Annotated in this window: 108 protein-coding genes, 1 other RNA gene and 3 pseudogenes (2 of these 112 running past the window's edge); 55 read left to right on the top strand and 57 right to left on the bottom strand. The window is 65.9% G+C overall.

The window, feature by feature from the left end:
- The 3 genes and pseudogenes from H7A87_RS17525 to H7A87_RS17515 all read right to left on the bottom strand — a co-directional run.
- A protein-coding gene (locus H7A87_RS17525; RefSeq protein WP_119128231.1) for a hypothetical protein crosses the window boundary here: on the bottom strand, window positions 1-218 show its beginning. 2,578 nt of this gene lie to the left of the window's left edge; the window shows 218 of its 2,796 coding nt (coding positions 1-218); its start codon is at window positions 216-218; its stop codon lies beyond the left edge, outside the window.
- Between the two features lie 2 nt (window positions 219-220).
- Window positions 221-1,444 carry a Druantia anti-phage system protein DruA gene (locus H7A87_RS17520; protein WP_119128232.1) on the bottom strand — a complete coding sequence of 408 codons (1,224 nt, stop codon included), beginning with the start codon at window positions 1,442-1,444 and terminating at the stop codon, window positions 221-223.
- A 160-nt stretch (window positions 1,445-1,604) separates the two neighbouring features.
- Window positions 1,605-2,583: pseudogene (locus H7A87_RS17515) on the bottom strand (IS5 family transposase).
- A 437-nt stretch (window positions 2,584-3,020) separates the two neighbouring features.
- Here H7A87_RS17515 and H7A87_RS21020 point away from each other — a divergent pair.
- Window positions 3,021-3,293, top strand: coding sequence for an Arm DNA-binding domain-containing protein (locus tag H7A87_RS21020; protein WP_321185850.1), 273 nt, complete (start codon window positions 3,021-3,023; stop codon window positions 3,291-3,293).
- Here H7A87_RS21020 and H7A87_RS20890 read toward each other — a convergent pair.
- Window positions 3,185-3,777: pseudogene (locus H7A87_RS20890) on the bottom strand (BCCT family transporter). The gene H7A87_RS21020 and the pseudogene H7A87_RS20890 sit on opposite strands and share 109 nt — an antisense overlap.
- Window positions 3,778-4,120: 343 nt before the next feature.
- Here H7A87_RS20890 and H7A87_RS17500 point away from each other — a divergent pair.
- Window positions 4,121-4,822 carry an SDR family oxidoreductase gene (locus tag H7A87_RS17500; RefSeq protein WP_119128233.1) on the top strand — a complete coding sequence of 234 codons (702 nt, stop codon included), beginning with the start codon at window positions 4,121-4,123 and terminating at the stop codon, window positions 4,820-4,822.
- Window positions 4,823-5,266: 444 nt separating this feature from the next.
- Here the strand turns inward: H7A87_RS17500 and H7A87_RS17495 are convergent, their stop codons facing one another.
- The 4 genes from H7A87_RS17495 to H7A87_RS17480 are packed head-to-tail and all read right to left on the bottom strand — an operon-like array spanning window position 5,267 to window position 8,254.
- A complete protein-coding gene (locus tag H7A87_RS17495; RefSeq protein ID WP_119128234.1) occupies window positions 5,267-6,253 on the bottom strand; it encodes an NADPH:quinone oxidoreductase family protein in 987 nt (328 codons plus the stop codon).
- A 16-nt stretch (window positions 6,254-6,269) separates the two neighbouring features.
- Window positions 6,270-7,076: an NAD(P)-binding domain-containing protein gene (locus H7A87_RS17490; protein ID WP_232087984.1), complete on the bottom strand. Its 807-nt coding sequence runs from the start codon at window positions 7,074-7,076 to the stop codon at window positions 6,270-6,272.
- Window positions 7,037-7,780 carry an NAD(P)-binding domain-containing protein gene (locus H7A87_RS17485; protein ID WP_119128235.1) on the bottom strand — a complete coding sequence of 248 codons (744 nt, stop codon included), beginning with the start codon at window positions 7,778-7,780 and terminating at the stop codon, window positions 7,037-7,039. The genes H7A87_RS17490 and H7A87_RS17485 overlap by 40 nt, the downstream gene beginning before the upstream one ends.
- Window positions 7,781-7,822: 42 nt before the next feature.
- Window positions 7,823-8,254, bottom strand: coding sequence for a MarR family transcriptional regulator (locus tag H7A87_RS17480; RefSeq protein WP_119128236.1), 432 nt, complete (start codon window positions 8,252-8,254; stop codon window positions 7,823-7,825).
- Between the two features lie 440 nt (window positions 8,255-8,694).
- Here H7A87_RS17480 and H7A87_RS21015 point away from each other — a divergent pair.
- From H7A87_RS21015 to H7A87_RS17465, 3 genes and pseudogenes are all read left to right on the top strand, one after another.
- Window positions 8,695-9,148, top strand: a pseudogene (locus H7A87_RS21015) (HlyD family efflux transporter periplasmic adaptor subunit); the annotation flags it as partial.
- A 3-nt stretch (window positions 9,149-9,151) separates the two neighbouring features.
- A complete protein-coding gene (locus H7A87_RS17470; protein WP_104583153.1) occupies window positions 9,152-9,538 on the top strand; it encodes a hypothetical protein in 387 nt (128 codons plus the stop codon).
- A gap of 67 nt (window positions 9,539-9,605) precedes the next feature.
- On the top strand, window positions 9,606-9,782 hold the full coding sequence (locus H7A87_RS17465) for a hypothetical protein (protein ID WP_180496785.1): 177 nt from the start codon (window positions 9,606-9,608) through the stop codon (window positions 9,780-9,782).
- 325 nt (window positions 9,783-10,107) lie between these two features.
- Here the strand turns inward: H7A87_RS17465 and H7A87_RS17460 are convergent, their stop codons facing one another.
- The 3 genes from H7A87_RS17460 to H7A87_RS21010 all read right to left on the bottom strand — a co-directional run bounded on the left by H7A87_RS17460 (window position 10,108) and on the right by H7A87_RS21010 (window position 12,274).
- Entirely contained in the window at window positions 10,108-11,121 is a 1,014-nt protein-coding gene (locus H7A87_RS17460; protein ID WP_147421079.1) for a hypothetical protein, read from the bottom strand.
- A gap of 347 nt (window positions 11,122-11,468) precedes the next feature.
- On the bottom strand, window positions 11,469-11,747 hold the full coding sequence (locus tag H7A87_RS17455; RefSeq protein ID WP_180496784.1) for a hypothetical protein: 279 nt from the start codon (window positions 11,745-11,747) through the stop codon (window positions 11,469-11,471).
- Complete coding sequence (locus H7A87_RS21010; RefSeq protein WP_321186772.1) at window positions 11,744-12,274, bottom strand: hypothetical protein; 531 nt, start codon at window positions 12,272-12,274, stop codon at window positions 11,744-11,746. Before H7A87_RS21010 ends, H7A87_RS17455 begins: the two co-directional genes overlap by 4 nt.
- 302 nt (window positions 12,275-12,576) lie before the next feature.
- On the opposite strand from H7A87_RS21010, the gene H7A87_RS17445 reads away from it, so the two are divergent.
- Window positions 12,577-12,840 (top strand): DUF1778 domain-containing protein, encoded by a 264-nt coding sequence (locus tag H7A87_RS17445; RefSeq protein WP_119128237.1) that lies wholly within the window; start codon window positions 12,577-12,579, stop codon window positions 12,838-12,840.
- Window positions 12,841-12,844: 4 nt separating this feature from the next.
- Window positions 12,845-13,333 carry a GNAT family N-acetyltransferase gene (locus H7A87_RS17440; RefSeq protein WP_119128238.1) on the top strand — a complete coding sequence of 163 codons (489 nt, stop codon included), beginning with the start codon at window positions 12,845-12,847 and terminating at the stop codon, window positions 13,331-13,333.
- Between the two features lie 100 nt (window positions 13,334-13,433).
- On the opposite strand, the gene H7A87_RS17435 is transcribed toward H7A87_RS17440, so the two are convergent.
- On the bottom strand, window positions 13,434-14,327 hold the full coding sequence (locus H7A87_RS17435; protein ID WP_119128239.1) for an NAD(P)/FAD-dependent oxidoreductase: 894 nt from the start codon (window positions 14,325-14,327) through the stop codon (window positions 13,434-13,436).
- A gap of 149 nt (window positions 14,328-14,476) precedes the next feature.
- Between H7A87_RS17435 and H7A87_RS17430 the strand changes: the two genes are divergently transcribed.
- Window positions 14,477-15,124 carry a TetR/AcrR family transcriptional regulator gene (locus H7A87_RS17430; protein ID WP_119128240.1) on the top strand — a complete coding sequence of 216 codons (648 nt, stop codon included), beginning with the start codon at window positions 14,477-14,479 and terminating at the stop codon, window positions 15,122-15,124.
- Between the two features lie 397 nt (window positions 15,125-15,521).
- Here the strand turns inward: H7A87_RS17430 and H7A87_RS17425 are convergent, their stop codons facing one another.
- Window positions 15,522-16,625 carry an alkene reductase gene (locus tag H7A87_RS17425; RefSeq protein WP_119128241.1) on the bottom strand — a complete coding sequence of 368 codons (1,104 nt, stop codon included), beginning with the start codon at window positions 16,623-16,625 and terminating at the stop codon, window positions 15,522-15,524.
- 110 nt (window positions 16,626-16,735) lie between these two features.
- Between H7A87_RS17425 and H7A87_RS17420 the strand changes: the two genes are divergently transcribed.
- Window positions 16,736-17,644, top strand: a complete 909-nt coding sequence (locus H7A87_RS17420) for a LysR family transcriptional regulator (RefSeq protein ID WP_104583159.1) — start codon at window positions 16,736-16,738, stop codon at window positions 17,642-17,644.
- A 66-nt stretch (window positions 17,645-17,710) separates the two neighbouring features.
- Here H7A87_RS17420 and H7A87_RS17415 read toward each other — a convergent pair whose 3' ends face one another.
- Window positions 17,711-18,322 carry a TetR/AcrR family transcriptional regulator gene (locus H7A87_RS17415; RefSeq protein WP_104583160.1) on the bottom strand — a complete coding sequence of 204 codons (612 nt, stop codon included), beginning with the start codon at window positions 18,320-18,322 and terminating at the stop codon, window positions 17,711-17,713.
- Between the two features lie 216 nt (window positions 18,323-18,538).
- On the opposite strand from H7A87_RS17415, the gene H7A87_RS17410 reads away from it, so the two are divergent.
- From H7A87_RS17410 to H7A87_RS17390, 5 genes are all read left to right on the top strand, one after another.
- A complete protein-coding gene (locus H7A87_RS17410; protein ID WP_321186774.1) occupies window positions 18,539-19,750 on the top strand; it encodes an MFS transporter in 1,212 nt (403 codons plus the stop codon).
- A 133-nt stretch (window positions 19,751-19,883) separates the two neighbouring features.
- Window positions 19,884-20,096 (top strand): ParD-like family protein, encoded by a 213-nt coding sequence (locus H7A87_RS17405; RefSeq protein ID WP_104583161.1) that lies wholly within the window; start codon window positions 19,884-19,886, stop codon window positions 20,094-20,096.
- Window positions 20,093-20,869, top strand: a complete 777-nt coding sequence (gene map / locus H7A87_RS17400) for a type I methionyl aminopeptidase (RefSeq protein WP_119128242.1) — start codon at window positions 20,093-20,095, stop codon at window positions 20,867-20,869. Before H7A87_RS17405 ends, map begins: the two co-directional genes overlap by 4 nt.
- Window positions 20,870-21,036: 167 nt before the next feature.
- Window positions 21,037-22,836 carry a chloride channel protein gene (locus tag H7A87_RS17395; protein WP_321186775.1) on the top strand — a complete coding sequence of 600 codons (1,800 nt, stop codon included), beginning with the start codon at window positions 21,037-21,039 and terminating at the stop codon, window positions 22,834-22,836.
- Between the two features lie 416 nt (window positions 22,837-23,252).
- A complete protein-coding gene (locus tag H7A87_RS17390; protein WP_211909943.1) occupies window positions 23,253-24,731 on the top strand; it encodes a SulP family inorganic anion transporter in 1,479 nt (492 codons plus the stop codon).
- Here the strand turns inward: H7A87_RS17390 and H7A87_RS17385 are convergent.
- Window positions 24,684-24,929 carry a hypothetical protein gene (locus tag H7A87_RS17385; protein ID WP_119128245.1) on the bottom strand — a complete coding sequence of 82 codons (246 nt, stop codon included), beginning with the start codon at window positions 24,927-24,929 and terminating at the stop codon, window positions 24,684-24,686. The two genes, H7A87_RS17390 and H7A87_RS17385, sit on opposite strands and share 48 nt — an antisense overlap.
- Window positions 24,930-25,106: 177 nt before the next feature.
- Between H7A87_RS17385 and H7A87_RS17380 the strand changes: the two genes are divergently transcribed.
- The 4 genes from H7A87_RS17380 to H7A87_RS17365 all read left to right on the top strand — a co-directional run bounded on the left by H7A87_RS17380 (window position 25,107) and on the right by H7A87_RS17365 (window position 26,296).
- The gene (locus tag H7A87_RS17380) at window positions 25,107-25,316 is read left to right on the top strand and encodes a hypothetical protein (RefSeq protein ID WP_119128246.1); all 210 of its coding nucleotides are present in this window, start codon (window positions 25,107-25,109) and stop codon (window positions 25,314-25,316) included.
- 123 nt (window positions 25,317-25,439) lie between these two features.
- Window positions 25,440-25,673, top strand: coding sequence for a DUF1653 domain-containing protein (locus H7A87_RS17375; protein ID WP_104650156.1), 234 nt, complete (start codon window positions 25,440-25,442; stop codon window positions 25,671-25,673).
- Between the two features lie 51 nt (window positions 25,674-25,724).
- On the top strand, window positions 25,725-26,063 hold the full coding sequence (locus tag H7A87_RS17370) for a hypothetical protein (protein WP_119128247.1): 339 nt from the start codon (window positions 25,725-25,727) through the stop codon (window positions 26,061-26,063).
- A gap of 156 nt (window positions 26,064-26,219) precedes the next feature.
- Window positions 26,220-26,296: non-coding RNA, sX9 sRNA (locus H7A87_RS17365), on the top strand.
- A 40-nt stretch (window positions 26,297-26,336) separates the two neighbouring features.
- Here H7A87_RS17365 and H7A87_RS17360 read toward each other — a convergent pair.
- The 5 genes from H7A87_RS17360 to H7A87_RS17340 all read right to left on the bottom strand — a co-directional run bounded on the left by H7A87_RS17360 (window position 26,337) and on the right by H7A87_RS17340 (window position 33,728).
- A complete protein-coding gene (locus tag H7A87_RS17360) occupies window positions 26,337-27,074 on the bottom strand; it encodes a DNA/RNA non-specific endonuclease (RefSeq protein WP_104650158.1) in 738 nt (245 codons plus the stop codon).
- Between the two features lie 584 nt (window positions 27,075-27,658).
- Complete coding sequence (locus H7A87_RS17355) at window positions 27,659-29,791, bottom strand: methyl-accepting chemotaxis protein (protein WP_119128248.1); 2,133 nt, start codon at window positions 29,789-29,791, stop codon at window positions 27,659-27,661.
- The gene (locus tag H7A87_RS17350; RefSeq protein ID WP_104583171.1) at window positions 29,788-30,216 is read right to left on the bottom strand and encodes a substrate-binding domain-containing protein; all 429 of its coding nucleotides are present in this window, start codon (window positions 30,214-30,216) and stop codon (window positions 29,788-29,790) included. The genes H7A87_RS17355 and H7A87_RS17350 overlap by 4 nt, the downstream gene beginning before the upstream one ends.
- Window positions 30,217-30,226: 10 nt before the next feature.
- Complete coding sequence (locus H7A87_RS17345; RefSeq protein ID WP_104583172.1) at window positions 30,227-31,396, bottom strand: hypothetical protein; 1,170 nt, start codon at window positions 31,394-31,396, stop codon at window positions 30,227-30,229.
- A 544-nt stretch (window positions 31,397-31,940) separates the two neighbouring features.
- Window positions 31,941-33,728, bottom strand: a complete 1,788-nt coding sequence (locus tag H7A87_RS17340; protein WP_232087872.1) for a M14 family metallopeptidase — start codon at window positions 33,726-33,728, stop codon at window positions 31,941-31,943.
- Window positions 33,729-34,146: 418 nt separating this feature from the next.
- Between H7A87_RS17340 and H7A87_RS17335 the strand changes: the two genes are divergently transcribed.
- From H7A87_RS17335 to H7A87_RS17320, 4 genes are all read left to right on the top strand, one after another.
- Entirely contained in the window at window positions 34,147-34,887 is a 741-nt protein-coding gene (locus tag H7A87_RS17335) for an ABC transporter ATP-binding protein (RefSeq protein ID WP_119128249.1), read from the top strand.
- Complete coding sequence (locus H7A87_RS17330) at window positions 34,884-36,320, top strand: DUF3526 domain-containing protein (RefSeq protein ID WP_119128250.1); 1,437 nt, start codon at window positions 34,884-34,886, stop codon at window positions 36,318-36,320. The genes H7A87_RS17335 and H7A87_RS17330 overlap by 4 nt, the downstream gene beginning before the upstream one ends.
- Window positions 36,320-37,588 (top strand): DUF3526 domain-containing protein, encoded by a 1,269-nt coding sequence (locus H7A87_RS17325; protein WP_119128352.1) that lies wholly within the window; start codon window positions 36,320-36,322, stop codon window positions 37,586-37,588. Before H7A87_RS17330 ends, H7A87_RS17325 begins: the two co-directional genes overlap by 1 nt.
- Window positions 37,589-37,671: 83 nt before the next feature.
- Complete coding sequence (locus tag H7A87_RS17320; RefSeq protein WP_119128251.1) at window positions 37,672-39,810, top strand: TonB-dependent siderophore receptor; 2,139 nt, start codon at window positions 37,672-37,674, stop codon at window positions 39,808-39,810.
- A gap of 183 nt (window positions 39,811-39,993) precedes the next feature.
- Here H7A87_RS17320 and H7A87_RS17315 read toward each other — a convergent pair whose 3' ends face one another.
- Genes H7A87_RS17315 through H7A87_RS17300 form a run of 4 tightly spaced genes read right to left on the bottom strand, consistent with a single transcriptional unit; the run spans window position 39,994 to window position 44,744 of the window.
- The gene (locus H7A87_RS17315; protein WP_119128252.1) at window positions 39,994-40,644 is read right to left on the bottom strand and encodes a DUF2894 domain-containing protein; all 651 of its coding nucleotides are present in this window, start codon (window positions 40,642-40,644) and stop codon (window positions 39,994-39,996) included.
- Entirely contained in the window at window positions 40,641-41,315 is a 675-nt protein-coding gene (locus H7A87_RS17310) for an OmpA family protein (protein WP_119128253.1), read from the bottom strand. Before H7A87_RS17310 ends, H7A87_RS17315 begins: the two co-directional genes overlap by 4 nt.
- Complete coding sequence (locus H7A87_RS17305; RefSeq protein ID WP_180496783.1) at window positions 41,312-43,984, bottom strand: DUF802 domain-containing protein; 2,673 nt, start codon at window positions 43,982-43,984, stop codon at window positions 41,312-41,314. The genes H7A87_RS17310 and H7A87_RS17305 overlap by 4 nt, the downstream gene beginning before the upstream one ends.
- 10 nt (window positions 43,985-43,994) lie before the next feature.
- Window positions 43,995-44,744: a DUF3348 domain-containing protein gene (locus H7A87_RS17300; protein ID WP_164740878.1), complete on the bottom strand. Its 750-nt coding sequence runs from the start codon at window positions 44,742-44,744 to the stop codon at window positions 43,995-43,997.
- Between the two features lie 346 nt (window positions 44,745-45,090).
- Here H7A87_RS17300 and H7A87_RS17295 point away from each other — a divergent pair, with 346 nt between their 5' ends.
- Entirely contained in the window at window positions 45,091-45,303 is a 213-nt protein-coding gene (locus H7A87_RS17295) for a hypothetical protein (protein ID WP_104583180.1), read from the top strand.
- Window positions 45,304-45,358: 55 nt separating this feature from the next.
- Here H7A87_RS17295 and H7A87_RS17290 read toward each other — a convergent pair whose 3' ends face one another.
- From H7A87_RS17290 to H7A87_RS17280, 3 genes are all read right to left on the bottom strand, one after another.
- A complete protein-coding gene (locus H7A87_RS17290) occupies window positions 45,359-45,577 on the bottom strand; it encodes a hypothetical protein (protein WP_104583181.1) in 219 nt (72 codons plus the stop codon).
- A 10-nt stretch (window positions 45,578-45,587) separates the two neighbouring features.
- Window positions 45,588-46,004 (bottom strand): YkgJ family cysteine cluster protein, encoded by a 417-nt coding sequence (locus tag H7A87_RS17285; protein WP_104650172.1) that lies wholly within the window; start codon window positions 46,002-46,004, stop codon window positions 45,588-45,590.
- A gap of 107 nt (window positions 46,005-46,111) precedes the next feature.
- Window positions 46,112-46,276: a hypothetical protein gene (locus H7A87_RS17280; RefSeq protein WP_180496782.1), complete on the bottom strand. Its 165-nt coding sequence runs from the start codon at window positions 46,274-46,276 to the stop codon at window positions 46,112-46,114.
- A gap of 210 nt (window positions 46,277-46,486) precedes the next feature.
- Between H7A87_RS17280 and H7A87_RS17275 the strand changes: the two genes are divergently transcribed.
- Window positions 46,487-46,654, top strand: coding sequence for a hypothetical protein (locus H7A87_RS17275; protein WP_164740877.1), 168 nt, complete (start codon window positions 46,487-46,489; stop codon window positions 46,652-46,654).
- 86 nt (window positions 46,655-46,740) lie between these two features.
- On the opposite strand, the gene H7A87_RS17270 is transcribed toward H7A87_RS17275, so the two are convergent.
- Entirely contained in the window at window positions 46,741-47,904 is a 1,164-nt protein-coding gene (locus H7A87_RS17270) for a zinc-dependent alcohol dehydrogenase (protein WP_104583183.1), read from the bottom strand.
- Between the two features lie 263 nt (window positions 47,905-48,167).
- Here H7A87_RS17270 and H7A87_RS17265 point away from each other — a divergent pair, with 263 nt between their 5' ends.
- Window positions 48,168-48,812, top strand: coding sequence for a DUF4142 domain-containing protein (locus H7A87_RS17265; protein WP_119128255.1), 645 nt, complete (start codon window positions 48,168-48,170; stop codon window positions 48,810-48,812).
- Window positions 48,813-48,980: 168 nt separating this feature from the next.
- Here H7A87_RS17265 and H7A87_RS17260 read toward each other — a convergent pair whose 3' ends face one another.
- The 6 genes from H7A87_RS17260 to H7A87_RS17235 all read right to left on the bottom strand — a co-directional run bounded on the left by H7A87_RS17260 (window position 48,981) and on the right by H7A87_RS17235 (window position 56,890).
- Window positions 48,981-50,756, bottom strand: a complete 1,776-nt coding sequence (locus H7A87_RS17260) for an ABC transporter ATP-binding protein (RefSeq protein WP_119128256.1) — start codon at window positions 50,754-50,756, stop codon at window positions 48,981-48,983.
- Window positions 50,753-51,904 carry a beta-glucosidase gene (locus tag H7A87_RS17255; protein ID WP_119128257.1) on the bottom strand — a complete coding sequence of 384 codons (1,152 nt, stop codon included), beginning with the start codon at window positions 51,902-51,904 and terminating at the stop codon, window positions 50,753-50,755. Before H7A87_RS17255 ends, H7A87_RS17260 begins: the two co-directional genes overlap by 4 nt.
- A 126-nt stretch (window positions 51,905-52,030) precedes the next feature.
- Window positions 52,031-53,218 carry a UDP-galactopyranose mutase gene (glf, locus tag H7A87_RS17250; RefSeq protein ID WP_180497044.1) on the bottom strand — a complete coding sequence of 396 codons (1,188 nt, stop codon included), beginning with the start codon at window positions 53,216-53,218 and terminating at the stop codon, window positions 52,031-52,033.
- The gene (locus tag H7A87_RS17245; RefSeq protein WP_119128259.1) at window positions 53,215-54,399 is read right to left on the bottom strand and encodes a glycosyltransferase family 1 protein; all 1,185 of its coding nucleotides are present in this window, start codon (window positions 54,397-54,399) and stop codon (window positions 53,215-53,217) included. The genes glf and H7A87_RS17245 overlap by 4 nt, the downstream gene beginning before the upstream one ends.
- 38 nt (window positions 54,400-54,437) lie before the next feature.
- On the bottom strand, window positions 54,438-55,607 hold the full coding sequence (gene galE / locus H7A87_RS17240; RefSeq protein WP_104650178.1) for a UDP-glucose 4-epimerase GalE: 1,170 nt from the start codon (window positions 55,605-55,607) through the stop codon (window positions 54,438-54,440).
- 416 nt (window positions 55,608-56,023) lie between these two features.
- The gene (locus H7A87_RS17235; protein WP_119128260.1) at window positions 56,024-56,890 is read right to left on the bottom strand and encodes a glucose 1-dehydrogenase; all 867 of its coding nucleotides are present in this window, start codon (window positions 56,888-56,890) and stop codon (window positions 56,024-56,026) included.
- A gap of 216 nt (window positions 56,891-57,106) precedes the next feature.
- On the opposite strand from H7A87_RS17235, the gene H7A87_RS17230 reads away from it, so the two are divergent.
- From H7A87_RS17230 to H7A87_RS17220, 3 genes are all read left to right on the top strand, one after another.
- Window positions 57,107-57,292 carry a hypothetical protein gene (locus H7A87_RS17230; protein ID WP_119128261.1) on the top strand — a complete coding sequence of 62 codons (186 nt, stop codon included), beginning with the start codon at window positions 57,107-57,109 and terminating at the stop codon, window positions 57,290-57,292.
- A 589-nt stretch (window positions 57,293-57,881) separates the two neighbouring features.
- Window positions 57,882-59,162 carry a sigma-54 dependent transcriptional regulator gene (locus H7A87_RS17225; protein ID WP_104583191.1) on the top strand — a complete coding sequence of 427 codons (1,281 nt, stop codon included), beginning with the start codon at window positions 57,882-57,884 and terminating at the stop codon, window positions 59,160-59,162.
- A complete protein-coding gene (locus tag H7A87_RS17220) occupies window positions 59,163-59,390 on the top strand; it encodes a hypothetical protein (protein WP_166765855.1) in 228 nt (75 codons plus the stop codon).
- Here H7A87_RS17220 and H7A87_RS17215 read toward each other — a convergent pair.
- Window positions 59,384-59,767, bottom strand: coding sequence for a hypothetical protein (locus H7A87_RS17215; protein ID WP_104650179.1), 384 nt, complete (start codon window positions 59,765-59,767; stop codon window positions 59,384-59,386). The two genes, H7A87_RS17220 and H7A87_RS17215, sit on opposite strands and share 7 nt — an antisense overlap.
- Window positions 59,768-59,972: 205 nt before the next feature.
- On the opposite strand from H7A87_RS17215, the gene H7A87_RS17210 reads away from it, so the two are divergent.
- Both H7A87_RS17210 and H7A87_RS17205 read left to right on the top strand, forming a co-directional pair.
- Window positions 59,973-63,527 (top strand): CheR family methyltransferase, encoded by a 3,555-nt coding sequence (locus tag H7A87_RS17210; RefSeq protein WP_180496781.1) that lies wholly within the window; start codon window positions 59,973-59,975, stop codon window positions 63,525-63,527.
- A gap of 262 nt (window positions 63,528-63,789) precedes the next feature.
- Window positions 63,790-64,362 carry a hypothetical protein gene (locus H7A87_RS17205; RefSeq protein ID WP_104583193.1) on the top strand — a complete coding sequence of 191 codons (573 nt, stop codon included), beginning with the start codon at window positions 63,790-63,792 and terminating at the stop codon, window positions 64,360-64,362.
- A 242-nt stretch (window positions 64,363-64,604) separates the two neighbouring features.
- Here the strand turns inward: H7A87_RS17205 and H7A87_RS17200 are convergent, their stop codons facing one another.
- Together H7A87_RS17200 and H7A87_RS17195 are read right to left on the bottom strand one after the other, a co-directional pair.
- Window positions 64,605-65,504, bottom strand: coding sequence for a manganese catalase family protein (locus tag H7A87_RS17200; RefSeq protein ID WP_119128262.1), 900 nt, complete (start codon window positions 65,502-65,504; stop codon window positions 64,605-64,607).
- A gap of 134 nt (window positions 65,505-65,638) precedes the next feature.
- Window positions 65,639-66,145 carry a ferritin-like domain-containing protein gene (locus H7A87_RS17195; RefSeq protein ID WP_104583195.1) on the bottom strand — a complete coding sequence of 169 codons (507 nt, stop codon included), beginning with the start codon at window positions 66,143-66,145 and terminating at the stop codon, window positions 65,639-65,641.
- Window positions 66,146-66,670: 525 nt separating this feature from the next.
- Here H7A87_RS17195 and H7A87_RS17190 point away from each other — a divergent pair.
- Window positions 66,671-66,865 (top strand): hypothetical protein, encoded by a 195-nt coding sequence (locus H7A87_RS17190; RefSeq protein ID WP_104583196.1) that lies wholly within the window; start codon window positions 66,671-66,673, stop codon window positions 66,863-66,865.
- A gap of 23 nt (window positions 66,866-66,888) precedes the next feature.
- Here H7A87_RS17190 and H7A87_RS17185 read toward each other — a convergent pair whose 3' ends face one another.
- The gene (locus tag H7A87_RS17185; protein WP_119128263.1) at window positions 66,889-68,103 is read right to left on the bottom strand and encodes an FAD-dependent oxidoreductase; all 1,215 of its coding nucleotides are present in this window, start codon (window positions 68,101-68,103) and stop codon (window positions 66,889-66,891) included.
- A 309-nt stretch (window positions 68,104-68,412) separates the two neighbouring features.
- Here H7A87_RS17185 and H7A87_RS17180 point away from each other — a divergent pair, with 309 nt between their 5' ends.
- From H7A87_RS17180 to H7A87_RS17165, 4 genes are all read left to right on the top strand, one after another.
- Window positions 68,413-69,696, top strand: coding sequence for a histidine kinase (locus H7A87_RS17180; protein ID WP_119128354.1), 1,284 nt, complete (start codon window positions 68,413-68,415; stop codon window positions 69,694-69,696).
- Window positions 69,693-70,469, top strand: coding sequence for a LytTR family DNA-binding domain-containing protein (locus H7A87_RS17175; protein ID WP_119128264.1), 777 nt, complete (start codon window positions 69,693-69,695; stop codon window positions 70,467-70,469). Before H7A87_RS17180 ends, H7A87_RS17175 begins: the two co-directional genes overlap by 4 nt.
- A 35-nt stretch (window positions 70,470-70,504) precedes the next feature.
- Window positions 70,505-70,876 (top strand): hypothetical protein, encoded by a 372-nt coding sequence (locus H7A87_RS17170; RefSeq protein ID WP_119128265.1) that lies wholly within the window; start codon window positions 70,505-70,507, stop codon window positions 70,874-70,876.
- A gap of 162 nt (window positions 70,877-71,038) precedes the next feature.
- Complete coding sequence (locus H7A87_RS17165) at window positions 71,039-72,634, top strand: APC family permease (RefSeq protein WP_104583200.1); 1,596 nt, start codon at window positions 71,039-71,041, stop codon at window positions 72,632-72,634.
- 245 nt (window positions 72,635-72,879) lie between these two features.
- On the opposite strand, the gene H7A87_RS17160 is transcribed toward H7A87_RS17165, so the two are convergent.
- A complete protein-coding gene (locus H7A87_RS17160; RefSeq protein ID WP_208411946.1) occupies window positions 72,880-73,509 on the bottom strand; it encodes a hypothetical protein in 630 nt (209 codons plus the stop codon).
- Between the two features lie 544 nt (window positions 73,510-74,053).
- Here H7A87_RS17160 and H7A87_RS17155 point away from each other — a divergent pair.
- Window positions 74,054-74,980: an oxygenase MpaB family protein gene (locus H7A87_RS17155; protein WP_104650184.1), complete on the top strand. Its 927-nt coding sequence runs from the start codon at window positions 74,054-74,056 to the stop codon at window positions 74,978-74,980.
- 110 nt (window positions 74,981-75,090) lie between these two features.
- Here the strand turns inward: H7A87_RS17155 and H7A87_RS17150 are convergent, their stop codons facing one another.
- From H7A87_RS17150 to H7A87_RS17130, 5 genes are all read right to left on the bottom strand, one after another.
- Complete coding sequence (locus H7A87_RS17150) at window positions 75,091-77,160, bottom strand: M13 family metallopeptidase (protein ID WP_104583319.1); 2,070 nt, start codon at window positions 77,158-77,160, stop codon at window positions 75,091-75,093.
- 149 nt (window positions 77,161-77,309) lie between these two features.
- Window positions 77,310-78,005: a glycosyltransferase gene (locus H7A87_RS17145; protein ID WP_119128267.1), complete on the bottom strand. Its 696-nt coding sequence runs from the start codon at window positions 78,003-78,005 to the stop codon at window positions 77,310-77,312.
- 119 nt (window positions 78,006-78,124) lie between these two features.
- Entirely contained in the window at window positions 78,125-79,120 is a 996-nt protein-coding gene (locus H7A87_RS17140; protein ID WP_115677841.1) for an aldo/keto reductase, read from the bottom strand.
- 216 nt (window positions 79,121-79,336) lie between these two features.
- Entirely contained in the window at window positions 79,337-79,906 is a 570-nt protein-coding gene (locus H7A87_RS17135) for a flavodoxin family protein (RefSeq protein ID WP_119128268.1), read from the bottom strand.
- A 92-nt stretch (window positions 79,907-79,998) separates the two neighbouring features.
- The gene (locus H7A87_RS17130) at window positions 79,999-80,892 is read right to left on the bottom strand and encodes a LysR family transcriptional regulator (RefSeq protein ID WP_115677843.1); all 894 of its coding nucleotides are present in this window, start codon (window positions 80,890-80,892) and stop codon (window positions 79,999-80,001) included.
- 105 nt (window positions 80,893-80,997) lie between these two features.
- Between H7A87_RS17130 and H7A87_RS17125 the strand changes: the two genes are divergently transcribed.
- The 4 genes from H7A87_RS17125 to H7A87_RS17110 all read left to right on the top strand — a co-directional run bounded on the left by H7A87_RS17125 (window position 80,998) and on the right by H7A87_RS17110 (window position 85,530).
- Window positions 80,998-81,414: a DoxX family protein gene (locus H7A87_RS17125; protein WP_119128269.1), complete on the top strand. Its 417-nt coding sequence runs from the start codon at window positions 80,998-81,000 to the stop codon at window positions 81,412-81,414.
- A 25-nt stretch (window positions 81,415-81,439) separates the two neighbouring features.
- Window positions 81,440-82,237, top strand: coding sequence for a class III extradiol ring-cleavage dioxygenase (locus H7A87_RS17120; RefSeq protein ID WP_115677845.1), 798 nt, complete (start codon window positions 81,440-81,442; stop codon window positions 82,235-82,237).
- Between the two features lie 416 nt (window positions 82,238-82,653).
- Complete coding sequence (locus H7A87_RS17115; protein ID WP_104650190.1) at window positions 82,654-83,898, top strand: putative DNA modification/repair radical SAM protein; 1,245 nt, start codon at window positions 82,654-82,656, stop codon at window positions 83,896-83,898.
- Between the two features lie 192 nt (window positions 83,899-84,090).
- Entirely contained in the window at window positions 84,091-85,530 is a 1,440-nt protein-coding gene (locus H7A87_RS17110; protein WP_119128270.1) for a UdgX family uracil-DNA binding protein, read from the top strand.
- Window positions 85,531-86,000: 470 nt separating this feature from the next.
- Here H7A87_RS17110 and H7A87_RS17105 read toward each other — a convergent pair whose 3' ends face one another.
- Complete coding sequence (locus tag H7A87_RS17105) at window positions 86,001-86,558, bottom strand: fasciclin domain-containing protein (protein ID WP_180496780.1); 558 nt, start codon at window positions 86,556-86,558, stop codon at window positions 86,001-86,003.
- A gap of 282 nt (window positions 86,559-86,840) precedes the next feature.
- Between H7A87_RS17105 and H7A87_RS17100 the strand changes: the two genes are divergently transcribed.
- The 4 genes from H7A87_RS17100 (at window position 86,841) to H7A87_RS17085 (ending at window position 91,373) form a co-directional block, all read left to right on the top strand.
- Window positions 86,841-87,203, top strand: coding sequence for a hypothetical protein (locus H7A87_RS17100; RefSeq protein WP_180496779.1), 363 nt, complete (start codon window positions 86,841-86,843; stop codon window positions 87,201-87,203).
- A gap of 386 nt (window positions 87,204-87,589) precedes the next feature.
- Window positions 87,590-89,227: a Na+/H+ antiporter gene (locus H7A87_RS17095; RefSeq protein ID WP_104583208.1), complete on the top strand. Its 1,638-nt coding sequence runs from the start codon at window positions 87,590-87,592 to the stop codon at window positions 89,225-89,227.
- A 443-nt stretch (window positions 89,228-89,670) separates the two neighbouring features.
- Entirely contained in the window at window positions 89,671-90,615 is a 945-nt protein-coding gene (locus tag H7A87_RS17090; protein WP_119128271.1) for an ABC transporter ATP-binding protein, read from the top strand.
- A complete protein-coding gene (locus H7A87_RS17085; protein WP_104535170.1) occupies window positions 90,612-91,373 on the top strand; it encodes an ABC transporter permease in 762 nt (253 codons plus the stop codon). The genes H7A87_RS17090 and H7A87_RS17085 overlap by 4 nt, the downstream gene beginning before the upstream one ends.
- Before the next feature lie 517 nt (window positions 91,374-91,890).
- Here the strand turns inward: H7A87_RS17085 and H7A87_RS17080 are convergent.
- Entirely contained in the window at window positions 91,891-92,157 is a 267-nt protein-coding gene (locus H7A87_RS17080) for a DUF3297 family protein (RefSeq protein WP_119128272.1), read from the bottom strand.
- A 166-nt stretch (window positions 92,158-92,323) separates the two neighbouring features.
- Between H7A87_RS17080 and H7A87_RS17075 the strand changes: the two genes are divergently transcribed.
- Window positions 92,324-92,875 carry a hypothetical protein gene (locus tag H7A87_RS17075; protein WP_104583213.1) on the top strand — a complete coding sequence of 184 codons (552 nt, stop codon included), beginning with the start codon at window positions 92,324-92,326 and terminating at the stop codon, window positions 92,873-92,875.
- Window positions 92,876-93,529: 654 nt separating this feature from the next.
- Here the strand turns inward: H7A87_RS17075 and H7A87_RS17070 are convergent.
- The 5 genes from H7A87_RS17070 to msrB all read right to left on the bottom strand — a co-directional run bounded on the left by H7A87_RS17070 (window position 93,530) and on the right by msrB (window position 97,699).
- Entirely contained in the window at window positions 93,530-93,814 is a 285-nt protein-coding gene (locus tag H7A87_RS17070) for a DUF4031 domain-containing protein (protein WP_104583214.1), read from the bottom strand.
- Between the two features lie 10 nt (window positions 93,815-93,824).
- A complete protein-coding gene (locus tag H7A87_RS17065) occupies window positions 93,825-94,493 on the bottom strand; it encodes a hypothetical protein (protein ID WP_232087871.1) in 669 nt (222 codons plus the stop codon).
- A 269-nt stretch (window positions 94,494-94,762) separates the two neighbouring features.
- Window positions 94,763-95,956 carry a flagellar motor protein MotB gene (gene motB, locus H7A87_RS17060; protein WP_119128275.1) on the bottom strand — a complete coding sequence of 398 codons (1,194 nt, stop codon included), beginning with the start codon at window positions 95,954-95,956 and terminating at the stop codon, window positions 94,763-94,765.
- A 10-nt stretch (window positions 95,957-95,966) separates the two neighbouring features.
- Complete coding sequence (motA, locus tag H7A87_RS17055; RefSeq protein WP_104583217.1) at window positions 95,967-96,821, bottom strand: flagellar motor stator protein MotA; 855 nt, start codon at window positions 96,819-96,821, stop codon at window positions 95,967-95,969.
- 413 nt (window positions 96,822-97,234) lie between these two features.
- The gene (gene msrB, locus H7A87_RS17050; RefSeq protein ID WP_104649337.1) at window positions 97,235-97,699 is read right to left on the bottom strand and encodes a peptide-methionine (R)-S-oxide reductase MsrB; all 465 of its coding nucleotides are present in this window, start codon (window positions 97,697-97,699) and stop codon (window positions 97,235-97,237) included.
- Window positions 97,700-98,117: 418 nt separating this feature from the next.
- On the opposite strand from msrB, the gene H7A87_RS17045 reads away from it, so the two are divergent.
- Window positions 98,118-98,549 carry a hypothetical protein gene (locus H7A87_RS17045; RefSeq protein ID WP_119128277.1) on the top strand — a complete coding sequence of 144 codons (432 nt, stop codon included), beginning with the start codon at window positions 98,118-98,120 and terminating at the stop codon, window positions 98,547-98,549.
- Between the two features lie 32 nt (window positions 98,550-98,581).
- Here the strand turns inward: H7A87_RS17045 and H7A87_RS17040 are convergent, their stop codons facing one another.
- A complete protein-coding gene (locus H7A87_RS17040) occupies window positions 98,582-99,061 on the bottom strand; it encodes an Lrp/AsnC ligand binding domain-containing protein (protein WP_024940284.1) in 480 nt (159 codons plus the stop codon).
- A gap of 148 nt (window positions 99,062-99,209) precedes the next feature.
- Here H7A87_RS17040 and H7A87_RS17035 point away from each other — a divergent pair, with 148 nt between their 5' ends.
- On the top strand, window positions 99,210-100,499 hold the full coding sequence (locus H7A87_RS17035) for a D-amino acid dehydrogenase (protein ID WP_119128278.1): 1,290 nt from the start codon (window positions 99,210-99,212) through the stop codon (window positions 100,497-100,499).
- Window positions 100,499-101,599: an alanine racemase gene (gene alr / locus H7A87_RS17030; protein ID WP_119128279.1), complete on the top strand. Its 1,101-nt coding sequence runs from the start codon at window positions 100,499-100,501 to the stop codon at window positions 101,597-101,599. The genes H7A87_RS17035 and alr overlap by 1 nt, the downstream gene beginning before the upstream one ends.
- A 149-nt stretch (window positions 101,600-101,748) precedes the next feature.
- Here the strand turns inward: alr and H7A87_RS17025 are convergent, their stop codons facing one another.
- Window positions 101,749-102,324 (bottom strand): DUF3016 domain-containing protein, encoded by a 576-nt coding sequence (locus tag H7A87_RS17025; protein ID WP_104583222.1) that lies wholly within the window; start codon window positions 102,322-102,324, stop codon window positions 101,749-101,751.
- Window positions 102,325-102,573: 249 nt separating this feature from the next.
- Between H7A87_RS17025 and H7A87_RS17020 the strand changes: the two genes are divergently transcribed.
- From H7A87_RS17020 to H7A87_RS17000, 5 genes are all read left to right on the top strand, one after another.
- A complete protein-coding gene (locus H7A87_RS17020; protein ID WP_164739102.1) occupies window positions 102,574-103,020 on the top strand; it encodes a hypothetical protein in 447 nt (148 codons plus the stop codon).
- Window positions 103,007-103,297, top strand: coding sequence for a hypothetical protein (locus tag H7A87_RS17015; RefSeq protein WP_016903448.1), 291 nt, complete (start codon window positions 103,007-103,009; stop codon window positions 103,295-103,297). Before H7A87_RS17020 ends, H7A87_RS17015 begins: the two co-directional genes overlap by 14 nt.
- A 107-nt stretch (window positions 103,298-103,404) precedes the next feature.
- A complete protein-coding gene (locus H7A87_RS17010; RefSeq protein WP_104583321.1) occupies window positions 103,405-105,438 on the top strand; it encodes a PAS domain-containing sensor histidine kinase in 2,034 nt (677 codons plus the stop codon).
- Between the two features lie 127 nt (window positions 105,439-105,565).
- Window positions 105,566-105,874, top strand: coding sequence for a DUF3247 family protein (locus H7A87_RS17005; protein WP_016903450.1), 309 nt, complete (start codon window positions 105,566-105,568; stop codon window positions 105,872-105,874).
- An 87-nt stretch (window positions 105,875-105,961) separates the two neighbouring features.
- Window positions 105,962-107,296: a sorbosone dehydrogenase family protein gene (locus H7A87_RS17000; protein ID WP_104583226.1), complete on the top strand. Its 1,335-nt coding sequence runs from the start codon at window positions 105,962-105,964 to the stop codon at window positions 107,294-107,296.
- An 87-nt stretch (window positions 107,297-107,383) separates the two neighbouring features.
- On the opposite strand, the gene H7A87_RS16995 is transcribed toward H7A87_RS17000, so the two are convergent.
- Window positions 107,384-107,644 carry a hypothetical protein gene (locus H7A87_RS16995; RefSeq protein ID WP_104583227.1) on the bottom strand — a complete coding sequence of 87 codons (261 nt, stop codon included), beginning with the start codon at window positions 107,642-107,644 and terminating at the stop codon, window positions 107,384-107,386.
- 193 nt (window positions 107,645-107,837) lie between these two features.
- On the opposite strand from H7A87_RS16995, the gene H7A87_RS16990 reads away from it, so the two are divergent.
- Together H7A87_RS16990 and H7A87_RS16985 are read left to right on the top strand one after the other, a co-directional pair.
- Complete coding sequence (locus H7A87_RS16990; RefSeq protein WP_119128280.1) at window positions 107,838-108,905, top strand: class I SAM-dependent methyltransferase; 1,068 nt, start codon at window positions 107,838-107,840, stop codon at window positions 108,903-108,905.
- Window positions 108,902-109,615 carry a pseudouridine synthase gene (locus H7A87_RS16985; RefSeq protein WP_119128281.1) on the top strand — a complete coding sequence of 238 codons (714 nt, stop codon included), beginning with the start codon at window positions 108,902-108,904 and terminating at the stop codon, window positions 109,613-109,615. Before H7A87_RS16990 ends, H7A87_RS16985 begins: the two co-directional genes overlap by 4 nt.
- Before the next feature lie 52 nt (window positions 109,616-109,667).
- Here H7A87_RS16985 and H7A87_RS16980 read toward each other — a convergent pair whose 3' ends face one another.
- From H7A87_RS16980 to H7A87_RS16970, 3 genes are all read right to left on the bottom strand, one after another.
- Window positions 109,668-110,474, bottom strand: coding sequence for an SDR family oxidoreductase (locus H7A87_RS16980; protein WP_119128356.1), 807 nt, complete (start codon window positions 110,472-110,474; stop codon window positions 109,668-109,670).
- Window positions 110,475-110,698: 224 nt separating this feature from the next.
- Complete coding sequence (locus H7A87_RS16975) at window positions 110,699-111,259, bottom strand: DUF1415 domain-containing protein (protein WP_119128282.1); 561 nt, start codon at window positions 111,257-111,259, stop codon at window positions 110,699-110,701.
- A gap of 154 nt (window positions 111,260-111,413) precedes the next feature.
- Window positions 111,414-111,712, bottom strand: the 3' end of a protein-coding gene (locus H7A87_RS16970) for an alpha/beta fold hydrolase (RefSeq protein WP_119128283.1). It continues 523 nt past the right edge of the window; only the last 299 of its 822 coding nucleotides appear in the window; its start codon lies off the right edge, out of view — the gene reads right to left on this strand; it ends in the stop codon at window positions 111,414-111,416.

Here is a 111,712-nt window from a genome sequence, read left to right as displayed (position 1 = left end):
TAGTCGTATCCGATCTCGGTGGCGAACACGACCCAAGCGAGCCAGAAGGCTTGGTTGAGCCTGCCATAGACGAGTTGTTTCGAAAGCACATCGGACAGTGCCGCCATGTCGATTGTCAACCCGTGTTCCAGCGCGAAGATGTGCCGATTCTCCGTGCATTCCTCGGAAATTTGCCCGAACCGGGCTTCCAGCTCCTGTTGGAAGGCGGGCAGTTGCATCGCTAGGACTGTGCCCGCCTCCTTTTTTGCGGCTCGACGAGCGAGACGCGTGTGCCCGAGGATTCCGAAACCAGATCGACCAGATTCTGTCGGGTCCATTGCCGATAACCGTTCTCACGGGCGGCACGGGGGATCAGCCAACGACGGCAGGCCAAGGCGCCTACTTCCTCGACCATCTTAAGGTCGTACAAATCGAGTTCGGCAACCTCACCCTTCAAGAACGCGACTGTGTTGCTGGCCATTTCGCAGATGAAGACTTCGCGCTTGACACCGTGCATCATCAAATTCGAACGCTCGCCGATCATGTCCAGCGCCGCTCGGGTTGCGCGCATCTTCCAGTTCGGTCCCTTGCCGAACTCGTGTCCATCGGCGTACCGGTGATCCTTGGTGCGCAGGTAGTCCCGCAATTCGAGGAACAACCGATCTGGGATATGAAAATGGCCGTAACCGCTTGAGTACCCGATCGGCTTTAGGTAGTACTTCCCGTCGAGCTTGATTCGGTTATAGATTGAAGACCGCCCCATTGACGAGGTAGTCGTGATGGCCGCTAGACGCGCTTGGTTGACCTTGCCTGAGATGACGCCTTCGCGGGCGCCATAGGCCGCTAGAAAATCTTGATAGATCTCCCGAGTGCGCAGCAGGGACGCCACCACCTTGCCGCCCAGCAATTGATTGTAGGGTGGTACGGCGCCAAGTACGTATGCGTCCATCGTATGGATCAACTGAGTGCCGCGCTGCTCACCTGTCCAGCCGAGGTACTCGTCTCGGGTGCGTAGATTGAATACTGGATCACCGATGGCAAGAATACCCATCAGGCGTTCGTGTCCGTCGTCCCAAACGAGATAGCGAAGGCGTCGGCCAAAACCGGGGGATACCGGTACCGACCAAGTTAGGGAGGCGAGCTTGAATAGATCAGCCTCTAACGTGCCACTAGCCACGCGTTCGAGTCGCGGCCGGACCATGGTCGGATCGATCTCTGCTCCAATTGCGAAGTACGGCGCGAGCTTGGGAAACTTCGATTGCAAGAAGTCTTTTTGCTTTGCTGAGCGTTCTGCTCGCTGCAACCTGTGGGCCGCACGGATTGCTTCCTTGCCGTCAGCCGGCAAAGATAGAACCCCGTGTTCGTCACGTTCGAACCCAACCCGATGAAGATGTCGCCGGATCTTGCGCTTGAGGAGCGCCTCCCGGGTCATGATCCTGACGACTTTGTTGCCCTTCTTCGCCAATGTTTCCCCTCCTCGAATTCCTTCCTCCCATTGTAGCAACGATCTAGGGATTGTCTGATCAATGCCGCAAGCAGACGGGAAAGCCGTCCAGGGTTGCGTACACCTCGTTCAGCCCCGAGATTTTAGCCGTCTTCGGCGCATTTTTGATGAGTTTCCTGGACTATAGACGCACCTCGACAATATAAGACAATAAGTGCTTTCGCTTCAGTCGCAGGTTCAATAGCGCAAACAGCGTCAGCACCTATGCCGTGTTCTTCGCCAAATAGCGATAGTGCATCTTGACGTAGCCAAACTAGTGTCTGCTTGCCCGAAATGCGCGTCCACCTTGGCACGCAGGCTGGCCTTGGCATGCTCCCAACGCTGCGCCCGCTTCAATTCGCGTTTGTTCTTGATCTGCTTCAGCTTCGAGGACTTCTCTGCGATCAGGTAGCGCAGCTTGCGCTTGCTCGCCATCTCCTCGCGCTTCTCCAGTCCGATATAGCCACTGTCCCCCGCTCACCGTGTCCTCCTTACCATGCAGCAATTTTTGCGCCTGCGTGATGTCCGCAGCGTTGGCCGCCGTGCATTCCACGTGGTGAACGAACTCGGATTAATCATTCAAGCCAATGTGCGCCTTCATCCCAAAGTATTACTATTTGCCCTTCTTGGTCTGGTGCATTCCGAATCACGCTTGCTATCCTTCTTGGCCGAGCTGGGTGCAGACATGATTGTGCATCCATGATCATTTCACTACGCAAGCTCTGGTCCTTGCGTGACAGATGCGCGTTCACCCGATCGAACAGCTTGCGCGACAGATCGTGCTGTTCCAGCAAATGGCGGAACTTGAGCATCGTGGTCTCGTTCGGCACCTCAGCCAGGCCGCCGATTTTCGCAAAATGCCGCATCGACACCGTGTCGTGCAGCGCCTCTTCTGCCCAAGGGTCGCGCAGCGCGTACCACCGCTGTAGAAAGTGGCTCCGCAGCATTGTCTCCAGCCGATACGGCTGTCGCACAGGCTGACCCGAATTCGGATAGTGCGGTTCTATCAGCGCCAGCAAAGCTTTCCACGGCACCACCTGATCCATCTCGGCCAAAAACACCTCGCGCCGCGTCCGCTTACGCTTGCCGTCGTACTCCGCGTCGCCAAAGGTAAGCTGCACCGAAATCGTCCGCTCGGGCCGTTGATCGATTGTCGCAGATCAGGCTGCTTTGTTCAGAGCTTCCTTAGACTTCCTAGCAAGGAACTATGAAGAGTGCCCTGATGGAGTGCTGCAACGGGAAGATGAGAGCACGCTGTCTCAGCCCGTGGCTCACTTTGAGTCTAAGGAACAAAAAGCAGCTGAATCGACTTGGCGGCTATCAGGCTGAGCCCGTCTAACAAACCGGACTCAGAAAGCAAGTTGCAAGCGGCGCAGTTGAGGCACCTGCCAGCAACGCGGACATGTTATGCCTTCAACCCACGGTCAACTTATGCTTTAAGGAACAGCGAGTTAGTCCAAGGCTCGCGGGAAGCTACTCGAAAATAGCTGTTTTGGGTCTTTTGACGTCCAGTGGTATCCAGTTGCATCCGGCGACATAGTGAGTCGGGCTGTGAGTCGTGGAGCGGCAACGGGTTGCTCCGACTCACAAATATCTGACTCCCCTGCTCACGGATGCCAAGCTTCGCGCGCTCAAACCTAAAGTGGCCGCCTTTCGGGTGGCGGACTCGAACGGCCTCTGCATAGAGGTTCGTCCCACGGCCTCGGAGGCTTGGTGCTACCGCTATCGGTATGCCGGCAAGCCACGCATTGTGACCATCGGCGAATACCCAGCCATGTCATTGATGCAGGCGCGCGCGGAGCGCGTGCTGACCTCCAGGCCGAAAAGATAGTTCAGGCCGGCGTTGACCTGCATGACCCCCAGGCCGAGCGAGGTGGCCAGGCCGAAGATGGTCCCTAGCGCGGCGAACGCATCCACTGCGTGTCCGAGCGGGCCGTGGACGCGATCTCCAATCAGCGGATAGAGCGCAGATCGCACGCGCAGCGGCAGGTTGTGCCGATACGCGAAGTAGGCCAGGGAAAGTGCGACGACAGCATGGATCGCCCAGGCATGGATGCCCCACTGGAAGAAAGTGATGCGCATCGCCTGACGCGCCGCCGCCGATTCCGGCAGGCCGACCGGCGGAGTGCGTAATGAATGATGGGTTCGGCGACGCCGAAGAACATCAGCCCGATGCCCATGCCTGCAGCGAACAGCATTGCAAACCAAAAGCCATAGTTGGAATCCGGTGGACGGTGGTCCGGCCCCAGCTTGATGCGGCCATAACCGCTCACCGCAACCCCGATCACGACTGCCAGGAATGCGGCGACAGCCAGGATGGTGAACCAGCCGGCATCGTTGGCTGCCCAGGTCTTGGCCGCAGTGACCAGCGGGTAGCGACTGCTGGCGCAAAGGCTGCTAGTGCAAGCAGGGCGATCACGATCGTCGCGGTCGGGATAAACACCTGCGGCAGGATGCGCTGGCGGACGGCGGTGACCGACCTCGGCTCTCGACCCTCGACTGACAGAATCCGAACAAATGCGCCCCTACGATTGCAAGCCCGCCATTAGATTGCGGTCAGGGGCTCCCCTGCCGTGATGCGAATGACCGAAAGTCTCCCCTCAACGCAAAAAGGAAAACACTGTGGCCCTCACGATAGTTACCGGAGCCGGAAGTGGCATGGGCCGAGACATCACGCTGTCGGTGGTCGCAGCTGGCCGGCCCGTCCTGGCGATTGGGAGACGTGCGCATTCCCTGAGGGAGACTGCCTCGCTCAGTGCAGATCCCGCATTGGTGTCGATCGCAACTGGCGACTTGTCGGTCGTCAGCGATGTCGAATCAGTGGTTGAAACGATTGGCGATCAGGCATTGCATGCGATCGTCGCTACGGCAGGCGGTCAGGGAGAATTCAAGCAGCCAGGCGGTTCGGTCGGGGCCATCGAAGGGGCGTGGTCCGATGCCTTAGGTAAAAACCTGTTCAGTGCCGTGCTGCTGATCGAGGCGGTGCTTCCACGGATGGAAGCGGATGGCCGCATCGTTCTCATCGGCTCAATGGCGGGCCTGGACGGGCAGGGCGGACCTTATGCAACCGCTAAGGCTGCGCTGCACGGCTACACCCGCGACCTTGCACGGCGTGTGGGCAAGCAACGCATCACGGCCAATGCTATCGCTCCAGGCTTTGTCGGTGATACCGAGTTCTTCGAAGCTGGCGGCTTTGGCGACAGCGCCAAAATGGTGGAAGGGATAGCGAAGCAGACATTGGTGGGCCGTGTCGGCAAGCCCGATGACATCACCGCGTGTGTCGAATGGCTGCTCTCGCCGCGTGCCGGATGGATCACTGGGCAAACCATTTCAGTCAACGGTGGCAGTTTGCTTGCGTAAAGGGAAACCTTAGCTCCTACATCGGCGTGAACCACCGTCATAGCCGCTGACTGGAGCTTCAGGCAGCGGTATCTGGAATCAATTTCAATATCTTTTATAAACTACATAATCGGCTATAGAAGAGAGGGTTGTGCCTGGGTGGTTGACTGATTTACTTGTCCTCGATGGACTTCAGAAAATGTGCCATTTGGTGGGCAGGGCGATGCCAACCACGGCTACTTCCAGCCGGCCACCTGCGCGATAACGGTCGGGCAGTGGGCTGCAGGAGCTGTTCGGCGCCATGCCGGGAGTTGTTGTTACGGCTGATGCGGTAAGCCCTGCTGGTACACACTGACGCTTCGCAGATTGGATAGCTTTTCACTGTGCGCCACTTCAGCGTCGTCAATGTCGGGCGGGGGGGCGGGGCGCTCCCGTTACTCCCCCCCTCAGCGTCCTGTGTCGGAGTCAGTTCACGCCGACTCGTGCGATCAGCTTGCCACTCACCCCACCCCCGAGGTGCTCCAGGGCCTGAGGCACATCAGCGAAGGCCACGACTTGGTCGATGGGCATCGAGATTTTTCCCTCCGAGAAGAACTTACCGAGGACAGTGACGGCATCTTCTTGTTCTTCGGGGGTACGCACGCTGTGCAGTGCACCGGTGACGGAGATGCCTAGCGTTAGGATCTTGAGCGGCTCGATCCTCGGGAAATCTGCCCCGCCTGCAAAACCAACCAGGACGTATCGCCCGCCGATGGCTATTGCCTCGAGCGCCGGTTCCGCCAGTGGATTGCCAACCGTGTCGTACACGATGTCGGCGCCTCTGCCGTTGGTGATCTTGCGTACTTGTTCGCTCAGTGACTCCGTACCGGTCACGATCACGTGGTCAGCTCCTTGTCGGGTGCAGAATGCGGCTTTATCAGCGCTTCTGACGGTCGCAATCACCCTGAGGCCCAGCGCTTTGCCAAGCTGGATTGCTGTCGAACCTGTGCCACCACTTCCGCCCAGCACCAACAGAGTCTCGCCGACGCCTGCGCGAGCGCGATTGACTAGTCCTACATAGGCTACGTGAAACGTGCCGAGAAACGCCGCGGCCTGCTCGTCCGGCATGTCATCGGCTGCAGGTACCGCTCCATCACTCGGCGAGATGCAGTACTCGGCCAATCCACCCGAACCACTTATGAAATTGGCGCCGCCGATCACACGCGTGCCGACGGGGAAGGGATATCCAGGCCCGGCCACCTCCACGATCCCCACCACTTCCTGGCCTGGCGTCACCGGTGGCTGCGGAGTCAAGAAGTAACGCCCTTCCAGCATCATGCGGTCTGGCAGACCGATGTTCGTCGCCAGTACCTTGAGCAGGGCCTCTCCGGGCCCAGGGCTGGGTATGTCAACGTCAACCAGCTCCAGCACATCGCTGGGTTTTCCGAAGGAGCTCGCCTGCCACGCCTTCATATGCATCTCCAAATTATTAAATGAACAGTGCACGCGCGATTTTGACCACCGTTTCTGCGTCGGGGGATGCGCGCTCGCCCACGCGCTCGGCAAACACCTGCGCCGACAGGTCACGGCGCTTGGGCAGGCGGTCCCGCTCTGCAGACGCTAGTGCAGGCCCCATCTCGTCGAAAGTCAGGTCGGTGATGTACACCGGCGAGCCGGGTTGCTGGCGCCAAGAATCGGCGAGACATCCAGCGTAGAAGCCATCAAATCCGGTGTCTTCCACCAAGCGCAAGGCAATTTCCTGATCCTGTGGCCGGTCTGCCGAGACGGGAAGGGCAATGCGCCCCTGCTCACCCTTGCCGCGCCCGTTGATTTCGAAAGACAGCATTCCAATGGAGTTCCACGCCTTGGCGATGGGCCTGCCGAAGTAGTCACGTACCCATTCGCTTTCTGCCTTGTCACCATCAAGTTCAGGATTGACGGGGTCGCGTCCGGGGAAGTAGTTAGAAATATCAATGACCGTTGTCTGCTCGGGCAGGCCCGCTACCAAGTGCCTGATCTTCTCGAAGCCGGGATGGGGCATGGCCAGGATGACCACGTCCACATCCTGGAGCGCCTCTTCTGCTGTTGCGGCATGTGCACCCGTCTCAAGAATTTCTTCAGCGATGCTGCCAGGGCCGCGGGAGTTTGCGACCTTGACGTCATGCCCCGCTGCGGCGAGTTTCCGGGCTAGGACTCGACCCATGAACCCGGTTCCAAGTATTCCTATCTTCATGGCAATAGAACCTCTTGTTGGCGTTACATCTGTAGTGCGCGACTGATCCTGGTGATCGTGCAGGCGTCTGGATTGACCCCGTGACCGAACCGCTCTGCAAATATCGCGACCGACAAGTCGCGACGTTTGGGAAGCCGGTCGCGCTCGGCCGCAGCGAGTGCAGCACCGATTTCTGGGTAGGTGAGATGGGTGCAATACGCTGGCGAGCCGGGCTGCTGTCGCCAGGAGTGCTCAAGCACGCCTGCGTCGAAGCCATCGAAGCCGGTATCGTTTACCAGTGCCATTGCCACTTGCCGGTCACGGGCACGGTCGGCGGCGACAGGGATGGCGATGCGTCCGGGATGTCCCTGTGGTCGGCCGCACTCGGCAAAAGGCGCCGCAGCGACGGCGTTCCATGCTTTGACAATGGGCCGGCCGAAGAAGTCCTGGACCCACTGGCTCTCGACGGCGCCAGACTCAATTGCAGGATTGACCCGATCCCGTTGGGGGAAGTAGTTCGATGTATCGATCACAGACGTCTGCGCGGGGAGCGGTGTAACGAGGCGTTTCGCCTCGGCAAAGCCGGCGTGTGGCATCGACAGGATCAGAACTTCGACACCGTTCGCAGCTGCCTCGGCGGTGGCCGCCTGCGCTCCAGTTGCCAATGCATGCAGATCAACCGTCTCAGGGCCACGCGAATTGGCAACTTTCACGAAGTGTCCAGCCGCAGCCAGCTTCCGCGCGAGCGTCGTACCGATACTGCCCGCGCCCAGAATTCCTATTTTCATATGGTTTTTCTTATCCTCATTGGCGGCATCCTTAGATGCCGATCATTCCGGCGCTGGGTGGGCCAGCCCTTCGAGGGTTTTGCACAGCGACTGGATCTGCGCCTCCGTCAACTGACAGGCTGCTTTGATCTGGCCGTTAACCGCACGGATCTCACGTTCTATCGCTCGGCTGGCGTCAGTAAGGTCGACCAGCACCCGACGTTCGTCGTCCAGGTCACGTGTGCGGGTCACCATGCCAGCGACCTGCAGGCGCTTCAGCAGCGGGGTGAGCGTGCCTGGATCCATTCCAAGGCGGGACCCCAATTCGCCTACGGTCTGTGGGGCACCGTCTAGCAGGTTCAGGATGACCAGGTACTGGGGGAAGGTCAGGCCCAGTGGTTCCAATAGGGGCTTATGCAGCCGCGTCACTCGGCCAGCCGCGCCATAGAGCGCGAACGAGAGCTGCTCACCTACGCCCTGCTGTTTCCGTGCCATAGTTGTCCTGCATTTATTTGGTGCACCATATAACGGTACACGATTTAATGGCAACTTGGCTATTGAGCTCGACGCTGACATGCGGCGAACAGCGACTCTGACGAGGGCAAGTGAGTCCTAGATCCCTGCGCCGTCGATGCTCAATCGCACCGCGCGTTCCAGGTCGCTGCGCGTAAACGGCTTGACCAGGATGCCGGTGTAGCTCCGGGATACATCCCCGGCATTGAAGTCGTGGGGGGTAGCCCGAGGCGGAAAGGATACGCAGCTCAGCCAGATGGGCCTTGGCCCTACGTGCAAGCTCCCAGCCATTTATGGCCGGCATGACGATGTCCGAGAGCAGCAGGTCGACCTTGACGGCCACTGTTCATCGGGTTGTAGCGGCTCAGCAATAGGGTCGATGTCGCGGCACAAGTGATCGCGCTTCCGGAATTGAATGGGCTGCGCTGCGGGCACCGTTAGCTGGCACCGTCCAACAGCTGGCTGTGCATACTGTGGGTGGCGTTGTCGCACCAGCCCAGGCACTTCTGGTCGTCGTACCCAGCGAAGACGCTCTGGAGATCCAGGCCACCGTGCTCAACGAGGACATCGGCTTCGTGCGGCCGGGTCAGGATGTGATCGTGTAAAGTCGATAGCTTTCCATATACCCGCTACGGCTACCTAACCGGCAAGCTAGTTAGCGTCTCCCATGACGCCGTGCAGGACGAACTGCTGGGCCTAGTGTTCCCTGCCCGGGTGAAGCTGGAGCGCGTCGCACTGAACGTCGATAATATACGTGTGCGGTTGAATGCCGGGATGAGCCTTAGCGCAGAGATCAAGACGGGCAAGCGCCGGGTCATCGACTACCTGCTTAGTTGTTTTCAACAGCACACCACTGAATCCCTGCGCGAGCGCTGACACATGCTGACCCTTTCGCTGATCTATGTGGGCATCGTGTTCGTGTCCGGAATGCTCGGCTGCGGATGCCGGGTGCGGGTGGCCGCACATCGCCTGGCAACCGAGTCGATCGACAGCCCTGCGAAGGGCACGCGCTGGACGAATCGATACCTATTCTTCAGCTTCTGGCACCTGTTTGTCTCGCTCTTCTCGCTCGCTTTAATGCTGCCTTTGATGGATCTCCTCATCAACCACGGCGTACCCGGCAGGGCCCTGCCGGGCCTGTATCTGTTGTTGTGCCTGCCGTTGGCCAGCGTCTGCTACTGCATTGACCTGCGGCTTACACGCCGCTGCGATCCCCGGAAGCGGGCAGGGCGGCTGGCGCTTCGCAAGCGCCTGAGAGGGTCTTGATCCTTTCTGGACGTCCACGTGCTTCACGGGTTTCCACCTGAACTCCAACCGCAAGGAACGCGCCGCCATGACCACGTCCAACAAGACCATCTACTTCATCCAGGGCGACCTGGACGCGCCGCCTCCACCAGAAAAGCCGGATTCGCCTGAAGCGATACGCTGGTTCCAGAAGCGTACCTGCTGGAGATATCGCACTTTCTGCCTGATCCGGGCAAGTTCCTGGAGAATCCGTGCTGAAACCTGATTAAGTACGGGCCCTTCCTTACCCCGGCCCGTTGCATGGCTCCACAGGTGTAGAGGCGGTCCGGACCGCCGCCCGAGTGTAGGGATTCGCAGGCGTCGCTGCGCTCTAAGCATGCTCGCTCCGATCATCACGGCGCCGGCTGTCGGATTTGCCGGAGTGCAGAAAAACCCACCCGGGAAGTGCGCAGGCGTGGCGGGGCGACGATTGCGCGCGGCGAGGCGGACAACGAAATATTAGAGGCACCGCAACCCCTCCTGCGGTCAGGCTCTAGGCACGAGGAAGCCGCGCCCTGACGGCTTGTTTGCGTGATACGCCGTTTGGTCGGTCAATGCTTGCTTTGCTTGGTCTCGACCATGTCTGAGCGATTCATGCCAAGGCTCAGGCCCGTAGGTAGATCTGAGGCTGTTGCAATGAGCATAGGAGTGCTCGTGATGATTCGCCCGCTGTCCAGCACAGCGTAGGATGGGAACCACCTAAGTGCTTTGGCGTCGAACTCGTACACTAGCTTGGAGGCCGGGGTTCCTCGCCGCGCTAGCGCAGAGATCAAGTTAGCCCCTTCAGTAGCAGCATGGGATAGCGCTTCATGCGCAGCATAGTTCACTGAAATGTCATTTCCTCGAATTAGAAAACTGACATGGCAGTCCTGCTGATTGCTATCAATACAGACTAGAGGGGCCTTACGCTTGCTAGCCTTAGCAATAAATTCTTTCAGCCAGTTGTTGAAGCTTGAGTAGGCGGCCTTTCCTGCCTCCGTCGCGAATCCTTTGACTAGAGGGTTCCACACCAAGAATGCAAAACCGATTCCGATTCGGACGAGCTCTTGAATTGATTCGCTGGCATTGAGTGATAACTGAGTTTCCTCTACGGGAAGTGGAGCGTCTAGGACAGCATCCTCAACCCAGCCATCAGGTAATTCCCGAGGATCCCAGGCAATCTCTATCCGTGTGTTCGCGTCCAATTTGTTCGATTCGCTTATATGGTCTCCAGGAAATTGATCCAATTGCAGATCGGCAAAAGTGACAGCTTGATCACGTGTGTAATAGCCTAGGATCGCTGCGACAAATCGCTGTCCTTGCTGCGCCTGAAAAGCTGCAGCCTCAAGTACTTGGCCAATAGGGCGGCCAGGGTCATGGTTATGTAGCAGCTGGAGTGGTTCCAGCGCTAACGCTCGTAATAAGGAGTCGGGACTCGCCTCCACGATGAGCGATCCGTCCGCAGCACGAGCATCTGTCCAGATCACTCCCGCAGCGATCAGCTCATAGATGCCACCCTCATGTCGAGCGGTGGCTCCCTTTGCCCACAAGCGTGCCTCAAGGGTTTCGGTTAGAAGATCTGACATGCGGCATAGCCTCTAAAGAACTGACGGACATTGCCTTAGCACAGCGCTGGCGCCAGAGCTGCACATCCCGGGGTCTTGATTGTGCTCCAAAGGCGTGGCGCTGTACGACAATATGAAAGTCCTGACAGTAACTATGGTGGTAACTGTCACTACTTAGATGGTCTAATCCTTGCAAATATAGGGATTCGGGCCGAAGTGTGGTTGAGGGTGGGCCAATAGAAAGCAGGCACTTGGACGCGCGCCCAAGTGCCTTTTTTTGTGGCTCGGAAACTATCGGGGAACGTCGTGTCCTTCTTCACTGATCGCGTAGTCGGCGTCTTCTGGATAAGCGATTACGTGTGCGGTGGTCATCGTACGGCTCCATCGCCGTGCGCGTGCCTGCGCAGCCAAGTGAGGACATCAACTGCCGGGTCTTCATGCATGCAGACATGCAACCGGCCCAGCACCACGCTCTGCGCATCGCCGCCTGGCAACACGTCATCAAAGCCGGTGGCTTCGCAGGCGATCAGGACCGGCGGCAGACCGGGTTGCGCGTGGGAATGCAGCATGGCCAGCACATAGCCCTGCATCATTTCGAAGCTGAGGGTGACGCCCGTGCAGACGCGGAACTGTTTGCTCGTGCTCATCGCCGCACCTGCGCATGCAAGGCGTCGACTGCAGCGAGCGCTGCTTCGCAGTCTGCAAACGTGAGGGCGTGGACGGCCTTGTCTGTATTTGCGGGGCGTGCCAACCGGCTCAGCCACGCGGTATGGCTGCATTCGAAGGTATTGGCGATCAGGCCGACATGCTGGGCAATCTGACGCGCCGCAGACGCGGGTGTTTCTTGGGTGTCGTAGGACATGTGGATTTCCTCAGGTTTTGGAAATTCGTCACCCCGACGCCAATCCGGGTGACGGACGGTACGCGGTTGGCGTGCCGGCCTGAGGACCGGTGGGCCTTGCGACCCCCGCGCACCGCCCGCCATAAAGCTGGCCGGCATGCGCCCGCGACGATGCGAGCGATAAAAAAAGCGCCATGCATCGATCGATGGGCGCTGGTGCGCCTCAGGTTCCGGGACGCCAATCCCGGTCGCCGAATATGCGGCGACGCACGCATCCTCGCTCCAGCTCATGGCGCGTGTCAACGAGAAAGCATTGGAGTTGGCAGAGCTCATTTCGAGAAACTCCGGCACTACGTAGGCGTGCCTGACGCTCTTTCGGGCTGGGCGCCGTAGCCGGCGAGCGAGCACACGCGTTGCAGGTCAAGGCAGGCAACTATGTCGTCCAACCTCTGATGCCAGGCACTGGCCAAAGCGCCCGTCTGCTCGCTAGCGGTTGTCACGCGCACCGCCTGTCTGCTGTCTTGTCCAAGCCACCAAGGTCGTTGAAGGTCCACCACGACGCCCGCCTGGGGCGGGGCTGGTCATTTGACACGGGCGGCCTGTACGGTAATATGCCGTACAAATAGGAGCTTGCAATGACCGACGCCGCTGCCCGTCTCGACCTGCGATTGAACCCGGCCGACAAGGCGAGGATTTCCCGTGCCGCCGATCTGCGTGGCGTGCCACTTTCGGCCTTTGTGCGTGATGCGGTCATGCGCGAGGCGGAGAGCGTCATGGCCGCCGAGTTGACAGTGACGTTGTCGGCGGAGGAATCCAAGCGATTCCTGAAAGCCTTGGACGCACCCTTCCAGCCCAATGCCAAGTTGAGGAAGGCGCTCGCCCGCGTCGCGCAGGGCTAAGTGCGTGCCAATCGTTGAGCAACTCCAGCCAGAGCGGCACGACCGCAACGGTTTCAGCTGCGGGGAGTCGACACTGGATGCGTATTTGCGGCGGCAGGCGGTGCAGCATCACAGCGATGGCATCAGCACGACCCATGTCCTGGTGGATGATGAGGTTGCTGGCAACATTCTGGGCTACTACACCTTGTCAGCGGCCCAGCTCTTGCTGACAGCGTTACAGGAGCAGGATCGCAAGCGCCTGCCCAACTACCCGGTGCCCGCGATCCGGATGGGACGCTTGGCGGTTTCATCAGCAGAGCAGGGTAAGGGGCATGGGGATTACCTGCTGGCACATGCGATCGCTCGTTGCTTGAGTCTGCGGGAGCAGTTGGGCGTGCGAGTGCTGCTGGTGGATGCCTTGCATACGAAGGCAGCCGGGTTCTACAAGAGCTACGGATTCCGTGAGGCTGCAGAGAGTGCGCTGACACTGTATCTGCCGTTGGGGACTTCGTAGTCGGGCCCAACGTCGTTGTTGAGACCCTCGGCCGCTGCAATGCATGGAAGCCGCGATGTGGCAGATCGAAGGTGATGTGCTCGACATTCGTCGGTCTGTCTCAAACCAGCATCGATTGCTGGGCGGCGATACCCGCCGTGGCGCCCTGCCATGATGCAGTGGTGACCGAGGCCATTCCGGGATTGGCGAGGTCGCCTGCGGCGTAGATGCCGGGCATGCTGGTTTCGCGGCGCTCGTCGACCTTGAGGGCGATGCCGGTTGGCGTATTGACCGTGGCCAGGCCCAGCGATTCGTGCAGGCTTGCCGATGGCGTGGTGCGCGGATGCGCAAACAGGATATCGACCGCAACGTCGGAGCCGTCATCGATGCTGATGGTGGCACCGTGGTCCCCGTGACGGGCAATCCCGGTCATCCGGCCATCGGCCACAGGCACGTTGCGGCCTGCCAGATCGGCCCGCAGCTCGGGTGCGATGGCGTGGCCATCGGCAAAGACCGTCAGCCTGTTAGTCCAATCGTGGAACAGCCGGACCTGGTGCATCGACTGCGGGCCGGACCAGACCAGGCCCCAATGTTGCGAGGCGACTTCGAAGCCATCGCAGTAAGGGCAGGGCACGATGGATGTCCCCCAGCTTTCGGCATAGCCCGGCACCGCAGGCATCTGGTCGACAACGCCATAGCTCAGGATCAGGCGACGCGTCTTCAGGCTTTCGTGATCGTCGGTGAGCACGCAGAAATCGTCGATAACGCCTGACACCCGCTCGGCCCGCGCATCGATCAGCCTGATCGTTGGATAGCGCGCAAGTTGCTGCCGGGCCTCGACCAGGATGTCCAGCGGTGGCTTGTGATCGTGGCCGAGCACGCCGTGCGAGTGTCCGGCAAAGCGGTTACGCGGCCGGCCGGTGTCCAGGACAGTGACCTTGCGGCGGGCACGGCCAAGCTGCAGGGCGGCGGCGAGACCTGCAAAGCTGCCGCCGATGATGATGACGTCATCCATAGGAATAGGTTCCGAGCTGTCAATGAAAGAGGCCGCCGGCCTGGCGAAACGCCTGGAGCTGGAAACGCGCCAGCCTGCGGGTTGCTATTTTTGGTACTGGTTAGTATCCTAAATACAGAATTAGGATACTGTCAAGGACTCAAATTCGAGTGGCCCAGAACAGTCAAAGCCGGCGCGGCCGGCCAACCAATGCGGCGCTTGGTCAAACGATCATCGACGCTGCCTATGCGCTTTTTGTGGAACTGGGCTTCCAGGCGACCACATTGGACAAGGTCGCCCAGCGGGCGAAGATCTCCAAGCTCAGCATCTACCGGCACTTCGAGAGCAAGGAGGCGCTATTCAGCGCGGCCATCGCAGACCGGTGCCACCAATTTGCGCCGCAGGTGTTTTCTGAAAGCGTCGGCGGCTCGGCTGAAGACCAGCTGATGGCCGTTGGATCATCGCTGCTTCGCACCCTGTTGAGCCCGGATGTCCGCAGCGTTGAAGCCATGGTCATGGCCGACAAGACGAACCAGAATTCATTGAGCAGGCTCCACTACGAGGGCGGCCCCGCGTATGTCATTGCCCAAATCGCGGCGTTGTTACGTCAGTTGCATGAGCGGGCACTGCTGGACGTGCCCGATCCTCTCGGGTCCGCGCGCTTGTTTGCGGCGCTTTTCAAGGGAGCCGACCTGCTGATCATCGCGCGCTTCGATGCGCGGAAAGCAGAAGACAGCCATGAAATCGAGTCCTACTGCCGGTCGGCTGTCGGAATGTTCATCGCCGCCCATGGTGGCAGGCGCCACGCGCCTGGATAGCGTGGTGCTCTGCAGTCGGCTCAGCGATCTGCAGGCGTTTGATTTGAGGTTGGCCGGGAAATTGCCGCGCAATTAGCTGCGGCTGGGCGGTCTTGCCGTCGGCAGCGCATGGTCTTGGCGGTCGTCGTTGCCAGTGTCGCGCGCCACCTGGCATTCGGCGCCCGTTGCCCAGCGTTTGTGCGCGCGCTATTGCAGGTCGATGGCGCGCCGCCGGCAATCACGCATGCCGCCAGCGCAAGGGACGACGCGTCACTCGCGTCCACCTCCATGCGCGCTGCAGCCCCGCGCAGAAGCATGCCGCTGCGCGCTGCGATATCCTATGGAGGCGAATTCGCAGGGCGCAGCGGCAGCTGCCGGCGGTGCATCGACGCGGTGGATGCGTCTTGTCAGGTTGCGATCAGGTTGCGGCCGGATAGTCGATGTAACCCTCGGCACCGCCGCCGTAATAGGTGTCGCGATCCGGAGTGGCGAGCGGGACACCTGTCTGCAGGCGGGCGACGAGGTCCGGGTTTGCAATGAAAGGCTGGCCGAACGCGGCTAGGTCGATCACCCCCTGGTCGATCAACCGAGTGGCCCATTCCAGGGTCAATTTGCCCGCAAGGATCACGGTGCCGCCGTAGCTGCGCTTGAACGCTGCGAGGAACGTTTCGCTCATGTCGGGAGAGCCGTTTGCGTGGTTGTCGTTTAGATGCACATACGCAAGCCCACGCTTGGCCAGTTCTTCGGCCAGATACAGGTAGCTGGCCTCGCTCTCCACGTATGCGGGCATGTCGAATTGGCGATTGTTCGGTGCAAGGCGGATTCCCACCTTGCCCGAGCCGATGCGCGCTGCCACTGCATCCACGGTCTCGAGAATGAGCCGCGCCCTGTTCTGCAGCGAGCCACCGTAGGCGTCGACACGGTCATTGGTGATCGGGTTGAGGAACTGCTCGAAGAGGTAGCCATTGGCCGCGTGGATCTCGATGCCGTCGAAGCCTGCATCGATCGCGCGTTGGGCCGCCTGTTCGAAATCCCTGACGATGCCCGGCACTTCTTCGGTCTCGAGCGCGCGCGCCGGGCTGGGCTCAGCCGTCCCTCGCGTTCCGTCCTCGCGGTAGATGAATGCAAAGCTCTTGGAGCTGGATGCAACCGGGCGCGTGCTCGCGCTCACCGGATCGGCGCCATTGGGCTGTAGCGAGGTATGCGACATGCGGCCCACATGCCACAGCTGGGCGAAGATCTTGCCTTGCCGCGCATGCACTGCATCGGTCACCACCTTCCAGCCGGCAACCTGCTCCTGCGACCAGATGCCGGGCACATCGATATAGCCCTGGCCTTGCTGCGAGACAGGCGTGCCCTCGCTGACAATCAGGCCTGCGCTCGCGCGTTGGCCGTAATACGTGGCCGTCAATGCGTTCGCAACGTACTCCGGATTGCGGGCGCGGGTCATCGGTGCCATCACGATGCGGTTGCTCAGCCGGGTGTCGCCGAGATCGAAGGGTTGGAAAATCGTTGATGTCATGGGGGGAGGTATTTGGTGGGGAGGGCTAAAGAAGGTAAGGTTGACTTCGATGCACATAAAGGTGCCAGGAGTCCCGCCATTGGGGACATCAATTCCCCAACGGAGGTCGGATGATTCCTGTCGAGACACTCAATGGGCTGGTCACCTTCGTCACCGCGGCCCGTTCCAGCACGTTCACCGAGGCGGCCGCGTCGCTGGGGATCTCGCGCTCGGCGGTGGGCAAGGCGATCGCTCGCCTGGAGGCGCGGCTGCGCGTGCGCCTGTTCCATCGCACCACGCGCCGCATCGCGCTCACCGCCGACGGCGAATCCTATTTCGCCGCATGCGCTGCTGCGTTGGAAGAGATTGCCAGTGCAGAAGCCGGCCTGGCCTCGCAGTCGTCATTGCCCACCGGCCGGCTGCGGGTGGACATGCCCTCGTCTTTCGGCCGCCACGTCATGTTGCCGATCCTGCTCCGCATCGGCGCAGCGCATCCCGACCTCCACTACACGCTCTCCTTCAACGACCATCTGATCGACCCGGCCCAGGAAGGCATCGACCTGACGATCCGGTTTGGCGGACTCGAAAGTTCGGGTGGCCTGGTGGCACGCAAGCTGGGACGCCAGCGCCTGGTGTTATGCGCATCGCCCGCGTATCTCGCCGCGCACGGCACTCCTCGCACGATCAAGGACCTGCAGGCGCATCGCAGCGTCGTGGGCTTCCGCAATGGCCAGCCCGTCGGCTGGCGGTTTGGCGGCAAGGTGGCCGACCGCGATTTCGTACCTGAAGGAACGCACCAGTTGAATGACGGGGACGCTGTCATCGACGCTGCGATCGGAGGTCTGGGCATCTGCCAGATGCCGATCTCGCTGGTGCGCCCGCACATCCAGTCGGGCAGCTTGCGGCTCGTCCTGGAAGAGTGCACGGGCTATTGCATCGAAATCTACGCGCTCTGGCCGCGCACGCGCCACTTGCGCCCGAAGGTGCGCTACGTGGTGGACGAGTTGGTGCGGCTTGCTGCGATCGGCACCTTCGACTGAGAAAGTCAGCGCAATGCGCGCTGCCGTTCCTGGCCGCTGCGGCGCACGGGTTGAAGCGCGGCCTGCCTAGCCGGCCTGGGCGTCCCAGAACCCCATGAGCTGGGTGATGGCGGCATCCATCGCCTTGAAGCTCATGCCATCCCGGGCGAGCGTGGAGAGCCCGAGCAGGAAGCTGTCGAACACGCAGGTCAGTGCGGCGGCGTCGGCGGCCGGCCCGAGGTCTCCGCTGGCGATGGCGCGGTCCACGCAGGCGCGGATGCCGGCGCGGGTGCGGGCGCGCGAGCGCGTCAGCGGTGCGCACAGTGCCGAGAACTCCGGCGACGGCGCGCTCATCACTCCCAGCGTGACCATGCAGCCTTTCGGGTGGCCGCGCTCGCACTGCATCTTGGCCGAGCGGCGCAGCGCGAGTTCCACCGCCTGTTTCGGGCCGAGCGTGGTGTCCCACAAGCAGTGGGTCACCTTTGCGTAGGTCGCCAGGTAGCGGTCCATGCATTCCCTGAAGAGCGCTTCCTTCGAGCCGAATGCGGCATAGAAGCTGGGCGCGGTGATGCCGCCGCCAATCGCGGCCTTGAGCTGGCTCAGCGAGGTGGATTCGTAGCCCTGTTCCCAGAACAGGTGAAGCGCCTGCTCGACCGCGGCGTCGCGGTCAAAGCTGCGCGGCCTTCCCATTTGCGCCATGGCGCCCTCCGATCTCTACATCAAGACTAGTCGATACAGATATCGTTGACAACGCGGTCACCGCGCGAATATATATATCGAACGATACAGATCATGGCGTGGTGTTGCCGGCCGGCAGGTCCCAAGACGACCTGTTTTTTTTGGTCTAGATGTGTATCGATCAATATAGATGTAGCGAGCCGTGCAGAAATCTCCCTCCCCAACGAAGGACAGCGTGTGACCTCTCCAACTGCATCCACCGCCGGTGCGATCCCGCCGCCATTACCAATCGCCGCCCTGTTGGCGCTGGCCATGACCGGTTTCATCTGCATCGTGACCGAAACCCTGCCGGCAGGGTTGTTGCCGCAACTGTCCGCGGGCCTTGGCATCAGCCCGGCACTGGCCGGGCAGACGGTGACCGCGTACGCGCTGGGTTCGGTGATGGCCGCCATCCCGCTGACCATTGCGACCCAGCAGTGGCGGCGGCGTAACGTGCTGCTGCTCACCATCGTCGGCTTCCTGTTGTTCAACTCGGTCACCGCACTGTCGAGCAACTACAGCCTGACCCTGGCGGCGCGCTTCTTTGCCGGCGCAGCGGCAGGCCTGGCGTGGAGCCTGCTTGCCGGTTATGCGCGGCGCATGGTGCAGCCGGACCAGCAGGGCAGGGCCATGGCGATTGCGATGGTGGGCACGCCGGTTGCGCTCTCCCTCGGCGTGCCGCTGGGCACCTGGATGGGAGGCCTGCTGGGCTGGCGGAGTGCGTTTGCGGCGATGTCCGGATTGACGCTGATCCTGATCGTGTGGGTGCTGCTGAAGGTGCCCGACTACCCGGGCCAGTCGGCAGCGCAGCGGGTGCCGCTGCGCAAGGTGCTTGGCACGCCGGGCGTGCGTCCCGTGCTCGCCACGGTGATGGCGTGGATGCTGGCCCACAACATCCTGTACACCTATGTGGCGCCGTTCGCCGCACACGCCGGGCTGGGACATCGCGTGGACGTGTTGCTGCTGATCTTCGGCGTTGCGGCACTGGCTGGCATCGGCGTGGCAGCAAGGCTGGTGGAGCAGCATCTGCGTGGCACGGTGTTGGTGTCGTTGGCAACGTTCCTCGCGATCTCGGTGGTGCTGGCATTCCTGCAGGACGTGCAGCCTGTGGTCTACGTATGTGTGGCGATATGGGGGCTGACCTTCGGCGGCGCGGCGACCCTGCTGCAGACGGCACTTGCCGACAGCGCAGGCGAAGGCGCCGATGTGGCGCTATCGCTCAATGTGGTGGCGTGGAACAGCGTCATCGCCGGCGGTGGCGTGGTGGGCGGCGTGCTGCTGGACCACTGGGGCGCGCAGACCTTCCCGGTTGCCATGGCCTTGCTGCTGGCCATCGGATGGTTGATTGCATGGCGTGCCAGACGTCATGGGTTTGCCGCAGGCGCACGCTCGCCGGTTGCCGGCCACTAGCGCTCCGTTCCCGGTTTCCTTCCCGGCTGCGTTCGCTTGGCATACCCCGAGCGCAGCCGAGGGCCTGTACCCGCGTTTGTGCGCGAATATACGTTTCATATACGATTCGTATATTCCTGACATCGGAGCTTGCATGGGCATCGTCAATATCGATGACGAACTGCACGATCAGCTACGTCGCGCGTGCACGGTGACCAGCCGGTCGATCAATGCGCAGGCCACGTTCTGGATCAAGGTCGGCATGCTGTGCGAGATGCATCCGGAGTTGTCGTTTCAGCAGATCGTCGCGCAGCAGCTGCGGGCGGCGGGCGTGCGGCCGCCATCCTTGAAACCGGCGCGGGCATGATCAAGCAGCCGGCGGAGATTGCGCTGATGGCCAACGCCGGTGCGTTGCTGGCGCGGGTGTTCCATGCGCTGGATCGGCTGCCGCTGGCAGGCCGCAGCACGCTGGAACTCAACGACTTCGTCGAGCGGATGATTGTCGATGAGCTGGACGCGCGGCCGGCCAGCAAGGGGCAGTACGGCTTTCCCTTCGTGCTCAATGCCTCGATCGACGATGTGGTGTGCCACGGCGTGCCATCGGCTGCGGACGTGCTGCGCAACGGGCAGATCGTCAATCTGGATATCACGCTGGAAAAGAACGGCTATCTTGCCGACTCCAGCACGACGTACCTGGTGGGCGAGGTGGCGTATCCGGCGCGGCGGTTGGTGCGGGCTGCCTATCAGGCGATGTGGAAGGGGATTGCCGCGGTGCGTCCGGGCGCGCGGCTGGGCGATATCGGTCATGCGATTGCGCGGCATGCGCGCGAGCAGGGCTATGGCGTGGTGAAGGAATATTGCGGGCATGGCATCGGCCGGCAGATGCATGAGGAGCCGCAGATCCTGCACTACGGGCATGCCGGCACCGGGATGCCGCTGCAGGAAGGCATGGTGTTCACCATCGAGCCGATGCTCAACCAGGGCAGGGCGGCGATCCGCGCCGAGCCGGATCGCTGGCCGGTGCGTACGCGCGATGGCACGTTGTCGGCGCAGTTCGAGCACACCGTTGCGGTGACGCGTACCGGTGTGCGTGTGCTCACATTACGGCCAGGCGAAAAGCCGCTGTGTGCGCTGGGGTGAGCGCGCCGTCCCCCGGCGCGTGGCCGGCGCCCGCTGCGCCGCCGTGTTCGTTGCGTGCCCTGCCGCGGCCAGACTGCGGCAGGTCAGCCAGGTTGCTGCACACTAGGCCGCATCGCTGACGTCTCCCCGCGCGCCGGCACCCTGATCCGGCGGAGCGCTGGTCTTCCATGCAGCCACTTCCTCACAACCCCATGCATGTCGTGCACCCGGCGGTCGCACCCTGGCGCCGGCCGCTGGAGTGGTTGCGCCGGCAGTTGCGCGCCAACGATCTGTGGTTCATCGGGCTGGCAGCCGTGGTGGGGCTGATCGCCGCGGCACTGATGGTGGTGCAGGCCGGTATTGCGCATGCGCTGCAGGCCTGGCTGTACGCGCTCGCGCCGGGCGAGCGGCTCAGCACCGCCGAAGCGATCACCGCCACCCAGTTGCTGGTGTTGCCATTGGGCGGCCTGCTGGTGGGCCTGGTGGCCTTGCTGGCGCGGCGGCGCAAGCGGCCGCTGGTGGATGCGGTGGAAGCCAATGCCCTGCACGGCGGGCGGATGTCGATGCGCGACAACCTGATCGTTGCGGTGCAGACGCTGCTGTCCAACGGCGTTGGTGCATCGGTGGGGCTGGAGGCGACCTATACGCAGATGGGCGCGGGCGCCGGTTCGCAGCTGGGCCGTGTGTTGCGGGTCCGCCGGGCCGACATGCGCACGCTGGTCGGTGCCGGTGCGGCCGGTGCGATCGCCGGTGCGTTCGGGGCGCCGCTGGCCGGTGCGTTCTACGCATTCGAGATCGTGATCGGCGCCTACACGCCCTCGGCGCTTGCGCCGGTGGCCGCAGCGGCATTGGCCGGTGCGTTCATGGCCAACGCGCTCGGTGCCGCGCCGTATTCGTTGCCGGCGGCGGTGGCCTATCAATTGCAGCCGCGCGACTATGCGATCTATATCGCGCTGGGGCTGACCTGCGCGTTGATCGGCATCGCGGTGATGCGGCTGGTGGCCGGTATCGAACGCGCCGTGGGGCGGATCGCGCTGCCGATCTGGGGCCGCCCGGTGGTGGGCGGGTTGCTGCTGATTCCGCTGGCGATGTATTCGCCGCAGGTGCTGTCGTCGGGGCATGGCGCCCTGCACCTGGACCTGACCAGCAGCAGCACGCTGCAGGTGTTGGCCGGTGTGCTGGTGCTCAAATGCATCGCGTCGGGCATCTCGCTGGGTTTCGGCTTCCGTGGCGGCCTGTTCTTCGCTTCGCTGTTCATGGGCTCGCTGGTGGGCAGCCTGTTTGCGGTATTCCTGAACCTGCTGGTCGGCGCCGCGGCGGTGGATATCACCAGCGCCTCGTTGGTGGGCATGGCCGCGTTGGCGGCAGCCATTGTCGGTGCGCCGATGACGATGGCGATGCTGATCCTGGAAGGCACGCACGACTTTGTGCTGGCGAGCGCGGTGATGGTGGCGGTGCTGGTGGCCAATACGGTGGTGCGCCAGGTGTTTGGCTATTCGTTCTCCACCTGGCGCCTGCATCTGCGTGGCGAAAACATCCGCAGTGCACGCGACGTGGGCTGGGTGCGCAACCTGTCGGCCGGCAAGATGATGCGCAAGGACGCCAACCACACCGCGCACGACACCACGGTGAGCGAGTTTCGCCGGCGGTTTCCGTTGGGGTCCACGCAGCGCGTGGTGCTGGAAGACGCCGCCGGCCATTACGCCGGTGTGGTGCCGCTGGCGGTGCTGTATGCGGACAATGTGCAGGCCGATGCGCAGGTGAGCGACTACGCCAGCCACCGCGACGCGGCATTGCTGGCAGACACCGACATCGTGGCGGTGATGAAGGTCTTCGACGTCACGCAGGCCGATGAGCTGGCGGTGATCGATGCCCAACGCAAGGTGCTGGGCGTGTTGTCGGAAAGCTTCGTGCGCAAGCGCTATGCCGAAGAGCTGGAAAAGCGCGAGCGCGAACTGATGGGCGAGCGTGTGCTCGGCGATGACTGAGCCACGTGCTGCCGGCAGCGGCTGAAGCGACAGGGCGCGTGCTGGTCCGGCACATCCACCGAATGTAGCCGGCGTCTCCGGCAATGCCCTGCGCCCGCGACGCATGCAGCTTGCCCCGTGGCAGCGGCACCATGCGATGCCAATACGCATCTTTCAGCGGCCTGCGCGTTGGTGGTGTTCCGGCATCGGCAGCGTTGCTCGGCTTCGACTGCTCGATGTGCATGCGCAGCAGCGCGCCATCGGTTGTGCTCACCGACATCAGCGCGTTAGCATGAAGCTTCGTCCAGCGCGATTTCCTCCGACACATGACACCACCCTGACCTAAGGCATCACGCGCTCGCAGTTGCTGCGAAGGTCCAGGTGTTTGACGTTCATGTAGGCGCGCCGTGTGTTTGCCGGTGCGCGGAGGCGTTTCAATGTCCAGAGTTTTCTCGTTGCGCCAGCAATGGCTCGGCAACGTGCGTGGCGATGTGCTCGCCGGCATCGTGGTCGCGCTTGCGCTGATTCCCGAAGCCATCGCGTTTTCGATCATTGCCGGTGTCGACCCCAAGGTCGGGCTGTACGCGGCGTTCTGCATTGCGGTGGTGACTTCCATCGCCGGTGGCCGGCCCGGGATGATTTCTGCCGCCACCGGCGCAATGGCGTTGTTGATGGTGGACCTGGTCAGGGAACACGGGCTGCAGTATCTGCTGGCGGCCACCGTGCTGGCCGGCGCGCTGCAGCTGATCGCGGCGGCATTGCGCCTGGGTGCATTGATGCGCTTTGTCTCGCGCTCGGTGATCACCGGCTTCGTCAATGCGTTGGCGATCCTGATCTTCCTGGCGCAGCTGCCGGAGCTGGTCGGCATGCCATGGCCGGTGCATGCGGTGTGTGCGGCGGGCCTGGCCATCATCTATCTGCTGCCGCGCTTCACCACGGCGATTCCCTCGCCGCTGGTCGCCATCGTGGTGCTGACGGCGGTGTGCGCGTATTGGCACATCGACATCCGCAACGTGGGCGACATGGGCCGTCTGCCCGACAGCCTGCCGGTGTTCCTGTTGCCGGACGTGCCGCTGACGTGGGACAGCGTGCGCATCCTGCTGCCGGTGTCGACGACGCTGGCCGTGGTGGGCCTGCTGGAGTCGCTGATGACTGCACAGATTGTCGAAGACCTCACCGACACCCCGTCGCAGCGCAACCGCGAATGCGCAGGCCAGGGACTGGCGAACCTGCTGGCCGGGTGCTTCGGTGGCATGGCCGGCTGCGCGATGATCGGGCAATCGGTGATCAACGTGCGCTCGGGCGGACGCGGGCGCCTGTCGTGCCTGGTGGCCGGCGTCGTCCTGCTGTTGATGGTGGTGTATGGCGCGCCCTGGGTGCGCCAGATTCCGATGGCGGCACTGGTGGCGGTGATGATCATGGTCAGCATCGGCACCTTCAGCTGGGGCTCGCTACGCGATCTGCGCACGCACCCGGGGAGTTCGTCGGTGGTGATGCTGGGCACCGTCGTGGTCACGGTGTGGACGCACGATCTGGCCCGCGGCGTGCTGGCCGGGGTGCTGCTGTCGGCGCTGTTCTTTGCGCGCAAGGTCGGGCGCATGTTGCAGGTGCAGGCCAGCGAGCGTGACGACGGGGCGCGCGTGTATGCGGTGCGCGGCCAGGTGTTCTTTGCATCGGCCGGGCAGTTCGTGGCCAGCTTCGATTTCCCGGGCACGCCGCCCAAGGTGCTGATCGATCTGAGCCACGCGCACTTCTGGGACATCAGCGCGGTGGCGGCGCTGGATCGGGTGGTGCTCAAGCTGCGCGCGCACGGCGCCGAGGTCGAGGTGATCGGCGTCAATCAGGCCAGCGACACGCTGATCGACACCCTAGGGACCCATCGGCGCGATGGCGCGCGCCTGCAGCTGGGGCACTGAGTTCTGCTGCTCGTGCGCGGCCCGCTCGACCACTGGCGTGGCCGTGTGGCGCGCATGTTCGTCCAGCAACGCGGACAGGCGACGGTGGCAGTCGCGGAAGGCCAGCGCGGAGGCCGGCATGTCGCAGGCATCGAAGGTGCTGGCCTCGGCTTTCCAGGCGGCGAGCAGGTTTTCCAGGTTGCGGATCAAGCTCGGCATGCGGTGACTCCGTGGGCGTTTTCATCAGTACGGCCACAGGCACCGGCCGGATGCGGTGGCGCCCGCTCGGCTCAGGCGTGGCCGGCATGGGCTGCGCTGCGATCGTGCAGGACACACGTGCACGTCACATCGGCGGGAGGAGGGTGGCCGTGCGGTCTTTCACCGCTGGAGCTGACCATGAGCAACGACGAAAACGGCAATCGCGGCGTGGACGATCCGACCCCGCCCAATGGCGTCAAGGCGCCGGGCAGGGACACTGCGCCAATCCAGGAAGGGCCCGCGCAGGACAGCGAGATCGATGACGACGATGGCATCGAGGACCCGGTGGAGGACGATAGCGACCTGGGCGACGAAGACGAAGAGGACGAAGAGGACGACGACCAGTAAGCACGTCGCGGCGTTGTCCGCGCCGTGCATCGGTGACACCCGCATGCCGCCGGTTGCGCGGCATGTGCTGGCTGTCGCGGGCCGGGCTGCCTAGACTTGGGGGCTGCCCATCCTGTGACATCCATGGACACCTCTCTGTCGCCATTACCCAGCATCGCGTTGGGCCAGTACCGCCACTTCAAGGGCGGCCGTTATGACGTGCTCGGCGTCGTGCGCTGCAGCGAGACGCTGGCCCCGCTGGTGCTCTACCGCCCGTTGGACAGCGACGTCGGTCTGTGGGTGCGGCCGTATGCGATGTTCGTCGCGCAGGTCGAGGTGGACGGCGTTGCGCGTCCCCGCTTTGCGCGGGTCGAGTAGGCGCGGCTTGGCCTGCCCAACGTCACAGGGTTGTTTGCGAGTGCGTTGGCAATGACGGCCGCCACTGCGCCCGTCACCACGCCCGATGGCCGGTATCTGATCGTACGTGGCCGGCTCTGGCGTACCGCCAACCCGCATCTGCGCGAAGACGTGCGTGCCGGGCTGGTCGGCGCGCTGATGGATGCGCGGCGCGCGGTCAAGGCGGCCAGGCGCGATGACGATGCCGGGCGGCTGGCTGCAGCGCGTGCGGCGGTGGACCGTGCCAAGACGGGGCTGGGAGAGCGCGGCCCGGTGTGGTGGAGCGATGGCGCAAAGGACTTCAATCGGTATCTGGTCAAGAACACGCCCTACGCGGACTGGTTTGCGGCGCTTGCCGCGCCCGATGCCTGAGTGCGTGTTGCGGCGGGCCATGCGTGGCGCTGCCTGCAACGACAAGGCCCGGGAATCCCGGGCCTTGTCTGCTGGATCACACGCCCCCTATGGAGCGCGGCTGGCCAGGCTGCTGCGCTCAGCGCCAGGCGGGCACGGCCGGTGCTCGGCATCGGCAAGGGCCATGCGGACACTCCGGTTCCGGGCGCGCCGTCCGCACCCACCTGACAACTGCTCGCAACATGGCGTCAGCCGCTGTTGATCGACGCGGCGAGAGACGCGCGCAGCCCGCGCTCAGCCCAGGTCGCAATTGCTCGGCTGCGGCCAGGTGGTGGCGGGCAGCATGGCCTTGACGTCGGCCGGTGCGGTGATGCCGATGGTGCTGGCGCCGTAGAGGTCTTCCAGTTCGTCGATGCTGACGATGTAGCTGTCCAGCGAACCGAGGTTGGCGCTGTTGGGAATCAGCCAGCTGATCGCGCGGGTGCCGCCGCCGGGGTTGGCGGTAATGATCGTCTTCCAGAAGAAATCCGGGGTGCGTATGCCGTGGCTGCTCAGGAAGTAATCGTTGGTGGTGTCGCTGTAGATCACGCCGCCGTAGACCTGCACGCTGGCGATGTCGCGGTAACACTCGGCCACGTTTTCCGCGCGCACCCAAATGCCCTGATTGAAGCTGGCCACCTGCGGCACGATGTTGGACATGAGGTTGGCGCGACGGATGTAGGTCGCGTTGTAGTCCATGTGGTTGGAGGTCACCAGGTGGCCGCGATCGTAGCCGGTGCGCACGCTGGCGTAGGAGGCCGTGGAGGTCTGGCCGGCGCAGCCGCTGGGCAGTTCGGTATCCAGATTGAAACTGGACGGACGCGCCGCCGAGCCGGTATCGGCCTGCAGGACATACTCATAGCGCAACGCGGTGTGGTTGGTGCAGTCGTAGCGCAAGGTGTAGCCCCCCTTGTTGAGGGTGACGACCTGGGCGTTTGCGCTGGCACTGGCAGCGGTGAAGAGCAGGACGGCGAAGAAAGTCCGGAAGCGCATGGGTGTGAATCTCCTGGAAATCGATCGGACGCACGAGGCCACCGCCGGCTGCCGGGGGGCAGATCGACGCTCAGCGGAACGCGCGCTGGATGGGGGACAGTTGGCTCGGTGTTCAGCGAGCGCGACAGCTATCGCACGCAAATGTTGCTTGGTGGTGACGTAGCCGTGAGGACTGTGCGGTCGCGCCACTTTTTTCCGCAGAACTGTGATCTGTTTTGCGCATTGTTCGGCATATGGCCCGGCAGGCGATAAGCACCGGGGCATGCGTGGAGTGCGCAGACGCGCCTTCCGGACCGGACTTTTGCGATGGCGCGCCGTTGGGCCATCGGCAAAGCGCGGTCGCAGGTGTCGGACAACCCCGCATGTCCAGGTCGGGGTAAGCCAGCGCTGGCTGGCAGGTGGAGCACGCCTGGGGCGACGTCGGGACACCGCACCGATCGTCCTCGGCGCGCCACGCGCGTGGCGCTACGTGAAACGACGCCGGATCACCGCCGTGTCTGTCGCCGGGAATACAGGAACCCCCCTTCTGCAGTCCATGCAGAAGAGGGGCGTCGGGGACATCGCGGGACGATCCGGTCGATCGCCTATGCGGCGTCTCGTTCCAGCTGCTGCGCGCCGGCAGGCTCCAGCTGGAACAACGAGACCAACTGGGTCAGGGTGCTGGACTGCTTCTCCATCGCCCGGGCCGCGGCCATGGCCTCTTCCACCAGCGCTGCATTCTGCTGGGTGGTTTCGTCCATCTGGATCACCGTCTGGTTGACCTGTTCGATACCGGCCGATTGCTCGCTGGACGCGGCGGTGATCTGGCCCATGATGTCGGTGACCCGGTTCACGCTGGCGACGATCTCGGTCATGGTGGTGCCGGCCTTGTGCACCAGCACCGAGCCTTCGGCCACCTTGCCCACCGAGGCGTCGATCAGCTCCTTGATCTCCCTGGCTGCAGCGGACGAGCGCTGGGCGAGCGTGCGCACTTCCGAGGCCACCACTGCAAATCCACGGCCCTGTTCGCCGGCACGCGCCGCTTCCACGGCCGCGTTCAGGGCCAGGATGTTGGTCTGGAAGGCGATGCCATCGATGACGGAAATGATCTCGGCGATCTTCTTCGATGAGGTTTCGATGCCCGACATGGTGCCGACCACCTGGCTGACCACCTCGCCGCCCTTCGAAGCCACACTGGCCGCACTGCGTGCCAGTTCGTTGGCCTGCAGTGCGTGTTCGGCGTTCTGCCTGACGGTGGAGGTGAGTTCCTCCATCGAGGCGGCGGTCTCTTCCAGACTGGCCGCCTGCTGCTCGGTACGCCGCGACAGGTCCTGATTGCCGGCGGCAATTTCACCGGCCGCAGTATCGATCTCCGACGAGGAATGCTGGATGCGCCCGACGATGTCGGTCAGGCGGTCCACCGTGGTGTTGGCATCGTCGCGCATGCGCGCAAACACGCCGGCAAAGTCGCCGTGCATGCGCGTGGTCAGGTCGCCGCTCGCAATCGCCTGCAACACCTGCGACACCGCACCCAGGCTCTTGTCCGAGCTGCCCATCAGGTGATTGAGGTCCACCACGATCTGGCGGAAGTCATGCTCGAAGGCGGTTTCGTCGCCACGTGCGCTGAAGTCGCCCGCGGCTGCGGCCGATGCCAGCCGCTTGATCTCGCCGTTGATCGACAGCAGGCTGGCCCGCACATCGTTGATCGATTGACTGATCACCGCCTTCTCGCCCGGCAACGGCTCCAGCTGCTGCGACAGGTCGCCGGCGGCATAGCGTTCGGTCAATGCAACGATCTGCATCGTCACCGCGATATGGCTGGACACCAGCGCATTGCTGGCACGCACCATGCTGCCGAATTCGCCGGGGAATTCCTGCTCGGCGATGCGGTGACTGACCATGCCGGCCTCGTGCCTGTCGCCCATGTCGGTCTGCGCCTGGATCACCCGACGCAGCTGGCGCTGCATGCTGTCCATCGCCTGCAGCAGCTGGCCGACCTCGTCGTTGCGGTCGATCGAGATGCTGTTGTCCAGCTTGCCCGAGGACACCGCATGCGCAATGCCCACCGCACGGTTCAGTGGTTGGGTGATGGCGCGTGCCACGATCCAGCCGAAGGCGATGCACAGCACCGCACCGACCACACCCAGCACCAGCCCGCCGAGGCTTGCCGCCACCGAGCTGTCCACCGCTTCCTGCACGGTGCCGCGGAAGCGTGCATCGGCGCGCTTCTGCATGGCGGTCAGGGTGGTGCGATAGGTCTCCAGTGCCGGCGCCATGGCGCTCATCTGCGCCGCGTCGGGTTCGCGCTGCTCCACGAACGCGGCGGCCACGCCCTGGGCCAGGCCGTAGTAGTCGTCGAACTGCTTGCCCAGCCGGGCAAGCTCCCTGGCATTGGCCGGATCGGCCTTCTGCAGTTTCACGTAGGAAGCGTGGATCTCCTCGGCCACCGGCTTGGTGGCCGCCAGCATGTCGGCATCGCCGGCGGCAGCGGCGCCGTTGAGCCCGTTGATGAGCTTGTCCAGCGCAGCCACGTTGCGTGTCATGGCGTCGAGCAACGGAAAATGCACGTCGCGTACCGCTTCCAGGCGGTCGTTGTTGCGGTGGAACACCAGCGTACTGAAGGCCACATAGCTCGATAGGCAAAGGATCGCCACCGCGGCCGGCATCAGGATTTTCCAGAACAACGGTAGCGACAGGATGCGTCTCATGACGTGAGTCTCGAGCAGGGGGCGGGTCACGGCTTCAGGACGACCTTGACGCTGGGGTCGACCGCGCTGGCACTGATGTAGCCGATGGCGCCCGGCGTGGCGGCGACGGCCTTCTTGACCGCGTCGTCGCCGCTGACACGTTTGGGACGCTGCGCCTTGCCGGTGAACATCAGCTGCGACCAGTACGACTTCAGCTGCGCCGAATCGCGCGAAGCGACTTTCTTGTAGAACTCATCGCGGGTGGCCACGCCTTCTTCCTGGTCGATCGGCACCGCTGCGCCGCCACCGGGCAGGCTGCTGGATTTGGCCAGGAAGATCTGCGACACCTGCGCGGCGCTGAGGCTGTCCGGGCCGCCCTTGGCCGCCATCACCACCACGACATCGGCATTGGCGCAGAACGCGGTCAGCGACAACGCGGCAAGCAGCGAGACTGCAAAACACTTGGAAATGGTCATGGGGGCTCTCTTAGAACACGAAGTCGACGGAGGCCGACAGCAGGTTGTAGCTGCCGCCCGGACGGAAGCCCGGCTGGATGTTGTTCAACGATCCGAACGAACCCGCGTTGTTGTTGATGTGGCTGGCCTGCAGCTTGAACGCAACGCTCTCACGCGCATCCCAACGCAACGCGGCGGTGAAGCTGTGGCGGCCGCTCTCGGCCTGCGCCAGTGCGCGCGTCATCACGCCGACCGGATCCTGGCCGGGCGCGATGCTCGGGCCCTTGCGATCGACGTTGGCATAGGTGATCGACGGCGTCAGCGTGCCGAAGCGCCCGCCGACACTGAGATAGCCGGAGGTGGTCTTGCCGTTGAGCGAAGGCGAGTAATCGGCGCGGATCACTTCGCTGCGCAGGAACCAGTTGCCCGGATCGTAGGCGTAACCCACGCTGGCAAAGCTGCCGTCCACGCCATAGGTGGTCAGGCGATCGGCCAGCGCGGGATTGATGCGCTGATAGGCCGAGAACAGGCGATCCAGCGACGGTGTGTCGAAGGTGCTGGTGCCGACGATGTAGCCGGCACGGAAGGTGGATGCGCCCGATTCCAGGCCGATGGCCAGACCGCGCAGCGCGTCCACGTCGGCCTTCTTGGAGTCGATGCGGCCGTAGAAGCCCTGCACGCTGACCACGCTCTGCCCGGCGTTGATGGTGTAGACGCCTTCCACGCCGTCCATCGGCAGCAGATAGTTGTAGACCTCGTACGGCGGACGCACCCACGGCGTGGCGTAGCCGACGCGCTGGTATTCGGACAGCATGTACAGCGGCGCGGTGATGCGCCCCAGGCGCGCGGCGAACTGCGGGCCGAACTGATACTTCACGTGGGCCAGGGTGACCTTCGGCGTGTAATCGGCACGCTCGGCGTATTCGCTGGTCACCTGCAGCACGCCGGTGAACTTCTCGGTGAAGTTGGCGTTGACCTGGCCGGCAATGCGCGAGTCCGGGCGTGCCGAGGTGGAGTGACTGGCACCGGCACCTTCCACGGTCTGGATGTCGGGCGTGAAGTCGGCCTGGTCCTCGGTCGAATGCACCACACCCAGCGTGCCGAAGCCGCTGAAGGAAAACATCGCGTCCTGCTGCGCGTAGGCGCAGGTCGACGATGCCAGGGCGATGGCGCCACTGAGAAGCTTGACGGTCAATTTCATTGAAATCTCGGCTGGGTGGGTGATGGACGCAGCACCATCGATGGCGCGCGGGCAAAAACGGAGATGGGCGCCGTGACGCCCTGGAATGCGGTAGCGGCCGTCTGCATCGTTGCTTTAGCAGGATTTTTACAATCGGGATTGGCCGGTTAAGAATCCAACGCGCGCAAAAAAAAGCGGGCGATAGTTTTGCTCTATCGAGGCAATTGATTGGCGCGTTTAAAACAGCAGACGTGACTATCTACGGACATAATCGTCCGCGTCGGTGGAACCCAGTGAGTGACGCCAGCCACAGCGCGTTTTAGGCGGCAGAAACCGGCATTTGCCACCTTCGGAGCGCGTGCGCGTGCAAAAAACAAACGCCACGCACTGGTAGGCCTGGCGTGGTGTTGTTGAGTTACTTCGGGCAAACGCGCCAGTTACTTGGCGCGGGTGCGTTGCCGCTTTCGAAAGTCTGTTCGGCTACATGCACGCGTCGCCAGATAACGGCTGACGCGCGACTGGAAACGGTTACTGCCGCCCCGTCTGCAACCGGCATGCGACATTTTCATTCTGCCAGCTGACGCCGCACCGGATAACGCCACCCGGTGATCGCCGCGTACGGCGAGCGCGCATAGATCCATTGCAGCCGCGCATCGCCATCGGCGCGGAAGGCGGCATCGTCTGCGAGCTTGCGTTCGAACGCGGCGCGCAGGGCGGCGTCGTTGTGCAGCACGCGCTCGGTGAAGTCCACCAGCTCGGTGCCGTACAAGCCGCTATCGGGGCTGCCGGCATTGCGAAAGCGTCCGCTGGCCAGCAGTGAGTCGCTGCTGGCCGGCTCCAGCAACGCGGCGGCCAGCATGCGCATCGGTTGATCGGCGGGCACGCGGACGCTGCCGGCGGCGAAGGTTTCGTCGGCTTCGTCTGGCTGCGGTATCTGGGCGTGGCCCTGTTTCACCACGCGGATCTGCTGCACCCTGAGCTGGCGCGGCTGTTGCAGGCGTTCGTAGGCGATGCCATGCGCCTGCAGCAGTGCGACCACATCGTCGTTGCCGGGCGGGATCCACCAGGCCAGCGGATAGCCTACGGCCTGGGTCTGGCGATAGCCGATCACCGGCATGGTCCAGGTTTCGTCGCGGCCTTCCCAGCGCAGTTCCTGCCGGCCGGTCACCGGCGAGAACGCGCGGGTATAGGTCACGCCCTTGAACGGCACCTGGGCGATCGGCTGTGGCAGGCGTTCCCAGGCGACCATCAGCTCCTGCGGGCGGGCGGCGCGATCGGCACGCTTGGCCGCATCGATCTTTCTTGCATCGCGGCCAACCACGCGCAGTGCTGCCTCCAGCAGCACATAGTCGCCCAGCACGCGCTGCCGGTACGACTTCAGGCGGTGGTTCTCCACCAGCACGGTGGGGATGCCGGCGAAGTCGCCATACCCGGTGGAATAGCGCGGCCCTTCCGGCGAGTAACGCAGGCCCGAGCGCGGCGCGTCTTCGTCGATGAGGCTGGGATAGATCGCAGGTGCATGGCCCTGGCTGCGCAGCGCGGTGTTCACCGCCGGCGTAAAGCGTTGTTGCAGCCAGTCGGCGGTGGCACGCGAGCGTGCGTAGGTGCCCCAGCCGGCAAAGGTGAAGGTGATGTCGTACTGATGATCCAGCCCGCCGCTGACATGCAGGTCGATGTACAGCGCCGGGTCGAGGGTGTGCAGCAGCGCGACCATCGCGCGGGTTTCCGGCGCTTCCAGGTTGAGGTAGTCGCGGTTGAGATTGATGCCGCGCGTGGTGGTGTTCCAGCCCATCTGTTGCGGGCCGCGCAAGGCCGCGCCGATCAGCGGGCCGCGTTGCTCGTGGCCATCGGGATTGAGGATGGGCACGAACACCAGATCCACCTGGTCGAGCAAGGTGTCCTTGCCGCGTTGGGCGATATCGCGCAGCAACATCAGGCCGGCATCCTTGCCATCGATCTCGCCGGCGTGGATGCCGGCCTGCGCCAGCACCACCGGCTTGCCCGGCGCGCCCTTGTGCGCGCGTACCAGCAGCAGGTCGCGGCCCTCGCTGCTCTTGCCGAAGACCTCCAACGACAGCAGCGGCGAGGCGGCGACCAGGCGTTCCAGCCAGGCGCGCGTTTCGTCGTAACTGGGCGTGCTGGCGAAATCGCAGCGCTCCGCCGGCGTGCTCCACGGATCGTCCGGCGTGGCGATCAACGCCTCGCTGGCCCCATGCCAGGCGCGCACCGGCGGGAGTGGTGCGCTGGTGTCGATGGACTGCGCGCCCACCTGCGCGGCGGTGAACAGGGTTGCGGCGAGCAGGCCGGCAGCGGCACGCGTGGCGCCGCGGGCCGTGGTCGTGGTCTCGGCCATGGTGTTGTCGCGGGCGCGTGCGGGAAGGGACGAAGCGTGCGGAGCAAAGGGGCGCGTATCGGAAGTCATGTGGGACGTACGGGATCTCGATTGAGGGGGAAGACGTGGCAAGGCGTGCTGATCCTGCATGGCTGCGCCGGCACGGCGGCGTCGTTTGAAGAGCGCCGTGCCGCATCGCGGTTCCAGCCGTCTGCGTGCGCCTGGGTGGCGGGTCTCTCCAGGTGCAGCCGCGCATCGCAGGGACTGCCGAACACCTGCACGCACCAGGGCCACTTACGTAATACAGTAACATTTGACCGGCGACGCTCGCTTTGACGGTCGCGGCGGCATCGGGCAGCTGTCGTCTCGCGATGACGGCGCATTCCAGGCCTCAATCGCAATGTGATAACGTATCATTTCGTTGAACTGCTGCCTTGCCATGCCTTCCAGTCCCCACGCCGCTCCCGCGATCTCGATCAGCAACCTCCATGTGGCCTATCGTGGCCGCGCCGTGCTGCAGGGGCTGGATCTGCAGGTCGCCCCCGGCAGCGTCTACGCCTTGCTGGGCGGCAATGGCGCCGGCAAGTCCTCCACGCTTTCCAGCCTGCTCGGTTTCGTCAAACCCAGCGCCGGCAGCCTGCGCATCGATGGCATCGACCCGGTCGCCGACCCCGGCGCCGCGCGTACGCGGCTGGCCTATCTACCGGAAAACGTTGCGCTCTACGAGCATTTGAGCGCGCTGGAAAATGCCGACTACCTGCTGGCGCTGGCCGGCCAGCGCCGCAGCCAGGCCGAGATCGGCCAGGCGCTGGCCGCTGCCGGTCTGCAGGACGAGGCCTGGCGCCAGCGGCTGGCGGGGTTTTCCAAGGGCATGCGCCAGAAGGTGGCGATCGCGGTGGCCACGCTGCGCCGGGTGCCGGTGCTGCTGCTGGACGAACCCACCTCCGGCCTGGACCCGCGCGCCATCGCCGACTTCAACCGGCTGGTCGGCAGCGTGCGCGAGCGTGGCGGCGCGGTGCTGATGGTCACCCACGACCTGCTCGGCGCAGTGGAGGTGGCCGACCGGATCGGGTTCCTGGAACACGGGCGCATCGCCGGGGACATCGGTGCCGGCGACAGCGGCTTCGACGTGCGCACCTTGCATGCGCGCTTTACGCGCAACCAGGATCAGGCTGCATGAGTGCGGTGCTGTTGGTCGCTCGCGAAGAACTGCGTTACATGGCGCGCAATCGTTCCGCCGCCATCGGTGTGGTGCTGCTGATGCTGATCACGCTGGTGGCGGCATTGACCGCTGCGCATCATCAGCGCGAGGTGGCCGCGTTCCGCGCGCGCCAGCAACTGGCCGCACAGCAGGCCTTCGAGGCGCAGCCGGACCGCCACCCGCATCGGGTGGTGCATTACGGCCATTTCATCTATCGCCCGCTGCCTGCATTGGCTGCGTTCGATGCCGGCGTGGATGCGTTCACCGGCAACAGCATGTTCCTGGAAGGCCACCGCCAGAACACCGCCAACTTCGGCGATGTGCGCCAGAGTTCGTTGCTGGTGCGCTTCGGACAACTGACGCCTGCGTTCGTGCTGCAGGTGCTGGCGCCGCTGCTGCTGGTGTTCCTGGGCTATGGCGCGGTGGCGCGCGAGCAGGAGACCGGCACCTTGCGTGCGCTGTTGTTGCAGGGTGCCACGCGCCGGCAATTGTTCGGCGGCAAATATCTGGCGCTTGCCGCGGTGGCGGCGGCCTGTTTATTGCCGGCCCTGGTCGGGCTGGTGCTGGTTGCGTTGTTGCCGGGCCAGGCGCTGCGGGTCGCACTGCTGGTACTGGCGTATGCGGTGTATCTGCTGGTGTGGTGCGCGCTGGTGCTGTCGGTGTCGATGCTGTGCCGGCGCGGCCGCGATGCGCTGCTGGTGTCGCTGGCGGTGTGGGTGTGGCTGGCCCTGCTGGTGCCGCGCCTGGCACCGGATGTGGCCAGTGCGGCATATCGCCTGCCGACGCGGCTGGAAACCGATGTGGCGATCCAGCGCGACCTGCGCACCCTCGGCGACAGCCACAACCCGGATGACCCGCACTTTGCGCAGTTCAAGCAGCAGACGCTGGCGCGCTATGGCGTGCAGCGGGTGGAAGAGCTGCCGGTGAACTACAAGGGCCTGCTGGCGCTGGAAGGCGAGCGGCTCACCGCGAGCCTGTTCGAGCGCTATGCCGCGCGTGATTCGGCCATCCAGCAGCAACAGAATCTGCTGGTGCGCACGTTCGCCTTGCTGAGCCCCACGGTTGCGGTGCGCGCGTTGTCGATGACGCTGGCGGAAACCGACCTGCGTGCGCACGAGCGGTTTCTCGCCCAGGCCGAGCGTTACCGCTACACACTGGTGCAGCAGCTCAACCAGCTGCAGGCCGATGCGGTGAGCATGGCCGACGACACCGCGCAGGATGCCGGCGCCGACCAACGCAAACGCATCTCCTCCGCGCATTGGCAGCAGATTCCGGTGTTCGCATTCCAGCCGCCGGCCACGACCGAGGTGCTGCGGGCCGCCGGCGCCGCGCTCGGCCTGGTCGCTGCCTGGCTGCTGGCTGCGCTGTGCCTGCTGGTCGCCGCGGGCCGGCGTGTGGGAGCGGCGCGCTGATGCTGCTGTGGAAATACGAACTGCTGCTGTTGCTGCGCGCACGCGCCGTGCTGGCCGGCTTGCTGTTGCTGGCGGTGCTGACCGTGTGCAGCCTGCTCTCCGGCCAGCATGTCATCGCCGCGCAGCGCGCCAACATCGCGCGCATCGCGGCGCTGCAACAGGAAGATATCGCGGCGGTGCAGGACTACGTGGCGCGCTCCAACGACGCGGGCAGCGCGGCCTACTACAGCTTCCACCCGACCTGGGACCTGCCCACGCCACTGGCATTTGCCGCGGTGGGCATGCGCGATGTCTCGCCGTACATCCTGCGTGTGCGCGCGCTGGGCCTGGAAGCGCAGATCCACGATGGCGACAGCTACAACCCGGAGCTGGCACTGGCCGGGCGCTTCGACTACGCCTTCGTGCTGGTGTTCCTGCTGCCCTTGTTCGTGATCGCACTGCTGTTCGATCTGCGCTCGGGTGAGCGCGAGGCCGGACGCGCGCGCATGCTCGCGGCGCTGCCGGGTGCGGGCACGGCGTTGCTGGTGCGGCGCGTGGTGGTGCGTGCAGCTGCGGTATTGGCATGTCTATGCGTGCCGTTTGTGATCGCGGCAAGCGTCAATGCGGTGCCGCTGCAGCAACAACTCGCGGTGCTGGCACTGACCTGCGCCTATCTGCTGTTCTGGGTGCTGCTGTCGGTGCTGGTCGGGCGCATCCATTGGCGCCCGGCCGCGCATGCCACCGCCCTGGCGACCTGCTGGGTGGTGCTGGCGCTGGTGGCGCCGGCGTTGGCGCATGTGGCGATCAACCAGGCGGTGCCGGTCAATCAAGGCAGCGAGATCGCGCGGCTGCAGCGCGAGGCGGTCAACCATGCCTGGGATATTCCACGCCAGGACACCATGCGGGCCTTCTACGCGCAGAACCCGCAGTGGGCCGATTCGGCGCCGCTGACCGGCGCGTTCCACTACAAGTGGTATTTCGCCTTCCACGAAAACGGCGATCAGCAGGTGGCGCCGCAGGTCGCGGCGTATCGCCAGGGCCTGCAGCGCCGCGAAGCGCTGGCGCAGCGCGTGGCCAGTGTGTTGCCACCGGTGGCGTTGCAGGCTGCATTGACGCGCCTGGCAGCCACCGACCTGCGTGCGCAACTGGCGTATCAGGATCGCATCCGCGCCTATCACCGTGCGCTGCGGACGTTCTATTACGGCTATCTGTTCCGCGACCGGCCATTCACGCGCGAGGACTTCGGGCGCGCGCCAGGTTTCGATGCAAGTGCCGATCCCGCGTCATAGCGGCTGCGTTTCACCCCTCAACCTTCGTTGTCTCACGTGCGACCCGGGCCCAGCGTGCCCGGGTGCTTCAGGAGTCCTGCCCGATGTCCACGCCGCGCCGCCGTCTGTCCAACACGCTGCCCTTGCTCGGTGCACTGAGCTGCGCAGGCGTCAGCCCCCTTGCTGCCGCCGCCGAGCCGCAGGCGCGCGATCTGGATACGGTGCAGGTGCGCAGCCAGTACACGCCGTACCGCGCCTTGAGCGTGACCGGCGCCACCAAGACCGATGCGCCGCTGCGCGATCTGCCGATCAGTGCGCGCGTGCTGGACCAGACCCTGCTCGAGGACGCCGGGGTCACCGATCTGGCCGGCGCGCTGGAGCTGGCCAGCGGCATCACCAAGGCCAACAATTTGGGCGGGTTGTGGGACAGCTACTCGATGCGCGGCTTCACCGGCGACCCGAATTTCAGCTCGGACTACATGGTCAACGGCTTCAACGCCAGCCGCGGCTACAACGGCCTGCGCGATGGCGCCAACACGCAGAGCATCGAGGTGATCAAGGGCCCGGCCTCGGCGTTGTACGGGCGCGGCGAGCCGGGCGGGGCGGTCAACATCGTCACCAAGAAGCCCCTGTTCCAGCCGCAGCACAGCGTGGACCTGTCGGCGGGGCGCTTTGACAGTTATCGCGCTGCGCTCGACAGCACCGGCCCGCTGGGCGAGAACCTGGCCTATCGGCTGAATGTCATGCACAAGGATCAGCACAGCTTCCGCGACACCGTCGACAGCGACAACACGCTGCTGGCGCCCTCGCTGCTGTGGATGCCGACGCCCGATACCACGGTGTCCTACGAGCTGGAATTCGTGCGCATCCATGCGCCGTTCGATCGCGGGGTCACCGCCATCGATGGCGATGCCAATCGGCTGTCGGCCGGGCGTTTCCTGGGCGAGCCGCGCGATGGCGATATCGACCTGCATTCCACCGGGCACCAGGTCTTTGTGGTGCATGGGTTGAACCAGACCTGGTCGCTGCAGGGCGGGGCGACCTATCGCGACAGCGGCATGCGCGGGTTTTCCACCGAGCCGTGGACGCTGCAGGCCGACGAGCGCACGCTGCGCCGCGAGCGCCGCTACCGCGATTACCAGGGCCGCGACATCGCCGCGCGTGCCGAACTGCTTGGCAGCTTGCAGATGGGTGGCGTCACCCACAATGTGTTGTTCGGCGTGGATGGCAATCGCTTCGACGACAGCCGCTTCCAGCAGCGCGCACGCTCCGCGGCCACGCCGTACAGCATCGACGTGCTTGCGCCGCAGTACGGCGTTGCGCAGCCGGGGCGGCTGGCCACGATCACCGACACCGAAGAACGCCAACAGGTGTGGGGCGTCTATGCGCAGGACCAGCTCGATCTGGGCGCGCGCTGGAAGGCCTTGCTCGGCCTGCGCTACGACCACTACCAGCAGAATCTCGACAATCAATTGCGCGGCGCCACGCAGCGCGCCTCCGACGGTGTGGTCAGCCCGCGTGCGGGCGTGATCTTCCACGTCGACGCGGCATTGTCGTTGTATGCGAGTGCTGCGGCCGGCTTTCGTCCCAACAGCGGCGTGGGTGCGGACGGGCAGAGTTTTGCGCCGGAGAAAAGCCGCTCGCTGGAAACCGGCCTGAAATACGTGCAGCCCGGCGATGGCCTGGAAGCGACGCTGGCCGCGTTCCGCATCGACAAGAAGAACGTGCTGAGCCTGGATCCGGCCGACACCAGTTTTTCGCTGCCGGTGGGCGAGATGCGCAGCCAGGGCGTGGAGCTGGATCTGCTCGGGCGGCTGACCCCGCGCCTGGCCGCCTCGGTGGGCCTGGCCTATACCGACTCGCAGGTGACGCGCAGCAGTGAGGCCGCCGCAGGCACCGGCCTGGCCGAGGGGCGCCGCTTTCCGAACGTGCCGCGCTTCAGCGGCAATGCCTTCGTCAACTACGCGCAGCCATTGACCGGCAAGCGCAGTGCGGCGGTGGGCGTGGGCGTGTCGCATACCGGTGAGCGGTTGGGCTCGGTTGATAGCAATACCGACTTCGTGCTGCCTGCATACACCGTGTGGCGCCTGGTCGGCCATTACGACCTGAGCGAGCGCCTGCGCCTGTATGCCAAGGTCGAGAACCTCACCGACCGCCGCTACGCCGCGTTCTCCTACAGCGAGCAGTGGGTGTATCCCGGCGCGCCGCGCAGCTGGACGGTGGGTGTGCGGCTGCGGTTTTGAGCAGCGGTGCGATGCCACGCTGACCGATGATCGACGCTCCTGCGTGGTCGATGGACCACGCAGGAGCCAGGTGGGCGCGAACGACGGCAGGCCGTCGGACTGGCTGCCACCGCACCGTGCGTGCGCCAGGCTGGTGTCCGCCAGCGGCGTGCGCGTGCAGCGCAGCGTGCGTGATTGCTCGCGCTAGCTGCGCCGCGTGGACGGACGCTTGCTGCGCTTCTTGCCGGGCGCCACGGGCGCGGCGTCCTCGCTGGCCAACGCGCCGCCGTTGTGCAGCTGTTCCAGCCACGACAGCGCATCGACATAGCCGAGGAAGTGCTGCAGATAGCCCGGTGAGCACTCGCGCATCAGGCTGATGCAGCGGTGCACCAGCACGCTGGAATTGAGCGGGCCGGCGTCCTTGGGGGCGTCCTGCAGCGACTGCCGCACCTGGCTGGCGGTGCGCACCGTGGTCCAGGTGCGACGGAAATCCTCCAGCGCCGGCAGCTCGGGAAACGGTGTGGCGTCGGCCGTGGCGGTCTTTCTGCTGTCCACTTCCATCAACGCGGCATGGCCTGCCATCTGCTCGGCCAGTGCGCCCAGCGCGCTGCGTTGCAGTGGCTGCGCGGCATTGCCGGCGACACGACCGCGTGCGGCTTGCTTGACCGTTGCCGCATATGCATCGACCAGCCTGCCCAGCTTTTCTTCCAGCACCTGGCGCACTGCCTCGGCCTGGGTGCCGGCCCGCGCGGCCAGCGTCTCCATCAGGTGGAACCGCACCGGATCCAGCTGGTCGGCACCCTGGCTGCGCCAGCGCTGCAGGCGCGCGTGCGCGGATGTCGCCTGCGTGCTCATCGCGTGCCTGCGGCCGCTGTGGGTTTGGCGGCAGAAGAGGCACGCGACGTGGCAGGGCGCGCGATCGGCGCGATCTCCACGCGGCGGTTCCTGGCGCGGCGTGTTTCGTCGGCATTGGAATCCACCGGCTGCTGCGAGCCGAAGGCCGCGGCGAACACCGACGCGGCCGGCACGCCTTCGGCGATCAATGCACGCGTCACGGTGAGCGCGCGTTGCGCGGAGAGTTCCCAGTTGTCGGCGTAGCGACGGTTGCCGCCCAGCACCGGGCGGTCGTCGGTGAAGCCGCTGACCATCAGGATCTCCTCGCGCGCCGTCAGATACTCGGTCAACGGCGCGGCCAGTGTCTTCAGCACCTCGCGGCCTTCCGGCTGCAACTGATCGGAATTGAAGGCGAACAGCACATTGCCGCGGATGCCGATGCGGCCATCGACCAGGGTCACGCGGCCGGCGGCCAGGGGCGCGGCCAGCGCCTGCTCCAGCGTCTTGCGGCGCTGCGCTTCGGCCTGGCGCTGCCTGACCTCTTCATCCAGGCGGCTGGACAGCTGCAGCTGCACGCCGATCACCCCGACCAGGATCAGCACGAACGCCCCCAGCAGCACCGACATCAGGTCGCCGAAGGCGGCCCAGATCGGTGTGCCCGATTCGCCGTCGATGTCGATCTCGTCGCTCATGCCGCGCTGGCCTCGTCGCCAGCGGCCTCGCCGGCATCGCCGCGGCCGCGGTCGAGCTGGCGCAGTTCTTCGATGATCTGCTTCTGCGACAGCATGCTGAGGTCCACCACCTCGCGCGCCTGCGCCACGTAATACGCCAGTTGGTCGTCGCTGCGGGCGAGCGAGGCGTCCAGGGCGCTGGCGACGTGCTGCAGGCGCGCGTTGAGCTCGCTGGTGGAGCCGCTGAACAGCTGCACCGCCACGCCGAAGGCTTCGCCCAGGCTGGCCACTTCCACCGCGCTGCCGCTGACATGCGCGGCCACCGCGCCGAGCTTGCCGGTCTCGCTGCCGATCTGTTCGGTGAGCTGGGTGCCCACGCGCTGCAACAGGTCCGCCGAGGTGGTGACCAGTGCATCCACCGCTGCGCGTTGTTCGGTGGAGGCGTGATTGACCGCGTTGAGCAAGGTGTCCAGGGTGGCGAGCAGCTTGCTGCGTTCTTCCAGCATGGCGGTGTCGCGCACCATGCTTTCGGACAGGTTCTGGCGCAGCTCGGCCACTACATCGGCGGCGGCCTTGGGCGCTTCGGAAGCGATCTGCATCAGGCGCGCCACCTCGCTGATGGTGGCGCTGGCCTGTGCCTGCGCCTGCGTGGACAACTCGCTGGCAGTGCTGGCCAGGGTGTCGCAGATCGCCTGCTGTTGCTGGGTGACGCGTTCGCCGGTGCGTTCCCACTGCGTGGTCAGCTCCGCGCTCATCGCGGTGAAGCGCTCGCTCCACAGCGCCAGGCGCTGGGAATCGCGCGCTTCCAGCGCGGCCTGCAGGTCGGTATGCGATTGCTGCAGCGTGCCGACCAGGGCGGCGGCATGCGTGTCGAAGCTGGCGGTGGCGGCCGCCAGCGCGCCCTGGTGCTGGCTCGCCAGGGCGGCGCTGGCGTCGCGTTGCTGCGCCAGCGCATCGTTCCAGGCACTGGCCGTCTCGCTGCTGGACTGATCCATGCGCCTGGACACCGCATCGACCAGGGCGCTGGAGCGTGCGTCGAAGGTGCTGGCGAACTGGCTCAGCGTGCCCTGCAATTCCTGCGTCAGTACCTGATTTGCGCGCTGCTGCTCGGCCACTGCCGCAGTCCAGGTGGCGGCAGCCGCCGCGGTGCTGCTTTCGAAGCCATTGCTCAGGCCATCGAGTTGTTGCTGCACGGCCTGGTGCACGCCGTCCTGCAGCGCGGTGGTCTGCTGCGCGAGCTGTGCGAGCGTGGCGTGCAACTGCGCGCTCAACGCGGCACCTGCGCGCTGCTGCTCGGCGAGCACCGCTGCCCAGTGGTCGGCAGCGGCGGCGGTGCTGCGGTCAAAGCCGTCATTGAGTGCGTGCAACTGTTGCTGCACCGCGTGGCTCACGCCGTCCTGCACCGTGATGCTGCGCTGATCGATCTGCGCCAACGTGGCCTGCAGCTGCTCGGTCAGCGCGAGGTGCGCACGTTCCTGCGCGGCCAATGCGGCCTGCCAGTGGTCGGCGGCCGTCTGCGCACTGTGCTGGAAGCCGTCGTTGAGTGCGTGCAGTTGCTGCTGCACGGCGCTGCCGACGCCGTCCTGCACCGCAGTGGCCTGTTGTGCGAGCTGCTCCAGCGTGGTCTGCAGCTGCGTGTCGAGCGCTTGCTGCGCGCGTTCCTGCGCGGCAAGCGCGGTGGTCCAGTGCGCGGCCGCGGCACTGGCGCTGTGCTGGAAGCCGCTGGTGATGCCGTCCAGTTGCTGCTGCACGGCGTGGGTGAGGCGCTCATGCAACGCGGCGGTGTCGCGCGCGATGCTGGTCATGGTCGCTTCCATCGCCGGCTGCAGGGCCGCGCCCACCGCGCGTGCGCTTTCTGCCACGCCGGCCTGCAACGCGTGCTCCATCGCCGTGGCCAGGCGCGCATAGGTCGCCTCGCTCCTGGCGTGGAATTCGGCCTGCTGCGCGGCCAGGCGCTCATCGGCGGCGATGCTCTGCTGCTCGATGCTGCCCATCAGCGTCTGCAGGCGATCGATCAGCGCCGGCATCAGCGCGCTCTGCTGCTGCTGCAACTTGAACACTTCGCCACGCTGGTGCGCGTCCGAGTGCGGATGCAGTTCGGAGGCGATCTTCAGGTCCAGCCGCTGCACTGCCTGCAGCCGTTCGCGCCGGCACAGCGCCGACAACAGCCCCAGCATTGCGGAGGTCGCCACGCCGGCGATCGAGGTGCCGAACGCAAACGCCAGGCCTTCCACCGGTGCGGCCAGCGAGCCGCGGATGGCCTGCAGGTCGGTGGCGCTCTGCAATGCAAAACCGGTGCCCTTGAGCGTGGCCATCATGCCGAGCAGGGTGCCGAGCATGCCCAGCAACACCAGCAGGCCGACCAGGTACGGTGTCAGCACCGGTGCCGGCAACGCCACGCGCTCGCCCTTGATGCGCAGGCGCACCGCATTGCGCAGGCTTGGATGCAGGCGCTCCAGCCACTCGCTCAATGCCGTTGGTGCGGTGGTCAACGCGGCAACGGCATCGTCCAGCGTGGCGCTGGCCTGGCGATAGCGATACAGCTCCAGCGCGCCGGCCACATAGCAGGCGCCGATCACTGCTGCGACACAGGCGCCCAGCGGGTTGGAGCCCAGATAACCGATGCCGACCCAGCAAACCGCCAACAGGCCGACGACAAACACACACAGGTGAACGAGAGTTCTGAACATGAGGTCCCAGTTAGCGGGTACGAAGCGCTGCAAGCAGGCCTTCGATCGGGTGAAAACGGACATCCAGTTCGGCGAGCAACACGCTCTGCATGTCTTTGCGAAACACATCCAGCCAGCCGTCGGAGACCGCGCGTGGCGCGGCGTCGCCGTCGGCTGCCGGGGTTGGCGCCTGCGCGGCATCGCGCAGACGCTCGAAATGCGCACCGAGCAGGGTCGGCACATGGTTCAACAGGGTCTGCTCGCGCGGGCTCAAGGTCAGCTCCATCACCGCATCCACCTCGGCCAGCCGCGCCATCTGCCCGGACTCAAGGGCCAGCATGTCGCGCAGGCGGCCACGCAGGTCGCCGGTGGCGGTGCGCATTGCGCGTTGCATGGCCAGGTAGTGCTGGCGGAACGGGGCATAGTCGGGCGCAGGCAAGGCTGCCGCTGCGTCGCTGCCGGCAGCGGCGGCGCTGCGCGCATCGCGGCGTACGCGCGCGAGCACGGCATCCAGGTCGACCACGCTGCTGGTCGCCAACCCGGTGCGCACGCGTGCGCAAGCCTCGACGTCGAGCCGGCGCGTCTCGGGCAGCGCTTCGATCTCGGGCAGCTTGCCATCCAGCGCCTTGGACACGGCGACCGCGCGCGTCCAGTCGATCCATTGGCTGAGCCGGTCGGCGAGCGCATGGTTGGACTGGGCAACGTGGGCATCGGTGAGGCGAGCGAGCAGGCGAATGAACGCCGGGCCCGACAAGGGCGCCCGTGGAGCAGCTTTCGCCATTGGTCCGGTCAAAGACCGCGCATTTTACACGGGAATGTGCGTGGTTCGGCGCCCGGGCCAGGGCCGGAGCGCCTGTGGCTGCGGGCAGGGCTGGCGGCATTCAGCCGCGCTGTTGCTGGCTGAGCCGGCTCCTCTCCGCAGCAGATGCCGGCGGCTGCCTGGCGCCGTGGGGCGCCACGGTGCCAGGCACACCCAGCGCGGCAGCGGCGGAAATTGCGCAATGATGTCACCCCGGTCACCCTCTCTAACCAATTCAGGTTTCAATCCCCGGCGGTCTGATCGCGCCGGTTTTGCCAGGTGAACGGGTATAAGCTGCGGGCCGGGAAACCCCCAACGAGGGAACGCAATGGACCACTCCGACATGCAAGTGTCCGATCTGCTGGTCCTGGAGCTGCAAGGGTTCCACGATGCCTATGGCCGTGGACCGGACTTCTGGGATGCCTATCAGCGCATCATGGCCATCGCAGCACAGGCCGGCGGCAACATGATCAACCTGGCCAATGAAATGGCCTCGCTGGCGCAAGGGCTTGGAGCGATCGATCGCGCGCAGCTGCTGTAGAACCCGAGGCTGCAGGGTGCGGCGGGCCGGCTGTACCGGCAGGCGCCGCGCACGCTTACTTGGCGTTGGCAGCTGCCGGTTTGACGGCGACCGCAGGCGTGGTCTCGGGCTCGCCACGCTTCTTGTCGCGACGCAGCGGGGTATCGCCCAGCCGCTCGATCGCGCCGCCGGATTGCTGGAACGCCTCCAGATCGGCGGCCAGACGCTGCTCGGACAACCGCGGCTTGCCTGGCTGATTGCTCACGGTCATCGACTGACGGCGGGAGTTGTTCATGGCGAAATCCTCATGCGTTGTAGAGCGTCAAGGGAATGCCCCGCCGGCGTTGGTCGTCGTAGGTGGCACGCACGTCGCGGCAATACGGCCCGGACATGACGAAACGCCGGCAGATCGCCGGCCGCGTCTCGTAGATCGAACAACACATGCGCGCCGCGTCGATGGCCACGCACCAGCCTTCCTCGTCACGCGCCATCACGTGCCAGCCTTGCGGCGTCACGCTGGTCAGGTGGTTGGGGATGCGGTCGGATGGATCGACCATGACGGTGAGCCGGCAACAGACGGCATCGCAGCGTTCGCAGAGATTCTTGATGGAAAAGGCCAGATAGAGTGAAGGCGACACCGGAGTCCGGCCGCCCTTGCACCATACACCCTGGGCGTGCCGGGGTGTGAACCGGCCCCTGCCTTGGATGCAGCAGACGGGCATTGCGCTGCGGCAGTGCCCTGGGTGGCCGCGTCGTCGGCACTGCGATGCGTGCATTGCGTATGGGCCTGCGGTGCGGGTGCCGCGCGCGGAGGCATCGGTCGAGGCACTTAATGGTGCGGGTCGTATGCGTGCGTCATCGACGCTGCGACGTTGGCATCGACAGAAGGCAGGCAGGTAAGGAGATAAACGCGCGCCATGCCGATCATGATGGCGATGTCGAACGGTGCAATGCGCAGACAGACATGACGCACAGGGCGCATCCATCTACGCATGCCTTGTTGCTCCGTTGCGTCACGGCCGGATTGCCGGATCCACAGCGATCATCGGCTGCCAGCGTGCAACAGCGCCCGCAACGCGCCGCCTGGCTGGATGCATCCCTAAACGGTTGCCTTTGTCGTGCCGATGCGAAGACGTTTTTCACCTGTGCCGTCGCCGGACCACCGTAGCGTTGGGTGGTCCGCATCCACGCGACAGGAGAACCCATGACCATCGACCACAACCACGCAGCTGCGCCCGATTCGGCTGGCGATCACGACGACCAACGCAGCGAGAAGGAAAAACAGGACGCCTTGCAGGACGATGCGCTGGAAGAAACCTTTCCGGCCAGCGACCCGGTGTCGCCGTTCGTGCCGGCCAAGCCGCTGGACTGACCAGGCCGCACATCGACGAGCAATGCAAACGGCGCGGTCATCGACCGCGCCGTTTGCGTTTGCAGCGTCTTCAGCGCTGTTGGCGGTTACGGCGTCAACACCACCTTGCGGCAATCGTCCTGCTTCTTGTCGAACAGCTCGTAGCCACGCGCGGCATCGGCCAGCGGCATGCGGTGCGAGATGATCGCGCTGGGCTTGAGGTCGCCATTGCCGATGCATTCCAGCAGGTACGGCATATGCTTCTGCACATGGGTCTGGCCCATCTTGAAGCTCAGGCCCTTGTCGAAGGCATCGCCGAACATGAAGGCATGGATGAAGCCGGCATACACGCCCGGCACGCTGACCACACCGCAGCGGCGCGTTGCGGCAATGCACTGACGAATCGCCACGCCGCTGCTGCCTTCCAGCTTCAGGTTGGTCAGCGCGGTTTCGATCGCGCTGCCTTCGGCCTCGAATCCCACTGCCTCGATGCTGGCGTCCACGCCGCGGCCATCGGTCTGCGACACGATTACATCGGCCGGGTCATCGACCTCGTCGAAGTTGATCGGGATGATGCCGTAGGCCTTGGACGCGAAGTCCAGCCGGTACGCATGCCGGTCCACCATGAAAATGCGCTCGGCGCCCAGCATGCGGCAGCATGCCGCGGCCATCAGGCCCACCGGGCCGGCGCCGAAGATCGCCACTGTCGAGCCCTGCTTGACCCCGGCATCGATGACGGCCTGGTAGCCGGTCGGCAGAATGTCGGACAGGAACAGCACCTGCTCGTCGTGCAATGCATCGGGCACCACCAACGGCCCGACATTGGCCTTGGGCACGCGCACGTACTCGGCCTGCCCGCCGGACAGACCGCCATATAGGTGGCTGAAGCCGAACAGCGCCGCCGGTGGGCGCATGTCCTTGTGGTTGAGTGCGGCGCCCTTGCCGGTATTGGTGGTCTCGCAGGCGGAGAATTCCTGCAGCATGCAGTGGAAGCAGCGTCCGCAGGCCACCACGAACGGGATCACCACACGGTCGCCGGGTTTGACCGCGGTGACATCGGGGCCGACGTCTTCGACGATGCCCATGAACTCATGGCCGAGAATATCGCCATGCCGCAGGTCCGGAATCTTGCCGCGGTACAGATGCAGGTCCGAGCCGCAGATGGCGGTGGCGGTGACGCGCAGGATGAGATCGTCGCGTTCGACAAGGGTCGGATCCGGCACGGTTTCGACCCGCACATCGCGTGAGCCGTGGTAGTTGAGGGCAAGCATGGAGATCTCCCGTAAGGCCGTCGGTATGCGGCAACGCCGTGCAGTGTTGGCGGCGCGCCGTTAAGTCCATCAGCACGGCACGTGCGCACGGTGTGGACGCGCCCGATTGGCGACGCGGCGTTGATGCGCGTGTCACGTCTGGATAACCCGCGCACTCGCACTCTCGACTGCCACGCTGGATCGTCCGCAGCTCATGCCTGCAGCGACCATGCGATCCCGACAATCAACGACCGCGCCTGGCGCGATCAATCAAGGAGACAACGATGGGAATTTTCAAGATGCTGACCGCCGGCGCGGTGGGCTACGTGGCGTACAAGGCGTGGCAGCGTCGTCAGGACGACACCGGTGAAACGGCCAGCCCGACGAACAACGACCGCGACATTCAACAGCAGTCGCTCAGTGCGCCGGCCAAGGCCGGCAGCACCCCGCCGCATGGTGACCCGCTGCGTGCAGCCGCCACGCTGTCCAGCGACCGCAAGCAGGCACTGGGTGCGTTGGTGGTGTTCAACGAGCAGGAGCGCACGCTTGCGCAGCTGGCGGTCGTCAAGGGCCTTGAAGGCGAGACGTTGCAATTTGCCCGCAAGATGGACGAGGCACACAGCGCGGCGTTGACCGACCTCAGCCGTTTTGCGCCCGATCGCAGCGGCACGCTGGCGCAGGCCGCGTTCAGCCGCGCCGATGGCACCCGCAAGCGTCTGGAAGGCCTGGACGGCAAGGAGTTTGAAACGCAGTACCTGCAGGCCAGCGTGACCAGCCACGAGCAGGCGTTGACATTGCTGGACGCACAGCTGGCCAGCGAGCCGGGATCGAGCGATCTGGGCAAGGAATTGCAGCGTGCACGCCAGACCATCGCCCAGCATCTGGAACATGCCAAGTCGCTGCGGGCCAAGGCGAACCAGGCGCATTGATCCACCGCGATCGCTGATCGCGCACCGCAGCGTATGCGGTGAACACGGACAACAGGCAGCTTCGGCTGCCTGTTGCCGTTGTGGGCAAGCGCGGCGCGCATCGCGCATGTACGCCGCAGGCCGCAGGTTCAGCCGTTGCCGGGAGACCTCGTCGCAACACGGTCGTCATCACGCGTCAGGCGCCGCCTGCTCGAATCCCGCGGCCTGGCGTTGCCACAGGCCATCGAACACGCCACCGTGTCCACGCAGCTGCGCGGGACTGCCATCTTCGACCACGCGGCCGTGCTGCAGCACCACGATGCGATCGAAGCCGATCACCGTGGACAGGCGGTGCGCCACCGCCAGCACCGTGCGATCGCGCATCAGGTGATTCAGCGCGGCCTGAATTTCCGCTTCCGACTCGGTATCCAGCGCCGAGGTGGCCTCGTCCAGGATCAGGATCGGCGCGTCCTTCAGAAAGGCGCGCGCGATGCCCAGGCGCTGGCGTTGACCCCCGGACAACAGGACCCCGCGTTCGCCGACCTGGGTGTCGTAGCCGTGCGGCAACTGCCGGATGAAGCCATCGCAGAACGCATGCCGCGCGGCGTCCTGCACCTGCGCATCGCTGGCCTCCGGGCGGCCGTAACGGATGTTGTCGGCAATGCTGCGATTGAACAGCGCGGTCTCCTGCGGCACCACCGCAATCCTTTCGCGCAGGCTGTCCTGGCTGACGCTGCGGATGTCCTGGCCATCGATCAGCACGCGTCCGGATTGCACATCGTCCAGGCGCTGGATCAAGGCGATCAGGGTGGACTTGCCGGCACCGGAAGGCCCGACGATGCCGACCTTCTGGCCGGCAGGGATATGCAGGGTCAACCCGTCCAGCACGGCCGCCCGCTGCGGATAGGCAAAGCACACATCTTCGAAGCGCACATCGCCCTGCGCCAGCGCCAGCGGTGTGTCCGCATCGACGATGGCATGCGGTTGCAGGATGATCTGCAGCGTGTCGGCGATGGCGCCCAGCTGCTGGGTGGTGTCCACCAGCGTCAGCGCCAGGTCGCGCGAGCCGTGCAGGATGCGGAAGGTCAACGCGCTGACCAGCACCACATCGCCGGCGCTCACCGTGCCGGCGCGCCACAGGCTGATCGCCCAGATCAGCATGCCGCCGGCCATCACCGACAGGCAGATGTCGTGGATCACCCTGGCCTTTTCCACATACATCCAGCTGCGTCGATGGGCGACCGCCTCGTCGCCGATCTGCCCGGCCAGCCGCGCGCTTTCGCGATCGCGCGCCGCAAACGCCTTGATCGTCCACACATTGGACACCGCATCCACCAGCTCGCCGCCCACGCGTGCGGCCTGCGCGGCAAAGCGCTGATGCTTGGCGCGGCCGCGGATGCCGAAGCTGGTGATGATGGCCGCCACCACCGCGATAAAGCCGACCAGGGTGGCGGCCATGCGCCAGTCCACCGTGAGCAGCAGCACGATGGCGCCGATGAAGTCCACGACCGGTGGCACGATCTTCCAGGCCAGCCCGCCATAGATCTGCCCGGCCGCGCTGCCCAGTGCGGTGATGCGGTTGCCCAGCGCGCCGGCAAGATGCTCGCTGAAATACCGCATCGGGTGGCCGGTGAGGTGGCGGAACAGATCCACGCGGATGTCCACCACGCTGGCCACCACGGTGCGACAGCCCAGCCAGCCGCCCAGCCGCCACAGCAGGTTTTCGATGGCGATCAGGCCGATGAACACGCCCAGCGGCAGCCAGACCTCGGCCTCGGTCCGTTGGTCGCCTGCCATCGCATCGACCAGCACCTTCATGCCGTACTGCACCGAGACCGCGCAGCCGGCAGCGCCGACGATCAACAGCAGCAAGCCGGCAAAGTGCCAGGGCCGCTGGCGAATGTAATGCCATAGAAAACGCGCAGGCGTGTCCGGCAACAGCGCGGGCTGCGCGATGGTGTTCACGTATCGATGTCGGCCAGCGCCCGCTGCGGCACACGCAGGCCGAAGCGTTCGTGCTCGCGGCGTAACTGCCCGGCCAGCCCGGCGTCCAGCGGGCGCTGCCCGTGTTCGTCGGCATAGCCGAACAGGCCGGTGGGGCAATGGCGGTAGTTGTCCCAGCCCGGATAGTCCAGCACCGGATACAGGCAGATCCCCTCCATCGGCACGCCCTGCTGCATGGCCAGTGCCACTTCACTGGCGACGTGCGCAAGCCAGCCGGCGCGTTTGTCGCCTTCGGCACCGGTTTCGGAGAGGATCAGCGGGCGCTGATAGCGCTGCCAGAACCCGTCCATGATCGCCGAGAGCGGGCGGTGGTCGGGAGACGTGCGCGGGATCGGCGCACCGCCCAGATACCACTGGTTGTCTGCGTAGTAGTTGAGGCCGACGATGTCCAGATACTGCGGCGCGCCGCCCAGCCCGGGCCACTGCCTGCCGCAGATCATGTCCCAGGCCTCGAATTGCGCCACTCGCAGGCGCTCGGCTTCCCGGCGCGGGCCGGGGCGGTCGTTGGCGGCGGCCACATGGATGGCCGGGTCCACCTGCACGAAGCGCGCGCGCGGTTCGACCTGCCGCACCGCGTCGATCGCGGCAATGGTGGCGCGTACCAGCTGGTGCTTGAGCTCGAAGCCGCGCCCGCGCGCCTTCGGATGCATGCGCGCGTGGTCGCCGCCGTTCCAGGCCCAGAACGAGATCTCGTTGATCGGCGCGTAGAACGGCACGGCATCGCTTGCGTTCTTGACGCATTGCGCCGCCGCGGCAGCAAACCGCGCGAAACGATCGACGAACTGCGGGGTCCAGATATCCACATCGTCCGGCCAGCCGTAGTGGCACAGATCCCAGATCACCTGGGTGCCGGCGGCATTGGCGGCATGCAGCATCGGCAGGAAGCTGGACCAGTCGTACTGCCCTGGCCGTTGCTCGATCAGGTGCCAGCGCAGGCCATCGCGCGCGGTACGCATGCCGTGCGCGGACACGGCGCGATAGTCGTTTTCCGCCCAGCGGTCGTGCCGGGTGCCGGCGATCAGATCCAGCCGGCGGCCATCGCGCCGGCGATGGGTCGAACACTCGAAGCCCGCCATGAAAAAACTGTCGAACACTGTGGGGCTGTGCATCTGGGGTCCTGCTGCATCTTCGCCGCACTGCCGGCGGAACAATGAAATGTGATTGACACGCCACGCCGGCCTGGAACGCCGCTTCGCATCACCGCAGCGCAACCCTGCCGGGTGAGATCCGGCCGCTCAGGCCATCAGTTCGGCGCGGCGTTGGTGCTCGGCGTCTTCGATGCGCTTGAACAAGGCCAGCGCCTGGCCGACGACCTGATCCATGTTGTAGTACTTGTAGGTGCCCAGCCGCCCCAGGAAGGTGACATTGGGCGTCTGGGCGGCCAGCCGTTCGTAGCGCCGGTACAGCTCGGCGTTTTCCGCGCGCGGGATCGGATAATACGGGTCGCCCTCGGCCGAAGGATACTCGCGGGTGAGGCTGGTCCTGGGATGCTGCTGGCCGGTCAGGTGCTTGTACTCGGTGATGCGTGTGTAGGCGACAGCTTCGGCCGGGTAGTTGACCGTGGCCACCAACTGGAAGTGCTCCTGATCCACGGTGCTGTGTTCGAACCTGAGCGAGCGATACGGCAGCTTGCCGTAGCAGTGGTCGAAGTATTCGTCCACCGGGCCGCTGTAGACCAGCTGGTCGTAGTCCAGCTCGTCGCGGATCTCGCGGTAGTCGGTATTGAGCATCACCTTGATGTTGGGGTGATCGAGCATGCGTTCGAACATGCGCGTATAGCCGTGCAGCGGCATCTGCTGGAAGGTGTCGGTGAAGTAGCGGTCGTCGTCGTTGGTGCGGGTGGGCACGCGCGAGGTCACCGATTTGTCCAGCTGCGACGGATCCAGGCCCCATTGCTTGCGCGTATAGCCCTGGAAGAAGGTTTCGTACAGCTCGCGGCCCACCTGGTTGATCACCACATCCTCGCTGGTCTGGATGTCGGCCACCGGCTCGGCGCGGCTGGCCAGGAATGCGGCAGCGGCATCCTCGGTGGTGAGCTGCAGGCCGTAGAGCCGGTTCAAGGTGGTCATGTTGATCGGGATCGGTACCTGCTGCTCGCCCACCTGCGCGAGCACGCGGTGCTCGTAGGGCCGCCACTGGGTGAAGCTGGACAGGTAATCCACGATGCGCTGCGCATTGGTGTGGAAGATATGCGGGCCGTAGCGATGGATCAGCACCCCGGCGTCGTCATGGAAGTCGTAGGCATTGCCACCGATATGCGGGCGGCGGTCGACCACCAGCACGCGCTTGCCCAGGCCTGCGGCCAGACGCTCGGCCAGCACGCTACCGGCAAAGCCCGCGCCGATGATCAGGTAGTCGAATCCGCGCCGGGTGCCGCCGAGCACGCGCGTGCTCGCCAGCGGGACGGTGCCCGACGGTGTCATTGCTTCCACGTGAGTTTCTCCTGCATCAAGGCATGGGTGTGGTCCCAGGACATCTCGCCCAGCACCTGGTCGGCGGTGTCCAGCAGCTGCGCGCGGTCGCTGCCGTCGCGTAGCGCGGCCTCGCAGGCGGCCACGAAGGCCGCAGCGGTGTCGGCAATGCGCACCACGCCGGTGTCGCCATAGGTGCGCACCACATCGTGGATCGGCGTGGACACCACCGGGCAGCCGCCGGCCAGGTATTCCGGGGTCTTGGTCGGGCTGATGAAACGGGTGGAGGCGTTCATTGCGAACGGCATCAGCGCCACGTGCCAACCGGACAGATAGCCGGGCAGCGCGTCATACGTCTTGCCACCGAGATAATGGATGTTGGCGGCCTGCGGCAGGTCGGACGCGGCGATCTTGACCACCGGCCCGATCATCACGAACTGCCACTGCGGCCGCTGCCTGGCGATATCGCGCAGCAGGGCCACGTCGAAGCGCTCGTCGATCACGCCATAGAAGCCCAGGCGCGGGTGCGGGATGGCGGCCTGGTCGGCAGGTTCCTGCTGCGGCTGGCGTGCGGCGGCAAAATGCGCCACGTCCACGCTGCTGGGGAAGGCATGGATGTTGGCGTGCAGTGCACGCTTGGCTTCCCAGATGCTGTAGCCACCGGTGAACACCACGTCGGCGCGTTGCAGCAGTTCGCGCTCGCGCTGTACCAGCTCGGGTGGCGCACCGGCAAATGCCGACAGCTCGTCCATGCAGTCGTAGACGATCGCGCGCGCACGCAGATGCGCACTGAAGCTCAGACTCATCGGCGTGTAGTACCACAGCAGCAGGTCGCCCACGCCAAGCTCGGCCAGGTAGCCATCCAGCAACTGGCGCTGCGCCTGCACCGCATCCTCGCCCGTGCACCCGGCCGGCAGGCGTGGCACCAGCACATGCAGGCCGCCTTCTTCGCCGCGTAGCTGCAGCCAGGGTTCGGATTCATCGCAGGCGATGGGCTCTTCCCAGAACAGCACATTGCAGTCGCCGGCAAAGCGTGACATCAGATGCTGCGGGCGTTGGTAGACAAAGCTCCAGCGCAGATGCGACAGGCACAACAGGGTAGTGCGTGCCGGATCGAACTGCGGCACGCTGTCGGAGGAAACGGCTCGGCGGCTCTTGCCGATGTCGTCGTGGAACTGACCAGCCCAACTCATGGAATGACCTCGCTGAAAAAAAAAGGAATGCGCGCCACTCAGGCGCGCGACAGACGGTCCGTCGGGACCAGCGTGCGTGCAGGTTCGCTGCGCCGGCGGCCCTCGGCAGCCGGCAACAGGCAGCGCGCCGGCGCACCTGCGTCGCGCGCAAGCTCGGGGTCCGGCACCGGTGCCGGTGTGCGCGACGTGCGCAGGCGCGAGGTGGCATAGCCGTCCGGATGCATGGACTGCCAGCGCCAGGCGTCGCCACACATGCGGTCCAGGTCGTGTTCGGCCTTCCAGCCGAGCAGGCGATGGGCGAGCGTGGCATTGGCGTAGTACACAGCCACATCGCCGCCGCGACGCGGCGCAATGCGCAGCGGTATGCGCCGGCCACTGGCGCGCTCGAATGCGGCAGCCACTTCGCGCACGCTGTAGCCGCGCCCGGTGCCCAGGTTCACCACCAGGCCGGTGCGCTCGCGCTGCAGGTAGTCGATGGCATCCACGTGCGCGCGTGCCAGATCCATCACATGCAGGTAGTCGCGCACGCCGGTGCCGTCGGCAGTGGGGTAGTCGTCGCCAAAGACCTGCAGCGCATCGCGGCGACCGACCGCCACCTGTGCGATATAGGGCATCAGATTGTTCGGTACGCCGCGCGGGTCTTCGCCCAGGTAACCGCTGGGATGCGCACCGACCGGGTTGAAGTAGCGCAGCAGCGCCGCGTTGAATTCCGGCCAGGCCGCGCTGAGGTCGGCGATCATCTCCTCCATCATCAGCTTGGTGCGCCCGTAGGGATTGCTCGCCTTCAGCGGCGCGTCCTCCCGGATCGGGCTGGTGTTGGCATCGCCATACACGGTGGCCGAGGAACTGAATACCAGCGTGCTCACCTGGGCGGTGCGCATCGCGCGCAGCAGTGCCAGCGTGCCGGTCACGTTGTTGTTGAAGTACAGCAACGGTTCGCGCACCGATTCGCCCACCGCCTTGAGCGCGGCAAAATGCAGCACCGCCTCGATCTTCCTTGCAGCCAGCAGCGTGCCCAGCTCGGGTGCGCGCACATCCATGCGATGGAAGTCCGGGCGAAACCCCATCAGGTGCTGCAGATGGTCGAGCACGCGCTCGGAGGAATTGCTCAAATTATCGACAATGCACACCTGGTGGCCACGCAGTGCCAATTCGACGCAGGTGTGTGAGCCGATATAGCCGGTGCCGCCAGTGACCAGAATTCTCATTGATTGTCTGCCTTGTGGAGGGCGCTCACGCGCCGGCCTCTCAATGGCGCGGATGCACCACGTCGCACGTTTCGATGCGTGTTGCGTGACGTCATCGCGCCGGCAGTGCACTGCTCCTGCGCCACGCATGGGTGACGGGCAGCTCTGGGCGAGAAGAAGGGGGGGCATCACGGTCCAACGCCACCCACGGTAGGAGTGCGGCCGTGAGAGCAGGCACAGTGGTGGGTGCGTGCCGCGCGAGTGTGGCCTTGACCGAAACCTCACCGTGACTGTGGGTCGGTGGACACGCGCGCCGTGTTGCTGGCGGCGCGCAGTGCATCGCCCCGGGCACTGCAAGCGCACGCTGCGGCAACGAAAAAGCCCGCCTGGCTAGGGACGCCAGGCGGGCTTGACGATGCGGTGCGGCGTTGGGCGGGTTACAGCGTGACGGCGCCGCCGGCAATGGTGAGCAAGGTGCCCGAGGTGTAGCTGGCGGTATCGGCTGCCAGCATCACGTACGCCGATGCCAGCTCGACCGGCTGCCCGGGGCGCCCCATCGGTGTCTGGCCGCCGAAGTTTTCCACCGACTCCTCATCCATGCCGGCGGGAATGAACGGCGTCCAGATCGGACCCGGCAATACCGCATTGACGCGGATGTGCTTGTCGGCCAGCACGCCGGCCAGGCCAATGGTCAGGTTGGCCAATGCCCCCTTGGTGGCGGCATACGGCAGGATGTTCGGCGTCGGTTTCTTGGATTGCACCGAGGCGGTGTTGATGATGGAGCCACCGTCGGTCATCAGCGGCACCGACAACTGCACCAGATGGAACACGGCATGCACGTTGGTGTCGAAGGTCTTGCGCCACTCCTCCAGCGTGATGTCCTCAAACTTGTCGAAATACTGCTGGTAGCCGGCGTTGTTGACCAGGATGTCCAGGCCGCCGAAGGTGCTGTTGACCTTGTCGATCAATGCAGCGGCCTGGGCGGGGTCGCTGATATCGCAGCCCACCAGCAACGCCTTGACGCCGGCCTTCTCGATCAATGCGCCGATTTTGGCGGCGTCTTCCTGCTCATCGGGAAGATAGGCGATTGCCACGTCGGCCCCCTCGCGTGCATACGCAATCGCCACGGCCGCGCCGATGCCGCTGTCTCCGCCGGTGATCAACGCACGTTTGCCGGTGAGCTGCCCGTGGCCGACATAACTGTCTTCGCCATGGTCCGGGCGCGGGTCCATCTTTTCGGTACGCCCGGGGAAACCCTGTTGCTGCGGTTTGAACGGCGGGCGGGGGTAGTTGGGTACGGGCATTGTTGTCTCCTGACGAGATGACGCATCACTGTGATGCAGCAGTGTGCGCACGCAAACGTAAACACACGGGCTAGGCGATGTCGGCGGCGTGTGTGGTGCCACCGCCGCCGCTGGCGCGCGCGCCGCTTGCTTCACACCACCGCGCAGCTTTGTTCACTGCTCTGCAATGCGCACCGGCCTAGCGTGGGCTCATGACCACAACGCAGGAGAACGACGATGGGCAGTGAACCGAAAAAGCCGTGGGGTCCGAACGATGATCAGAAAAAGCCGTTTACGCCGCAGGAACAGCGCAACGAGGATGTGGAGTGGAAGGTCCACGACATGCCCGACGAAGACCGCGATGTGAACAAGGCCGACCCTGAACACGACTACGAACGTCCAGACGGCTCAGAAAAGCGCTGAGTCACGGGCAATGCTGCAATTGCGGCGTCCGTCATGCCGGCGCACGCAGGCGCGCGCCGCGTCATGGCGCTGGCGTGGCGGATCCATGCACACCGTCTCTACGCCTGCCGCGTAGGCTGGCGGTCACATCTCGCGATCACGGCTTGCATCCGTTGGCCCTGAAGCCGCGGTTGCGCGACGCTGCAACCAGCGTCTCGGCTCGCTTCATCGCCCCTCAACCGCCTCGCCGCCACATCACGGCGCAAGCGAGCTGATCCAGCAGCTCGGTCCAGCCGTGCCCGCACGCAGGCCGCGCTCCTATTCCCAACAAAGCTTGTTCCCAACAAAGCTTGCGCTGTTTGGCGTTTCGACGCATTCGACGCGTCGACCGACCCCAACCGTGACGCTTGGCACTGGCGTAATCCCGCGTTGCCCTGCGTACTTCGGGCAAACTTCTACGGCGAGCTCGACTCTGGGGAAGCGAGCGCCAGGTGGCCGGACGGCCGTGACAGCGATGTGCGATTTTCGTGGTGGCGTGCAGGCGCGTTTTTCGCGCCGCCGTCACAATTCTCAACTGAACATGTATTAGTCATTGCGGACAGAAGCGCTCATGGACCGTCTTTCCTGCGCCATCATCGACGACGACGTGGAGTTCTGCGATCAGGTGGTTGAGCTAGCCACCGATAGCGGCTTCCGTGCCAAGGGCATCCACACCCTTGGCGAAGCCAGCCGTTGGCTGGACAGCAACTTTCCCGACCTGTTGGTGGTGGATGTTGGCCTGCCCGACGGCAGCGGTTTCGATCTCATCGAACGGCTCGACCCGGATCACACGCCGCAGATCGTGGTGGTCTCGGGCGATTACGCCTACGAAACCCAGGGCCGCGCGCAGCAGTTCGGCGTCAGCGAGTTCCTCACCAAACCGTTCGCGCCCGAACGGCTGGAACGCGTGCTCGGCGGCCTGCGTGAGGCGCAGCAGGGCAACCTGGGCATCATCGGCAACAGCGACAGCATCGTGCTGTTGCGCAAGGACATCGTGCGCGTGGCGCCGACCGATCTGAATGTGCTGGTGACCGGCGAAACCGGCACCGGCAAGGACCTGGTCGCGCGCGCCATCCATCGGGTCTCCGGCCGGCGTGGTCGCTTCGTGCCGGTCAACTGCGGCGCCATTCCCGAGGAACTGCTGGCCAGCCAGCTGTTCGGCCACGAGCGTGGCAGCTTCACCGGTGCCGATCGTCGGCATGCCGGGTTCCTGGAGCAGGCAGCAGATGGCACGCTGTTCCTGGATGAGATCGGCGAGATGCCGACCCGGCTGCAGGTCTACCTGCTGCGCGCGATCGAGTCGCGCAGCTTCATGCGTGTGGGCGGCAGCGAGGAAATTCCGCTGGACGCGCGGGTCGTCGCGGCGACGCACCAGCATGTGCAACGCGAGCACGGCGTGCTGCGCGAGGATCTGTTCTACCGGCTCAACGAATACCCGATCCAGGTGCCGCCGCTGCGCGAGCGTCGCGGCGATGCGCGTCTGCTGGGCCTGCGCGTGATCGACGAGCTCAACGTCAAGTACGGCACCCGCAAGCTGCCGACCAAATCGTTGCTGCGTTATCTGGCCTACCACACCTGGCCGGGGAACGTGCGCGAGTTGCGCTCGTTCATCCGCTACCTGTACCTGCGCTCGGACGGCGACCTGTTGAGCGCGCCGGATGTGGTGCAGACCGTGCCGCAGGCCGACGAAGACGGCTTGCTGATTCCGGCGGGGTGGACCATGCGCCAGGCCGAGGACGCCATGATCGAGGCGGCACTGGCGCGCACGCGCTTCAACAAGAAGGCGGCGGCGCGCGAATTGGGGATCAGCGTGCGCACGCTGCACAACAGGCTCAGCGACAAGGACGCGTAAGTGAGCGACGCATCGCATGGACGGCGGCGCGAGCTGCTGCATCAGCTGCGCAACCGCCTCAACGTGATGGGCTTTGCGTTGTATGCATTACGCAGCGAGACCTCAAAGCCCATGGAGACCTTGCGTGCCACCCATCAGTCGGCGGTGGAGTTGCTCAACCAGCTCGGCGAGGAAGAGCGCGCCCTGCGCCAGGACGGTGCGGTGTCCACCGACGGCACCGATCAGTAATGCTCGGCCGGTTGGGTCTGGCTGCTGAGCAGCGCGGTGATCGTGCGTGGGTTGTAGGGCTTCATGCAGTACGACAGGTGCGCAAACCGCGGCGGTAGCGTGTAGCGGTCGTAGCCGGAGCAGAACGAAAACGGTACCCCGCGCTGCAGCAGCGCATCGGCCACCGGGAACACCGGTTGGCCACGCACATTGACGTCGAGCAATGCGCCGTCGATGGCCTGTCCGGAGGTCACCAGCGACAGCGCCTCGGGCACATTGCCCACCGGTCCGAGCACGCAGACGCCTGCCTCCACCAACAGGTCGTTGAGCGATTCGGCCAGCAGGTAATCGTCCTCGACCACGAGGATGCGAAGTCCGTTGAGTGGATTGTCCAGCATGGGAATTCCTCGCGCGATGGCGCGGTCCGGCGACGCGCACGCCATAGTGCGCGCCGTGTCGGTTAAGGCCGCGCGTAAGCAGGCGCTTCCAGACCCATCGCGTGCAGTGCCTGTACCGCTCAGACGCCGCGTAGCGGTAGAGGCAGGTTTACGCCATCATTGACGATTGCGCCTGACACCCGGCGCCGTTGATGCGATGGCTGCAATGACAGACGACGACACCTCCTGCGACGACACCGCAGCGGCCACTGCGCCCGATGCCATGGCGCCACCGCCGTTGTTCATTCTCGGTGTTGGTGCCGACGGCCTGGACGCCACGCGCCTGGCCGAACTGCTCGACGCAGTGGCCGGCGCGCCCAATCTGGTCATCATGCTGTTGCTGCGCGATCGTCACCTGCTCGACGAGTCGCGCCTGCGCGAGTTGCTCGGCCCGCAATCCAGTCTGCTGCTGGCACCCGCAGATGGCGATGCGCTGCATCCCGGACGCATCTACCTGCCGCCCAGCCAGACGCTGGTGACCCTGGAAGAAGGGCGGTTGCGGCTGCGCCCGCTGGAGGACGCCAGCGATCACGGCCTGATCGACAGCTTCTTCGTCTCGATGGCGCATGACCAGGACGGCAACGTGATCGGCGTGATCATGGGGCGCTTCGATGGCGACGGCACGCTGGGCACCGCGGCCATCAAGGAGTGTGGCGGCCTGGCGCTGGCGGTGGACGACCCGTCCTTGCACGGCATGGATCTGCGCAATGCCGGCAACCCGGCCGCCATCAGCGACGACATCCTGCCGCTGCCGCGGGTGGCCGCACGCATCGCCGCACACATGCAGCGCCACCATCGCTTCGGTCATCCGGCACCGGTGGGCGTGCGCAACGGCAGCGAGAACGATCAGCTCAGCCAGGTCGCCAGCATCCTGCGCAATGCCACCGGCCACGATTTCCATGGGTACAAGCGCGCCACGTTCCTGCGCCGCGTGCAGCGCCGCATGCAGGTGGTGCAGGCGGACACGCTGGAGCAGTATCTGGAGCAGCTGCGCAGCCGCTTCGACGAACCGCTGTTGTTGTTCAACGATCTGCTGATCGGCGTGACCCAGTTCTTCCGCGACCGCCGCGAGTTCGAGTTCCTGGAGCAGCAGGTGATTCCGCGCCTGTTCCAGGGCAAGCAGCCGGGCGACCACCTGCGCGTGTGGGTGCTGGGCTGTTCCACCGGCGAAGAGGCGTATTCGCTGGCGATGCTGTTGCGCGAGCATGCGCAGACGCTGGACGTGGCGCCACGCATCCAGATCTTCGCCAGCGACATCGACGGGCGGGCATTGGCCATTGCGCGGGTGGGGCGTTATTCGTCCAGCATCGTCGCCGATGTGGGGCCGGAGCGCCTGCAGCGCTGGTTCGTCAAGGAAGGCGACACCTATGTGGTGAGCAAGCAGCTGCGCGAGTTGTGCGTGTTCTCGCAGCACAGCATCGTCAAGGACCCGCCGTTCTCGCGGCTGGATCTGGTGTCGTGCCGCAACCTGCTGATCTACCTGGATGCCGAGCTGCAGAACCGGGTGATCCCGGTGTTTCACTTTGCGCTCAAGCCGGGCGGCTACCTGTTCCTGGGCAATGCCGAAAACGTCTCGCGGCATGCCAAGTTGTTCGCACCGGTGGAGCGCAGCTTCCGCGTGTTCCAGAAGATCGATGCCGACAGCCGCATGCATGCCCCCTTCCCGTCGTCCGCGCCCGGACTGGACGGCCACGCGCCGGCGGCAAGCCGCCAGCAGCGCAGCGTCAGCAATGCACTGGTGCTTGCCGGCGAGCGCATCGCCGACCGCTACGCGCCGGCCTATGCGGTGCTGGACGAGCATTTCGATGTGCTGCATTTCTCCTCGCAGGCCGGACGCTTCATCCGTCCCGGCGGCGGCGCGCCCAGCCTCAACCTGCTCAACCTCGTTCACCGCGACCTGCGGCTGGAGTTGCGCAGCGCGCTCGGCCGTGCCGAAGCGGACATGACGCCGGTGCAGGCCAAGGGCATCCAGATGCACGAGGATGCGGCGACCCTGGCGGTGGACCTGTTCGTGGAGCCGACCTCGGATTCGGAGGTGCCGCGCGGCTACGTGGTGCTGTTCCAGGAAGTGGAAGCGCGTGAGCTGGCCGAGCTGGCGCCGCCGAAAGACACCGTGTCCGACAACGCACATGTGCAGGCGCTGGAGAACGAGCTGCGCATGACCCGCGAGCGGCTGCAGTCGATGATCGAGGAGCTGGAGAGCACCAACGAAGAGCTCAAGTCCTCCAACGAGGAATACCAGTCGCTCAACGAAGAACTGCAGAGCGCCAACGAAGAACTGGAAACCTCCAAGGAAGAGCTGCAGTCGGTCAACGAGGAAGTCACCACGGTCAACGGCGAGCTGGCCCACCGCGTGCAGGAACTGGCGCATGCCAACAGCGACCTGAAGAACCTGCTGGAAAGCACCCAGATCGCCACCGTGTTCCTGGACAACGAGCTGCGCGTGACCAACTTCACCCCCGCAGTGACCGACATCCTGCCGTTGGTGGAAAGCGATATCCACCGGCCGATCAGCAACATCAAGCTGCACGTGACCTACGACGAACTGCAGGACGATGTGCGCCGGGTGATCCGCACGCTGGCGGTGCTGGATCGCGAAGTGGAAAACCCCGCCACGCGTGCCCGCTACATGGTGCGGGTGCTGCCATACCGCACGGTCAACAACTTCATCGGCGGCGCGGTGTTGACCTTCATGGATGTCACCCCGCTGACGCGCGCCGAGCGCGCGTTGCGCAGCAGCGAGCAGCGCCTGCGTACCTTGATGGAGGGGATTCCACAACTGGTGTGGCGTTCGCGCGATGGCGGCCGCTGGACCTGGTCCAGCCCGCAATGGTCCAGCTATACCGGGCAACACGATGGGCAGAGCCTGGAGCTGGGCTGGTTACAGGCAGTGCATCCGGACGAGCGCGAGCTGACCTTGAATGCCTGGCACGACAGTGCGCGCACCGGCGGGCTGGACGTGGAGCACCGCCTGTTCAATGCAGCCGAGCACCGCTACCGCTGGTTCCATACGCGCAGCGCGCCGGTGCTGGACGAACGTGGCCAGGTGCTGGAGTGGCTGGGAACCTCCACCGAATCGGACAACCTGCGCCGCCTGCAGGATGAGCAGCGCGTGCTGGTCAGCGAATTGCAGCATCGCACCCGCAACCTGATCACCGTGGTGCAGTCGGTCGCCAAGCAGACCGTACAGACCAGCCACAGCATGCCGGAATTCGCCGGCAGGTTCGACGACCGGCTCTCGGCGTTGTCGCGCGTGCAAGGGCTGTTGTCGCAGTCGGACAACGCGCCCACCACCATCGGCGCATTGCTGCGCATGGAGCTGGATGCGCTCGGTTCCGAGCCCGACCAACGGCGCATCGTGGTGGACGGCCCGGAGGTGGCACTGCGCAAGTCCACCGTGCAGACGCTGGCGCTGGCACTGCACGAGCTCGCGACCAATGCACTCAAGCATGGCGCATTGGCGGTAGCGACCGGCACCTTGTCGGTGCGCTGGGAAGTGGTGACCAACGACGACGCCTCGACGCGCCTGGTGTTGTTGTGGACCGAAGAAGGCGCCAGCCAGCAACGACGCAACGATCGCGACCAGGCAAGCGGATTCGGCCGCCGCCTGATCGAAAAAGCCCTGCCGTACAGCCATGGCGCGCAGACGCGTTACGAGCTCAGCGATACACGCCTGGAATGCGAGATCCAGTTGCCGCTGACCTCGCTGCACGATCCATAGCCGAGCGCACGCGTGCGTGCAGTCTCTGCGCACGCTGGCAGGCGCTACGGTGCCGATGTGCGAATGCAGTGCACCTCCACGCACCCGCACGGAAAATCCTGCGCGTGCGTGCAGATGTTTGCGACCAATTCGCACCTCGCAGCGCCGCCGCTGCCGCTGCCGTCATCCAAGACCGTTGCAGGACGCCTATGTGCGGGATCGAAAAACTTGGCGCGTATTGTGCGTAGCTGCTGCTGTCATCAAGCTGCACAGTGGAGTCAACATGATTACGCGCATCCTTCAGTTGTCAGGCCGCGTTGCGAGCAATGCCTGGGTCGAGATCGGTGTCGGTGCCGATGCCGACATTCTGGTTGCCGACCGTGGCGGCAGACGCGAGGAGCGTGCAACCTTCGGTCGACGTGCGCCGGGACAGCAGCGCTCGATCAATACCCAGGAGCCGGAGTGGCTGGGGCGGGTCGACCTCGCCATCTGGGAAACCCAGCGCTGCCTGATCCCGCTGTGCGGATTCGTCTGCACCGCATCGGCAGATGGCGCCACCTCGGCAACCTGGTTGAGCCAGGACGGGGGGGCGCTGTACGCCGCAGGCCTGCGCAATGTCATGGATATCGGCGGCCGCCTGCAGATGGGGTTCTCACTGCTGGTCGCGTCCTCGGCCAGCCTGCCGACACAGCGTCCCTTATGCGTCGACGGCGATGCCACGCAGTGGCTGCAGCGCAGTGGCGAGGAGGCGATGCGTCACCTCCTGCCCTGGCGGCTGGAGCGTTGCACCGCCGCGGCGGACGTGCGGCCCGAGTGGGCCACCGATGCGCAGGCCCGACAGGCCGCGCCGGTGTGAGGCGTGGTGGCAGGCAGTGACAACGAGAGGCCCGGTGGGCCTCTTTTTTTGTCGTTCGGTAACGCGTTGCACACGGGTCGGGATCCCTTGGCGCGCCAGCTGCAGTGCGTGGTCGTGGCAGATGATGTGCCCAGATGCGGCAACAGCCACCTGCAGGACCGTCAACGGAAGGTACGTCGCGCATTAAAAAGCCCGGGTCGCGAACGACCCGAGCTAATCTCAGCAATCGCTGTCGAGGACGATCAGCGCTGGATGTCGCCAGTGGTGGAGCCGGCCCCCGGGCCTGCGCCCAGGTCTGCACCGGTCACCCGATCCAGCTCCGGGTTGGAGAGCAGGCGCAGCGACATCGCATCCAGTGCTTCGGTCTGCGTTGCATCCAGCGTGACCGTGGCCGAGCCATCGCCGCCGTCCACCGCGGACTGCAGCTCACGGTCTTCCACCACGTCCCACTGCTCGCCGGCATTCCAGGGGCCGACCGTATCGCCTTCGCCCTGCGACATGTTGTAGTACACGTCGGTGAAGCGCGGGTCGCCCGGCAGCTTGCCCGGCGGGAAGTTCGGTTCGATCGCGTACAGCGCCTTCTCGAAGGATTTCTGATGCGCCACTTCGCGCGTCATCAAAAAGCGCAGCGCATCGACGATGCCCGGGTCATCGGTGACGGTGATCAGGCGCTCGTAGACCAGCTTGGCGCGGGCTTCGGCAGCGATGTTGGAGCGCATGTCCGAGGTCGGGCAGCCGATCGAATCGACATAGGCCGCGGTCCACGGCACGCCGCTGGAATTGACCAGCGCCGGGCCGCCGCCGTACAGGATCTGCTGGGTGTGGCTGGTGCTGTTCTGGGTCATGGAGCGCATCTCCATGGCCTCTTCCATCCCCTCGGACAACACGGCCTTCGGGCCCTTGTTGAGCATGGCGATGATCGAACCGATGATTTCCAGGTGGCTCAGTTCTTCGGTGGCGATATCGAACAACAGGTCCTTGCGGCCGGGATCGTTTTCGCCCAGTGCCTGGGTGAAGTACCGCATCGCCGCGGCAAGCTCGCCCTGCGGCCCGCCGAACTGCTCGAGCATCAACGTGGCCAGATCCGGATTGGGTTCGGCAACGCGAACGGTGTACATCAAACGCTTGTTATGCATGAACATGGGTCATGTTTCCTGGCTGGCGCCCGGCGACAACTGCAACGCGGCATGCGCGCAGAAACCTGAGGCTGGCTACGGGTGGGGGTTGCCTGCGGGATGCAGGCAAACGCAGGCGGCAGCGCCGCCTGCGCAATGCATCAGGCCGCCTTGCTGGGCTTGGATGCCTTCTGATTGCCGCCTTGCTCGGCGAGCAGGGTCAGCTTTTCATCGGTGGCTTTTTCTTCTTCCAGCGTGGACAGCAGCAAGGTGACCGCATCGGTGTAGCCCAGCTGCTTTGCGATCGCTGCAATGGTGCCGTACGAGGCGATCTCGTAATGCTCCACCTTCTGCGCGCCGCCAATCAGCGCCGCATCGCGTACCGGACCTTCCTCGATCTCATCGATCACCTCACGGCTTTCCTCGACCAGGCCTTCCATCGCGGCACACTTGATGCGCTTGAGCTTGATGCCGAGCAGTTCGACGATCTGGTCGATGCGTTCGATCTGGCCCTGGGTTTCTTCCAGGTGCAGCTTGAACGCTTCCACCAGCTTGGGTTCGGTTGCTGCGCGTGCCAGACGCGGCAGTGATTTGGTCAACTGCTTTTCTGCGCTGTAGATGTCCGACAGCTCGTGGACGAAAAGCTCTTCAATTGTCTTGATCGCCATGGGCGGCTCCTAGGGGATGAATGGATGGATGAACAATGCGGTGCACCGGGTGTGGGTCTTGCCCTTCGATGCGCGCGAGCCAGCAGTTGCATCGCCTCGACGGCACGCTGCCTGCCATGACGCGTGCCATGCAGCGTTGGGCCGTGCACATGCACGCTGTCTCGCATGGTCGCTACGCTAGCTGTCGGCGTGTTAGCGCAATTGGTGGATGCGGTGATCCCGATGCGATGGCGACCTGTGCCGTACGCTGCGCCGGCCACACGCGGTCGCCGATGCGATGGCGCCGCGTGGTGGGGCCGCGTGGCGGGGCCGCGCTGCAAATGACAGGGGCACTTTCTCAAGCTGCGCCCGTGCACCGCGCATGGTGAATGCGCTACCTGCCGCATCACGCACCCACCTTGCGCAGAGGGCAGGCCGGCGATTCGCGCCAGTATCGGCACCGTGCAGCATGGACGGGCGGAGGATGCACGCCGTTGCGGACCGATGCGCTACAACCGATGGCTCGTCCTTGCCCCGGAGGCTGCCATGACGCCGTTGGACAAACCGCTACGCCGCGAGCTGCAGATCGGCGAGCAGGCCTACACCTTGATCATCGACCCGCAGGGCTTGAAGCTGGTCGAAAAAGGCCGCCGCAACGGCGTGACCTTGCGCTGGGACGAGCTGGTCAGCGGCGATGCCGCACTGGCTCGCGCGCTGCAGGCCTCGCTCGGCGAGTCCTGACTGCAGCGCGCAGGCAAGGCGACTCAGGCCTGAGGAAACAGCCGCGCCAGCTCGCGGACCGCCGCTGCGGATGCAGCGTGATCCGGCGTGGGGTCGGGGTTGTTGAAATCGTTGGCACCCTGCGCCTGCACCAGCACGCCATCGCGGCGTGGCACCACGTTGAGATTGTGGCCGCGCCACACCAGCCCGTAGGTCACTTCCGGTTGCGGAATCAGGCGCGCGGTCTGCCCGCGCACCGGGATGACGCTGTCGTCGCCAAGCAAGGCACGCGCCCCGTAGCCCGTGGCATTGACCAGGATCTTTTCGCGCAACTGGCCGAACTGGCGCGGATGCTCGAAGCTGCGCGTCTGCAGCTCGCCGCCGGCCTGCAGGAAGTCGTCCATCAGCAGCCGCGCATAGGCGCTGAGGTTGAAGGTCAACTGGCTGTAACGACGCACGAACGGCACCGGAAACGGATGCCTGCCGGGGGCGACCGGCTGCGAGCGCGGGCCGAGATCGTCGAGCAGTTCGCGCTCCAGCGGCGGGTAATCCGGCTCGTGCGCTTCGGCCGATGTGCTCGGCTGGTCGAACGGCACATCCGACAGCGCGTAACCATCGCGCCATTCGATCGGCTCGCCCGGCAGGCCCAGCAGGGTCTGGTAGCGGCGGAACGAGATGCGCGCCATCTCTTCCCAGCGGGTCCTGAAATCGGCGCTGGCATATTCGCTGGTGCACACCCGCGAGTCCGGCGACCACACGCCGGTGGCGTAGAACGAGCGCACGTCCGGCAGGCGCTCGCGCGCATAGATGCGCACGCGCAGGCCCGCGCGTTGCGCCACCAGCGCGGTGGTCAGCCCGATCGCACCGCAGCCGATCACCGCCAGCTCGCGCACATCCGCATCGGCCGCGCGCACCAGCCGCAGCGCGTGCTCGGCCGCGCCCCACGACAGCGACCACCCGCTGCCGCCATGTCCATAGTTGTGCACCACCGTCTTGCGGCCGATGCGCTCGGCCTCGATCCGCGGCCCCTGCGCACGGAACGGGCGGGTGCAGCCGTTGATCGCGATGATGCGATCGACGGACGCACGGATCGGTGCCAGCGGCAGCGCTGCGGCGAACTGCTCGGGCAGGGCGCCCGGTGGCATGGCGGGCAATGGCGAAGACGGCGCAGCGGCCGCCTTGCCGGTCGCGGCCCAGCTTCCGGTGGAAGCGGCCGCAAGCGCAAGGCCGGCGCTGTGCAGGAAATGACGACGGTGCATGCGACTCCTGAGCGGTGTGGAGGAGATGATCGGGACCACGGCGCCAGCGCGACCGGCCACGCGCCGCGCGCGCCACGCAGCATCGGTAGAAGCCAGGGAGCTGCGTCGCCGCGCGCGACGCCCGGTGGCCGCCGCTTGCGGACCTGGAGCATACCGCGCGCGTCAGCGCCTGCCATCGCCGGCCGGGCCGGGTTTCGCACCGCGATCCGGGCAATTGGGGCCGCGCTGACGGCCATTCGTCGCCCGGGGCTTTCGTCCGATCGCTTGCCGGCTATGCTCGCCGCGTCCCAACCCGACGAGTCGCCACCCGTGTCTGCCAGCGTTTTCCTGATCGTACGTATCGTGTTCGCCTGGGCCGCGGCGTTGGTGGTGGCCGGGATCATGTGGGCGCAGCTGTTCGGCTCCACCGGCGCGTTCTTCGGGCTGATCTGCGTGGTGCTGCTGACCCTGGCCCTGATGAGTGCGATCACCCATGTGCGGCGGGTGCGCCTGATCGCCGGGCGGCTGGATCACGACACCTTGTCGACCCGCCAGCGGCGCCAGATCGAAGTGCCGCTGGACGTGCAGGCCAGCTTCGCCGTCGTCGAGGAGGCGGTGCGCGTGCTGCCACGCGTGCAGGACATCGAGTGCGCGCCCGGCAGCCTGCTGATCCGCGCCAAGGTGCGTCGCATCGACCCCTACGAAGGACGCCAGCCCTCGCGCTGGAACCTGTTCGCGCGTTTTGCGATCAAGCGCAACCAGGTGCTGGTGACGATCACGCCAGGGCAGGGCACCAGCAGCGTCACCGTGCTGTGCGAGCCCGACGCCGGCGCCTGGGTGGACCTGTTTGCGGTGGACGAAGGCAGCAATTACGAGAACGCCGAGGCGATCAACCGCGCGGTAGTGCGGCGGGTCGGCGAGCAGCGCCGCGACGAACAGGCCGCGGCCGAGCAGTCGGTGATGGAAAAGGAGCTGGCCGTGGCACGCCTGAATCTGCTGCATGCCCAGGTCGAGCCGCACTTCCTCTACAACACGCTGGCCAGTGCGCAGGTACTGGCGCGCACCGACCCGCCGCGCGCCGACATCATGATCGGCCACCTGATCCAGTACCTGCGCAGCTCGCTGCCCAGCGCCGACGGGGCCATCTCCACCCTGGGCGAGGAACTGGAGCGCACCCAGGCCTACCTGGAGATCCTGCGCATCCGCATGGGCACGCGGCTGGCGCTGCAGGTGGAGGTGCCGTACGAGCTGCGCGCGCTGCAACTGCCCTCGATGATGCTGCAGACCCTGGTGGAGAATGCGATCAAGCATGGGCTGGAACCCAAGCCCGGCGGCGGCACGGTGTGGATCCTGGCGCGTCGCATCGACGACCATGCCACGCTGACCGTGGCCGACGATGGCCAGGGCTTCAGCACGCACACGCAAGGCACCGGCATCGGCCTGAAGAACCTGCGCGAGCGGCTGCAGCTGATCTACGCCGGCAGGGCCAGCTTTGCCATCGTGTCCAACTTCCCCAGCGGTGTGGCCGCCACCATCACCTTGCCGCTGCCCGCGTCCATCATGCCGCCACCGGTGCCCGCTGCGCAGATTCATGCCACACAGGTGCAGGCATGAGCGCGCTGCGTGCGGTGATCGCCGAAGACGAGGCGCTGCTGCGGCAATCGTTGCTGACCCTGCTGGCGCAGGTGTGCCCGCAACTGCAGATCGTGGGCGAATGCGAGGACGGCGCCAGCGCGCTGGAGACCATCGCCACGCAGCAGCCCGATGTGGTGTTCCTGGATATCCGCATGCCCGGGCTCACCGGCATCGAGGTGGCGCGTGCACTGCGCGAAGTCAGCCCGCGCACCCAGGTGGTGTTCGTCACCGCCTACGATCAGTACGCCATCGATGCGTTCGAACACGGCGCGGTGGACTACCTGCTCAAGCCGATCAGCCGCGAGCGCCTGCAGGCCACCTGGCAGCGCGTGCAACAGCGCGCCGCCGCCGGCCAGCCGGACGGCCAGCTGCTGGAGGCCTTGTTGCAGCGCCTGTCCGCGCGCCCTGCCGCCGCCAGCGCCGCGCCAACGCTGGCCTGGCTCACCGCCAGCAGCGGCCGCGAAACGCGCCTGATCGCGCTGGACGAGGTGGCGTATTTCCAGGCCGATCAGAAATACACCACGGTGATGACCGCCGCCGGCGAGGCGATCCTGCGCACGCCGCTGCGCGAGTTGCTCGACGTGCTGGACCCGCAGGTGTTCAAGCAGATCCACCGCTCCACCATCGTCAACATGAAGGCGGTCGCCTCGGTGGTGCGCGAGGACACCGGCAAGGGCCGGCTGGCGCTGCGCGGGCGCAGCGAAACGCTCACCGTCAGCCAGCCCTTCATGAGCCTGTTCCGCGGCATGTAATTCCCCCGATCGCATCGACTGAAAGGATTGCTGATATGCGCCTGATCGCTTCCCTCGTGTATTGCCTGCTGGCATTGGCCGGTTGCCACGACCGCAACGGCACCACCTCCATCACCCGCGCCACCAGCAATGGCCAGGACGTGCTGTTCAGCAAGACCCTGGCCACTGCCACCGATCTCAATGTGCACTGCCTGGCCAGCAGCAGCGGCCGCTGCCATTACCTGGTCTACGAGGACCACTGCGCTGCGTCTGCCGCCGGGCAGGCCGCGGGCACGCCGGCCTGCGCACGCAGGACCCTGGACAGCTTTGCGCTGGCACCCGGGCAGGTGCGCGAACTGCACGGCATCCCGCGTCAGGCGCGCACCTGCGTGGATACCAGCGCGCCCGGCGCCGATTGCCATGGCTGAGCCGGGCGTCTGACGCCGGAACCGGCGCAACGACGCTTCATCCCTGTCGTGAGGCAGGGCGCAACCGGACGCAAGCCTGAATACGCACTGACGATCAGCGGCCGCTTCTGCGATCATTGCCGGCTTGTTGCCGGTTCACGGCGTCCTCACAGTCAGGCTCTCATGTCCGAACAATCGCTACGCCGCGACGTTGGCCCCTTCGCCCTCATGCTTACCGGCCTGGGCTCGATCATCGGTTCCGGCTGGCTGTTTGGCGCCTGGCGCGCCGCTGGCCTGGCTGGCCCCGGTGCGATCTGGGCCTGGATCCTGGGCGCGGCGATCATCACCACCATCGCGCTGTCCTACGCCGAACTGGGCGCGATGTTCCCCGAGTCCGGCGGCATGGTGCGCTACAGCCATTACTCGCACGGCTCGCTGGTGGGCTTCATCGCCGGCTGGGCCAACTGGATCGCGATCGTCTCGGTGATCCCGGTCGAGGCCGAGGCCTCGGTGCAGTACATGGCGTCCTGGCCGTGGGCCTGGGCGCAGGGCCTGTATGTGCAGGCACCCGGCGGGGCGGGGGAGTTGTCGGTACCCGGCCTGCTGATCTCGGCGGTGCTGGTGCTGGTGTATTTCTTCCTCAATTTCTGGAGCGTCAAGCTGTTCGCGCGCTCCAATACCCTGATCACCGTGTTCAAGCTGGTGGTGCCGGCGGCGACCGGCGTGGCCCTGATCGCCAGCGGCTTCCACAGCGAAAACTTCAGCGTCGGCATCCACGGCGATGCGCATGTGATCGACCTGGCCGCGGTGCTTACCGCGGTGGCTACCGCCGGCATCGTCTTCAGCTTCAACGGCTTCCAGAGCCCGGTGAACCTGGCAGGTGAAGCGCGCAACCCGGGCCGCAGCATCCCCTTCGCGGTGCTGGGCTCGATCGCGCTGGCCACGGTGGTCTACGTGATCCTGCAGGTGGCCTACATCGGCGCGGTGCCGCCGGACCTGCTGGCCAAGGCCGGCTGGCACGGCATCGACTTCCGTTCGCCGTTCGCCGAGCTGGCCATCATCGTCAACCTGCATTGGCTGGCGATGCTGCTGTACATCGATGCGTTCGTCAGCCCCAGCGGCACCGGCATCACCTATACCGCCACCACCGCGCGCATGGTCTACGGCATGGAAAAGAACGGCACCATGCCGTCGGTGCTGGGCAAACTGCACCCGGTCTGGGGCGTGCCGCGCATGGCGATGTTCTTCAACCTGGCGGTGTCGTTCGTGTTCCTGTTCTTCTTCCGTGGCTGGGGCACGCTGGCGGCGGTGATCTCGGTGGCGACCATCATCTCCTACCTCACCGGCCCGATCAGCGCGATGGCGCTGCGCCGTCATGCGCCCGAACTGCACCGTCCGCTGCGCATCGCCGCGCTGCCGGTGCTGGCTGGCGTGGCCTTCGTGATGGCCACCGAGCTGCTGTACTGGGCGCGCTGGCCGCTGACCGGCGAGATCATCCTGCTGATGGTCGTGGCGCTGCCGGTGTACTGCTACTACCAGGCCAAGCAGGGCTGGCCGGATCTTGGGCGCAACCTCAAGGGCGCGGCCTGGATGATCTGCTACCTGCCGACGATCGCGCTGCTGTCCTGGGCCGGCAGCAGCGACTTCGGCGGGCATGGCTACCTCAGCTACGGCACCGATCTGGCCGTGGTCGCGGTGGTCGGCGCGGTGTTCTACCTCTGGGGTGTGCGCAGCGGTTGGCGCACGCCGTCGGTGGAAAAGGCCGTCGCGCAGGCGTAAGCGCCTGCTTGCTGACAACGGATCGACCGGGCGCCGTCTCCAGGCGCCGCAAACGACGACGGCCGGTGCACTGCACCGGCCGTTCTTGTTGGTCGCCACGCAGGCCGAGAGTGCAGCGACTGGCACTGCCTTGGCAGCGCACGCCCTGGAGCGATCAGATATCGGGCCGATCAATCCGCCTGTTTTCGCCCGGCGCGCCGCATTGCCGATGCGCTGCGGCAACCACCTCATCCATCGCTTGACCGCTAGGCCAGTGTCGCCGCTGCGCTATGGGTATTGGTATTGGTCACCAGGCGTGGCGCACCATCGAAGCGGTCCAGATCGCGCAACAACTCGGTGTAGCGACGCAACCGCCCCATCTCGCGCATGTTGACGATGTCCTCGTGGCGCAATTCGCGCCTGGAACTGACCTCCTGCTTGTAGCGCAGCACTTCCGGGTAGCGACGGGTCATGTCCAGCGCATCGGCCACGCACTCGACCGAGTCGGCATCCGGGGTGAGCCGCGCGCGGCTATTGAAGGCGCGCAGCCAGCGTTCGAAACCGGCGCTGTGATCGAACAGATCGGCGATGTACCACATGACGAACAGGATCGAGGCCCACGAGGTAAAGATGATCACCACGCGGCTGAAGGTGAGGTGGTAGTCGTTCTGCCACAGCTGATGGGTGATCACGCCCAGCAACACCAGCGAGATCGCCTGCCAGCCGATGATCGAAGCGATCACCCATTGTTTCTTGGCCACCTTGAGCAGATTGAGCTCCTGGTCGAGCTGGTCGTCGGTTTTCTCGCGCCAGTGCGCGACCTGCTCGTCGAAGGGGAGTCGATGGAGTGCGTTGTCCTGCAACAGCAGGCCCAAACCCTGGAACAAAGCGATCATGACAAGCTCCTGACGGATGGCTGGTACGAACGACTTGCTGCACCCGGCAAAGCGCCGGTGCCCTGGAGCGGCCGGGCAGTGGCTGGCAGTGATGCAGGCCGGCGCTCGGACGGCCCTAGTTCTAGCACTTTCGCTGTGCATGGCAATGCCTGCTGCGATCCGATGAGCGGCCAATCCTGCGCACCTGCGCACAAATCGCGGTATTCAGGCGCTTCGCAGCGTTTGCCGGACGACTGCAGCGCCAGTGCGTGGCCATTCTTGCTGCACTGCACACCCGCGCTTGCGTGCGTGCATCCGTGATCGAGGCGGGTGCGACCGGCGCGCAATCGATTCCGGCGTGCAGGTCGCGTGAGCGCCGCGCACGCATCCATGCGGCGCAAGGTCCGCGATGGCGGGCGGGCAGGGACCGTCGACAGGGTCGCCGCGCACGGGTGCAAGCAGCGCACGCGGCGCTGCCGTTCACGAATCCCCAATCCCCAATCCCCAATCCCAGCCCCTCACGGCCACGACGCGGTCTTGCAGCGGGCTGGGTATGCTCGCATGCATGTCAGCCGTCCTGCGTACCCTCACTGCCCCTGCCGCCCGACAGATCCATCGCTGGGTGCTGGGCGCGTTTCCGCGTGGCCAGAGCTCCATCGACTACGACCAGCCCCTCGGCGATCCCGGCATCTTCGGGCCCGACAGCGTCACCTGGCGGGTGCATTCGGAATTTCCCGGCATGTTGTCCGGCGGATTGTGCGCCTTGATGCTGCAGTTGCTGCATCCACGCGCGCTGGCCGGGGTCTACGACCATTCCAACTTCCGCGCCGACCTGATCGGGCGGCTGCGGCGCACCACCAACTTCGTTGCCGGCACCACCTATGCCCCGCGCGCCGAGGCCGAGCAGTTGATCGCCCGCGTGCGCAGCATCCATGCGCATATCCACGGCCACACCGCCGACGGCATGCCCTACGACGCCAACGACCCGCAGTTGCTGACCTGGGTGCACGTCACCGAGGCCTACGGTTTTCTGCAGGGTTGCCGACGCTATTGCCGCGACGTGCCGGCAAGCATCGCCGACCGCTACTACGACGAAGCGCGACGTGTCGCCGAAGCGCTGGGCGCGGCCGATGTACCCGCCAGCGAGGCGCAGGTCGATGCCTATTTCGCCAGCGTGCGCGGGCAGTTGCGCATGGACACGCGCTCGCGCGAGGTGCTCGACATCCTCACCAGCATCCAGTTGCCGGTGCCGGCGGCCGGGCTGTCGCGCGGCGTGTTCCTCGGTGCCGGTACCGCCCTGTTGCCAGGCTGGGCCAGCGACATGCTCGGCCGCACCACCACCCAGCGCGCACAGGCGCATGCGTCGGCGCGGTTGCTGCGCAGTCTGTCGCCACTGTTCCGTACTGCGCTACGCGATGGGCTGTCTGCACGCGCGTGCCGTCGCATGCAGCTGCCGCAGGCGATGTTGCTGGAGTGGCCCGGGCAGCGGTGAGTGCGGGTGCCTGCCTGGAGTGCAAGGCAACGGCGTCATGCGGAGGATGGTGCGCCGTGTGGCCGTACCCTCGCCCCAACTCCTCTCCCGAGGGATGAGGGGCCAGTCTGCTACCAGATCCGCACCCGCTGCTCGGGCGGCAGATACAACTGCTGGCCCGGCTGCACATCGAATGCCGGATACCAGGCATCGAGGTTGCGCACGGTCTGCGCGCGGAAGCGTCCGGGTGCGTGCACGTCGGTGAGCACGGCGTTGCGTAGCGCCGCGTCGCGGTACTTGCCGCGCCAGGCCTGCGCAAAGCCCAGGAAGAAGCGCTGGTCCGGGCTGAACCCGTCGATGGTCTGCGGCTGCTTGCCCTGCAGCGACAGCTGATAGGCGTCGTAGGCGGTCGCCAGGCCGGCCACATCGGCGATGTTCTCGCCCAGCGTCAGCTTGCCGTTGACGTTCAGATCGTCGAACGGCTTGTAGGCGCTGAACTGCGCTGCGAGTGCATCGCCGGCGGCTGCGAATTTTTTCAGGTCCTGCGGCGTCCACCAGTTGTGCAGCTCGCCATGTTCGTCGAACTGCGCGCCCATGTTGTCGAAGCTGTGGCTGATCTCGTGGCCGATCACCGCGCCGATGGCGCCGTAGTTCACCGCATCGTCGGCTGCCGGGTCGAAGAACGGCGGCTGCAGGATCGCCGCCGGAAACAGCAGGCGGTTTTCCAGCGGCACGTTCAGCGCGTTGACTTCCTGCGGCAGCAGATACCACTCGCGGTGATCCACGGCCTTGCCCAGCTTGGCCAGATTGCGCCGGTACTCGAACAGCTCCGAGCGCTGCACATTGCCCAGCGCATCGTCGCGGCGCACATCCAGCCCGCTGTAGTCGCGCCAGGTCTCCGGATAACCCACCGCCACGGTCAGCCCGGCGATCTTGGCCTTGGCATGCTGCTTGGTTTCCGGACTCATCCACGCCAGCGCGTCGATGCGCTTGCCGAAGGCGGTGACGATGTTCTTGACCATCTCCTCGGCACGGGTCTTGGTCTGGGCACTGACGTACTTCTGCACATAGCGCTGGCCCACCGCTTCGCCCAAGGCTGCGTTGGTGGCGTCGATGCCGCGCTTCCAGCGCTGGCGTTGTTGCGGCGTGCCTTCCAGCGTGGTGCCGTAGAACGCAAAGCGTTCGTCGGCGAAGGCCTTGGACAGGTACGGCGAGGCGCGGTCCAGGGCGCGAAAGCTCAGGTAATCCTTCCAGGTCTGCAGGGGCTCGGAGCGCACCAGCGCCGACAGGCCGGTCACCGCACCGGGCTGCCAGACGATGAAATCCTGCTGCGCCTTCAGGCCGGCCGCTTCGAAGAACGGCGCCCAATCCAGGCCGGGCGCATTACGCGCGAAATCGGCCTGTTTCCAGGCATTGGCGCCTGCCTGCACGTTGTTGGTCTGTTCGGCGGTGGCGTGCACGCGTGCCATCGCGGTTTCCAGGGCCAGGATGCGCTCGGCCCTGGCTGGCGCATCGGCGATGCCGGCCAGTTCCAGCAGCTTGACGATGTGCGCGCGGTAGGCCTCGCGCATCTGCGTCATGCGCCCGTCGTCCAGATAGAAGCTGCGGTCTGGCATGCCCAGGCCGCCCTGCACCAGATACGGCACGTAGCGGCCGGGGTGATGCAGATCCTGCGAGATCCACAGGCCGAACAGCCGGTCGGTATAAAAATTGGTGGAGTTGAGCAGGTCCACATCGGCGCGCAGCTGGCCGCCCAGGGTGCGCGCCAGCGCCTGTTTGTCGTCCAGCTGCGCGATGGCGTCCAGTTCCGGTTGCACCGGGCGCACGCCCTTGGTCTCGATCCCGGCTTCATCCATGTAGGCGGCGTAGTAATCGCCGATCTGCTTGTCTTCGCCGGTGACGCGGTCGTTGGCAGCGGCGCCTTCGATGATGTCGCGGCTGTGCTGCTCGGTCTCGATCGCGATGCCGACGAAGCTGTTGAAGCTGGAGCGGTCGTCCGGGATCTGGGTGGTCTTGACCCAGTTGCCGCTGGCGTAGCTGAAGAAGTCGTCGCCCGCCGCCACGCTGCGGTCCATGCCCGCCGCATCGAAACCGAAATCGCCCAGCTTGGGCGTGGTGGGCGTGGCCTTGGCATGCGTCGTCGTTGCAGGTGAAGCGCCATCGCGGTGGCACGCGGCGGTGCTCAGCAGGGCAGCCGACAGGGCAGCGATCAGGACAGGACGGTGCAGAAGAGCCATGCGGTGCAACTCGGAAACGAAAAACAGACATACCAGTGTAAATTGCCACCGTCGCCACGTCCCCACGCAAGGCAGCGCGCCGCCGCCGTGGCCGCCCTGCGGACACGCGCGGTTCAGCGCCGGCGCTGGTACCAGAAGCCCAGGGCATCGCGGGTCTGCAGCATGCCTCGCCCACGCCACAGGAAGCGCAACAGCAGGCCCAGGTGCTCGCGCTTGGAAAAGCTGCGCAGCTTGCGGTCGGAGGTGTGCACGGTCTGGCGCAGGATCACGAACCGCCCGCAGCGTGCCAGCGCGCGGCTCAATGCCACGTCTTCGCCGGCGTAGTAACGCGTATCGAAGCCGCCGGCGCTGACGAATGCGGCGCGCGTGCAGAACAGGAAGCAGCCCGGTGCGATGCCGCCGAGACGGAACAACCCGCCGAAGACCGCCTGCGCCATGCGCTCGAACCACACGCGCCTGCCCTGCAGATGCACCTGCGCGCCACCGCCGACGGCGCCGGCATCCAGCGCCGCCAGCGCGGCGCCGACCACCTGCGGGTTCACCAGCGTGTCGGCATCCAGAAACAGCAGGCGATCGCCTTGCGCCTGCTGCGCGCCGGCATTGCGGGTGGCGGCGATATGGCGCAATTGCACCTCCAGCACCTGCGCACCGGCCGCACGCGCGATGGCGGCGGTGGCGTCCTCGCAGGCATCGGCCACCACGATCACCTCGTAGTCCAGCTGCAGGGTCTGCGCACAGGCGTGCAGGCACTGCAGCGTCTGGCCGATCAGCGCGGCCTCGTCATGGGCGGGGATCACGAAAGACAGCATGGCAGGACGCGTCACTCCGGATGGCGGTGAGGCCCAGTGTGCGAGCCATGCCGGTGCGATGGCGTGAGCGCACGCCATCGCCGGGCCACTGTGGCGGCGTGCGCTTGCACGCGTAGCGCTTAGCGGCTGAGCGCGCCCATCATCGCTTCCGGATAACGCGTCCCGGACGCGGCCTGCAGCGGGAAGATCGCATCGATGCGTGCGAGCTCGTCCGGCATCAGCGCCACGTCGAGCGCGCCGAGGTTTTCTTCCAGGTAGGCCAGCCGCTTGGTGCCCGGGATCGGCACCAGGTCCTGGCCCTGTGCCAACACCCAGGCCAGCGCCAGCTGCCCCGGCGTGATGCCCTTGTCGGCGGCGATCGCCTTGACCTGCTCCACCAGCTGCAGGTTGCGGGTGAAGTTCTCGCCCTGGAAACGCGGCGAATGGCGACGGTAATCGTCGGCCTCGAAGTCATCGGGAGAGGCGAATGCGCCAGTCAGGAAACCGCGGCCCAGCGGCGAATACGGAACGAATCCGATCCCCAGCTCGCGCACGGTTTCGAAGACGCCATTGTCCTCGGGCTCGCGCGACCACAGCGAATATTCGGTCTGCACCGCAGTGATGGGATGCACCGCATGCGCGCGGCGGATGGTGGCTGCGGCGGCTTCCGACAGCCCGAGGAAACGCACCTTGCCTTGTTCGACCAGGCGCGACATCGCACCCACCGTGTCTTCGATCGGCACGTTGGGGTCCACGCGGTGCTGGTAGTACAGGTCGATATGCTCCACGCCCAGGCGGCGCAGGCTGGCTTCGCAGGCCGTTTGCACATAGTCCGGGCTGCCATCGATGCCGCGCACCGACGGGTCGTTGGGATCGAGCTTGATGCCGAATTTGGTGGCCAGGAACACCTCGTGCCGGCGCGCGGCGATGGCCTTGCCGACCAGAATTTCGTTGGTGTGCGGGCCGTACATGTCGGCGGTGTCGAGCAGGCTGACGCCGTGATCGAGGGCGCGATGGATCACCGCGATCGAGGCGGCCTCGTCACTGCGATTGCCGTAGAACGCGCTCATGCCCATGCAACCGAGGCCGAGCGCAGAAACAGTGGGGCCGGAACGGCCAAGCGTGCGGGTTTGCATGGTGGAGAAAACTCCGTGCGGCAAGGAAGGCAGGGGAAGGATGCAGCGGCGTGCGTTAGCGCGATGTGGCCCGGGCGACGATGCGCGAGCAGGCCGGCATTGGGCCCGACATCACGCACCGAACGCGCGCTGCGACCGAACAACCCGCACATGTCAGCAGACCAGGGCCCACTGCCATGCACGGGTGTCGTGACGCGGACGCTACCAGCTGCCGCGTCAGCCCTTGAGCTTGCCGGCGAACTCGGCCACGCGCTTGCCGAGCAACTTGGCGGTTTCCAGATCGCCGCTGCGTGGCGCTTCTTCCGGCGAGGCATCGGAGGGCGAGATCGCCAGTGCGCCTGCCGAGCCGGCGGTCCAGTTGATGTCCTGCGGACCGTGCGCCTTGGTGTTGGCCGGCAGCAGACCGGTACCGACCCAGACCTGGCCGTGCTGCTGCGACAGCGTCCAGAAATACTGGATGGTGGCGTACTTGTCGCCGTTCACCGAGGCCGAGTTGGTGAAGCCGGCTGCGATCTTGTCCTTCCAGGCCTGCGCAAACCACGGCTTGGAGCTGGCGTCGGCAAACTTCTTGAACTGCCACGCCGGCCCGCCCATGTAGGTGGGGCTGCCGTAGATGATGGCGTCGGCGGCGCCGATCGCCTCCCAGGCGTCGTCGGGCAGGTTGCCGTCCTGGTCGATGCGGTACAGCGTGGCCTCGCCGGCACTGGCGGCGCCGGCATGCACGGCTTCGGCCAGCTTGGTGGTGTGGCCGTAGCCGCTGAAATAGATGATGGCGATCTTGCTCATGCGCAGTCCTGTGGTCGGGGGGGAGCCGATTGTGACCACACATGCCGTGTCAGGTTAATGACCATCGACGGGACGTACTGTTGCCGGGCTCATCAGCGCCCGGGATCGCCCATGCGCTCGACCAGGTAATCGATGAAACTGCGGACCTTCGGGGCCAGGTGGCTGCGGCTGGTATAGACGGCGAAGATGCCGATCTCCCCCAGCGCGTACTGCGGAAGGATACGCACCAGCCGGCCGGCGGCCAGATGCTCGTCGGCCAGGAAGTCCGGCTGCATCGCGATACCCAGGCCGGCCACCGCCGCCGCGCTCAGCACATGCCCGTTGTTGGCACGCAGGTTGCCGTGGAGGCGCACCTCGCTATCGCCCTCGGGCCCATGGAAGCGCACCTCGTCGCCGTTGGGCGAGTAGTGGTACAGCAGGCAGTCGTGGCCGGCCAGGTCGGACGGATGCATCGGGGTGCCGGCACGGGCCAGGTAGGCCGGCGCCGCGCAGGGCACCAGGCGGACCGTGCCCAGGCGCCGGGCGATCAAGGTCGGCGCCGGCTGGCGGGTGATGCGGATGGCCACATCGAAGCCTTCCTCGACCATGTCGACCAGCCGGTCCGACAGCGACAGGTCCAGTTCCACCTGCGGGTAGCGCGCGCAGAAGTCCGGCAGCAGCGCGGCCAGGCGCTCGATGCCGTAACTCACCGGCGCGTTGACGCGCAGCACGCCGGCCGGCTCCAGCGCCTGCGCGCCGACCGTGGCCTCCAGATCGTCCAGGTCGGCCAGCAGTTGCAGACAGCGCTGGTAGTACGCGGTGCCGGCGCTGGTCAGGCTGACCCGTCGGGTGGTGCGATTGAGCAGGCGCGTTCCCAGCCGTTGCTCGAGCGCGGCGACCTGCCGGGTCACGCTGGCGGTGGAACGGTCCAGCGCATCGGCGGCGGCGCTGAAGCCGCTGCGTTCGGCCACCGCTGCAAACACGCGCATTGCATCGAGGGTATCCATCGGTATCCGATTGTTGCCTTGAGTGCAATAAATTATCCGAAGTGAAGCTATTTATCAGAAATTTGTAAGCAATACGCTGTGCAGGTCCTCACTGGAGTCCGTCCAATGTCCACCTCCCTCGCTTCCCCGCGTACCGCTGCCTATGGCGCGGCCTTGCTGCGCATCAGTCTGGGCGCGCTGTTTCTGGTGCATGGCCTGATCAAGTTGCTGGTGTTCACCCCGGCCGGCACCGTGGCCTATTTCCAGTCGCTCGGCCTGCCGGGCGCGCTGGCCTACCTCACCATCGCGCTGGAGCTCGGCCTGGGCCTGTCCCTGCTGCTGGGCATCTACGCGCGTTGGGTCGGGCTGCTGGGGGTGCCGTTGCTGCTGGGCACCATCATCAGCGTGCATGGCGGCAACGGCTTTGGCTTCTCCAATCCGGGCGGCGGCTGGGAATACCCGGCGCTGTGGGCGGTGTTGCTGGTCGTGCAATCGCTGCTTGGCGAGGGCGCGTGGGCGCTGAAGCCGGCGCGTCGAGGCTGATGATCGTTCTTCCGAGGAGTGCGCCATGAGCCGTTTGCCTTCCCTGTACATCTCGCACGGATCGCCGATGACCGCCTTGCAGCCGGGGCAGGTCGGCGAGCGCCTGGCCGAGCTTGCGCAGACCTTGCCGCGGCCGCGCGCGATCGTCGTGGCGTCCGCGCATTGGCTGGGCCGCCGCCCGCTGGTCAGCGGCGCGCTGCAGCCGCCGACCATTCATGACTTCGGCGGTTTTCCGGCACCGCTGTACGAACTGGAGTATCCCGCACCCGGCGAGCCGGCGCTGGCGCAGCAGATCGTGCGCCGGCTGGAGCAGGCCGGCCTGCATCCGCACCTGGACCCGCAGCGCGGCTTCGATCATGGCGTGTGGGTGCCGCTGCGCCTGTTGTATCCGGCCGCCGGGATTCCGGTGGTGTCGGTGTCGATCCAGCCCGAGCTGGGGCCGGCGCACCAGTTTGCGGTCGGCCGCGCGCTGGCACCGCTGCGCGAGGACGGCGTGCTGGTGGTCGGCTCCGGCAGCATCACCCATAACCTGCACGACTTCCGCCATGGTTACAGCGCCGAGCGCGAGGCGCCGTATGTGCGGCCCTTCATCGAGTGGACCGAGCGCAAGCTGGTCCAGGACGACATCGCCGCGCTGCTGGACTATCGCCGGCAGGCGCCGCACGCCGCGCGCGCGCATCCCACCGACGAGCACCTGTTGCCGCTATACGTGGCGATGGGCGCGGCCGGCGGGGACCGGCTCGGCGCACAGCGCATCGATGCCGGCATCGATGCGGGGTTTCTGGCGATGGATATCTACCGGTTCGATGGCGATCCATGCTGATCGCGCGTGCGGGCACGGTCGTCGCCTGAGCCGTGGCGAGCGCGGCACGCCTGCACCGTGGCCATTGTCTACGGTGCAGGCAGCGCGCCGGACCGGCGGCCACGGGGCACCGCCCAACCGCCGGCACGCGATGGCATGCGGCCTGTTGCTGCCGCTGCAAGCCGGCCCGGTGCGGTGGCGCCAACGAGCAAAGGCCCGCAGCGATAAGGCTTGGGCTTACGGCGAACCGGCCCGCAGCCATAGGCAGGGTGCCGGCAAGCGCGGCCCCCGGCGTGAGGCATGGCGCCGACAAGCGCCGGCACTGCAGCCACCAGGTATGGCGCCGATAAGCATCGGCAGCGCAGCGCTCTGAAGCATTCACGATCAAGCGTGCTGCAGTCTCACAGGCTGAGACTGCAGCGCGACATGCTGCTCGCGTGAAAATCCTCGACAAACTCGCAGTGCTGGCCGATGCGGCCAAATACGACGCGTCCTGCGCCTCCAGTGGCGCGAACAAGCGCAATTCGCTCGGGACCGGCGGGGTCGGCAGCACCGAGGGCATGGGGATCTGCCACTCGTACACACCCGACGGCCGCTGCGTGTCGCTGTTGAAGATCCTGCTCACCAACTTCTGCGTGTTCGATTGCGCATATTGCGTCAACCGTGTCTCCAGCAACGTGCGCCGCGCGCGCTTTACGCCGGAAGAAGTGGTCACGCTGACGCTGGACTTCTACAAGCGCAATTACATCGAAGGCCTGTTCCTGTCCAGCGGCATCATCCGCAACTCCGACTACACGATGGAGCAGCTGGTGGAAGTGGCGCGGCAGCTGCGCGAGGTGCATCACTTCGCCGGCTACATCCACCTCAAGACCATTCCCGATGCCGCGCCCGACCTGTTGGCCGCTGCCGGCCGCTATGCCGACCGCCTGAGCATCAACGTGGAACTGCCGACCGAGCAGGGATTGACGCTGCTGGCGCCGGAAAAAAGCGTCGGCGGCATCCGTTCGGCCATGGGCGAGTTGCGCTGGCGCATCGAAGAAAACCAGCTGGAGCGCAAGGCCGAAAAGGTGCGCCGTGCCAAGCCGCCGCGCTTTGCGCCGGCCGGGCAGAGCACGCAGATGATCGTCGGTGCCGACGATGCCAACGACCGCAGCATCCTGGACACCAGCCACAATCTCTACGGCAATTACCGGATGCGTCGGGTGTATTACTCGGCCTTCAGCCCGATCCCGGATGCCTCGTCCAAACTGCCGTTGCAGGCGCCGCCGCTGCAGCGCGAGCACCGGCTGTATCAGGCCGACTGGCTGCTGCGCTTCTACGAATTCAGCGTGGAGGAAATCGCGCCAACCCAGTCCAGCGGCATGCTCGATCTGGACGTGGACCCGAAGCTGGCCTGGGCGCTGCGCAATCCGGAGCGCTTTCCGGTGGACCTGAACGTGGCGCCGCGCGAGATGCTGCTGCGGGTGCCAGGCCTGGGCACCCGCAACGTGGACCGGCTGCTGTTGTCGCGCCGGCATGCGCGCCTGCGGGTGGGCGATCTGGCGCGGTTGCGGGTGCCGATGAAGAAGCTGCTGCCGTTCGTGAGTGTGCTGGATCATCATCCGCGCCAGCGCCTGGACGATCCGGTGCGCTTGCGCGCGCAACTGGCGCCAGCGCCCAGGCAGGCGAGTCTGTTCGATTGAGATCGCAGCTCTCCGCCAGCATCCGGCGCATCGCCGCTTCCACTGGCTTCTCCCCTGTTGCCGGCCGAGGCGCCCGAAGGGCGGATAAGGATGGCATCAAGCGCAAAGGCGCCATCGAGCGCCAGTGCTTACCCAGGAACATGACGCTGTTGCCAATCCCCAATCCCTCAATCCCCAATCCCGACCACCGTGATGTTCAACGCTGACGTTGCGCCGGGCTGGAGCCTTGACGCATGGCGTGCATTGGCGCGGGCGGGGTGGTGCGCGCAGGTGGAGCCGGACTCCATCGCGTGGAATGGCGGAGCGCAGGGCGGCCTGTTGATGGGGCAGGGGCTGCTGGATCTGCCGGCCGTGGTTGCGCCGCCGCGGGTGTCGGCCGCGTTCCTGCAGATGGCGGGGGCAGTGCTGTGTCATCGCGACCCGCAGCGCCATGCGGTGCTGTACCGCTTGTTGTGGCGGGTGGCGAGCGGAGAGCGCGCGCTGCTGGAGCGGGCCACCGATGTCGATGTGCATCGGGTGACGCAGTGGCAAAAGGCGGTGCAGCGCGACACCCACAAGATGAAGGCGTTCGTGCGCTTTCGGCGTTTGCCGGTGGAAGAGGAAGACTTCGTGGCGTGGTTCGAGCCCGAGCACTGGATCGTGGACCGGGTGGGGCCGTTTTTCGCGCGCCGCTTCGCCGGCATGCGCTGGGCGATCCTCACCCCGTATCGCAGCGTGCGCTGGGATGGCGAGGCATTGACGTTCGGCGAGGGCGCCGTGCGCACCCAGGTGCCGGCCGACGATGCGCAGGAGACGCTCTGGCGCACCTATTACGCGCATATCTTCAATCCGGCGCGGCTCAACCCGACCATGATGCGGCAGGAAATGCCGCAGAAATACTGGAAGAACCTGCCCGAGGCGCGCTTGCTGCCGGAGCTGATCCGCGAGGCCGGCGTGCGCGTGCGCGAGATGGCCGAGCGTGCGCCCGAGCCGGTGCGGCGGCGCGTGCCGGTAGCGCCAACGCCGATCCCGGAAGTGGCCACGCAAAGCCTGGCGCAGTTGCGCGTGGCCGCGCGCGATTGCCGGCGCTGCGCATTATGGCAACCGGCAACGCAGACGGTGTTCGGCGAAGGGCCGAGCGACGCGTCGGTGATGGTGATCGGCGAGCAGCCCGGCGACGAAGAGGATCTGAGCGGGCGTCCGTTCGTCGGGCCGGCCGGGCGTTTGTTCAATAGGGCACTGGACGAGATCGGTCTCGATCGCAACACGGTCTACGTGACCAATGCGGTCAAGCATTTCCGTTTCGAGCAACGTGGCAAGCGGCGTCTGCATCGCAACCCGGAACGCTCGCATGTGCAGGCCTGCAGTGGCTGGTTGCAGGCCGAGCGCGCGCAGCTGCGTCCGGCACAGATCGTGTGCCTGGGTGCGACCGCCGCACAGGCGGTGTTGGGAAACAGCTTCCGCTTGATGCAGCAGCGTGGCCAGTGGCTGCGGCTGGACGACGGCACGCCGGTGCTGACCACCGTGCATCCCTCATGGGTACTGCGGCAGGGCTCGGAGGCCGCACGCGAGGACGGCTACCGCGGATTTGTCGCCGACCTGCGCCAGTTGCTGGATGCACCGAGCGCTGCAGCGCGCGCGGCGCGGACATAAAAAATGCGCGTGCAAGTGCACGCGCACGGTGTCGGAGAATGATGACACCAAGTGGGCCACTGGCGAGCCAGTGGTCCTCACCGCCGCTTCGCGGTGTGGTGGCGCTGCCTGGACCCTGTTTCCAGGCACGCGCGGATTCGCAATTCAACAATGTGCACGTCGTAACGTGCAGCTGTTGCGCTGGCGTTGTAGTGCAACGCCAGCGTAGCCAAACACGTCAAGCAAGAACGGCCCGCAGGACTGCTACATGGCCGTCAGGCAGGCGCGGCCAGTGTGCGAAATCGGCATGCACCGCCGGAACACCCGGCGTCGAGCGCACCGTCCGCGCTTACCGGAGTGCATGTCATGCCTCATCTCCACGCTTAAACCGCCGGCTTGCGCAAATCGTTGTCGATCCACCGGCGGAACGTGGCTCGGTTCCGCCGATGGAGGCATGTGCATGCAACCGCCTGCTTCACAGCAAGACCCAGTTACGGCATCAACACCTTGTCGACCACATGGATCACGCCATTGCTCTGCATGACATCGGCAATGGTGACGTTGGCGGTGTTGCCCTTGGCATCGGTGATGGTGACCTTCTTGCCGTTGAGCTTGGCGGTCAGTGCCTCGCCCTGCACGGTGGTCAGCGTCGCGCTCCCACCACCGGCCTTGATCTTGGCGATCAACGAGGCAGCGTCGACCTTGCCCGGTACCACGTGGTAGGTCAGCACCTTGGTCAGCGTGGGCTTGGATTCGGGCTTGAGCAGGGTGTCCACCGTGCCGGCCGGCAGTGCGGCGAATGCGGCATTGGTCGGGGCAAAGACGGTGAACGGGCCCGGGCCTTTCAGCGTGTCGACCAGGCCGGCGGCCTTGACCGCGGCGACCAGGGTGGTGTGGTCCTTGGAGTTGACGGCGTTGTCGACAATGTCCTTGGTCACCAGCATCGGCGCGCCGCCCACGGCCGGGTTCGATGCGGCGTAGGCGGGGGCCATTGCGCTGGTCAGGGCGATGGCAGTGGCGACGGCAAGCGACTGGAATGAGGTCTTCATGAGGCATCGATCCTTTGGGTAGGCGACTGCCCGGTTGGCAATCGTGTGCTCAGATACGCGGGTGGATGCAGCGCGGATGCATCACGCCGTCTTTACACAGGCGTGCGCGATACAGCGTTCAGGACACGCTCCTGCGCGCGACGTCGCACTTGCGCCATGTAGCCTCGCGCCAACGGCGGCCATCCTTGTTGGGGGTGGATGCAGATCATGGTGTTGAAAGTCGCTGTCCGGCATCCGCATTCGCGGGCGACATGGCGCACCGAATCACGCACAAGGTCTTAGATGCATGAAGCGGAAAATTCGACTCACGCACAAAGCTCGTGGATGCATGACGCGGAAAATCGACGGCACGCGTTTTCGCGGGCCCACATCGAGGTGGTCGATGCCGACGATGCCGACAATGGCGGCGCAGGCAATCACCCGGTGCACTTCACGCTCGTGGAAGATGCCAGCGGCAGGACCATCGGCCAGCAGATGGTCGGTGCGCAGTGGCCGCATGCCTTCAGGCAGAAGCCCAGGGTGGTCGAGGTGATGGGGAGTCACCTCGCTTCCAGGCTGACACTGCACGAAGCAACCTCCATCGTCGCGGTCGAGACCACGCGGCAATCGACGCTGCATGCGAAGGAGCACGTTCGCCACGCCTGATCGCGTTGTCGCCGGTGAGCTGCCTGCAAGGCGGCTAACGCAGCAACTGCGCTTTTCGCAGGCGGTGTGCGTGGTCGGCAGTGTTGCCGTTGCTGGCGTTGCAGCGGCCGACCATCGGGTCAGGCAGTGGGCCTGGGCAGGGCACTGCCGCACCATCGGGCCGGCGTCCATCCGCTGGCGTATCCAACGGCGCCAGGGCCATACGGATGGGCAACCGCGTGGCATCGACACGGGCGCATGGCAGCTCTGCCGCAGCCTGTGGCGCGCCAGTCAGGGGGCACAGAGGTTTCATCGCCGGGTGCAAACCGGTATGTTTCCGTTGGCACGTGGTGGTGCGTTGCACTCTGCGATGCCGCACGCGCACTGTTTTTTCTTCCGGGTTTTCCATGCATTCGATCGATGTCGTCCTCGCCATGTTGCTGGCGGTCGCGGCCAGCGGTTATCTGATCCGCATCCTGCCGTTCTCCTTGCCCCTGCCGTTGGTCCAGATTGCGCTTGGCGCGGTGGTCTCGGGTGTGTTCGATGCCGGGCATGAGCTGGAACCGGAGCTGTTCTTCCTGCTGTTCCTGCCGCCGCTGCTGTTTCTGGATGGCTGGCGCATTCCCAAACAAGGCCTGTTCCGCGACAAGGCCGCCATCCTCGAGCTGGCGTTGGGGCTGGTGGTGTTCACCGTGGTCGGCGCGGGCCTGCTGATCCATTGGCTGATCCCGGCGATGCCGCTAGCGGTGGCCTTCGCGCTGGCGGCGATCATCTCGCCGACCGATCCGGTGGCGGTGTCCTCGATCGCCTCCAAGGTGCCGATCCCCAAGCGGCTGATGCACATCCTGGAAGGCGAGTCGCTGCTCAACGATGCCTCCGGGCTGGTGTGCTTCCAGTTTGCGGTAGCCGCAGTGCTGACCGGCAGCTTCTCGATCGCCACCGCCTCGCTGACCTTCCTGTGGGTGGCCTTGGCCGGGCTGGCGCTGGGCGTGGCCACCACCTTCGGCCTGAGCCGCATCCAGGCCTGGATCTGGCGCCACTTCGGCGAGGAGCCGGGTTCGGCGATCCTGGTCAATCTGCTGACCCCGTTCGCGGCCTATCTGCTGGCCGAGGCCTTCCATGCCTCCGGCATCCTGGCCGCAGTGGCGGCTGGCGTCACCATGAGCTACGTGGAAATGGCCGGCAACGCGCCGGGCAACATGCGGCTGCAGCGCTCGGCGGTGTGGGACACGGTGCAGTTCACCTTCAACGGCATCATCTTCGTGCTGTTGGGCGAGCAGTTGCCGGGCATCCTGGACGGGGCGGTGCGCAGCGTGCAGGAAGCCGGGCACCTCAATCCGTGGTGGCTGGCGGTGTACGTGGCCACCATCAGCGCCAGCCTGATGGCGCTGCGCTTCGTATGGGTATTCCTGTCGCTGCGCTGGAACATCTTCAAGGCGCAGTGGCGCGGCGAGCAGCATGTCAGCCCGCCGTGGCGCATCGTGGTGGCGGTCTCGCTGGCCGGCGTGCGCGGTGCGATCACCCTGGCCGGCGTGCTCACGCTGCCGTTGATGCTGGAAGATGGCTCGCCGTTTCCTGCGCGCCAGCTGGCGATCTTCCTGGCCGCCTCGGTGATCCTGGTGTCGTTGCTGGTGGCCAGCGTGGCCTTGCCGCGGCTGCTGCGCGGGCTGGAGCTGCCCGAAGAGGAAGACGAACAGCTCAAGGAAGACCTGGCGGTGAAGGCTGCCTCGCAGGCCGCGCTGGAGGCGGTGGAAAAACTGCGCCAGCGCCTGGTGGAGGACAGCCGGCATGCCGAGCGCTACAACGCCGCCGCCAACCAGGTCAGCCAGCGCTATCAACGCAAGCTCGGTGCGGTGGACATGGCCGAGACCGATCCGGAAGAGGCCGGTGCCTACGAACAGGCGCTGCGCCAGTTCCGCCATGCCGCGCTGGTGGCCGAGCGCAACGAGCTGTTCAAGCTGGCCAGGCGCCGCGAGATTTCCGATGACCTGTCGCGCCGGCTGGTGCGCAACCTGGATCTGATCGAGTCGCGCAAGCGCGCTTGAGCGCGCTTGAGCGCGCGGGAATCGGGAATCGGGAATCGGGAATCGCAAAAGCCAGGGCAATGGCCACGGCCATCGTAGGAGCGCACCAGGGCGCGACCGGGCTGTCCCGACACACGTCCAGGCGTACCGGCTCGGGAATCGGAAATCGCAGCGGCCAGGACGATGACTACGGCTGCGCTAGGAGCGCACCCGGGCGCGAGAGGCGTTCTCTGGACAGCCCCGTCGCGCCCAGGTGCGCTCCTACGACACCGCGCGCGCCACAAGGATGTAAGCATCGCAGCCCTTGAGCCGACGCAATGCGCAACCTGCCGGTCTTATCCGTGTGCAGCGGGCACCAGGCACCAGGCAAACCACGGGTCGGGAGACACCATCCCACCAGACCCCCTCCCATCGTCACGGCACGCGGCCTAACCTGTGGCGCTTATCGTTGCCATGCACAGCCCATGACTCCCATCGTTTCCATCCAGGGATTGAGCAAGACCTACGCCGGCGGTTTCCAGGCGCTCAAGCAGGTGGATCTGGACATCCAGCGCGGCGAGATCTTCGCGCTGCTCGGCCCCAACGGCGCCGGCAAGACCACGCTGATCAGCATCATCTGCGGGCTGATCAACCCCAGCACCGGCACCGTGCTGGCCGACGGCCACGACATCGTGCGCGACTACCGCGCCGCGCGTGCCAGCATCGGCCTGGTGCCGCAGGAGCTGGCTACCGACGCGTTCGAAACGGTGTGGGCCACCGTGCGCTTCAGCCGCGGCCTGTTCGGCAAGCCGGCCAATGCGGCGTATCTGGAAACGGTGCTGCGCGAACTTTCGCTGTGGGACAAGCGCCACAACAAGATCTCCACGCTGTCCGGCGGCATGAAGCGGCGCGTCTTGATTGCCAAGGCGCTGGCGCACGAGCCGCGCATCCTGTTCCTGGACGAGCCCACCGCCGGCGTGGACGTGGAGTTGCGTCACGACATGTGGCAGATGGTGCGGCGGCTGCGCGAGCAGGGCACCACGGTGATCCTGACCACCCATTACATCGAGGAAGCCGAAGACATGGCCGACCGGGTCGGGGTGATCAACCGCGGCGAGCTGGTGCTGGTGGAAGACAAGCACACGCTGATGCGCAAGCTCGGCAAGAAGCAGCTCACGCTGAGCCTGCAGGCGCCGCTGCAGGCCATCCCGGCCGCGCTGGGCGATCTGCCGCTGGAACTGGCGGCCGACGGCAACAGCCTGGTCTACACCTTCGACACCCAGGCCGAGCAGACCGGCATCGGCGCATTGCTGCGCCGGCTCAACGAGCAGGGCATCGACTTCAAGGATCTGCATTCCAGCGAGAGCTCGCTGGAGGAGATCTTCGTCAACCTGGTGCATGGCGCCCGCAACGTGGAGGTGCGCGCATGAACCGGCATGCGATCGCGGCGATCTACCGCTTCGAAATGGCGCGCGCCTTCCGCACGCTGACCCAGTCGATCGCCTCGCCGGTGTTGTCGACCTCGCTGTATTTCGTGGTGTTCGGCGCGGCGATCGGCTCGCGCATGGGCGACATCGACGGCATCAGCTATGGCGCCTTCATCATCCCCGGGCTGGTGATGCTGTCGCTGCTCAACGAGAGCATCTCCAATGCCTCGTTCGGCATCTACATGCCGCGCTGGGCCGGCACCATCTACGAGGTGCTGTCGGCGCCGGTGGCCTGGTGGGAGATCGTGATCGGCTATGTGGGCGCGGCGGCGACCAAGTCGGTGTTGCTCGGCTTGCTGATCCTGCTCACCGCGCGGCTGTTCGTGCCTTACCAGATCGCGCATCCGCTGTGGATGCTGGGCTTTCTGGTGCTCACCGCACTGACCTTCAGCCTGTTCGGTTTCATCATCGGCATCTGGGCCGACGGCTTCGAGAAACTGCAGGTGATCCCGCTGATGGTGGTGACGCCGCTGACCTTCCTGGGCGGCAGTTTCTACTCGATCAACATGCTGCCGCCGCTGTGGCAGAAGGTCACCTTGTTCAATCCGGTGGTGTACCTGATCAGCGGGTTCCGCTGGAGTTTCTACGGCAAGGCCGACGTGCACATCGCAGTGAGCACCGGCATGACCTTCCTGTTCCTGCTGGTGTGCCTGGGCGTGGTGGCGGCAATCTTCCGCAGCGGTTACCGGCTCAAGGCCTGAGAGGTGGATGCATGGGTTTGTCGGCCGCATCCTGGTGGATGCCGTCGGACGTCCAGGTCAAACGCGTCGGAAGTCCAGATCAAACGCGAGTGCGCGGTGTCCTCGCCGCTCGCGGGACACGCGTAAACCCATCCATGTAGGCTCGGTGGCGGCATCCATGCCGCCACGCGGTCCCGCAACCGGTGAGGACACCGCACCAGAAAGTCTGCTGGTTGTTTGAAAGCCATGAACACCGACCATCGCGACTGGTCCTTGCGCGCCTACCGTGGCGGGACCTTACGCGGCATGGATGCCGCGTAAGAGCCTGCATGGACGTACTCGCGGCGTGTCCCGCGATGGCGGGCGGGCAAGGACCCTGCAGCCAAATCGCAGATCAGCTGCGAATGCGCCAGTCATCGCTGCTACACGAACGTCCTTGCAGCGTGTCCTGCGAGGGTGGGCGGGCAGGGGCCTGCAGCAAACTCGCCACCCGGCAGCTCTGCAATAGGACAGCGTGAAGTAGTCTGGTCAGCCGCGCTTACTCGGCAGCAGCCTTGGCGTCGCCCTTGGCGTCCAGGAAGTAGGCCACCACCTCGCCCTTGATCTTCATCGTCATCGGGTTGCCGCGACGGTCGCGGGCCTTGCCGACCTGCACCTTGATCCAGCCTTCGCTGACCGAATACTCCTCCACGTTGTCGCGTTCGACACCGTTGAAGCGCACGCCGATGCCGCGGTTGAGGGCATCGGCATCGTGGAACGGGCTGCGTGCATCGATGGCCAGATGATCGGGAGGGGTATCGCTCATGGGAAAGGCGTCATGGCGGCCGGGATGGCCGTCTTCGGCCGCACAGGATACGGGCCTGCGCCGCGAAGATCAGCCCCGGCACTGCGTGCGCATGCGCCGGGCGGTTTGCGTGCGCGCCGCCAGGCCTCCACACTTCACGCCTGCACTCCTGAGGACCCAGACCGCCATGCCCGATAACAGCGCCGACTACGAAGACGACGAAGGCCTGCAGCCCGAGGGCGACGAAGACGATGTCGACGACCACCCGGCGCGGGTGTGGAATCTGCTGGTGCTGATCAATCCCGGCGACGAAGACACCGCCCTGGGCCAGTTCGATACCTGGCGCGAGGCGCAGGCCGACCTGGACGACGACGAGGGCGACGATGCCTGGTTGTGGGCCTTGAAGGATGCGATCGACTGGCGCTCGGGTTTCTTCGTGGACTGGAAGGACACCGACGCGTTCATTGCCGCCATCGACGAACTCAGCGCGCGCTGGAACCTGCGCATCGACTGGGGCGGCGACCTGGATGACGAGGAGTTTGCCAGCGATCTGAGTGTGCCGGACCTGATGGCGGTGGCCTACGATCGTCTGCGCGAGCATGGCTACTCGCTGTGGAACTGGAACACCGGTGGCGACGCCTATGCCGGCTGGATCGCCCTCAGCCGCGACGACGACGCCATGCTGGCGCTGACCTCGCTGCTGGGGGTCGAGGTGCGGCTGGGGAACGAGGCGTTCTGAGGGCCGGGAGTGGGGAGTCGGGATTGGGGATTCGCGAGAGCGGTCTCCGGGTGCGTGGGTCTGGCAGGCATTGTCCGCGGCCAGGTGATTGCCACGTAGGAGCGTGCCTGCGCGCGACAGGCGTTACCGGGACAGCTCCTCGCGCTCGGGCGCGCTCCTACAACGGCGTGGCGTCATGGTGCAGAAGGGGGATGCTGCCGTCGTGACGTTGCAGGCCTCTTTACCAGGAGGCTTACGCGGCCCAGCGATTGCCCGGTAGGAGCGTGCCTGCGCGCGACAGGCGTTACCGGGACAGCCCCTCGCGCTCAGGCGCGCTCCTACAACGGCGTGGCGTCATGGTGCAGAGGGGGGTGCCGCCGTCGTGACGTTGCAGGCCTCCTTACCAGGAGGCTTACACGGCCCAGCGATGGCCACGTAGGAGCGTGCCTGCGCGCGACGGGCGTTACCGGGACAGCTCCTCGCGCTCGGCGCGCGCCTACTAAGGCGCGCCGCCAATCAGGTTGCGGCCACCGCCGTTGCGAATCCCCAATCCCCAGCCCCGAATCCCCCCAGCCCCGAATCCCCCAATCCCCAATCCCAATCCCCAATCCCAATCCCAATCCCCAATCCCCAATCCCCAATCCCCAATCCCCAATCCCAATCCCCAATCCCACCTCAAGGCGCCTCGCCCCGTGCCTGCGCACGCGCATTGGCGATCAAGGCCTTGAGCAAGACGCGATCGGTGTGACGGGAGATGGCGATGGCACCGAGCGCGATGGCTTCGGTGCGTAGCGGTGCGGGCACGTCGTAGTGCGCGCCGCTGAGTTTGTTCTGGAAGGCGCGGCGGGGAATGCCCAGCCGCGCCGCCATTGCATGCAGCTCGTCCAGCGTATCGCCGAGCAGGTGCGCCCAGCGCTGCTCGCGCCACAGATGCACCGCATCGTCGACGTAGACGGCCACCGGCAGGCCCTCAGGCCTTCTTGGTCTTCTTTTTCTTGCTGCCGTCGCTTGCGTCGTCGGCATCGTCCTGCGGCGCGTCGCCTGCGGTTTCGGCAGCGGCCTCTTCGACGTTGGCGTCGGCGTCAGCATCTGCCTGGGCATCGCTTGCCTCGGCATCTGCGTCTTCGGCTTCGCCGTCGTCGCCCTCGGCGTCGCTGTTCTCGAACTCGGACACCAGCGTGGTCAGGTATTCCTCGGCGGTCTTGCCGTCTTCGGCGGCCAGGTCGTCAATCATCTGCTGCAGCTGGGTGGAGTATTCCAGCGAGATGGTCTTGCCTTCCTTCTCCTGCAGATTGGCCAGGTGCTTGAGCATGGCCAGCATCGGCACCGGATTGTCGGCGCTGCCCATGGTCTGGCCGCCGATCGACAGCAGCCATTCGCTGTCGTTCTGCAAGCCGATCGCCGCGACCACGCGGCCGTCGGCATCCTGCAGCACGGCATGGTTGGCGATCTGCGGCGCCTGGCCCAGACGGACGATCGGGCGCTTGGGTTGGGACTTCTTGCGCTTGTCGCGCTTGGCCTTGGAATTGCGGGACACGGTGTTCTCGACGCTGGGAATGGCCGACCATTCTAGGCGCTTGTGCGTAACCCGGCTCGGGTACCGCCATCGGGCCGGTGAACCCCGGCCGCGCCAGTCCACGCTCCTGTGGGGTCCTCCAGCGTGTCGAAGGCGCCGACGCCGGTATTTCGGGCAGGCTGCAGCGGCCGACACCACGCCTGTGCCCGAGCACGAGCGCGCCGCTGCTGGTCGGGACCGGAATGCAGCCGGAGCGGCCGGCCGCAGGATGCTGGAATTCGGCATGCACCTCAGTCAGGTCTGCACGACAACCTGCCGCCTCCAGCCGTACAGCCGCCAGCAACCGCTAGCCGCCGCCAGGCAATCACCAGGCCAGATGCCCTCAGCCGCCGTCAGCGCCGCTGGGGCGCTTCGCCGACGGCAGTGCGCGGCGCCGCCACGGCGGCTTCGGCAGCCTTGGCCAGGGCCGTGGCCGAGGCCAGCTGGGTGCGCGTGGAGACGCGCGGCGCGGCCGGCGCGGTGCTGCCGACCGTGGTGGTTGCCGCGGGCGGTTTGGCGTTCTCAGCAGCTGCAGGTTCGCCCGCCGCCGCGGTGGGCCCTGCCGCAGGCAGCGCGGCCGGTGTCCCCACCGCCGTGGTGGCCGCAGTCGCTGCGGCACTCAGGTCCGGCACATGGGTGTCGGCATCGTGGGTGGGCTTGCCCAGCGCAATGCCCTGGCCGGCGCCGGCCAGCGCGGCCTGTTCGGCATCCTGGGTCATCACCACGATGCTGATGCGGCGGTTGATCGGGTTCTGCGGGTTGGTCTTGTCGAACAGCACCGACGAAGACAGCCCCACCACGCGCGTCACCTTGGCATCGTCCATGCCGCCGCCCACCAGCGCGCGGCGCGCGGCGTTGGCGCGGTCGGCGCTGAGTTCCCAGTTGGTGTAGCCGGCATCGCTGCTGTAGGCGGTGGTGTCGGTGTGGCCGGTGATGCTGATGTGGTTGGGCACCTGGTTGATGAAGCTGGACAGCTCGCGCAGGATCGCCACGGTGTACGGCTTGAGCTGGTCGCGGCCCATGTCGAACATCGGCCGGTTCTGCTTGTCCACGATCTGGATCCGCAGGCCGTCCGGGGTGAGGTCGAGCAGCAACTGGTCCTTGAACGGCTCCAGCGCCTGGCTCTTGTCGATGGCTTCCTTCAGGTCCTGCATCAGCGCTTCCAGGCGCTTCTTGTCCTTGGCGCGGCTGTCCTGGTTGGTGTCGGCGGCGTTGTCGCGCTTGCGGCCCATTTCGTCCTTCTGCCCCTTGGCCATGTCGGCGGTGCCGCCGAGCTTGATCATCGAGGTGCTGGCGCCGCCGGGGCCGTTCATGCCCGGCGAGGGCGCCGGCGACTTGCCCGACAGCGGGCTGGGATTGCGGAAGTATTCCGAGATCGCCGCGCGCTGTTCCTTGGTGGTGGCGGCCATCAGCCACAGCACCAGGAAGAACGCCATCATCGCGGTCACGAAGTCGGCAAACGCCACTTTCCAGGCGCCGCCGTGATGGCCGCCGCCCTGCACCTTCTTGACCCGTCGGATGACGACGGTGGATTTGCCCTCGGCCATGACCGCGGCCCTACTTGATCGTCTTCAGGTGCGTTTCGAAATCCGCAAAGCTCGGACGCACGTTGGAGGGCAGTGTCTTGCGCGCGAATTCCAGCGCAATCTTCGGGTTGTAGCCGCGCAGGCAGGCCAGCAGCGCGGTCTTGACCGCCTCGTACATGCGCCCGTCCTGCTCGGCGCGCGCTTCCATCGCCGCGGCCAGCGGTGCGACGAAGCCATAGGCCAGCAGGATGCCCAGGAAGGTGCCGACCAGGGCGGCGCCGACGTGGTGGCCGATCTCCTCGATCGGCCCGCCGATCGAGCCCATGGTGATCACGATGCCGAGCACGGCCGCCACGATGCCGAAGCCGGGCAGGCCGTCGGACACCTTACTCAACGCATGCGAGGGCGCCAGCGCCTCGTGGTGGTGTTTTTCCAGCTCCAGTTCGAGCAACGGCTCCAGCTCGTGCGGTTCGATGTTGCTGCCGATCATCAGGCGCAGGCAGTCGGTGATGAAGTCCAGCAGGTGATGGTCGGCAACCACCTTGGGGTAGTTGCCGAAGATGGTGCTGTCCTGCGGTTTTTCGACGTGGTCTTCCAGCGCCATGAAGCCGTCGCGGCGCGCCTTGTTGAGCAGCTCGTAGATCAGGCTCAGCGTGTCCTTGTAGTCGTCTGACTTGTACTGCGGGCCCTTGAACACGCCCATGATGCTGCTGAAGGTTTCCTTGACGATCTTGCCGGGCGTACTGACCAGAAACGCGCCGAACGCCGCGCCACCGATGATCATCAGCTCGTACGGCTGCCAGAGCGCGCCCAGCTTGCCATGCGACAGCACATAGCCGCCCAGGACACTGACGATGACGACGATGAAGCCGATGATGATGAGCATGGCGCAGCCAGAAGCAAACAGGGTTGCTGTTGTTTCGGCTTGCGCGGCAGATTCTTGAAGCGCACGGCGTGAAGGTGTGCGGTGTAGCTGAACGATCAACTGGCGCGGCGGATCTTCACACGGGAAATGGGCGGCAACAGCGCTGCACGCGCCAGGTGGCCCGCGGGCCGCTGCAGCCTGGGATCACGGGGTTCCGCGGTGCAACCGCCCATGCCAAGCAGTCTCTGCAACACGCGTCCTGACGCAACCCGGCTCAGGCGAGTCGCGCCGGGTGGCCGGAATGGATCAACGCCTTGTCGCGTACCGCATGCGTTGGCGATGCGGCAGCGCCTGCCGGTGTGTGCATGCGGGGCGCAGGTGTGCGCCACGGCGTCCGGCACGAAGTCCCTGCGTGCCGGACGGCACGCGTCGGCTCAGGCCGGTTGCGCCTCGGCGCCTTCGCGCTGCAAGGGGTTGGGCAGCGCCTGGCCGTTTTCGGTAAACCCCAGCGAGACCGAGTTCAGGCAGTGGCGTTCGCCGGTCGGCGGCGGGCCGTCGGGGAAGACGTGGCCCAGGTGGCTGTCGCAGCGCGCGCAGACGATCTCGGTGCGGATCATGCCGTAGCTGATGTCGCGGATCTCGCGCACATGGGCAGCGTCGTAGGGCGCGAAGAAGCTCGGCCAGCCGGTGCCGGATTCGAACTTGGCGCTGGAGCGGAACAACGGCAAGCCGCACAGGCGGCAGGTGTAGACGCCGTCGAGCTTGTTATCCAGGAACACCCCGCAGAACGGCGCTTCGGTGCCATGGTGCAGCAGCACGCGCTGTTCCTCGTCGCTGAGCCCGGCGATCAGGGCGTCGCGCTGGGCGGGGGAGGGAGGGGTCAGATCGAACTGGCTCATGGGGCTCTCGCATGCGCGCGCTGGCAGGGGTGCCGCGCCTGCACCCGTGATGTGGGCGTTGTCGGCATGGTTCAAGCGTGCGGGTGACCAAGCCCCTCTCCCGCCGGGGCGCCACGGCACAGCTTGCGCGCCACTGGCGCGCGTGCCCTGGTGCGCCTGCGCCGCTGGCGCAGGCCGGGGCGCGGAGCGGGGGTCGGGCTGAGGGTGCGGCGGCGAGGCCATGGCCCCGTACTGATTGCCAGGTGTTGCACGCACCCTCATCCGGCGCTGCGCGCCACCTTCTCCCGCTGAGAGAAGGATGCTTTCGCGCCGCTATCACCTCACGAACGCGTTCATCCCGCAGCCAATCTCCCGCATTGCCGCAGTACATCGGCGCCCCCATCCAGACGGTACTCCTCGATCAAGCACGGTGTCCGTCATGGCGATTCCTTCTTCGATGCGCGGCCTGCTGCTGTGTGGTCTGTTGCTTGCCGCAGGCGCGGCAACGGCGCAATCGGCCACCAGCACACGCGCGTCCAATACCCTGCAGCCGATCACCAGCCCCACGTCCGCCCAGCCCACGCTGACCGCACCGCGCGCCGTGCAGCCTGCGCCGGGCACGGCTCCGGTGCCCTCGCAGCTCGGCCAGCGCCCGTCCGCGCCCACCATTCCGAGCCGTGGCCCGGCACAGACGCCGGTGGCACCGGCCGGCAGCCAGGTTGCGCCGGCCAGCGCGCCGATGGTCTACGACCGCAATGGCCGCTTGCTGCAGGGCATGCAGCCGGCTGGCGCCAACCGGGTGCTGGATACCAAGACCGGGCGCTACTACGACGCGGTTCCGGCCGGCGACGGCATGCGCGTGGTGCGCTGACCCACGCTGTCACGAATCCCGAATCCCAGCCATCAGCCCTCGATCGGCAACGCCAGGGTCTCCTTGACCTCTTCCATCACGATGTAGCTCTTGGATTCGCGCACATGCGGCATGGTCAGCAAGGTGCTGCCGAGCAGCTTGCGATACGACGCCATTTCGCTGATGCGCGCCTTGAGCAGGTAGTCGAAATCGCCTGACACCAGATGGCATTCCAGCACGTTGGGCAGCTTGAGCGCGGCGCGGCGGAACTCCTCGAAGATGTCGCCGGACTTGTAGGCCAGGCTGATCTCGACGAACACCAGCAGGCTGGCCTTGAGATAGTGCGGGTCCAGCCGCGCGTAGTAACCGGTGATGGCGCCATCGCGCTCCAGCCGGCGTACGCGCTCGGTGCAGGGGGTGGTCGACAGACCCACCCGCTCGCCCAGTTCGGTAAAGGAAATCCGCCCCTCCTGCTGCAGGATGCGCAGGATCTTGCGGTCGATCTTGTCCAGCTCGCGGGTGCGGGTCGTCATCGGGTCTGCTTCCACAAGTTTTGACAGGAGGATTCACTGCCAAGGTGCGCTGATTCCAGAAATGGCACTGCCTGGCTCGCAATATACTGCGTCTAACTATCCCCCTCGGCGCCTGGTTGTGGGGGAATACCCTTTCCAGGAGAACGACATGCGGGTGCTCATTCTCGGTAGCGGCGTCATCGGCACCACCACGGCCTGGTATCTGGCGCAGGCCGGTTGCCAGGTCACCGTGGTCGACCGCCAGCCGGCGGCGGCGCTGGAGACCAGCTATGCCAACGCCGGCCAGCTGTCGTTCGGCTACACCTCGCCATGGGCTGCGCCCGGTGTGCCCGGCAAGGCGATGAAGTGGCTGTTCGAGCAGCATGCACCGTTGTCGATCCGGCCTACCCGCGACCTGCGACAACTGGCCTGGCTCAGCCAGATGCTGCGCAACTGCACCGCCGAGCGCTATGCGGTGAACAAGGCGCGCATGGTGCGCATGTCCGACTACAGCCGTGATTGCCTGAACGCATTGCGTGCCAGCACCGGCATCGAATTCGAAGGCCGCCAGCTCGGCACCACCCAGCTGTTCCGCACCCAGCAGCAACTGGATGGCGCCGCGCAGGACATCGAGGTGTTGGCCCAGTACGGCGTGCCCTACGAGCTGCTGACCCCGGCGCAGATCGCGCAGTTCGAACCGGGCCTGGCCGGCGGTGGCGCGCAGATGGCCGGTGCCTTGCGCCTGCCCGAAGACCAGACCGGCGACTGCCGGCTGTTCACCCAGCGCCTGGCCGAACTAGCCACGCAGGCCGGGGTGGAGTTCCGCTACGGGCAGCAGATCGAGCATCTGCAGCACGCAGGCGGGCGCGTCACCGGCGTGCAGATCGATGGCCGCATCGAAACCGCCGACCGCTACGTGCTGGCGTTGGGCAGCTATTCGGCCGACCTGCTGCTCTCGCTCGGCCTGCATCTGCCGGTGTATCCGCTCAAGGGCTACTCGCTGACCATTCCGATCGTGGACGCACAGCGCGCGCCGACCTCCACGGTGCTGGACGAGAGCTACAAGATCGCGCTGACCCGTTTCGACGACCGTATCCGCGTCGGCGGCATGGCCGAGGTGGCCGGCTTCGACCTGTCGCTGAATCCGCGCCGCCGCGCCACGCTGGAGATGGTGGTCAACGACCTGTTTCCCGGCGCCGGCGATCTGGCCCAGGCCGAGTTCTGGACCGGCCTGCGCCCGGCCACGCCGGACGGCACGCCGGTGGTCGGCGCCACGCCATATGCCAACCTGTTCCTCAATACCGGCCACGGCACCCTGGGCTGGACCATGGCCTGTGGGTCCGGCCGCTACCTGGCCGACCTGATGCAGGGCCGTACGCCCGACATCGATAGCGAAGGCCTGGACATCTTCCGTTACCTGTCGCCACGCAGCGCACGCGCGCAGCAGGAGGCCGCGTAGTGCGTCCTGCGCAAGCGTTGATCGACCTGGACGCATTGCGTCACAACTACCGCCTGGCCAGGCGGCTGGGCAACAGCAAGGCCCTGGCGGTGCTCAAGGCCGATGCCTACGGCCACGGCGCAGTGCGCTGCGCGCAGGCGCTGGACGGCGAGGCCGACGGCTTTGCGGTGGCCTGCATCGAAGAAGCGCTGGAGCTGCGCCAGGCCGGCATCCGCGCGCCGATCCTGCTGCTGGAAGGGTTCTTCGAACACGACGAACTGCGCCTGATTGCCGAGCACGATCTGTGGACGGTGGCGGCCACGCCGCAGCAGGTGCGCGCGCTGGCCGAGTTCCAGAGCCCGCGTCCGTTGCGGGTGTGGCTGAAGCTGGACAGCGGCATGCACCGGCTGGGCCTGTCGCCGGAAGATTTCCGTGCGGCGTGGCTGCGTCTGCGCGGGCTGCCGCAGATCGCCTCGCTGGTGCTGATGACCCATCTGGCGCGCGCCGACGAGCTGGAGTGCAGCCGCACCGACGAACAGGCGGTGGCGTTCGCGCTGACCGCCGGCGGCATGCCTGCGGAAACCAGCCTGCGCAATTCGCCCGGCCTGCTTGGCTGGCCGGCGCTGCGCAACGACTGGTCGCGTCCGGGGTTGATGCTGTACGGCGCAAACCCGTTCCCGCAGGACACCGACATCACCGCGCAGCTGCGTCCGGTGATGACGCTGCGCTCGCGCATCATCTCGGTGCGCGAGCTGCCGGCCGGCGAACCGGTGGGCTACGGCGCCCGTTTCGTCGCCGAGCGGCCGACCCGCGTCGGCGTGGTGGCGATGGGCTATGCCGACGGCTATCCGCAGTTCGCCCCCAACGGCACGCCGGTGCTGGTGGATGGACAGGTCTGCCCGCTGATCGGCCGCGTGTCGATGGACATGCTGACCGTGGATCTCACCGAGCATCCGCAGACCGACATCGGTGCCAGCGTGCAGCTCTGGGGAGACGCGCCGCGCGTCAGTCCGCTGGCAACGCAGTGCAATGTCAGCGCGTATCAGCTGCTGTGCGGACTCAAGCGCGTGCCGCGGGTGTATGTGGGCGAGGCTGCAGTGGGCGAGGGCATCACGCGGTGAGGTGTGTCCCTTCTCCCATCGGGAGAAGCTGCCTCGAAGGGGAGGATGAGGAGACGTGCGAAGCCACAGGCATTTGGAACGACACGTGAGCTTCGCCCCGTACCCTCACCCCAACCCCTCTTCTGTCGGGAGAGGGGCTTTAGCGTGGCTCACAGCCCGGCCGTGTTCCGGTCGCCGCGGAACTGCTTGCGCACCCAGTCGTCGATCATCGCCTTCTCGAAGCGCAGCGGGTCGCTGTCGGTCAGGCGCGGTCCGCTCATCAGAAACGCCGAATCCACCAGCTTGCGTTCGCCCTGGTCGATCACCTGGCCATCGGCGCCGGTCAGCGTGTAGTTGAAGCTCAGGCGCGGCGGGTAGATGTCCTTGACGATGCGCACGTCCTGCATGCGTGGCCCGCGCCAGGGCTCGTACTGGCCGGCGCGGCGGATGTCGGTGATGGTCACGCTCAGGCGCTGGCCGTCGGGGAGTTTGCGCGCGGCGCTCTGCTGGAAATAGCTCGCCAGCTGGGTGACCCAGTCGCCACGCTGTGCTTCCCAGCGGTTGCCGCTGAAGCGCACTTCGGAGAACTGTGCCGGATCGGTCCAGCGGACATCGACCTTGCCGTCGCCGCTCACCGCGCGCGGCGCCTGTGGATCGGTGACGTTACGTACACGTGCCTGCGCGCCGGTTGCCGCGAGCAGTCCTGCCAGCAACAGGCTGGCGCCGCAAAGGCTGGAACGTTTCATGGAAAGTCTCCAAGCGGAAGGTACGTGGAAGTACCGGGCGTTTCTGCAGTGTGGGGGCGCGTCTGCTTGCCGGCAACGCTTGCCGCGCAAGGCCTGGCAGGCCATTGCCACGCGGTTAATCCGCGGCGTCGGCACCATGACGGCGGGTTCACTGCGCCTGCGCCTGCGCTTCACGGCGCAGCCGGGAAGATCGCCAGCATGGACACCCACTCTTTCCGCACAAAATCAGCCTCTTCGGCGCCGGCACACATGCCGTCGGACGTGCGCCTGCAGTTCATCGACTGGGCGAAGCAGCACGGCCACAACCCCGCCACCGGGGCGGCCGCCTTCGTCGCCCTGCAAAGCGAGGTGGACCTGGACCTGGCAACGCGCACGCTGCGCCTGGCACCGGGGGCCTCGCCGCGCGAGGCCTTGCGCGAGCACCTGGCCGCGTTGGCGCGCCAGGGCGATGTGGCGGTGCAGTTTCCGCCGGTCTACGCCTACACCGCTGCCAACGGGCTGGAGTATCGCTACTCGCTGATGCTGGTGATTGCCGAGGATTGCGTGGAGTGGACCGGGCGGGTGTGGCAGGACCTGGATTACCAGGGAATGCTCACCGGCCGGGGCCAGGGTCCGCGTGCCAATTACACCCAACTGGCGCGGATGGCGCTGGAACACGAGCTTGATCAGGAGCGTCCCCGTTATGTCCAGGCATGAACTCGAACTGCAGCTGCCGCTGGGCGCACAGGTCGCCACCGGCGAAGATGGTTTCAGCGAGCGCTGCCGCAGCGAATGCGCCAAGCTCGGCCTGTCGCGGGTGAGGCTGCTGTTGCTCGACGCCGAGTACGCGCGCTCCACCGCCTGGCGCGAAGAAGCGCAGCGCTGGATGGACGAGCAATTGCGCCGCGAAGGCGAGTGGGTGTTCCGCGGCGTGATCGCCGGGATCGTGGTGCTGGCGGCATGCATCGCGCTGTGCGCGGCGCTGTTGTGGTGATCGCCGGGGAACCGGCTGGATGCGTGTGAACCGGGTCGGCTGGCTGTGCACCCGCTGACGACACCGTGCGTGCTTTCATCTGCCCGTCATCCGCCCTGGCATCACCCCTGGATCCCGATTTGAGCACCTCGACCACCCGCCCCGATCTGGCCACCGGCCTCCCGGCAGCATCCGCCGAGCCCTTCCTCGACCCGGGGATGTACCACGAGATCTTCCATAACCTGGATGCGGGGTTTTGCGTCATCGACATGGTGTTCGATGGCGACCAGGCCGTCGATTACGTGTTCCGCATGACCAATGACGCGTTCGAGCGTTACACCGGTCTGTCTGACGTAGTGAACGTGTCCATTCGCGGCATGCTGGCCGATCACGAACAGGAGTGGTTCGACCGCTACGGCCATGTCGCCCGCACCGGTAACCGCATCCACTTCGAAATGCAGGCCAAGGCGCTGCGCCGCTGGTACTCGGTGGATGCGTTCCGGGTCGGTCAGCCGGAGCAGGCGCGGGTGGCGGTGTTGTTCATGGACATCACCGAGCGCAAGCGGGTGGAGCGCGAGCTGGCCGAGAGCGAGGCCCGCTTCAGCGCGCTGGCCGACGGCCTGCCGATGCCGGTCTGGGTGCTGGACGCGCAAGGCGTGGTGCGCTTCGTCAACAGCGCGTATGGCGAATTCTTCGGCATCGACATTTCCAGCGGCACGGTCTCGGCCTGGAGCGAGTTGCTGCATCCGGACGACCTGTCGATCTTCCAGTTCGAACTCGCCGCCGCGCTGGACGAACAGCGCGGCCTGCACGCGCTGGTGCGTGCGCGGCGCCACGACGGACAGTGGCGCTGGATCGAGATGACCGCCACGCCGCGCTACTCGGCCGACGGGCGCTTCATCGGCCTGGCCGGCAGCAGCCCGGACGTGACCGAACAGCGCGAGATCGAACTGGCGCGCGAGCAACTGCTCGAATCCGAGCGTAGTGCGCGCAACGAAGCCGAGAGCATGGCGCGGCTCAAGGACGAATTCCTGGCCACCTTGTCGCACGAGCTGCGCACGCCGCTGACCACCATCCTGGGGTGGAGCGAGCTGTTGCTGCAGCGGGTCGAGGAAGGCCATCCCAACTACAAGGGCCTGTCGGTGATCGCCAGCAGCGCCCGCGCGCAGAAACGCCTGATCTCGGACATGCTCGATCTCAGCAGCATGTTGCTGGGCAAGGTGCAGCTGGAGGTCGAGTCGCTGGACCTGGCCGAGCAGGTGCGCGAAGCCTTGAACACCCAGGAGCTGGCGGCCGAGGGCAAGGACCAGGTGCTGGAGGTGCATGCCCCGTCCACGCCGTGCCTGGTGCTGGGCGATGCCACGCGGCTGCAGCAGGTGTTGTGGAATCTGCTGTCCAATGCGATCAAGTTCACTCCGGCGCATGGCCGCATCGACGTCACCATCGAGCGCGACGATGGCCACGTGCTGGTGTCGGTGCGCGATTCGGGCGACGGTATCGCAGCCGAATTCCTGCCGCATCTGTTCGGCCGGTTCCGCCAGGCCGACGGCACCACCACGCGCCAGCACGGCGGCCTGGGCCTGGGCCTGGCGATCGTGCAGCAGCTGGTGGAAATGCATGGCGGCCAGGTCAGCGCCACCAGTGGCGGGCGCGGCAAGGGCGCCACGTTCACGGTGCGCCTGCCCGAGCATGTTCCCGACCAGGCCAGGCGTCCGCGGCGCGAGCTGCGCCGGCGGCTGATGTCCGAGCAGATCATCGAAGCGCGTGCGCTCAATGGCCTGCGCCTGCTGGCGGTGGAAGATCAGCCGGACATGCTCGACTACCTGCGCCGCCTGCTGGAAGAGCAGGGCGCCGAAGTGGTCACCGCCGGCAGCGCCACCGATGCGCTGGCGTTGATCGATCATCGCGGCCACGCACGCTTCGATCTGATGCTGACCGACATCGGCATGCCGGGGATGGACGGCTACGGGCTGATCCGCACCGTGCGCGACAACCTGGGGCTGGATGCGGCAGCACTGCCGGCGGTGGCCGTGACCGCACTGGCACGCGACGACGATCGCAAGCGCGCGCTGGACTCCGGTTTCCAGGAGCATCTGGCCAAGCCCTACAGCGTCGCCCAGCTGGTCACCGCAGTGCGCGCCGCGCGCGAATCGGTGGAGTGAGGCCGGAGGCGGGTCTGATGCCGCGCCGTCGCGGCGACAGATCCGCAACCGGTCGAAGGGGGCTGTTTGCTGCCTCTTTCACAGCATGTGGCCTAGCGTGATGCACTCCCTCGATGGAGATGACGCCATGTCCAGATACGCCCCGCACGTCTATTCGGAACAAGTGCAGATTGCCACGCTCGAACATTGGGTCTCGCTGCTCGGTGGCCAGGAGCGCGTCCGCGTCGAACTCGACGACGGCAGCATGATCAGCGGCACCGTCGCGGTGCGCCCGAGCATCCAGACCTACCTGGACGACCAGCAGCGCGAAGGGCTCAACGGCCAGCTGCGCATCGACCAGCTGGACGCCGCACAGGAGCCGCACTGGATCTGGATGGACCGCATCGTGGCCGTGCATCCGTTGCCATTGGGCAGTGATCCGCAAGCCGCGCCCTGAACGATGCATTGACGATGTGTTTACTTCTCGTCGTGGCGGTGACGGCATGATGGCCGATTGTCGCAACTGTTCAGGATTGCCCGCGCAATGAATGCTCCCGCGTTGAAGCTCGCCCGCTGGCCGCTGTCGCTACTGACCGTCGCCGTCCTCGCCGCCTGCGGCGACACCGCCACGCTTGCCATCGAACAGGGGACCGGGCCGAACCCGCAATTGCCCGAGCCGGTCAAACGCCTGATCCCCACCGTCAAGGTGGCGCCGGTCAAGCGCTGGACCGAGAACGCCAAGCCGATCGCCGCCGACGACCTGCAGGTTGCCGCGTTCGCGCGTGATCTGGACCACCCGCGTTGGATCTATGTGCTGCCGAACGGCGACGTGCTGGTAGCCGAAACCGCCGAGCCGCCCAAACCGGACAGCGCCGAAGGCGGTGGCATTCGCAAGAAGGTGCAGGGCGCGATGATGAGCAAAGCCGGTGCCGTGGTGCCCAGCGCCAACCGCATCACCTTGCTGCGCGATGCCGACGGCGACGGCGTGGCCGAAGTGCGTACCCAGTTCATCAGCGGCCTGTTTTCGCCATTCGGCATGGCCCTGGTCGGCGATCGTTTCTTCGTGGCCAATGCCGATGCGCTGGTGAGCTTCCCGTACAAGCCCGGCGAGACGCATATCACCGCCAAGCCGACCTTCGTGGCCAATCTGCCTGGTGGGCTGAATCACCACTGGACCAAGTCGCTGCTGGCCAGTGCCGACGGCAGCAAGCTGTACGTCGGCGTCGGCTCCAACAGCAATGTGGCCGAAAACGGCATGGAGGCCGAACTCAACCGTGCGGCGATCCTGGAGATCGACCCGGCCACCGGCAGCAGCCGCGTGTTTGCCAGCGGCCTGCGCAATCCAGTCGGCACCGCCTGGGAGCCGCAGAGCAAATCGCTGTGGGTCGTGGTCAACGAGCGCGACGAGATCGGCAGCGATCTGGTGCCCGACTACCTTACGTCGGTGCGCGATGGCGGCTTTTATGGCTGGCCGTACAGCTACTACGGCCAGCACGTGGACGAGCGGGTCAAGCCGCAAAACCCCGAGCTGGTGGCCAAGGCGCTCAAGCCCGATTACGCGTTGGGCCCGCATACCGCTTCGCTCGGTCTGAGCTTTGCCAGCGGAAGCCTGCTGCCGGAGCGCTTCCGGCAGGGCGCCTTCATCGGCCAGCACGGCTCGTGGAACCGCGATCCGCCCAGCGGCTACAAGGTGTTGTTCGTGCCGTTTGCCGACGGCAAGCCCAGCGGCACGCCGATCACCGTGCTGGATGGTTTCCTGGACGCCGAGGGCAATGCACAGGGGCGCCCGGTGGGCGTGAGCCCGGACAATACCGGCGCGCTGCTGGTGGCCGACGATGTCGGGAACGTGATCTGGCGGGTGACACCGAAGACGCGCTGATCCAGGCCGTCAAACAGGAAAAACCGGGCCCAGGCCCGGTTTTTTCATGCGCGTTCCGCTATCGCGCGCGCTGTTGCGCCGGTGCGCTCAGCGCGGCGATTCGGGCGACGCGCTGAAACGTCGTGCATAGCCGCGCTCCTCGGTGATCCGGCTGATGTCTTCATCGGCCATCTCCGGTGCGCCATAGACCGCATACGCCACGCTGCCGTCATCGCGCTCGCCGACCTGGTGCAGGCGGTAACGCGGCCGGCCCGCGCCGGTGTTTTCGGGGTAATGCATCGGTGGTGGGGTGTCATCCAGATCCATTTCGCTGTTGTCGACCACTCCACCTACGAACAGGGCTCGCATCGCGTCTCTCCGGTATTGGTGTGATTCCAGCCTAGGTGGGCGGATGTTGCGTGCGCATCAATAGTCCGTATAGACATTGGAAGGGCCGCGGTCTGCAGGTCACGCAATCGAACGCCGGTTCAAACCAGCACCAGGGCGGGGGGACAGGCAGTGCTCCCTTACAATGGCAGCCTGTTCCCGACCCGATGATCCGATGGCTGGCCCGCACGATGCCCCGCTTCAAGCCCTGTTTCTGCCCTTTGCCCAGGGCGTGCTGCCGTGGCCCAGCGGCCCGGTGCTGTTCCTGCGCGCGCGCGACGGCTTTCCGCTGCGCGCGCATGCGGCGGCCGATGCACTGACCTGCGAGCAGAGCTTTCGCCCGTTTGCCGAAGCGCTGGAGCGCAATGGCTGGAGCGTGCGCGAAGAGAGCCAGATCGAGGCCGACAGCACCCGTTACGCCCTGGTGCTGGTGCTGCCGCCGCGGCAACGCGAGGAAGCGCGTGCCTTGTTTGCGCGCGCGGTGGCGCTGGCCGCGCCGGGCGGCCGCGTGGTGGCCTGCCAGTCCAACAACGAGGGCGCGCGCTCGGGCGAGGCCGATCTGCGTCAGCTCACCGGCCTGGCCGGCAGCCTGACCAAGCACCATTGCCGCACCTACTGGAGCCCGCCGCTGCCCGCCGACACCGATGCGGCGCTGCAGGCGCGCTGGGCCGCGCTGGATGCGCCGCGCCCGATCCTGGACGGGCGCTTCGTCAGCCGCCCCGGTGTGTTCGCCTGGGACCGCATCGATCCTGCCTCGGCGCTGCTGGTCGAGCATCTGCCGGGCACGCTGGCCGGGCACGGTGCCGACCTGGGCGCGGGCTTCGGCTATCTGTCGGCCGAGGTGCTGGCGCGTTGCCCCAAGGTCACCGGACTGGATCTGTACGAGGCCGAGGCGCGTGCACTCACCCTGGCGCAGCGCAATCTGCAGGCCATCGCGCATCCGGCGCAGCTGCAGTACCACTGGCGCGACGTCACCGCCGGCCTGGCGGCGCAGTACGATTTCATCGTCAGCAACCCGCCGTTCCACACGCCTTCGCGCGCCGACCGCCCGGATATCGGTCAGCGCTTCATTGCCGTGGCCGCGCAGGCGCTGCGCCCGGGTGGGCAGCTGCTGCTGGTCGCCAACCGGCATCTGCCCTACGAATACGTGCTCAACGAAAGTTTCGGGCAGGTGCGCGTGGCCGCCGAACGCGATGGGTTCAAGCTGATTTCCGCCATCCGCGGCCGCGGAGCGCGCGCATGAAGCTGGTCAAGCACATCGCCAATCTCGGCTACGGCAGCCGCAAGCAGGTGACCCAGCTGTTTCGCCAGGGCGCGGTCACCGATGCCGCCGGCGAGGTGCTGTATGCCGACGATCAGGTGGAGCACGATGCGATCCGCATCGATGGCGAGCCGCTGGATCCGCCACCGGGTCTGAGCCTGTTGCTGCACAAGCCCGGCGGCTACACCTGCTCGACCAAGGACACCGGCCGGCTGATCTACGAACTGCTGCCGCCGCGCTTCCGCTCGCGCGCACCGGTGCTGGCGCCGGTGGGGCGGCTGGACCGCGAGACCAGCGGCCTGTTGCTGATGACCGACGACGGCGCGCTGCTGCACCGGATCATTTCGCCCAAGTCGGCGCTGGACAAGGTCTACGACGTCACCCTGGCCGAGGACCTGCGCGGCGACGAAGCGACGCTGTTTGCCAGCGGCACGCTCCTGCTGGAAGGCGAAACCAAGCCGCTGCTGCCGGCCGAACTGGACGTGCTCGGCCCGCGCCAGGCACGCCTGACCTTGCACGAAGGTCGCTATCACCAGGTGCGGCGCATGTTCGCCGCCGCCGGCAACCACGTGGTGGCCTTGCACCGCAGCCGCATCGGTGGCTTGTCGCTGGATGGCCTGCCGTCCGGACAATGGCGCGCGCTGGCGGCGGAGGATCTTGCGGTGTTGTTCGGCCGCGGCGCGCAGGCCTGAGCCGCGTTGCCGTTGAGTGCGCATGCGCCGATCCCGGCATGCGCGGCACTCCTTAGACGTACTGCATCTTGCGCGACATGCCGCCATCGACGATGAAGTCCTGCCCGGTCACAAAGCCCGACAGCTGCGGCGACAGCAGATAGACCGCCAGCTGCGCGATGTCGTCCGGCGTGCCGACGCGTCCGGCCGGATGCTGGGCATGGTCGCGCCGCGATAACTTGGGTGTGCGCCGGCGCTGCGGCGCGCGCCAGGCGTCGGTGCTGATCCACCCGGGGCTGATGCTGTTGACGCGCACCTGCGGGCCTTCGCTCAGCGCCAAGGCGTGGGTGAAGGCCACCAGCCCGCCCTTGGCGGCGGCATAGGCCTCGCTATGCGGCTCCGATTGCCAGGCGCGGGTGGAGGCGATATTGACGATCGCACCGCCGCCCTGGGCCTGCGCCAAGGCAGGCAAGGCCTGCTTGCTGCACAGGAATGCGCCATGCAGGCTGGCCAGCCTGCGATTCCATTCGTCCCAGTCCAGTTGCGGCAAGGGCGCCACATGCGGATCGGCCACGCCTGCGTTGTTGACCAGGCCATCGAGTCGCCCGAAGCGCCTGAGCGCGGTGGCGATCAGGCGCGCTGCCTGCGGTTCGCGCGCGGCATCGCAGCGCACGAAGGCACTGCGCCGCGGCAACGCCCACTCCTGCAGGCAGGCCTTGCCGGCATCGGCATCCAGGTCGCCGATCACCACGCTGCCGCCGGCGCCCAGCACCGCCTGCGCGATGCCACGGCCGATGCCTTGGGCACCACCGGTGATCACCACCACGCGGTCCTGCAACGGGGAGGGATTCCATGCGGAGACGGCGGGGATCAGCGGCATCGGGCGCACCATGGCAGTGAGGTCGCGCGCACTGTAACGCGGGCGCCGTGGTGGCCATAGCAACGGATTCCCGCGTGCGGCCCGGGCATGCTGGTGCCTCCTGGTGCCTTACCGCGCCGTCATCGGTGGGCCGAGCTAGGGCGCGCCGGCACGGCGCCACGTGTCTCCGACGCGGCCGACGCGGCCGTCCGGCACCGCTGGTGCCGCCGCACGCGCTGTGGCGGTCAGTTCTGCGATGCGCTCAACAACCGTTCCCAGCCGTCCTGGCCCAGGCGTTCCAGCGTCTGGATATTGCGTTCGACGATCACGTCCGGGTCCGGGAACGCGGCCACCGCGCGCTCCACGCTGTCTTCGCGCAGCAGGTGCAAGGTGGGGAAGGGCGAGCGGTTGGTGAAGTTGGCCACGTCATCCACCGCCGCGCCTGCGAACTGATAGTCCGGATGGAAGCTGGCCACCTGCAGCACGCCGTCCAGATCCAGCGCGTCCACCGCCGCGTCGGCGTTGTCGAGGAAGTCGTTGTAGTCCAGGAAATCGGTGAGCACGTCCGGATGCACGATCAAGGTGGTGTCGATCTGCTCGGCCGGCGTGTCGCGCAGCAGCACCAGCTCCTCGGCCAGTTGTTCGAGCAGCGCCTCGGGCGTGCTGGCATCGCTGAGCACCAGCCGCACCTGCTCCTTGACGTAGACCGCCTTGGCGAACGGGCACAGGTTCAAGCCGATCACCGCGCGCTCGATCCACTGGCGGGTGGCGGTCAACGGATCAAGCGTGGCAGGCGTGGGCGTCATCGTGGCGGCGGCGTGATGGTGGGCCAGTGTATGCGATCGCTGCCGGCGCGGCCGCCAGTGCCACTGCGGCGCCGCGCCGAGCGGGCGCGGCCGACACGGCGAGCCGAGTGCGGGGAAAACCCGCGGCAGTTGCAGCGCTCACGCGGATACGGCGTCATCGGCGTGCGCCCTTGAGGCCGACATGCGCGCGCAAGAATGCAATGGAGGCCTGCGCAACCGTATCGGCGTGCGGGGTCTTGTGCGGCGAGCCGATCGCATGTGCGCCGGTATCGAAGGCCATCGCGCAGGTGTGTGCCGGCGCGCTGCCGAGCGCGGCGAACATGGCCAGCATCGCCGGCACCGAGGCGGTTGGATCCTCCTCGCCGTTGGCAGCGCGGTAATAGCCCAGAAACACCGGGCAGCGCACGCGTGGCCAGGGTGGATCGGCGGCAACCGCGTCGAACAGGCTGCGCA

Source organism: Xanthomonas sp. CPBF 426 (assembly GCF_903989465.1).
Taxonomy (GTDB): domain Bacteria; phylum Pseudomonadota; class Gammaproteobacteria; order Xanthomonadales; family Xanthomonadaceae; genus Xanthomonas; species Xanthomonas euroxanthea.
Note: the sequence above shows the minus strand (reverse complement) of the source record. Positions and strands in the feature narration are given on the sequence as shown.

Bases quoted from the DNA above. Each gene is read 5' to 3' on its own strand.
- H7A87_RS17100 (WP_180496779.1), top strand. From the start codon at position 86,841: ATGCATGAAGCGGAAAATTCGACTCACGCACAAAGCTCGTGGATGCAT.
- H7A87_RS17045 (WP_119128277.1), top strand. From the start codon at position 98,118: ATGGCGATTCCTTCTTCGATGCGCGGCCTGCTGCTGTGTGGTCTGTTG.
- H7A87_RS17005 (WP_016903450.1), top strand. From the start codon at position 105,566: ATGTCCAGATACGCCCCGCACGTCTATTCGGAACAAGTGCAGATTGCC.
- H7A87_RS17395 (WP_321186775.1), top strand. From the start codon at position 21,037: ATGCAGCCACTTCCTCACAACCCCATGCATGTCGTGCACCCGGCGGTC.
- H7A87_RS17305 (WP_180496783.1), bottom strand. From the start codon at position 43,984: ATGTTCAGAACTCTCGTTCACCTGTGTGTGTTTGTCGTCGGCCTGTTG.
- H7A87_RS17265 (WP_119128255.1), top strand. From the start codon at position 48,168: ATGGGAATTTTCAAGATGCTGACCGCCGGCGCGGTGGGCTACGTGGCG.
- H7A87_RS17015 (WP_016903448.1), top strand. From the start codon at position 103,007: ATGTCCAGGCATGAACTCGAACTGCAGCTGCCGCTGGGCGCACAGGTC.
- H7A87_RS17345 (WP_104583172.1), bottom strand. From the start codon at position 31,396: ATGAAATTGACCGTCAAGCTTCTCAGTGGCGCCATCGCCCTGGCATCG.
- H7A87_RS17165 (WP_104583200.1), top strand. From the start codon at position 71,039: ATGTCCGAACAATCGCTACGCCGCGACGTTGGCCCCTTCGCCCTCATG.
- H7A87_RS17230 (WP_119128261.1), top strand. From the start codon at position 57,107: ATGGGCAGTGAACCGAAAAAGCCGTGGGGTCCGAACGATGATCAGAAA.
- H7A87_RS17470 (WP_104583153.1), top strand. From the start codon at position 9,152: ATGCTGACCCTTTCGCTGATCTATGTGGGCATCGTGTTCGTGTCCGGA.
- H7A87_RS17200 (WP_119128262.1), bottom strand. From the start codon at position 65,504: ATGTTCATGCATAACAAGCGTTTGATGTACACCGTTCGCGTTGCCGAA.
- H7A87_RS17155 (WP_104650184.1), top strand. From the start codon at position 74,054: ATGTCAGCCGTCCTGCGTACCCTCACTGCCCCTGCCGCCCGACAGATC.
- H7A87_RS17310 (WP_119128253.1), bottom strand. From the start codon at position 41,315: ATGAGCGACGAGATCGACATCGACGGCGAATCGGGCACACCGATCTGG.
- map (WP_119128242.1), top strand. From the start codon at position 20,093: ATGATCAAGCAGCCGGCGGAGATTGCGCTGATGGCCAACGCCGGTGCG.
- H7A87_RS17095 (WP_104583208.1), top strand. From the start codon at position 87,590: ATGCATTCGATCGATGTCGTCCTCGCCATGTTGCTGGCGGTCGCGGCC.
- H7A87_RS17325 (WP_119128352.1), top strand. From the start codon at position 36,320: ATGCTGCTGTGGAAATACGAACTGCTGCTGTTGCTGCGCGCACGCGCC.
- H7A87_RS17335 (WP_119128249.1), top strand. From the start codon at position 34,147: ATGCCTTCCAGTCCCCACGCCGCTCCCGCGATCTCGATCAGCAACCTC.
- H7A87_RS17445 (WP_119128237.1), top strand. From the start codon at position 12,577: ATGACCGACGCCGCTGCCCGTCTCGACCTGCGATTGAACCCGGCCGAC.
- H7A87_RS17375 (WP_104650156.1), top strand. From the start codon at position 25,440: ATGGACACCTCTCTGTCGCCATTACCCAGCATCGCGTTGGGCCAGTAC.
- H7A87_RS21010 (WP_321186772.1), bottom strand. From the start codon at position 12,274: ATGAGCTCTGCCAACTCCAATGCTTTCTCGTTGACACGCGCCATGAGC.
- H7A87_RS16975 (WP_119128282.1), bottom strand. From the start codon at position 111,259: ATGACGCCCACGCCTGCCACGCTTGATCCGTTGACCGCCACCCGCCAG.
- H7A87_RS17245 (WP_119128259.1), bottom strand. From the start codon at position 54,399: ATGAGTTGGGCTGGTCAGTTCCACGACGACATCGGCAAGAGCCGCCGA.
- H7A87_RS17280 (WP_180496782.1), bottom strand. From the start codon at position 46,276: ATGCGTAGATGGATGCGCCCTGTGCGTCATGTCTGTCTGCGCATTGCA.
- H7A87_RS17190 (WP_104583196.1), top strand. From the start codon at position 66,671: ATGACGCCGTTGGACAAACCGCTACGCCGCGAGCTGCAGATCGGCGAG.
- H7A87_RS17085 (WP_104535170.1), top strand. From the start codon at position 90,612: ATGAACCGGCATGCGATCGCGGCGATCTACCGCTTCGAAATGGCGCGC.
- H7A87_RS17285 (WP_104650172.1), bottom strand. From the start codon at position 46,004: ATGCCCGTCTGCTGCATCCAAGGCAGGGGCCGGTTCACACCCCGGCAC.
- H7A87_RS17350 (WP_104583171.1), bottom strand. From the start codon at position 30,216: ATGACCATTTCCAAGTGTTTTGCAGTCTCGCTGCTTGCCGCGTTGTCG.
- H7A87_RS17425 (WP_119128241.1), bottom strand. From the start codon at position 16,625: ATGACATCAACGATTTTCCAACCCTTCGATCTCGGCGACACCCGGCTG.
- H7A87_RS17405 (WP_104583161.1), top strand. From the start codon at position 19,884: ATGGGCATCGTCAATATCGATGACGAACTGCACGATCAGCTACGTCGC.
- H7A87_RS17370 (WP_119128247.1), top strand. From the start codon at position 25,725: ATGACGGCCGCCACTGCGCCCGTCACCACGCCCGATGGCCGGTATCTG.
- H7A87_RS17340 (WP_232087872.1), bottom strand. From the start codon at position 33,728: ATGGCCGAGACCACGACCACGGCCCGCGGCGCCACGCGTGCCGCTGCC.
- H7A87_RS17075 (WP_104583213.1), top strand. From the start codon at position 92,324: ATGCCCGATAACAGCGCCGACTACGAAGACGACGAAGGCCTGCAGCCC.
- H7A87_RS17210 (WP_180496781.1), top strand. From the start codon at position 59,973: ATGACAGACGACGACACCTCCTGCGACGACACCGCAGCGGCCACTGCG.
- H7A87_RS17215 (WP_104650179.1), bottom strand. From the start codon at position 59,767: ATGCTGGACAATCCACTCAACGGACTTCGCATCCTCGTGGTCGAGGAC.
- H7A87_RS17360 (WP_104650158.1), bottom strand. From the start codon at position 27,074: ATGCGCTTCCGGACTTTCTTCGCCGTCCTGCTCTTCACCGCTGCCAGT.
- H7A87_RS17090 (WP_119128271.1), top strand. From the start codon at position 89,671: ATGACTCCCATCGTTTCCATCCAGGGATTGAGCAAGACCTACGCCGGC.
- H7A87_RS17500 (WP_119128233.1), top strand. From the start codon at position 4,121: ATGGGCCGAGACATCACGCTGTCGGTGGTCGCAGCTGGCCGGCCCGTC.
- H7A87_RS17315 (WP_119128252.1), bottom strand. From the start codon at position 40,644: ATGAGCACGCAGGCGACATCCGCGCACGCGCGCCTGCAGCGCTGGCGC.
- H7A87_RS17255 (WP_119128257.1), bottom strand. From the start codon at position 51,904: ATGCACAGCCCCACAGTGTTCGACAGTTTTTTCATGGCGGGCTTCGAG.
- H7A87_RS17480 (WP_119128236.1), bottom strand. From the start codon at position 8,254: ATGGCACGGAAACAGCAGGGCGTAGGTGAGCAGCTCTCGTTCGCGCTC.
- H7A87_RS17170 (WP_119128265.1), top strand. From the start codon at position 70,505: ATGCGCCTGATCGCTTCCCTCGTGTATTGCCTGCTGGCATTGGCCGGT.
- H7A87_RS17125 (WP_119128269.1), top strand. From the start codon at position 80,998: ATGTCCACCTCCCTCGCTTCCCCGCGTACCGCTGCCTATGGCGCGGCC.
- H7A87_RS17035 (WP_119128278.1), top strand. From the start codon at position 99,210: ATGCGGGTGCTCATTCTCGGTAGCGGCGTCATCGGCACCACCACGGCC.
- H7A87_RS17320 (WP_119128251.1), top strand. From the start codon at position 37,672: ATGTCCACGCCGCGCCGCCGTCTGTCCAACACGCTGCCCTTGCTCGGT.
- H7A87_RS17110 (WP_119128270.1), top strand. From the start codon at position 84,091: ATGTTCAACGCTGACGTTGCGCCGGGCTGGAGCCTTGACGCATGGCGT.
- H7A87_RS17295 (WP_104583180.1), top strand. From the start codon at position 45,091: ATGGACCACTCCGACATGCAAGTGTCCGATCTGCTGGTCCTGGAGCTG.
- H7A87_RS17235 (WP_119128260.1), bottom strand. From the start codon at position 56,890: ATGCCCGTACCCAACTACCCCCGCCCGCCGTTCAAACCGCAGCAACAG.
- H7A87_RS17130 (WP_115677843.1), bottom strand. From the start codon at position 80,892: ATGGATACCCTCGATGCAATGCGCGTGTTTGCAGCGGTGGCCGAACGC.
- H7A87_RS17415 (WP_104583160.1), bottom strand. From the start codon at position 18,322: ATGGCGCAAATGGGAAGGCCGCGCAGCTTTGACCGCGACGCCGCGGTC.
- H7A87_RS17020 (WP_164739102.1), top strand. From the start codon at position 102,574: ATGCCGTCGGACGTGCGCCTGCAGTTCATCGACTGGGCGAAGCAGCAC.
- H7A87_RS17205 (WP_104583193.1), top strand. From the start codon at position 63,790: ATGATTACGCGCATCCTTCAGTTGTCAGGCCGCGTTGCGAGCAATGCC.
- H7A87_RS17300 (WP_164740878.1), bottom strand. From the start codon at position 44,744: ATGGCGAAAGCTGCTCCACGGGCGCCCTTGTCGGGCCCGGCGTTCATT.
- H7A87_RS17105 (WP_180496780.1), bottom strand. From the start codon at position 86,558: ATGAAGACCTCATTCCAGTCGCTTGCCGTCGCCACTGCCATCGCCCTG.
- H7A87_RS17175 (WP_119128264.1), top strand. From the start codon at position 69,693: ATGAGCGCGCTGCGTGCGGTGATCGCCGAAGACGAGGCGCTGCTGCGG.
- motB (WP_119128275.1), bottom strand. From the start codon at position 95,956: ATGGCCGAGGGCAAATCCACCGTCGTCATCCGACGGGTCAAGAAGGTG.
- H7A87_RS17275 (WP_164740877.1), top strand. From the start codon at position 46,487: ATGACCATCGACCACAACCACGCAGCTGCGCCCGATTCGGCTGGCGAT.
- H7A87_RS17460 (WP_147421079.1), bottom strand. From the start codon at position 11,121: ATGTCAGATCTTCTAACCGAAACCCTTGAGGCACGCTTGTGGGCAAAG.
- H7A87_RS17040 (WP_024940284.1), bottom strand. From the start codon at position 99,061: ATGACGACCCGCACCCGCGAGCTGGACAAGATCGACCGCAAGATCCTG.
- H7A87_RS17290 (WP_104583181.1), bottom strand. From the start codon at position 45,577: ATGAACAACTCCCGCCGTCAGTCGATGACCGTGAGCAATCAGCCAGGC.
- H7A87_RS17120 (WP_115677845.1), top strand. From the start codon at position 81,440: ATGAGCCGTTTGCCTTCCCTGTACATCTCGCACGGATCGCCGATGACC.
- H7A87_RS17140 (WP_115677841.1), bottom strand. From the start codon at position 79,120: ATGCAAACCCGCACGCTTGGCCGTTCCGGCCCCACTGTTTCTGCGCTC.
- H7A87_RS17000 (WP_104583226.1), top strand. From the start codon at position 105,962: ATGAATGCTCCCGCGTTGAAGCTCGCCCGCTGGCCGCTGTCGCTACTG.
- H7A87_RS17225 (WP_104583191.1), top strand. From the start codon at position 57,882: ATGGACCGTCTTTCCTGCGCCATCATCGACGACGACGTGGAGTTCTGC.
- H7A87_RS16985 (WP_119128281.1), top strand. From the start codon at position 108,902: ATGAAGCTGGTCAAGCACATCGCCAATCTCGGCTACGGCAGCCGCAAG.
- H7A87_RS17455 (WP_180496784.1), bottom strand. From the start codon at position 11,747: ATGAGCACGAGCAAACAGTTCCGCGTCTGCACGGGCGTCACCCTCAGC.
- H7A87_RS16980 (WP_119128356.1), bottom strand. From the start codon at position 110,474: ATGCCGCTGATCCCCGCCGTCTCCGCATGGAATCCCTCCCCGTTGCAG.
- H7A87_RS17145 (WP_119128267.1), bottom strand. From the start codon at position 78,005: ATGCTGTCTTTCGTGATCCCCGCCCATGACGAGGCCGCGCTGATCGGC.
- H7A87_RS17385 (WP_119128245.1), bottom strand. From the start codon at position 24,929: ATGCCGAGCTTGATCCGCAACCTGGAAAACCTGCTCGCCGCCTGGAAA.
- H7A87_RS17495 (WP_119128234.1), bottom strand. From the start codon at position 6,253: ATGAAGGCGTGGCAGGCGAGCTCCTTCGGAAAACCCAGCGATGTGCTG.
- msrB (WP_104649337.1), bottom strand. From the start codon at position 97,699: ATGAGCCAGTTCGATCTGACCCCTCCCTCCCCCGCCCAGCGCGACGCC.
- galE (WP_104650178.1), bottom strand. From the start codon at position 55,607: ATGAGAATTCTGGTCACTGGCGGCACCGGCTATATCGGCTCACACACC.
- H7A87_RS17185 (WP_119128263.1), bottom strand. From the start codon at position 68,103: ATGCACCGTCGTCATTTCCTGCACAGCGCCGGCCTTGCGCTTGCGGCC.
- H7A87_RS17160 (WP_208411946.1), bottom strand. From the start codon at position 73,509: ATGATCGCTTTGTTCCAGGGTTTGGGCCTGCTGTTGCAGGACAACGCA.
- H7A87_RS17435 (WP_119128239.1), bottom strand. From the start codon at position 14,327: ATGGATGACGTCATCATCATCGGCGGCAGCTTTGCAGGTCTCGCCGCC.
- H7A87_RS16995 (WP_104583227.1), bottom strand. From the start codon at position 107,644: ATGCGAGCCCTGTTCGTAGGTGGAGTGGTCGACAACAGCGAAATGGAT.
- H7A87_RS17390 (WP_211909943.1), top strand. From the start codon at position 23,253: ATGTCCAGAGTTTTCTCGTTGCGCCAGCAATGGCTCGGCAACGTGCGT.
- H7A87_RS17025 (WP_104583222.1), bottom strand. From the start codon at position 102,324: ATGAAACGTTCCAGCCTTTGCGGCGCCAGCCTGTTGCTGGCAGGACTG.
- H7A87_RS17380 (WP_119128246.1), top strand. From the start codon at position 25,107: ATGAGCAACGACGAAAACGGCAATCGCGGCGTGGACGATCCGACCCCG.
- H7A87_RS17080 (WP_119128272.1), bottom strand. From the start codon at position 92,157: ATGAGCGATACCCCTCCCGATCATCTGGCCATCGATGCACGCAGCCCG.
- H7A87_RS17135 (WP_119128268.1), bottom strand. From the start codon at position 79,906: ATGAGCAAGATCGCCATCATCTATTTCAGCGGCTACGGCCACACCACC.
- motA (WP_104583217.1), bottom strand. From the start codon at position 96,821: ATGCTCATCATCATCGGCTTCATCGTCGTCATCGTCAGTGTCCTGGGC.
- glf (WP_180497044.1), bottom strand. From the start codon at position 53,218: ATGACACCGTCGGGCACCGTCCCGCTGGCGAGCACGCGCGTGCTCGGC.
- H7A87_RS16990 (WP_119128280.1), top strand. From the start codon at position 107,838: ATGGCTGGCCCGCACGATGCCCCGCTTCAAGCCCTGTTTCTGCCCTTT.
- H7A87_RS17195 (WP_104583195.1), bottom strand. From the start codon at position 66,145: ATGGCGATCAAGACAATTGAAGAGCTTTTCGTCCACGAGCTGTCGGAC.
- H7A87_RS17420 (WP_104583159.1), top strand. From the start codon at position 16,736: ATGATTCCTGTCGAGACACTCAATGGGCTGGTCACCTTCGTCACCGCG.
- H7A87_RS17465 (WP_180496785.1), top strand. From the start codon at position 9,606: ATGACCACGTCCAACAAGACCATCTACTTCATCCAGGGCGACCTGGAC.
- H7A87_RS17330 (WP_119128250.1), top strand. From the start codon at position 34,884: ATGAGTGCGGTGCTGTTGGTCGCTCGCGAAGAACTGCGTTACATGGCG.
- H7A87_RS17485 (WP_119128235.1), bottom strand. From the start codon at position 7,780: ATGAAAATAGGAATTCTGGGCGCGGGCAGTATCGGTACGACGCTCGCG.
- H7A87_RS17270 (WP_104583183.1), bottom strand. From the start codon at position 47,904: ATGCTTGCCCTCAACTACCACGGCTCACGCGATGTGCGGGTCGAAACC.